This is a genomic window from Limosilactobacillus mucosae, assembly GCF_013423865.1.
GTDB lineage: Bacteria > Bacillota > Bacilli > Lactobacillales > Lactobacillaceae > Limosilactobacillus > Limosilactobacillus mucosae.
This window is the reverse complement of sequence record NZ_CP058954.1, coordinates 1,038,089-1,153,431: the sequence shown is the minus strand read 5'-3', so window position 1 is coordinate 1,153,431 and position 115,343 is coordinate 1,038,089. Positions and strand designations below refer to the sequence as shown.

Here is a 115,343-nt window from a genome sequence, read left to right as displayed (position 1 = left end):
TCACGGACAGCCGGTATTGGCACTGGACTCGCGCGCCCGCAGCGTTGCCAAGACCGTTACCAACGCGGCCAAGCAGGTCTTAGCCGAAAAACTGGCCAATGAGCAGGCTAAGGGGATGAAAAAACGGGCTATTCGCGCAATGTGTGTCGGCGTGCCTAACGTCGGCAAGTCAACGCTTTTGAATCACCTGGTCAAAAAGAACGTTGCGGCTACTGGTAATCGGCCGGGGGTAACGACCGGTCAGCAGTGGCTGCGTTCGTCGGCTGAATTGGAGTTGCTGGATACGCCAGGCGTTTTATGGCATAAGTTCGCGACCGAAAAAGAAGGCTTAATGCTGGCACTTTCTGGCGCGATCAAGGACAGTCTGTTTGCCAAGGATGACGTGGCCCTGTTTGCACTGCAGTATCTGCGCGCCAATCGGCTGACCGAATTGAAGCAGCGCTACCATCTGACTGACGCTGATGTTGACGAAAGCGTGACTGATCCGGATCTATTGTTGACGATTACCAAAAAGATGGGCTTTCGTGATGACTACGACCGCGGCAGTGAACGGCTGATCTTTGATTTACGCAAGGGCAAGCTGGGAACGATCTCATTGGAAAAACCGGCTGACATTAATGCCGAGGGTCTCAATGAATAAGCTAAGTATTAAAGAAATCAAGGACCGCTTAAAAGACGTGTCCACGCTTGATGATCCGTTTGTTCAATCACTACGACAAGACGAGCGCAAAGGCGTCCAAACCGCGCTGGCCCAGCTAAAACGTCGATTGGAACGGCAGGCAGCAAGCTACGCGGCCTTCAAAGAGCGTTTCAAATATGAAAATCAGCTCTGGCAAGATGGTCAGCAGTACATTGCCGGTATCGATGAGGTCGGGCGGGGGCCGCTGGCTGGTCCCGTAGTTACGTGTGCGGTAATTCTCAAGCCTGATTTTGATCTGGTGGGGGTTACGGACTCTAAGCAGCTGACCAGGCATGAGCGTGAGCAGCTGTATCTGCAGATCGTTAATGAAGCCCTGGAAGTCAGCATTGCCGTCAATCCATGCACGGTTATCGATCAGCTGAATATCTACGCGGCGACCCAGCAGGCAATGATTCGCAGTGTAAATTCATTGGCGCATCGGCCGTCCCACCTGATTGTCGATGCCGTACCCTTGGCAATTGATATTCCGCAGACAACCTTGATTAAAGGCGATCAAAAGAGTATCAGCGTCGCGGCTGCCAGTATCGTTGCCAAAGAATATCGTGACCATCTGATGCGTGATTACGATCGGCTTTATCCAGGCTATGGCTTTGCTGAAAATATGGGCTATGGTACCAAGCAGCATTTGCAGGGATTGGCAAAACTGGGGCCTTGCCCGATTCATCGGCACTCGTTTTCACCAGTCCAGCAATATCTGCATTAGCAAGTCAGCCACTATCGACTAAAGTTAAGGGATTTCTAGCTGGACATAATTGAATATTAGATAAAAAGAACAGCACTGTCTTGGTTTTGATGAAACTTGAGGCCGTGCTTTTTTAATTGGCTTGTAGGATCGTGTTGTTTCTAAAATTATTGAGACAGTCTATTTCGCAGAAAACAGCCAGTCAGGCAGCTCCTCTAAAATGTCTTGACTGCTTAGGATCGGTCGCGCTCCAGCAGCAATCAGTTCATTGGCTCCAAGCGACATGGGTGAATCGATTGGCCCAGGGACCGCACCGACATTTCGATTATCCTGCAGCGCCAGGTTGGCCGTAATCAGACTGCCGCTGCGCCGACTTCCTTCAACCACCAGACAGGCATGACATAAACCGGCAATGATCCGATTGCGTTCGGGAAAATTGCTCGGGTAGGGCGTAGTTGCCAGTGGATACTCCGTCAGCAAAAGACCGGACTGTGCGATTTGCCGCTGTAAAAATGCATTGCAGCGTGGATAGCTGCCATCTAGACCAGTTCCGATTACGGCAATTGCGGCCCCGCCATCCAGCAGCGTTATCTGGTGAGCCAAGCCGTCAACTCCTTTGGCCAGGCCACTGACGATCGCGACTTGGCTGCTGACGACTCCTGGCAGTAATTGATTGATCGCTTGTTCACCATATTTAGTGATGTTTCTTGATCCAACCACGGCTAGACAAGGGTACTGCAGCAGTTTTAGGTTGCCATGATAATACAAAACCAATGGCGGATCATAAATTTCTCGCAGGCGCTGCGGATAGATCGCGTCAAGCGGCGTTATGAACGGCATCGGTAGATTTTGCTCAGTCTGACGCCGCAGTTCCTGGCTGGACCATTCGTCAAACCACTGCATTCGTTTGTTAAAAGTAATGTTCAAGTGATCAGTCAATTTATCGAGATTAGTAATCTGTTTTTGCTGAATGGCAGCCATTAAAAGCCGATATTTCATACGCCGACTCAAACAGCTGCATAGACTCAGCCTTAAGATAAATTCACGCAGTAGCATCATTTTCCCTCCTTACCTTTGCTATATGCCAAAAATTCAGTTTGACACTAAAATTCCATTCGCTAATTTTTAAATTCGACTTTTTGGCTAAAATGATTTTATCGTTGCCTTGATTTTTTTAATAAACTCGATTATATTGATACGCTAGTTAGACCATTTTCTTTTTTGAATTAATCTAGGTCTATCTGATCGGTTCATTGCTGATTGAAATCAGCCAGACGGGTTTGACCGCACAAGAGACCATATAATAGTATAGAAGATAAAACCGATCAAATTCATCATGATAGGAGCCTTATGATGGCAACTAAAACTGTAAAATCAACTGCTAAAACAACTTCGGCCAAGACGAAAACTGCAAAACCGGCCGCTAAAACAACCAAAAAGACGACTGCCAAGCGCCCTAAGACCAAGAAAAAGCTGGTCATCGTCGAATCGCCTTCCAAAGCCAAGACGATTGGCAAGTATCTGGGACGAACCTATAAAGTCGTCGCTAGTCTGGGTCATGTCCGGGATCTGCCAAAGAGCCGGATGGGGGTTGATATTGAAAACGACTATCAGCCCGACTACATCTCCATTCGCGGTAAGGGTGACGTGATCAAAGAACTGCGCAAGGATGCCAAGCAGGCCAAAGCCGTCTATCTGGCATCTGACCCGGACCGGGAAGGGGAAGCAATTGCCTGGCACGTTGCCAACCTTTTAAAACTGGATACTAAAGACAAGAACCGGGTTACCTTCAATGAAATTACCAAAGACGCCGTTAAGGAAGCCTTTAAGGAGCCGCGTGAAATCAACATGGACCTGGTTGATGCACAGCAGGCACGGCGGGTTTTGGATCGGCTGGTTGGTTATTCCATCAGCCCAATTCTTTGGAAAAAGGTCAAAAAAGGACTGTCTGCCGGACGGGTGCAGTCAGTCGCGCTAAACCTGATCATTCAAAGAGAACAGGCGATTCGCGACTTTAAACCCGAAGAATACTGGACGATTGATGGTCAGTTCAAAAAGGGCAGTGACGAGTTTGCGGCATCTTTTTATGGCGAAAACGGCAAAAAAGCCGCGCTGCCTAATAACGAGGCCGTTCAAAAAGTACTGGCCAAGATTGATCGCAAGGCGCCATTTACGATTGATGACGTTACGCGTAAAGAACGCAAGCGGATGCCACAGCCACCATACACTACCTCAACGATGCAGCAGGATGCCAACCGTCGTTTGAACTTTAGAACGCGCAAGACCATGATGGCTGCTCAACAGCTTTATGAAGGGATCACGCTTGGGCACGGCAGCGCGGTCGGTCTGATCACCTACATGCGTACCGACTCAACGCGGATTGCCTCAATTGCCAAACAGGAAGCCTCTCAGTTTATTCATGAAAACTATGGGGAACAATATGCCGCAATCAAGCCGGTCAAGGGTAAGCTGCCGGAAGGGGCCCAAGACGCGCACGAAGCGATTCGGCCAACTTCGGTCAATCGTACGCCCGCGGAGATGAAACAGTATCTGACGGCTGATCAATACAAACTCTACAGCCTGATCTGGAGCCGATTCGTGGCTAGCCAGATGACGCCGCAGATTGTTGATACGATGGCCGTTTCATTGAGCCAAAACGGGGTCGACTTTCATGCCAACGGATCCAAGGTCAAATTTGACGGCTTTACCAAGGTTTACAAGCGTGGTCAGGAAAAAGACAATGTTTTACCAGACCTGAATCAAGGCGACCAGGTCCAAATGATCAGTGATGCCCCGGCCCAGCACTTCACGCAACCGCCTGCTCGTTATACGGAAGCTGCCTTGATCAAGACGCTGGAAGAAAACGGGGTCGGCCGGCCTTCCACCTACGCGCCAACGCTGGACACGATTCAGCGCCGCTACTATGTTCGTTTGGTATCGCGCCACTTTGAGCCAACCGAGCTGGGTGAGATCGTCAACCAGATCATCGTCAAGCAGTTTCCAGAAATCGTCAATGTCAAGTTTACGGCCGAAGTTGAAGACGACTTGGACCGGATCGAAGAAGGCAAGGAAAACTGGGTTAAGGTCGTTGACAAGTTCTACCAGCCATTTTCTAAAGAGGTCCAGGCTGCTGAGGAACAGGTTGCTAAAATCGAAATGCATGATGAACTGGCCGGCAGCAATTGTGAGATCTGTGGGGCACCAATGGTCGTTAAGATGGGCCGCTATGGCAAGTTCCATGCCTGCTCGCGCTTCCCGAACTGCCGCAATACCAAGGCAATCGTCAAAGATATCGGCGTAACCTGTCCTAAGTGTGGGCAAGGAAACGTAGTCGAGCGCAAGTCCAAGAAGAATCGCGTCTTTTATGGCTGCTCGCGCTACCCTGAATGTGATTTCGTTTCATGGGACAAGCCAATTGGTCGCAACTGTCCTAAAGATGGTCATTTCTTGATTGAAAAGAAGGTCAAGAAGGGTAAGCAGATCGTTTGTCCTAATGGCGACTACGAAGAACCAGTTCAAAATTAAAAGATAGACTTGCGAAAGCCCTCTCAATCTGTTATTGTGCAGATTAGAGGGCTTTTGGCATATACCATTGCCTATTGAGAGTTGAAAGGATGACGAGAGATGATTCAGATTGAAAATGAGCAGCTGACAGTACAGATTGATCCATTAGGCGCGCAGATGCACAGCATTAAGCGAAATGCAGCGGGATTGGAATATTTGTGGCAGGGTGATCCAAAGTCTTGGAAACGACAGGCACCGGTTCTGTTTCCGTTTGTCGGCCGGCTCAAAGATGATCAATACGAATATCAGGGTAAGGTCTATCATCAAACGCAGCATGGCTTTGCCCGCGATCGGGAGTTTCAGGTCGTGGAACAGAGCGGTGAGCGAGTAGTTTTTGAGCTGCGTGATGATGAAAAAACGCGGGCTGCCTTTCCGTTTGCTTTTGTATTGACGATTACCTACCAGTTGGATGAGGATCGTCTGCTGGTCAGCTATCGTGTTGAAAACCCAAGCAATGACCAGACACTGATCTATGCTTTGGGTGCGCACCCGGGTTTTAACGTACCGGTTGATGAACAGGGCAGTTTTGAAACGACTCAGTTCAGTGTTTCGCCGGCGATTGACTATCAACAGGTTAAATTGGTCGCACCTGGTCCATTTAATGATCTGGAACATCCAGCAGTTTTGCACATGCAGCAGCCCATTCAACTGGATCATGAGCTGTTTGATGAGGATGCCTTGATCTTTGCAACCAAGGGCATGCCATTTACGGCAACGCTGACGGAACCGCAGACCAATCATGGGGTCCACGTTCAGGTTAACGGTGCACCATTTGTCGGCGTCTGGTCGCCATACCCAGCCCAGGCCAACCTGGTATGCGTTGAGCCATGGTGGGGGATTGCCGACAGCATCCACAGTGATGGCAGACTCGAAGACAAGCAGGTGATGAGTCGACTGGCACCTGGCAAGCATGAGGACTATGCATTTGCTATTCAGCCTTTCTAACGACTTAAAAAGACGTGGTGAGCTTGATCACCACGTCTTTTTGATTATAGCTGAATTGGATCAGCGCAGCAGGTAGCCGCCATCAACTGACAGCATTACACCGGTCACGTAATCAGATGCTGGACTGGCTAAAAATACCATTGGTCCCATTAATTGCTCAGGACGGCCCCATTCACCAGAAGGAATATGTTCTTTGATCTCAGGCCCCCGCACTGGATCTTCGGCCAGCGTCTTAGTCATATCCGTTAAAATATAGCCTGGTGCCAGACCATTGACTTGAATGTTGTATTTGGAAAGGGCATCAGCGTAGGCTTTGGTCAGGCCCAGGATGCCATGTTTAGCTGCCGTGTAAGGGAAGATGAACTTGCCGGCACGATAGGACTGCATTGAGCCAATATTAATGATCTTGCCGTGCTTTTGCTTCGCCATATATTTGGCTGCGGCCTGCGACATGTGGTAGAGCGCGTTGAGATTCAAATTGATCACCTTGTCCCAGTCTTCATCCTTGAACGCCAAGACGTCATTGCGGATCTGAATACCGGCATTGTTGACCAAAATATCCAGACCACCCATTTCCTTAACACATTGCGCGATGATTTCGTCGGCACAGCCCGGTTCAGTGATGTCGTGCTGCAGAAAGCCGATCTTTTGTCCATTGCCTTCAACCGCTTGACGAGTTTCTTCCCAGCCGTGCTGTGAATTTGAAACGACAAAAATGTCCGCGCCGTAAAGTGACAGCGCCTTTGAATAGTTTTGGCCCAGCCCGCTGGCACCGCCAGTGATCAACGCAACCTTGCCATTAAGCTGAAAACTTTGTTGGTTAAATGAACTCATAAAAAGCACCTCGATGTTTAAAATCGATTTTAGGAAATCGTTACACCTAATTATAAGCGCTTTCAATACTTTTACAAGAGGCTTTAGGAAATCGGTTGCCTAATTTTATCAACAAAATAAAAATCGCATTCAGCTCGGTCTTTAATACCAAGTGATGCGATCATCAGCTTAATTATTTTTGATTGTGTTTTTGCTGTCGCCGATAGCCCAAGCCAAAATGAACCAGCGATTCGGTACCATTGAAGATGCGCTTGATGTTGGCACGGTGCAGCCAGATGATTACCACTGTCAAGAACCCGGCAATGGCTGCCAGGATCCAGTCGTGAATGCATAAGGCAATGATGAAAATTGCGGTAATGCCAACCATGCCAGCCGCGCTAGCCATGCTGGTCAACAATAATACCGTCAGATAGATGGCCCAGGCAACCAAAAAGAGCAGCGGGTTATATGCCAGCAGGATCCCGGCACTGGTTGCAACGGCCTTGCCGCCATGAAAGTGATCAAAAATCGAGCAGGTATGCCCCAAAACGGCAAACAGGCCAATTAAAAGCGGACTGACGGTCTGACTGCAGTGAAAGAAATATGGCTGACAGGCTGCCAGCGTCCCCTTGAACATATCAAGAAACAATACGGTTGCGCCTGCTTTAGGTCCCAAAACGCGCAGAGTGTTGGTCGTGCCGATATTACCGCTGCCTAACTTGCGAATATCCTTGTGGTAGAATACCTGGCCGATCCAAAGTCCCCAGGGAATCGAGCCTAAAAAGTAGGCAATGATCGCCATTAAACAGATTTTAAAAATCATAAATCACTCAAAACTCCTTCGATAATAATTGCATAATTGCTATAATAGCACATTGAGTAGCATCGGCAACTTTTGTTCGATGTGTTAAAATAATGGGGCACAAATGTTTGCAAAATTTCTTTGCTAAATTTTGTCAAATCAGTTATATTAAAAAACGTTACTAAAAAATTATGAGGAGGGCCTTTCGTTGGCAGAACAAGAATATCAATATGATGCATCCTCCATTAAAATCCTTAAAGGACTAGAGGCAGTGCGCAAACGGCCTGGGATGTATATCGGTTCAACGGATACCTATGGCCTGCACCATTTGGTATATGAAATCGTTGACAACGCGGTCGATGAGGCTTTGTCTGGTTTTGGCGATGAAATCAACGTGACGATCGAACCCGACAATTCAATCACGGTCCAGGATCATGGTCGTGGGATGCCGGTAGGAATGCATGCTTCTGGCAAACCAACGCCGGAAGTCATCATGACCGTGCTGCATGCCGGGGGAAAGTTTGGTCAAGACGATGGCTATAAGACTTCCGGTGGGCTGCATGGGGTTGGGGCCTCAGTTGTGAATGCTCTTTCAACCAAACTGACACTGACGATCGTGCGCGATCACGTTCGCTATCAAGAAAAATTCGTCAATGGCGGCAATCCGGTCGGGACGCTCAAAAAATTAGGCAATACGCGTGCGGGTTCCGGAACAACAGTTACCTTTAAGCCTGATCCAAAAATCTTTTCTACGACCGTCTACAACTACGATACTTTGGCAAGACGGCTGCGTGAATCGGCATTCCTGCTAAAGGGCCTGAAGATCACGCTGACTGACAAGCGCGCTGGTCAAGAAAAAGAAGAGGTATTCCAGTTTGAAAACGGCATCAAGGACTTTGTCGGCTACCTCAATGAAGACAAGGATACCCTGGGCCAGATCATGTACTTTGACGGCAAGCAGGATGGCGTTGAAGTTGAGGTTGCGGCTCAGTATAACGATGGCTATTCAGAAAACGTCTTAAGCTTTGTCAACAACGTGCGCACTCCAGATGGGGGAACGCATGAAGCCGGTTTTCGCAATGCCTGGACCAAAACGTTCAATGACTACGCCAGAAAAGTCGGTCTGCTCAAGGAACGCGACAAGAATCTGGAAGGGTCTGACGTTCGTGAAGGCTTGACGGCAGTCGTCTCAGTACGAATCCCAGAACGCATTCTGCAGTTTGAGGGCCAGACCAAAGACAAGCTGGGGACGCCAGAAGCCCGTAAGATCGTGGACTCAATCGTCAGCGACCAGCTAAGCTACATGCTGCTGGAAAATGGTGATGAAGCTCAGCAGCTGATCAGAAAAGCACTTAAGGCTCGCCAGGCAAGAGAAGCCGCGCGCAAGGCTCGTGACGAATCGCGCGGCTCTAAGCGCAAAGGCCGTAAAGAACGCAATTTGTCCGGTAAGCTGACGCCGGCCCAGTCAAAAGATGCCGCTAAAAATGAGCTTTTCTTAGTCGAAGGTGATTCAGCCGGTGGGAGTGCCAAGCAGGGGCGCGATCGAAAGTTTCAAGCGATCCTGCCATTGCGTGGTAAGGTTCTCAATACGGAAAAGGCCAAGCTGGATGACGTCTTGAAAAACGAAGAGCTTAATACGATCATCTATACGGTTGGCGCAGGGGTCGGCAGTGAGTTCAACGTCGCAGACTCCAATTACGACAAGATCATCATCATGACTGATGCCGATGACGATGGGGCCCACATCCAGATCCTGCTGCTGACGTTTTTCTACAAGTACATGCGGCCAATGATCGAAGCCGGTAAGGTCTATATTGCCTTGCCGCCACTGTATCGCATCCAGTCTGGCAAAGGAGCCAAAACCAAGATTCAGTATGCCTGGACCAACGATCAGCTGACACAAATGACCAAAAAGATTCGCGGCGCTCAGCTGCAGCGTTTCAAGGGGCTTGGTGAAATGAACGCTGATCAGCTTTGGGAAACCACGATGAATCCTGACACACGGACGCTGATTCGAGTGCGGATAGAAGATGCCGAGCTGGCTGAAAAGCGCGTCACTACCTTGATGGGCGATAAGGTTGCACCACGTCGGAAATGGATTGAAGAAAACGTGCAATTTACGCTGAGCGATGACGAAGAGTCTGATCAGCTGATGGAAAATCGCGGTCAAAAGGCTAAAACGCCAACGATCAATACCTGGAATCAAAAGTAAGAGGTGAAAGTCAATGAGTGAACCAAAAATCGAAAATATGACTTTGGAAGACTTGATGGGCGATCGCTTCGGCCGGTATTCCAAGTCCATCATTCAAGAACGGGCCCTGCCGGATATTCGCGATGGTCTCAAACCGGTTCAGCGTCGGATCCTGTTTGCCATGAACAAGGATGGCAATACCTATGATAAAGGCTTTCGCAAGTCAGCCAAGTCAGTCGGTAACGTAATGGGTAACTTCCACCCACACGGCGACAGTTCCATTTATGAAGCACTGGTACGGATGAGTCAGGATTGGAAGCTGCGTGACCCATTGATTGAAATGCACGGCAACAACGGGTCAATGGATGGTGATCCACCAGCTGCCATGCGTTATACCGAGGCTCGTTTAAGCAAAATTGCCGGTTTGATGCTCAAGGATATCGACAAAGATACGGTTGATATGACGCTGAACTTTGACGATACTGAAAAAGAGCCGACTGTCTTGCCAGCCCGCATTCCCAATCTTTTGGTTAACGGTGCGACCGGGATCTCGGCGGGGTATGCTACGGAAATTCCGACGCATAATCTGGGCGAGCTGATTGATGCACTGATCTACCTGCTTGGTCATCCCACGGCCAGTCTGGATAAGTTGATGGAATTCGTGTCTGGTCCTGATTTTCCAACTGGCGGGATCATTCAAGGCAAGGAAGGAATCAAAAAAGCCTATGAAACTGGTCGGGGACGCATCGTCGTACGGGCCAAGACCAGTATCGAGACGCTGCGTGGCGGTCGGCAGCAGATCAATATCACGGAGATTCCATATGAAGTCAATAAGGCCCAGCTGGTCAAGCGAATCAACGACCTGCGTCTGGCCAAAAAGGTTGAAGGAATCGCTGAAGCTCGCGATGAGACTGACCGCAGCGGCCTGCGCATCGCGATTGAGCTGAAGCGCGGCGCCAATGCCGAGGGGATCTTAAACTATCTGCTAAAAAACACCGACCTGCAGATCAACTATAACTTCAACATGGTGGCGATCGATAATCAGCGGCCAATGCGGGTAGGCTTGAAACATATTTTGACGTCTTATCTGAGCTTCCAAAAAGAGATCATTATGCGGCGGACGCGTTTTGATTTAAATAAGGCGCAAAAACGGCTCCACATCGTTGAAGGGCTGATTAAGGCGCTCAGTATGCTTGATCAGGTTATTCAAACGATTCGGGCTTCTAAAAACCGGGTTGATGCCAAGCAGAATCTGATTGAATCGCTGGGCTTTGATGATCCGCAAGCCGAAGCCATCGTTACCATGCAGCTGTATCGGCTAACCAATACTGACGTGACGGCGCTTGAAGATGAGCAAAAGCGGCTGAATGATCAGATTGCCGAATACCAGCTGATCTTAAGCGATGAAAATGAGCTGGCTAAAGTGCTGCGCCAAGAAATGCGGACGATTAAAAAAGAATTTGCGACACCGCGCCGGACTGAGATTCAAAGCAAGGTTCAAAAACTGGAAATCGACACTAAGGTTACGGTCGCCAAAGAAGACGTGGTCGTATTGGTTTCCAAAGCCGGCTATATCAAGCGCAGCAGTCTGCGGTCATTTAAGGCTTCCAATGTTGAAGAAGACGGTTTGCGAGAAGACGACTATCCGCTGTTGATTCAAGAAACCAGTACGCTGGCGCATCTGTTCATGTTCACCAATCTTGGCCATCTGATCTATCGGCCGGTGCATGAATTGACTGACGTGCGCTGGAAAGACGTGGGCGAGCATATTTCACAAACGATCGGCCTAGCCGCGGGTGAAGAGATTATCAAGGCACTGATTTTTGATCGGCTGGATATGCCAGGAACGCTGCTGATGGGAACCAGCGATGGTCAAGTCAAGCAGACTGAGTTCAAGGAATATCAGCCAGGATCCCGTTATAAGAGCACGGCGACGGTCTACATGAAGCTTAAGGGTGATGACGCTCAAGTCGTTAACGTAATGTATTATGAGCCAAAAGATACCGCGCAGTCGCTGCTGGCAATTAGTCATGAAGGCTATGCCGTTCGCTTTGACGTAGCTGAAGTACCGATTGCCGGGGTCAGAACGACGGGGGTACGGGCCATTAATCTGCATGACGATGACAGAATGGTTGACCTGCAGCTGGTTGACGAGGATCAGCATCTGGCCATGGTAACTCAGCGCGGGGCCTTTAAAGAAATGGCCGTAGCCGACATCAAGCTTGGCGCGCGGGCAAGACGCGGCGAACTGGTGCTGCACCGTTTGAAGAAGCTGCCGCACAAGTTGGTCGACTTTTTGCCGTATGATGCCGACTATCAGGGAGCCGTTGAGATCATAACCGATCGGCCGCTGTTCCAGGATGTTTTGATTACTGATCACCATCTGGGAACGGCCCATTCAAACGGTACTTTTGTAATTGATACTGAAAGTCAGGGCATTCCGGTTAAGCTGCGCATCAAGCCCCAGCTGACCGAAACATCGACAAGCGAGCAGCTCGATCTGACGGATTCAATTTCATAATCTGCATAAATATGCATCTGAAATGAAATTAGATTCCCATTTAAGAGCTGGTCGTGCTAAAATAAAAGGGTATAATTAATTTGCGAAAACGTTGCAGTTAACGTTTTACGTGATGATTGAATCAAAGGAGTTGTCTTTATGAGCAAGGAATTAGTTTTTGGTCATCAAAAGCCAGATACTGACGCCATTACGGCCGCAATGGCATTTTCATACTTTGAAAACGAACTGGGCTACGAAACGGAAGCCGTTGCCCTGGGCGAACCAAACGATGAAACGAAGTACGCTTTGAACTACTTCAACATGGAAGCACCACGGGTCGTTAAGACGGTTGCCAACGAAACTGACAAGGTAATGCTGGTTGACCACAACGAACCACAACAATCAGTTGCTGACATCGACCAAGTTACGGTTACGCACTTGGTTGATCACCACCGGATCGCCAACTTCAACACGGCACAGCCACTTTGGATCACGGCCCGCCCATACGGCTGTGTTTCCACGATCATCACGGAACTGTTCCAAGAAAAGCACATTGAGATTCCTGCCAACCTGGCTGGGATGATGATGTCTGCTATCATTTCCGACACGCTGCTGCTGAAGTCACCAACGACTACTGACCACGACGGCGAAGCTTTGAAGTACCTGGCAAAGGTTGCCGGTGTTGAAGACTACGAAGCTTACGGAATTGAGATGCTGAAGGCTGGTACCAACCTGGATGCCAAGTCTGACGCTGATATCGTTGATGGCGACGCCAAGACGTTCGAACTGGGCGACGCTAAGCTGCGGATCGGTCAAGTAAACACGGTTGACCTGGATGACGTCTTCTCTCGTCAAGCCGACCTGGAAAAGACGATGCAGCAACTGAACGATGAAAACGGCTATGACACGTTCATCTTGATTGCTACCAACATTTTGAACAGTGATTCTGATCTGCTGGTTGTTGGCGGCAACACGGAAAAGGTTGAACAGGCATTCGGCAAGAAGCTGGGTGACAACCACCGTATGAACCTGCCAGGCGTAGTTTCACGTAAGAAGCAAGTGGTACCTCCATTGACGGACGTCTTTGAAGGCTAATCAGCGCTTAATCAAAACAGCACTCCGCCATTGCTGCGGGGTGCTTTTATTTTGCATAATTAAGTTAATTGATGGTTTGACGGAGGAATTAAGATGAAAATCTGTCCAAACTGTGGTAGTGAAGTTTTAGAAAATGCCCAATACTGTACGCGTTGTGGCTGGCATTTTGAAGCGGTTGACGATCATAAAACGGCTGACCAAAAAAATCAGCCAGCTTCGATAACCAGCGAAAACAGTGAGCTACCGGCAACTGAATCAATCAGCGAGCCACGGACGATAGCGGCTGAACGGCCTCAAGCGGCAGCAGGACAGCATGAGCCGCAAACATCAACGGATCCTGTCCATTCACAAAAGACCGCTGAACCGCATCCAAGCGCGCTGGCACCAGGTCGTGACGAAGCTTCAGACATTCAAAAAGTCGCAGAACAGCGGCATCCTTTGGTCAACGATCCAAAAGCAGCAGTTAGCGCGGCTGGTGAAGCCAAAGGAAATCATGAGTCCGCGTCATTTAAGAGTCGTGCGGAAGCCAGAAAGCAATCAGAATCAAGTACGGCTGGAGACTCAGTTGAACTGACGCTGGATCTCGAGCATACCAAACAGGAATTTAAACGGGCCTGGGACTGGCTGATCGAATCATTGAGACATCCCGGAGCATATCAGCAGCCAAGCTGGCGTTGGACCGGTTTGACGATGCAGATTCTTGAGGCCTTGATTGCGGTTGTGACGATTGGCTGGATGGTTGACCATCTATCGGCTAAGCTTGCTCAGCTTGCGTCAGGCTCGGCAATCGTCTTTCACATCAAGGCCATGACGACGGGAAGCTTTTTATTGCTGTGGCTGCTGATCGTGGTTGCCATGCTGCTGATGAGTGCCGTGGCGTACGTCTTTAAACGCTATGTTAGTGGCATTGAAGGCGGCGATTACGTTGATATGATCAATCGTTTGACGTGGTCCAGCAACTTTAATGTTATTTTGCTGCTGGTCAGCTTGTTGCTGGCATCATTAACCAGTTCGCTTGGCATGATGACTCTGATTGGCGTGATTCTGCTGACTGCTTTGGGAATGTTTGCCCTGGCATTGGCTGATGTGATGCTTGAGGCTGACAGTCAGAAGCTTGATCGCATGTATGGCGCGCTGATCGTTTTGGTCATCAATGGTTTGATCGTTTTTGCCGCGATCTCATTAGGCGGTAAGCTGATTAAAGAAATGATCATGGCGCTGATGCTGCAGCTGTTTTAGCATAAATCCAGATAGAATTTAACCCCCAACCGATTCGCGGGTGCATTGCGAATCAATTGGGGGTTTATTACTTAGAAAAGTTTTGTTAACGTCTTGCAAATCGTGGTCGCGGTAATGTCGGGAAAAATCGACTGCATTCTAACGTTGTCGGGTTTAGCCATATATTCAGCCAATGAGTTCAGCTGCTCAGCCTGGGTAACGCCAAGGTCAGCTAATGACAGCGGCGGGCCAATGCGAGGATAGTAGGCGCGGATTTCTTTGATCAACGCGGCATCGTTTTCCAACGTTACTTGAAACAGATTACCTAAAGCAACGATCTCGCCATGCGTAAAGCGTTGCGGGCCAATGACCTTGACATAGGCGTTATAGAAGGTATGAGCCGCCACGCTGCGTCCATCCAGGTCAGCCAAGCCATCAACCAATGACACTGCTAAAAAGATGGTATCGATAAAGTTCTGCAGGTCAAGGCCGTTAAGTGTGCGTGAATCATTCACTTTTAGCATTTCTTCACGACACCGTTCGATCAGATCCTGCGCTAAGGACAGTGATAGCGAATGTATTTGATCGTCAGTCAGGCGCCGGCGAATCTCATAGTATTTGGCCAGCGTATCGCCGATGCCTGAACGCAGATATTCAAGCGGCGCGTTTTTTAACAGCTCAGGTTCCAGAATAACGGCATCAACGGGCTTTTTTCGCGCACGCTGGCAATCATTTCGTGAGTTGGCGAATAGACGATGCTTTTAGTGGTGAAGGCCGCACAATTGGAGGGGACGGTCTGGACGTTGATCAAGACATTGTTAAGACGATCGCTGACGACTTTTGTCGTATCCATCAGCTGACCGCCGCCAAAAGCGATGATCCCGTCGTAGGCTTTCAGCTGTTCGGTAAGGCGATCGATTTCGGCAAACTCGCAGCTGCTATTAAAGATTTCGACTGGATACCGAGTCAGAAAATCAGCCGGCAGATACTGGGGGATGACTTTTAACAAAAATAGATTATTTAGCGGATGCCGTTTCTTTAGGTGAGACAAAATCACGTTGAATCCAAAGCGAGATCAGCATGGCAATCACGTCAATCACAATAAAGGCCAACAAAGTAACGTAGTAGTTGTGCAGAACTTGGTGCGTAACCGAAAGCAGGACGGGACCGACCATACCGGCAACTGCCCAAGCCGTCAGCACGTAGCCATGGATTGCGCCCAGTTCCTTGGTGCCAAAAATATCGCCCAGGTAGGCTGGAATAACGGAGAAACCAGCACCATAGCAGGAAAGCAGCAGGCAAAGAGCAATGGCAAAGATTGCGGGTACCTGGCAGAAAATCAGAATAATCAGCATAATAATGTCGACGATAAAAATCAGGCTGTAGGTCAGTGGACGGCCAATCCAGTCAGAAAGCGTAGCCCAGATAAGGCGGCCGAAACCGTTGAACAGACCTAAGATACCAACCATTACGGCTGCCGTAGCCGCGCTCATTTTCGTCATTTCTTGGGCCATTGGCGAAGCAGCCGAGACCAGACCGATCCCCGTCGTAATGTTAATGAAGAACATCAGCCACAGGAAAGCAAAAGTTCGGGTTTTAACGGCTTCGTTGGCCGTCAGCTGTTGACCGTTCGTCAGGCTGACGCGGGATGCTTTTTGCGCGATAGCCGTTGGCAGTTCGTTTGGCCGTGGCTTCTTGATGAATTGAGCAGCAAGAAGCATTACAACCAGGTAGAAAGCACCTAAGACGTAGAAAGTAGCAGAAAGACCAACATTAGACATCAGCTGCTGAGCAATTGGACCCGTTAACAAGGCGGCAAAGCCAAAGCCCATGATCGCCAGCCCCGTTGCCAAACCACGTTTGTCAGGGAACCAGCGGATGATTGTGGAAACCGGCGTTACGTAGCCAGATCCCAGCCCCAGTCCGCCGATGATGCCGTATGCCAGATACAGCAGCCAAAGTTGGTGCGTGTGGATGGCCACCCCAGTCAGCATGATGCCAGAGCCGTAAAAGATTGCGGAGATGGTACCAGTAACGGTTGGGCCAAACTTTTCGACCAGCCGACCCATAAAGGCAGCTGACATTCCCAAACAAAAGATGGCCAGGCTAAACGCAAATGAGACTGAGGCTTCCCGCCAACCCGTCTGTTGCGCGATTGGCTTGGTAAAAACGCTCCAAGCATAAACGCCACCGATCATTAAGTGCAGGACGACACCAGCGAGGGCGACGCCGTAACGATTCCTTGTCTTAGTCATTGTTTCCTCTCTCCCTTATATCATTAAACGCGAACATTAATAAATTTAAACTTCTTAAAATTCGGTGTATTGCCACATTAACACGCTAAAGTTGAAAAAACAACGCTAAATCAGCACTTCTAACCGAACTTTAATTTGAAAACCTTTCCACCGGTTGATCAGGGACGGATTTGCTAAAAAAAGAAAGCTTTTCTATAATTTTGCAAAAACAATAATGAGGTGAGCAGCAATTGACTATTCGCTTTGAAAAGGCCAGGCATGAGGATCTGCGCCGGATTGTCGAAATCTATAATCAGATTATTCCTTCACGATTGGCTACGGCAGATTTAGAACCGTTGATGACTTCAGATCGCGAGGCGTGGTTTCACAGTTTTACGCCAACCCATCCGTTATGGGTTATCAGAAACGATGCCGATGAAATTTGGGGATGGGTAGGACTGGAGCCGTTTTATGGGCGGCCAGCCTATGAACACACGGCGGAGATCAGTATCTATATTGATCAGAATGCGCGGCACCAAGGCCTGGGTTCACAGGCCATCCAGTTTGTGATTGCTCAGCTGCCCAGTTTAAACGTAACCGCGTTGGCAGCTTATATTTTTGGGCATAATCAGCCAAGTCTGGGTCTGTTCAAAAAGTTCGGTTTTGAACAGTGGGGCTTTTTGCCGGCGATCGCGGAACTTGATGGAAAAAAACGCGATTTAGTGATTATGGGACAAAGATTTGACTAGCAAACAAGATTTTATAAAAAAGCCTGAGTCGCAGCAAAGAAACGGCTCAAGCTTTTAGTTATTGATCGAAAGCGTGCAATAATCAAGAAATTCTAAATTCGTAACATAAAAAAATCTATGACAATTTCAATTTTTTACATTTTTGTTTTTAACAATTTAAAGCGTTTGCATGTTGAGTAGCAACTGCTATTCGGCATGTTTTCGTTTTCAATGGAACAGATTAATTACTATATGCACAATCTGATGTTCATAACGAAATGCTTTTTTATAAATTTTAAATGCATATAGTTTAACTTTTTACTTGATTTGGAAATTTACGAAAAACAAAAAAGGCGAGACGAGGCAAGAATGTCCCGTTTCACCTGGGATTTCAAGGGAACCAAGTCTCGTCGCCGCGAACGAGTAAATGACAAAATTCAAACTTGGTAATTTATGTCGGGCAACGGCATCTTTGCTATGTCACCACAAAAATGGAGATTTAGCGGCTTAAACTGCGTTGATGCGTTGAGGTGGGTTGACTCATAACTTAGGAGTTATGAGTTATTAAAGAATGCAAAAAATTTTTTAAGGGATTGGCATATATGTTAAGGAAATCATTGACTTGTTGTTCAACAAACATTAAAGTTAAGGTATAAAAGCAGTATCGTACGTAGGTTTGAGATTTGTTGATATCGATTTGCCAAAGATTTCATTCAATTTCAGTCTTATGTGCATACGTGCCTAGAAAATGTGGTTCGTAACTCCTAAGTTTTGGCTCTTTTTAATTTTTTAATTTCTTAAATGGTGTAAGCGCTTAAAAACGCAGCCTAACTATTTAAGAAATTTTCATAAAAGAATTTAAAAAGACGATTTGAAAATGGCAAAGCCTTCAGGAAAGCAAGGGGGGAGTTGTGCAGGGAAAATTTGCCGTGGTTGGCTGGGAAACAATTGCAGCGGTGAATACCGATTTTTATACGACGAAATAATGTTGAAATTTTCCATAATGCAAAATTTAAGGGAGTGTTTTAGCAATATGGTTGGGAAAAACAATAATTACATTAGAGAAAGTAAGTCAAACGAACATTTTCAACGGTTCTCTTTGCGGAAACTGAGTGTTGGAGTTGTATCAGTTGCCGTTGCGGCCGGCTTTTATTTAGGCAGCGGCACAACGGCACAAGCTGCAACTACTGAACCGGATACATCAGCAAAGACTGAACAAGTTGTGCAACAGGACGCAACTTCAGCTGCCAGCGACTCAGCTTCAGCATCTAATAGCAGTGCAGCCGTGTCCACAAGCAGTGCTACGCCGGTAAGTGCCGAGTCCGCTTCGAGCGCGGCAGTTTCTGATTCGCCAGCGTCGGCCAGCGCAGCTTCAGACAACCAAGCTTCAGCTGTCAGTACCAGCGAAAACAGCAGTCAGCCGGCATCTAGCTCAGTTGCTAGCGATGCAGCATCTGCTGTAAGTGAAAAGTCGCAGGCAGCTAGTGAAGCCAACAGTCAAAGTGCTGCTGACAAGCAAACGGCACAGTTGTCAACGTCAGCCGCTAATGTCAATGAAAGCCAAGCCGCCAATATTATTTTGAGTGCTCTAGTCGTTCAACAAGCTGCCAATCAACAGGCCCCAGCCGGATTTACGGTTACTGATCCAACTTATCCAGCAGATATGTATAAGGACACAGTTGCTAGTCACTATACTTACTGGTGGGCACAAAGCTCGGATGGCGAGTATAACCTGGTTCTTTCAACTGATCGAAGTGGTGATGGCAAGGTTTATGTCTCCTTGCTAGACAACAATAATAATGTTTATAAGTACACGGTTGATAAAAATAACTCAGTTGATGTATTTGCCTATTATTATTACGTTGGCAAAGTTTACAATGATGGTCAGTCAGGTGTCTTCATTTCCGCTCATGGTACCTGGAAATCAAAGTTCAACGTTTTTGACCCTCAAGTAGGCAAGGATGATGGAAACTATGGCAGTATCAGTTTCATGATCCCGCAAGTAGAAACCCAGACGACGATTTATGTTAATGGCGAGGGGAACACGGTCAGCATTCCAATCACTCAAGAAGGGCTGGATGGTCAAATCTATACAACCCAGGGCGGTAAGGTACTCACTCACTATTTTGCCAAAGAGCCAAAAAATGCCGAAGGCTTCATGTCGCCATTTGGCAAGCAGGGTGCAACCTATGTAAAGGACATGCATAATGGGTATAAGGCCACATTTAAAGAAACTAATACCGCAACCGGTGAGATGTTGGTTACAGTCACTGATAAATATGGGGTTGTTGTTGACCGATTCAATCTAAAATCTGGGGATACTCATTACGTTGAGAAAGCTAATTGGAACATTCATAGCATCTACATTCCACAAACGATCAACATTGAGTATGTTTATGAAAAACTTGGCAATCTGATTATTGAATCTGATTCCGATGCCTTTCCACCCTTGCCACCTGAGTACCAGACGACCAGTCAGTATCCAAACGATAAAAACGACTCAACCAAGGCGGACAACGTTAAGATTCCAGAAGTGCCTGGCTTTACGCCAACGATCAATGGCATGATCAAGGGCAAGGTTAAGACATATACCCTTACAGATAAGGATTACAACCCTGCAGATAAGAGTTACACGTTTAACCCAGCAGATTACGTCAGCGACTTGAGTCAAGACATTACTGTTAAATACAAGGCTGACGACCAGAAGGCTACCGTCAAGTACATTGACGACGACAATGCGAACAAGGCTCTAAAGACCGAGTCGCTTAGCGGCAAGACGAATGCCAAGTCTGGCTACACTACCGCCCAGGACATTCAAGCCTACAAGGATCTTGGCTACGTACTGGTGAGCGATGACACCAACGGTGCCGAAATCACCTTTGACAATGACGACCATAAAGACCAGAACTTCGAGGTACACCTCAAGCACGGCACCATCACTGTTACTCCAGATAAGCCAGGCCAGCCAGGAACGCCGATCAACCCTGGGAAAGGCTCTGCCAGCTACCCAGACGGTACGGACAAGGCCGGGCTTACGGACACTGTAAATCGGAACATCACCTACAAGATGAGCGACGGATCGAAGGCGCCAGCTGCAGTAAACGACCAGCTGTCATACACCGCTACCAAGGTAATCGACAAGGTTACTGGTAAAGTCATTAAGACTGACTGGAGCCAGAACCAGGACTTCAAGGACATTCCAAGCCCTGAGCAGACGGGCTACACGCCTGACAAGACGGTCGTATCCAACAAGGACGTGGCACACGACGCTCAAGACATTAACGTTGTCGTTACCTACACGGCCGACAACCAGAAGGCTACCGTCAAGTACATTGACGACGACAATGCGAACAAGGCTCTAAAGACCGAGTCGCTTAGCGGCAAGACGAATGCCAAGTCTGGCTACACTACCGCCCAGGACATTCAAGCCTACAAGGATCTTGGCTACGTACTGGTGAGCGATGACACCAACGGTGTCGAAATCACCTTTGACAATGACGACCATAAAGACCAGAACTTCGAGGTACACCTCAAGCACGGCACCATCACTGTTACTCCAGATAAGCCAGGCCAGCCAGGAACGCCGATCAACCCTGGGAAAGGCTCTGCCAGCTACCCAGACGGTACGGACAAGGCCGGGCTTACGGATACTGTAAATCGGAACATCACCTACAAGATGAGCGACGGATCGAAGGCGCCAGCTGCAGTAAACGACCAGCTGTCATACACCGCTACCAAGGTAATCGACAAGGTTACTGGTAAAGTCATTAAGACTGACTGGAGCCAGAACCAGGACTTCAAGGACATTCCAAGCCCTGAGCAGACGGGCTACACGCCTGACAAGACGGTCGTATCCAACAAGGACGTGGCACACGACGCTCAAGACATTAACGTTGTCGTTACCTACACGGCCGACAACCAGAAGGCTACCGTCAAGTACATTGACGACGACAATGCGAACAAGGCTCTAAAGACCGAGTCGCTTAGCGGCAAGACGAATGCCAAGTCTGGCTACACTACCGCCCAGGACATTCAAGCCTACAAGGATCTTGGCTACGTACTGGTGAGCGATGACACCAACGGTGTCGAAATCACCTTTGACAATGACGACCATAAAGACCAGAACTTCGAGGTACACCTCAAGCACGGCACCATCACTGTTACTCCAGATAAGCCAGGCCAGCCAGGAACGCCGATCAACCCTGGGAAAGGCTCTGCCAGCTACCCAGACGGTACGGACAAGGCCGGGCTTACGGATACTGTAAATCGGAACATCACCTACAAGATGAGCGACGGATCGAAGGCGCCAGCTGCAGTAAACGACCAGCTGTCATACACCGCTACCAAGGTAATCGACAAGGTTACTGGTAAAGTCATTAAGACTGACTGGAGCCAGAACCAGGACTTCAAGGACATTCCAAGCCCTGAACAGACGGGCTACACGCCTGACAAGACGGTCGTATCCAACAAGGACGTGGCACACGACGCTCAAGACATTAACGTTGTCGTTACCTACACGGCCGACAACCAGAAGGCTACCGTCAAGTACATTGACGACGACAATGCGAACAAGGCTCTAAAGACCGAGTCGCTTAGCGGCAAGACGAATGCCAAGTCTGGCTACACTACCGCCCAGGACATTCAAGCCTACAAGGATCTTGGCTACGTACTGGTGAGCGATGACACCAACGGTGTCGAAATCACCTTTGACAATGACGACCATAAAGACCAGAACTTCGAGGTACACCTCAAGCACGGCACCATCACTGTTACTCCAGATAAGCCAGGCCAGCCAGGAACGCCGATCAACCCTGGGAAAGGCTCTGCCAGCTACCCAGACGGTACGGACAAGGCCGGGCTTACGGATACTGTAAATCGGAACATCACCTACAAGATGAGCGACGGATCGAAGGCGCCAGCTGCAGTAAACGACCAGCTGTCATACACCGCTACCAAGGTAATCGACAAGGTTACTGGTAAAGTCATTAAGACTGACTGGAGCCAGAACCAGGACTTCAAGGACATTCCAAGCCCTGAGCAGACGGGCTACACGCCTGACAAGACGGTCGTATCCAACAAGGACGTGGCACACGACGCTCAAGACATTAACGTTGTCGTTACCTACACGGCCGACAACCAGAAGGCTACCGTCAAGTACATTGACGACGACAATGCGAACAAGGCTCTAAAGACCGAGTCGCTTAGCGGCAAGACGAATGCCAAGTCTGGCTACACTACCGCCCAGGACATTCAAGCCTACAAGGATCTTGGCTACGTACTGGTGAGCGATGACACCAACGGTGCCGAAATCACCTTTGACAATGACGACCATAAAGACCAGAACTTCGAGGTACACCTCAAGCACGGCACCATCACTGTTACTCCAGATAAGCCAGGCCAGCCAGGAACGCCGATCAACCCTGGGAAAGGCTCTGCCAGCTACCCAGACGGTACGGACAAGGCCGGGCTTACGGATACTGTAAATCGTACGATCACCTACCGGATGAGCGACGGATCGAAGGCGCCAGCTGCAGTAAACGACCAGCTGTCATACACCGCTACCAAGGTAATCGACAAGGTTACTGGTAAAGTCATTAAGACTGACTGGAGCCAGAACCAGGACTTCAAGGACATTCCAAGCCCTGAGCAGACGGGCTACACGCCTGACAAGACGGTCGTATCCAACAAGGACGTGGCACACGACGCTCAAGACATTAACGTTGTCGTTACCTACACGGCCGACAACCAGAAGGCTACCGTCAAGTACATTGACGACGACAATGCGAACAAGGCTCTAAAGACCGAGTCGCTTAGCGGCAAGACGAATGCCAAGTCTGGCTACACTACCGCCCAGGACATTCAAGCCTACAAGGATCTTGGCTACGTACTGGTGAGCGATGACACCAACGGTGTCGAAATCACCTTTGACAATGACGACCATAAAGACCAGAACTTCGAGGTACACCTCAAGCACGGCACCATCACTGTTACTCCAGATAAGCCAGGCCAGCCAGGAACGCCGATCAACCCTGGGAAAGGCTCTGCCAGCTACCCAGACGGTACGGACAAGGCCGGGCTTACGGATACTGTAAATCGTACGATCACCTACCGGATGAGCGACGGATCGAAGGCGCCAGCTGCAGTAAACGACCAGCTGTCATACACCGCTACCAAGGTAATCGACAAGGTTACTGGTAAAGTCATTAAGACTGACTGGAGCCAGAACCAGGACTTCAAGGACATTCCAAGCCCTGAGCAGACGGGCTACACGCCTGACAAGACGGTCGTATCCAACAAGGACGTGGCACACGACGCTCAAGACATTAACGTTGTCGTTACCTACACGGCCGACAACCAGAAGGCTACCGTCAAGTACATTGACGACGACAATGCGAACAAGGCTCTAAAGACCGAGTCGCTTAGCGGCAAGACGAATGCCAAGTCTGGCTACACTACCGCCCAGGACATTCAAGCCTACAAGGATCTTGGCTACGTACTGGTGAGCGATGACACCAACGGTGCCGAAATCACCTTTGACAATGACGACCATAAAGACCAGAACTTCGAGGTTCACCTCAAGCACGGCACCATCACTGTTACGCCAGACAATCCAAAGACGCCGGCTGATGTATTGCCAGACAACCCTGGTAAGAATTACCCAAGCGGTGTTGCCAAGGATGATCTGAACAAGACCGTTACGCGGACGATCAACATTACGACGCCAGATGGCAAGACGCAGACGATCACGCAGAAGGCTGAATTTACGCGAAGTGCAACGGTTGATGAGGTTACCGGTGAAGTAACTTATGGACCATGGTCGAAGAATGTCGTTTTGGAAAGCGTTGACGTACCAAACATTCCTGGATACGTGCCATCCGCATCTGTTCCAGAAATTACGGTTACGCCAAATGACCAAGACATGACGATCAACATCACCTACAAGAAGCTTGATTCTGGCAAGGCAACTGACCAAGGCGGCAATGCTTCCAATGGTGGTCAAGCAACGAATGGCGGTTCAACGACTGGTCAATCCGCTCAAAACGGCCAGTCAGGTCAAACTCAAACCAATGCCGGTGCACAACAATTGCCACAGACTGGTAACGCCAACAACGAAAAGGGCGCCCTGGGCTTGGCAGGAGCACTGTTTGCAGCGGGACTTGGCCTGGGCTTTGGCTCTAAGAAGAAGCGTCACGAAAACTAGATGAAGAAATAGAACAGATTCATCAACGATAAAAAAAGACTCATCCTTTGATTTTTCAAAGGTTGGGCCTTTTTGTCTTTATGATTAAAAATATACTAATGATTTATAAATGTATCTATATAATGTAATATCGTTCTAAAATGATCATTCGTTAAAAATAATCGTTCATTTTATGGAAAAAATGTTTATAAAAAGAAATCACTTGCTACAATAGAACGGTTTTGTTGTAATCAAAAGTTTTGAAAAGGCAATGTACCAAAAAGGTAATAACTGATTAAAGAAAGGAGAGTCCACACACATGCTTTTGAAACTTAAATTGTCTTGGTGTGGTGTTTAGAACATGAAGTACGGATATGCGCGAGTAAGCACGGAAAGCCAAAGTTTATCGACACAGCTGCAACTGTTGAAACAGGTTGGGATTGACGAAATATTCCAGGAAAAATATACCAGAACGACTACCAAACGACCAGAATTTGCTCGCTTGTTGGCAATCGTTCAACCAAACGATGTGATTATCGTCACTAAGCTAGATCGATTTGCGCGTAATACAGGTGAAGATCTGCAAATGATTCAGCAATTGTTTGAAAATCAGGTGAAGATTAACATTTTGAATATGGGCACGATTGACGATACGCCGGTTGGTCGCTTGATTTTTACCGTGTTTTCTGCTTTTGCCCAGTTTGAACGGGATATGATCGTTACCAGGACTCAAGAAGGCAAGTCGTATTCTCGCCGTCATAATCCGAAATATCATGAAGGCCGACCAAAAGTTTATTCGGATGAAAAAATCTGGCAGGCCTATCAGCTTCATCAAAAAGGAATGACTTACCGCGAACTTTCACTGCGCACTGGAATCAGTATTTCGACTTTGCGACGACGCTTTACTCTGATAAAGTCGGTTGAGATAAGGGATCATGAAAAATAGCCGTTCTTAATGTAATTATTCGTGTTAAGCTTATCTAAAAGTTCAGATGTATTTGAAAAGAGGAAAATCATGAGTCTTATTTACGTTACTCGCGCCAAGGAGACCGATATTCCAGCAATCGGTAAAATTTTTGATCAAGCCAAGGCATTCCTAAAGGCTTCTGGCAGTCCGCAGTGGCAGGCGGGATATCCAAATACTGATACAGTTGCTCAAGACCTAGCCAATCAATCAGCTTGGGTGCTGAAAGTCGATGGCCAGGTTGCGGGTTATGTGGCGGCAATCATTGGTGATGATCCAAACTATCAGGAAATTGATGGTGCCTGGCAAAATAATACCGAGCCCTACGCTGCCATTCATCGTTTGGCATTAAGCCAGGATTATCGGGGGCGGCATTTAGCCAAGTATTTCATGAGCAGTTTGATTTCAATTTTAAATGAGCAGGGAATCCATAACTTCCGAGTTGATACGCATGATTTGAACCAGCCAATGCAGCATGTCGCGACTAGCAATGGTTTTATTAGACGCGGGCACATCAATATTTTAGATGATCCCAATGATCCACTGCGCTGGGCATTTGAATTGAATCTGTAAAGTGAAGTCTCACAGCCAAAGTGGTTGCGGGGCTTTTATTATTGCTGATCTGGCGGTATTGATAGTGGTTCAATGTGATGATCATGGCAGTAAAAGATCTTAGCCACCAGCAATGGTCAATGTGATTTTGAGAGATGAATGTGATGATGGCAACCGAGGAGAAATTTTCAGCCATCAGCAGCGATTATGCAAAAAATCCTGTATAAAGACATATGACAAAAACCTCATTACCTACTATTTGAAGAAAAGCAGCCCCGAGTAAGTAAAGTTAGACTGGCTGAACATACAACTACCTACTTGCGGGTGAAAATTAAGCAATAGTAGGTAAGTTCAAGCCCGATAGCCGATTAAAGCCAATTTTTCTTCACAAAGCACTGCAATCAGCAAAGCTAAATATATTTGAAATGGAAACCAGTACCGTCAACCACCATCGGCTAAAGTCGATGGCTTGTGGGCAAACACCCCAGTATTGAGTATCCGAACCACAATTTGCATAGATACGGACGATTTACTCAAACAGCCGCAGTTGCTTGAGCAGTGATCATCTAATTACCAATGCCTTTTACATTCCCAGGTTGCCATAGGAATGAGCCTAGCTTTTTGACTAGGCTTTTTGTTGTTTCTGGAGTCCTTTTTCTAAAATATTTAGTGCTGCATTGTAATCACGGATATGATGAACATGGCACTGTGGACATATCCATTCACGATCTGCCAGTGTCAGCTTTTCGGTCCCGTCACTCCCCATTACAAAGCCACAGTCATGACAGGTTTGGGTCGTGTTTTTAGGACTGACCGTGATAAATTGACGGTCATAGAGGTCGGCTTTGTATGACAACATACCCAAGAAAGACCGCCAGCCAACATCACTGATGCTCATTGCCAAGGCATGATTTTTTAACAGATTCTTACTCCTCAATTCTTCAGCTACAACGAGATCTTGGTTCTTGATCAGTGCTGTAGACGTGCGCTGGAGAAAATCATGGCGGCGGTCAAATACCCGTGCATGTATCTTAGCGACTAATAAACGCTGCTTCTGATAGTTTTTGCTTTCTCGCAAAGAACGCTGCTCTTTTTTAGCCCGGCGCTGGCGGCGTGAAAGAGTACGCTGTGCTTTAGCTAATTTTCCCTTGATTGTTCGATAGTAGCGTGGGTTAGCGATGGTTCGACCATCACTGGCGGTCAGAAAGTTTTCTGTGTTTAGGTCAATGCCAATTTGCCGATTAGTGCGGCTAAGCTTAGGAACAAACGGTGTATCTGAACCTAATTGCAGCGACAAAAAGAATCGATCGGCAGCATCTTTGGAAATGGTTACCGTACCAATGCGTGTTTCGCCTTGACGATCCAATAGTCGCTGCTGAGCGCCTTTGATCCGCAAACGTCCTAGTTTAGGCATCACAATATGTTTGCAATCTTCAAAGCAGACGGTACCGTTGTCTAGCCGAGCCGTCTTTTGCTTTGGATATTGACAGTTCGTCTGGTATCGCCAGGCATAGCTTTTACGATGAAATTTTGGCACACCGGCTTCATGAACCTTGCGAAAAGCGTTCCAAGCCTTGTGATAGTTTTGAATGGCATTAGCCTTAGCAAGGCTGTCAATACGCTTATCTTCTAAAAACTGGAAATGATTTGACATCTGCTTAGCGTTTTGACGAAGCTTTAGCTGTTGGATCCGATCCTGAACCGTATCAATCGACAGTTTTACTCGATTTAATTGCCAGAGTTCTTTACCGATCGCAACCATCTCATTATAGACGAAACGACTGGCATCACTGTTAACCTTGATTATTTGTTTCTGGTAATCATTCGGATAGATGCGAACCTTCAATCCATAATGATATTCTAACTGGGCCATTGACTTCATTTTTTCACCTCCTTTAATTGAATTATATCATCAGCTAATGACTATAACGATTGAGGCGTTCTTAATGACTAAAGAAAAAATTCAAGACGCAGTTTATACTCGCCGTTATATCTATAATTTCCATTACCATTTAATCTGGGTAACTAAGTATCGCCACCAGACTTTTTCAACTAAGGAACTGGTAGACGAAATGAAAGACATATTGCGAATGGTTGCAAAAGATAACGAAATTGTAATCGAAAAGATGGAAGTAATGCCAGATCATGTTCATGTACTGATCAGTTTTCCACCTAGCAAGGCGCCAACCAGCGCTATCAAAGCACTAAAGGGGCGTAGTGCATTCATCTTTCTCAAACGACATCCAGAAATTCGACAATCATAATATTGGGGTGGTCATTTATAGTCGCCAAGCTACTATATGAGTACGCTTGGCAATATGAGTAAAGATGTAGTGGAAAACTATATCAACAATCAAAAATACAATGCACTCCAACAGAAAAAGTGTCCAATGGACGTTGAGTGAGCCTATCCATCCCATGACTAAAGTCACGGGATTTTCGGCTAGGCATAATTAAAGTTCGAGTGGTCGAAATGATCTGACAAAGCGCCTTTTTTAATTTCATATGTCATTTTTAAAAGATACGAAATTATCAATGATCATATTTATAAAGCTTGAATTTTTTAATCGCATAGATCAGTTCATTGGCGTAATTAGGGTCTGTTGCATAGCCGTCCTTTTGCAGCGCCTGGGCAGCTTCTTGGTAGTTCTTGGCTTTTAGCACATCTTTAAATACGTTTGGCTTAGCTTCGGTACCATGGGCAAGCAGCTCGGCGTGGGCCTTTAGTGAAGCCTCCCAACCATCATATACGGCAAAATACTGTTTGATTTCGACTGTCTTACCGTTGATGTTTTCCTTGGTATACATGCGAACGCGATTCTTTTTAGAGGTTGCTTTGATGCCAAAAAGATTGTTGTATTTATAAGCCAGCTTGCTGCGACCCCAGTTTGATTCGGTACCAGCCTGAGCAATGATGATGCTGGCTGGAATGTGGTACTTTTTTTGTTCTTTTTGGGCAATTGGCGCAATCGTTTTGATGAATTGATTAACCGTGATTTTAGATGAATGAGTTTCGCGCTGTGGTTTGGTAGATTGACTGGTTGAGTGCAGGTAGATTCCCAGACCGATTGCCAATGCAAAACACAGTGCCGCGATGCCAATTGCAATCCCAGCCCATTTTTTTGATTTGATCTTCATAAAAAGCCCCTTCGTAAAATGAATATCCCTTTGAAAAGATTTATTGAAGTCTTAAATGTGATTATAAATATGTTTGTCGGCTAAGCATAGGAAAAAGCTAAAAATTCCCAAAATAAGCAAAAATCATTCATACTTCAATCATTATCGAAAAATTTAGATAAACGATTATCAATGCAATTTTCTTCATGTATTCAAGTGATAGATCATTAAATGGATTTTTTTGGTGATTATGCAAATGACACTCATGATTTTTGTAGAATCTGGTCGTGATCATTGCTGTCGTGCTGATGATTATAATGATGTTTTGGAAGTAGCTGCATGGCTGATCAGCTTGGCGATTTTAAGCAAAACCATTAAAAAATTAAAAAACTACTTGCAAAAAACTAAGAATGGATTAAAATAAAAAACAATCAAACAGTTTTGAAAAACCATGAGAAAGACGAGTAGCTGTTTTCATTCGTAAAGTGAGCCGAGGATAATGGGAACTTGGCCGACCCTGATACAGCGAAAAACACTTCCCCGCGTTGCTGACCCAAATGGATTCGTCCAAAGTAGGCTCAGACGTTTTCGACACGTTACAGTCGATGGAGCATGTTTGTGCTCTGATCAAAGCGGTCTGGATATCTCTGGACAACTTGGGTGGCACCGCGGAATAAAGCCTTTCGTCCCATGAAACTACGGGGACAAAAGGCTTTTTATTTTGCCCTCAAGTCTAAGTTTCAAGGAGATTTTTTATTATGAGTCTGATTATTCCAGAACACTACGATCCAAAGCTGTCAGTCCGCGAGACCGAAGCCGCTATTCGCTACATTCGTGAAACCTTCCAAGATGAGATTGGACGCGAATTGAACCTGCAGCGGATGAGTGCGCCAATGTTCGTCGAAAAGAAAACTGGTTTGAACGATAACCTGAACGGAGTAGAGCAGCCAGTTTCATTCACGATGAAAGAACTGCCGGGCGAAACGATTGAAGTCGTTCATTCACTGGCCAAGTGGAAACGCTATGCCTTAAAGAAATACGGCTTTGGGATGCATGAAGGCCTCTACACCAACATGAACGCCATCCGCAAAGACGAAGATCTGGACAACTTCCACTCCATTTACGTTGACCAATGGGACTGGGAAAAGGTGATCGCTAAAGAAGAACGAACCGAAGAAACCTTAAAGGCCACGGTTAAAAAAATCTTTAAGGTTATCAAGCACATGGAACATGAAGTCTGGTACAAGTTCCCGCAAGCCGTTCACCATCTGCCAGACGAGATCCACTTCGTTACGACGCAGGAATTGGAGGATCGCTGGCCAGATCTGACGCCAATGGAACGTGAAGATCGCATTGCCAAGGAACTCGGCTGTGTCTTTGTCATGAAGATCGGTGACAAGCTGCGTCGTTCCGGCAAGCCACATGATGGCCGCGCCCCTGACTATGATGACTGGTCTTTGAACGGCGACATTATCTTCTGGTATGAACCGCTTGACTGCAAGTTGGAAGTATCCAGCATGGGGATTCGGGTTGATGAAGATGCAATGCGCTACCAGCTTAAGGAAGCCGGCGAAGAAGCTCGTGCCGAACTGCCATTCCACAAGATGCTGTTGAACCATGAACTGCCATACACGATTGGTGGTGGGATTGGTCAGTCACGGCTGTGCATGCTGCTGTTAGGTAAGGCACACGTTGGCGAGGTTCAGGCAAGCATCTGGCCAGAAGACATGCGGGAAAAGTGCGAAAAAGCTGGCATTCAACTGCTGTAATCAAGCGGTGTCGTGCTGAATCTAGTTTTTCAACTGCTATCAATAAGCGGTTTGGCATTGTGGGCAGCAGATTGGTGATTGCGACATTTGCATTCTGATTGGATCAGTCTTATTTGCGGACGAACTTCCTAACCTCAGTATCACTTTCTCAGAGTCAGCAGAACAGGACTGAGCTAATTTGAAATGTAAAATGCCAATGATCAATGTGTGAAATGGCGAAATCGTAAAACCGAGATACAGAAGGGATGATCCTGACTGTATCTCGGTTTTTGTTTGGCGTTAGAATTATTTGATTGCTCAACTCATTTAGTATGTCTTAATTAAAAAAGTAAATTAATTTGTTGAGTAAATTTAAGTGAAATCAGCAGTGCAAGGTAACTATAGCTGATCTTTGTAATTAAATTAAATTATTTTAATTTTTTGTTGACACAAGTTCATTATTTTATTATCATTCTTTAAAAATAATTTAAACCGTTGAGGAAAGAGAGTAGCCTTTTAAAGGTGTTTCAGAGAGTCATTGTTGGGTGAGATAATGGCAGCACTAAAATTGGTGAATGGGTTTCCGAGGGCAACGTGAAAGTGATGACATCAGTAGCGGCGCCGGAGTAAAGACCTCTGTGATCAAAGTCTAGCGTATGTATGTATGCGATGAGTGGGCATTAAAAATGTCAACCCGGGGTGGTACCACAGGATGCATCTTGATCTTGTTCCGGCAGTCGTTTTGACTGTCGTTTTTTAATTTTAGGAGGTTTTTATGGATGATTCGTTTGAGCTTTATGATTTGAAGGTTACCGTAGTGGGTAATCCAACTGACTTTGTCTGTAGCCATCAATTAGGCGATTATTTTCTGGTGGAAGGTGAGAATCTGGTATTTCCTCAGACGCATTCATTCTCGATGTACTCACTAAGTGCACTGTTGCCATTGTTGCCAGCCAAGCAACGGGTTTTAAATGCCAATGACTGGATGTTGTCAGACACCTTGATCGCATGTCCAGATCCAAACTGCAAGGCACTTTTTGAAATCAAGCGGATTGGCAAGCGAAAACAGTATCATAACAAGACTACTGTAGTTCCACTGACCGAAACCAAAAGAAAGGAAGATTAATATGCAGCAAAAAATCAGATTGGCAAATGGCTACACGTTCAATCGAGTCATTAATGGCTGTTGGCAGCTGTCGGCCGAGCATAACCTGCAAGGAAAAACCGATGTTGATGATGCATTGCAAGGGTTTCACGAATTGGTTGAGCATGGCTTTACAACTTTCGACTGTGCTGATATCTATACAGGCGTTGAAGAAATTATTGGTCGTTTTGTAAATGAATTAAAAGCAACCGGTCATTATCAAGAAGAGGATATTCAAGTTCATACCAAGTTCGTACCGGATAAAAGCATGCTGAGCAAGGTTGATCGTAAATATGTTGAACGAATCATTGACCGATCATTGCAGAGAATGCATCGTGAGGCGATTGATCTGGTGCAGTTTCATTGGTGGGACTTTAACGTTGCCGGCATGATGGATACAGCGTTTGAATTGGCAAGACTGCAGAAAAAAGGAAAAATTCGCAATATTGGCATGTGCAACATGGATACGGAACGGCTGAAGCAGATGGTCGACGCCGGTATCAACGTTGTCTCAAATCAGGCCCAGTACTCGCTGTTTGACCGGCGTCCGGAAAGATCGCTGCTTAAGTATAGCGCTGCCCACAATATTTATACATTTGCCTATGGAACACTGGCTGGTGGTTTTTTATCCGAGAAATACCTAGGAAAAGAATACGATCGGCCAGAGACACGCTCTCAAGTCAAATATATGCAGATTATCGAGGATTCGCTAGGGTGGGATGGCTTGCAGAAACTATTGCCGCTGCTTAAAGAAATTGCGGCGACGCATCAGGTATCAATTGCTAATGTCGTGACCCAATATATTTTGAATCAGCCTGGGGTCGGCGCCGTCATGATTGGCACCCGCAGTTCAAGACATGTTGCTGACAATCTGCGGACTCTGGAATTTGAGTTGTCGGCTGATGAAATGCAGGCCATCCGAGAGTTTATTGCTCAATATCCGACGCCAGCTGGTGAGTGCTATGAACTTGAACGGACCTCGCCACGTTACCAAGGAATTATTCTGACCGATTTAGACCACTAAAAAGGAGGCAGTTAAATGAATCAAAAATCAACGCTGCAATTTCGTGGTGGTATGTTTATGTCATTAATCCCAGTAGCAATCTACGCGTTTAGCTGTATTTATCTGTTTGTAATCTGTCGGGCCTTTAATATGGAAGCATTGGCAGTCGGCGGTTTTTTAGCTTTATTGATTGGTGGCATCTTTTGTAAAAGCTATCAGCAGTTTTGGGAGGCGGCAATTGAAGGAATCAGCTCAATTACTTCCATCTCGGTTGTCGTTATTTTGCTGATGGTCGGGATGTTTAGTGCTTTGATCAAACTTTGCGGCTTGTCAAATGGATTTGTATGGCTGGCTAATGCAACTGGCATTCACGGCGCACTTTTTGTTGCCTTGGGCCTAGAATAAAAAGTGTACAAGTTAAATAGAGACTCTGATTTAGTATAATTAAGGAAGTAAATTGGAGGATCAAATAATGACGAAGCACAGTTATGACAAGGAATTTAAGGAACAGGCCGTTCAGTATTACTTAGATAACAAGGATCACATGACCATGAATGAAATAAGTAAGAATCTAGGTATTGGGGCTAGTACATTACATAAATGGATTAAGCTGTTTACTGAGACTGGGGAGTTTGGCCGTGGCTCTGGTAATTTTGCCAGCGATAAGGACAAGGAGATTGCACGACTAAAGCGTCAACTTCGTGACGCTGAAGGAGCGATCGAAGTATTAAAAAAATCAATCGGGATTCTGAGCAAGTAACTACCGAAAAGGTATACCAAGAAATGGACGTTCAGCACGCTTTGGAATCCCACCCTTCCATCAATGGTATGTGTGATTATGTTGGAATCTCAAGAAGTGGTTACTATCAACGAGAAAAGCGTCATAATCACCAATCACCGCGAAAGCTTCGGAAGAAGTTTATTCAAGGTGAAATTAAAGCAATTTGGCTCAAAAGCCTTTGTATTTACGGTGCCGGCAAAATCACCCAAGAACTTCGCTCAAAAGGATATAAGATCGCTGAACGAACTGTTGGTAAGTATATGCGTGAACTTGGCATTCACGCCGTTTACCTAACCCCTTGGACGACTACCACTCGCAATTCTAAGTTTGATAAACAGCTAATAAATATTTTAGACGAGCAGTTCAATCCATTGCGACCAAACGCCGTTTGGTGCATTGACACCACTTATATTCCAGTTCATGACGGATTCGTTTATTTAACCAGTATTATGGACTTGTACTCCCGACGGATCATTGGTTGGGACTTATCTGAAACCTTGGAGGTATCGAATGTCATCCCACTTATTGAAAAGACTAAGCACAGTCGCCATATTAGCAAGCCATTAATCATGCACAGTGATCGTGGTAGTCAGTTTACGTCTGAAGCTTACAATCAAGTTACAGCTAGCATGACATTAAGCTATTCAAAGAAAGCTTATCCTTGGGATAATGCCTGCATTGAGTCGTTTCACGCCTTGATTAAGCGTGAATGGATAAATCGGTTTAAAATCCATTCATACTCCGAAGCTAAACGACTAGTTTTTCAGTACATTGAAACGTTTTACAACACAGTTAGAATTCACAGTCACTGTGGATTCAAATCACCAAAGCAACTTGAAGATGAGTATCAAACTCAAATTCAAAATTTAGTCGTGGCATAGGACAAAAAAGTCTCTATTTAAATTGTCTATTTTATTGACAGGGGACCACCTTCACTTTTGTTGCAACCTGCATTGTATCAACGGCAACAGGTTCTTCAATTGGTACAATGTTTATTGCCTTTCCTATTTTTTACCCAGCTGGTGTTTTGCTAGGTGCAAATTCGATGATGATGGCAGGTAGCATTGTTTCGGGAGCTATTTTTGGTGATAATCTGGCGCCAATTTCAGATACTACGATTGCATCTTCTTCAACACAGCAGTTTAATGATGGGCGGCCAGCCGATATTGGAGGAGTCGTAAACAGCCGTTTGAAGTACTCACTGGTGGCCAGCAGTATTACACTGACAATCTATGCAATTATTGGCGGAATCGGCGGAACATACCAAGGCGGGAAGATATCAGCTGCCTCCTCACCAGCACCATTGATTATGCTAGTGCCGGTTGTAGTTATGCTGATCGTTTCGGTAAGGACTCGCAACATCTATGCGGGAATTTTGACCGGATTGACGCTGGGAACGATTACTGGATTGCTTTTTAAGCTGTTTAGATTTTCTGATGTATTTGCTAACCATCCTAGTAAAAATGAGGTAACTGGCTTTTTGGTAGACGGGATCAATAATATTCTGCCAACCGTTGCACTGGTAATCTCGGTGTTTGGCATTATGGGTGTACTGATGCGAGCTGGCATGCTTGACTACCTGGCTGATCGAATTCTTGCCAGTCGATATGGTAAGACAGCTCGTGGAACCGAATTAATTGCAATGCTCGGAATCTCGCTGATTACGATTATGTTTGGCGGCGTGACCAGTGCGTCAATCTTAACGGCAGGACCAATTGTCAATAAAATTGGCCATGCGCGTAACATTCATCCATATCGACGCGCAAACCTTTTAGATGGGACTGCCAATAGTTTACCAGCTATCATTCCGTTTATGAGTGTGTTTGTCTTTATCGGCTCAGCAATGACTAAGCTTTCACCGGTTATTGTTGCAGGCGGCACGATCTACGCCTTTTGTCTATTTTTGACATTCTTAGTTGCGGTTTTGACAGGTTGGGGTCGGCGTCAAGAAGTTCCAGAATCAGTTGACAAGTTGGATGAGACTGTTGAAATTTAAAGATACTTAATTGGCGGCTAAGCAACTTTAATCATAGGACGAAAAAGTAGCGGGTACTGGAAAACATCCATACCAGTGCAAAATCTGTACCTTTATTCAAAAAATATTTGCCACTAATGATTGCCATAATCAGAGACGGTGAAATTCAAAAACCTGCCTTCCAAATCGAGGGCAGGCTTTTTTGATCATAAAGATTGACTCACTGCAAGCTTAAAATCTCGTAATTAACGTCAAACGGCTCGCACCGGGAAAGAAATAGTGATCACCACGTATTATGCAAATAATTTTGCATAATACGTATGACAAAAATCTCATTACCTACTTTACGCGAAAAACCAAGGAATAGTAGGTAGTTTCCGGGCTGACAGCTTGTCAAACTTGAATTTCTTCACAAACTGACGGTCAGCTCATTCTTCCATGGGTATTTGGCTAATGCTCCCCGTGATGCACTATTAAATCAATGAATGGTTTGGCTTTTATTGATTTGAGTTATGTCATTTGACACACCCTGAATCCTCGGGTGGTTGATGTCATTATGAGATATTTCGAGAAACTTTTTTGGCTACGATCCGATTAATCATCTAATCATCGGACTGGATCGTCAGCTGGAAGATGCGGCTTAACTTTTATGACAGCAGTTGGTGGTTGAAATGATTTAACCGAAGTTGGTTTCATGCGGTGATAATAATCATTCCCGGTATCAAAAATGAATGATTCGCATTAAATTTAGTAGGCAGTCAACGGCTAATAATGGTGTCAATATCATTAAATGGATTGGGATTAATTTTGACCTTTACTGCTAATCATAATCTATGTGAATCAATGAACAAATGATCATTTAATTAAAAATAAAAATTAAAACTTATAAAACCCCTACATATCAACACTTTCGGACCAATCAGAGCTATGATGTCAAGACAAAATTTGATGAAATTATCGCTAATACGTGACATTTTTAATTTTCTGACTAAAATAGAGTCGTAAACGATTTCAAAGCCAGACGCATAATCGTTTATCAAGTTCAATGCTGCTAAAGAAAGGGGTATTTTCAATAATGGCTTATCAATCAATCTACCCATATACGGGCGAATTGAAAAAGACTTATGAAAATCAGAGTGATGAATACGTGGAAGACAAGCTGCAAAAAGCCGATGCTCTGTACCACGAATGGCGCAATCAACCACTCGACGGCCGGGCCGAGATCCTTCACGCAGTTGCGGACAATTTGATGAAGCATCAAGATGAACTGGCAAAAGCAATGGTTCAAGACATGGGAAAGCTTTTTGGCGAGGCGAAAGCTGAAGTTGCTCTGTCAGCGATGATTGCCAACTGGTATGCCGACAATGCCAAGGATCTGCTGCGGCCACAGCGCGTCTACACGATCATGGGTGACGCACATTACGAATACCATTCAACGGGGGTCATCATGGCGGTTGAGCCTTGGAACTTCCCATATTACCAAGTCATGCGTGTGTTTGCGCCTAACTTTATGCTGGGCAACCCAGTTATGTTCAAGCAGGCCAGTTCCGTTCCGACCACGGCTTCACTGCTGGAAAAGTACACCTTGGAAGCTGGCGCGCCGGAAGGATCTCTGGTTAACCTGTTCGTTACCTATGACCAGATTGAAAAAATCATTGCCGATCCACGAGTCAGCGGGGTTGCCTTGACTGGTTCTGAACGAGCGGGACAAAAGATTGCTGCTGAAGCCGGTAAGTATTTGAAGAAGAGCACGATGGAGCTGGGCGGCTCAGATCCGTTTATTGTTTTGGATGATGCTGACATGGATGACATCAAGAAGATCCTCTACATGGCACGGCTGTTCAATGCTGGCCAAGAATGTACCTCAGCTAAGCGGTTTATCGTTACGGAAAAGAATTACGACCGGTTTCTGGAAATGCTGAAAGAAGAATTCAGCAAGGCTAAGATGGGCGACCCGATGAACCCTAAGACGACCTTGGCACCGCTAAGTTCTAAGAGCGCGGCTGATGATCTGCACCAGCAGGTTAAAGACGCCATCGTACATGGGGCAACCCTGGCTTATGGTGATCTTGACGTGCCGACGCCAACGCCAAACGGTTTCTGGATGCCGGCTGTGATCTTGACCGACGTTACCCGTGACAATCCGGCCTACTATCAAGAATTCTTTGGTCCAGTCGGGGTTGTCTACAAGGTGGCGGATGAAGAGGAAGCCATCAAGCTGGCCAACGACTCTCATTATGGCTTGGGTGGACAAGTCTTTGCCGGCCATTCCAAGCATGCAGCCGAAGTAGCATCCAAGATTGAGACTGGTGCCGTTTACTGCAACAACTTCCGGGGCTCAATTCCTGAATTGCAGTTTGGCGGGGTCAAGAATTCCGGCTATGGTCGTGAACTAGGGCGGGCCGGTATTCTGGCATTTGCCAATGAACAGATGATTATGCGCAATCCATACGACAAGATCGATCTTAACCATACGATTGGCGGTTTTGTCTAGGATTTAATCGAGCTGGCCATTAAATCAAAAAATGGTAGATTGCAAAAATCCTCCAATATATATGTAGGCATCAAGTCATCTTGACCTGGTGCTCTCAATAAAAAACTGCCGAGCTGATTATCAACTCGGCAGTTTTCTTCATATTTATTATGCTTTTGATCCGTGACCAGGCTGCCATTTGAGACCGATACCTGAAAAACCGCTCAAGATTGAGAAGAGTGGCGATAACAGACTAAACAGGGTGAATGGCAGGAATTCCAATACCGGGACACCCAGGGCAGAGGCAACGAATGAACCGGCCACGCCCCAAGGAATCAGGTAGTTGATGACGCTGCCACCATCTTCCAGCGTCCGACTCAATGCCAACGGGGAAAGACCAATGCGCTTAAAGGCTGGCTTGAAGGCATTCCCAGGCAGGATGACGGAAAGGTACTGCTCGCCGACGAACAGGTTGACGCCGATTCCCGCAAAGATCGTTGCCGTAATCAGACGGCCTGGCTTGTTCAATTTAGCTACTAAAGGCTTCATGGCGCTTTCAATGATTCCCATATGCATCAAGATCCCACCAAGCGCCAGGGTCATGATGATCAAAGAAACGGTGCCCATCATACTGGAGATGCCGCCCCGGGTCAGCAACGCGTCGACGGCCTTGTTGCCAGTCTTGGAGACAAAGCCGCTTTCAATCAACGTGGCAAATTTAGCGACGCCCAGCTGTGGGTTGTTGATAAAGATCATCACGGTTGAAACGATAATATTTAAAAACAGGGTGGGGATGGCTGGCAGTTTTTTCCAGGCACAGACAAACATTAAAATAATTGGCAGTGCTGCCCACCAGGAAACGGCAAAATGCTTAGTCAGAGTCGAACTTACTGAAGCGATGCTGGCAAGTGACGTTCCCTTGTTGCTTTGACCCAAGAAGAAAAAGACGATCAGGGAAACCAAGAAAGCGGGGATGGTGGACCACATCATATTGTTAATGTGATCAAATAAGTCGTCTTCAGCAACAGCCGATGCCAGGTTGGTCGAATCCGAAAGCGGCGACATCTTATCACCAAAAACGGCACCGGAGATAATGGCCCCCGCCGTTAAAGCTGGGTTAACGCCTAAGGTTGATCCCATCCCAAACAGGGCGATTCCTACGGTTGAGATGGTGGTGAAGCCAGAGCCAATGGCCAGTCCGACCAGCGAGCAGACAATGAAGACCGATGGCACGAAGAAACGAGCACTGATTAAATGAAAGCCCAGGACCATCAGTGAAGGAATAATTCCGGCTTGAATCCAAACGGCAATCAAAGTCCCAATCAGAATAAAGATAAAGATGGGAATGATGGCAGTGGAGATTCCCTTGGTAATTCCTTTCATAATGTCATCCCAAGATACGTGGCGCAGGGCCAGCCAGAAGACCAGGAACGCGATCACGGTCAAAACCGGTACCTGTGGTGAAAGACCGAAGCCAATTACGCCACTGCCCAAGATGACCAACATAATCAACAGGATTGCAACAGATTCTTTAAATTCAATTTTCTTGGTCATATTATCGACACCTCATGTTTTAAGCTGATTTGTTTAACGGCATTTGGATTGTAGATAATGACGATAATATCGTTTCATAATTTTTCTCCCCCTCGAGCAAATAAAAAGGGCGCTCCGACTAGATTAAATCTAATCGGGACGCCTAAACGTGGTACCACCCAACTGAAAAGAGTCAATAACAGCTTTTCACTCTTGCCAGTTGCTAACGGTACCGGCCCAATCCGTACGGGCTTATTTTGTCGGGTATTTCGCAACAGACACCCTGTCCGGTTCGCATCGACCACCGGTTTTCTGAACGCTGAGGTGCAGCTCTACTTGACGACCACTCGTAAATTTCGTTGGCATTAATATATCACTTAAAAAAATGAATAGCAAGCAAAATTCTGATGATTTTTTAATTTTATTTTAATCAAAACGCTTTCACAATGAAGATTAAAAAGTCGCTGGATCCAATTATTGGCGCGCTTTATAATGAAACTAATCTATGCAAAAAGGAATCAGTAAACATGACCAAAAAAATATATGTTGTGGGAGCTGCCATTTTAAATGAGCAGCACCAGATTTTAGCAAGCAAACGCAGTGATGATCGTATTTTAGGCGCATTGTGGGAGTTTCCTGGGGGCAAGATTGAGCCGGGCGAGGATCCTCAAACAGCCTTAAAGCGTGAGTTAAGAGAAGAATTCAATGATCAGATTGAAGTTGGACGCCAAGCCGCGCCAACCGCCATCAAACAATATGATTTTGGCGAGATTCATTTGACGGTTTATTATGCCAAACTGGATACGCATCATTTTGATCTGATTGCTCATAGTCAAGTTAAATGGTGTGATCAAGCAGAGCTGATGCATCTGCACTGGGCCGACGCCGACTTGCCGATTGCCAAAGCCATTGCCCAGGCTGATCTGGGAAAGGCGGCGTTTTAACAATGGCTGGCGTTGACTACGGTAAGATTTTAAAACGCTTGCAGAAAGGCGATAATGATCAGCTGGTAGAAGAAATCCATGGCTCGCTTTTAAACGGCTATGTCGATCAAGATGAATTTGCCACGGTTGGCGATCTCGGCCCTAAGCTGCTGACCAATCAAGCAGGCAACCAGATCTGGAACCAGCTGCGTCATGAACTGCAGACCTGCCGCAGTTATATTTTCGCGGTGGCTTTTGTGACGGACGCAATGATTTCATGCTTAAAGCCGGTCTTCAAACAGCTGGCTGATCATGGCGTCCAGGGCCGTTTATTGACTTCTGACTATCTGTACTTCAATCAACCTAAGGCCTTTAATGAGCTGCTCAAGATTCCAGGCTTGACGGTTAAAATTGCCAAGGTGGATGGGTTTCATCAAAAAGGCTACATTTTTCAACATGACGGCTATCAGACGATCATCATCGGCAGCGCCAACCTGACTGAGAACGCCTTAATGCGCAACTATGAGTGGAGTCTGCAGGTCAACTCGCTGAACAATGGCGACATTACGCGGCAAGTCAGTGAAAACATCGAGAATGAATGGCGAAACGCGCAGCCATTGACCGACCAATGGATTGCGCAATATCAGCTGATCTATCAAAAGAATCATCAAGTGGGTCATGCGGTGGCCAAAGTGGTTAAGAACGGCCAACCGGTAATTGATGGTGAACTAATTGAGCCTAATCAGATGCAAAAAGATGCTCTGGCACAGATTGCTCAGCTGCGTGAAGCCGGCAAGGATCGGGGCTTGGTGATTTCAGCAACGGGAACGGGGAAAACCTACTTGGGCGCGTTCGATGTTCGCAATGCCAAGCCAAAGCGGATGCTGTTTTTAGCGCATCGAGAAGAAATTCTGCGCAAATCAGCCCGCAGCTTTCAAAAAGTCATTGGCGGTCCTAAGGAAAATTATGGCCTGTATACGGGAAACGTACATGAAAAAGATGCCAAGTATTTATTTGCTACAGTGCAGACCTTACAAGATGATGCGCATTTACAAGCATTTTCGCCAACTGAATTTGACTACATCCTGGTTGATGAGGTTCATCATGCTGGGGCCAGCTCATATCAAAAAATCATGCAGTATTTTAAGCCTAAATTTTATTTAGGGATGACGGCGACTCCAGAGCGGAATGACGATTTCAGCATTTTTGAGCTGTTCGACTATCATGTTGCCTACGAAATCAGACTGCAGCAGGCTCTTGAAGCTGATATGCTATGTCCGTTTCATTATGTGGGCATCAGCGATTATCAGTTTGCCGATGCCAAGGTCAATGAAACAATTGCCAGCTATCAAAATGCCGCCAGCCATCATAAAAAAGAAGTTCAAGCCATTGAGCATCTGACCAGTACGGAGCGCGTGCACTATATTCTGCAGCAGACGGAATACTATGGCTATTCTGGTCCCAAGCTGCATGGGCTGATCTTTTGTGCGACGGTGCAAGAAGCCAACCAGCTGGCAGCGGAACTAACCAGACAGCATCATCCAGCTAAGGCACTGGCCGGCGCGGATTCAATGAGCGTTCGGCAGCAGGTGGTCAAGGAACTGGAAGATGGTGTAATCGAATATATTGTGACAGTTGATCTGTTCAATGAAGGGATTGATATTCCATGCGTCAATCAAGTGGTTTTTCTGCGCAGCACCAATTCCAGCATCGTCTACGTTCAGCAGCTCGGTCGGGGTCTGCGCAAAGCCCAAAACAAAGACTATGTTGAGGTGTTGGATTTTATCGGCAACTACAAGAACAGCTACATGATCCCAATTGCCTTGACGGGAGATGCCTCGTATTCCAAAGACAGCGCGCGGGAAACCGTTGAGATTGAGCCAACGATTGGGCTGTCAACGATTGCGTTTGATGAGATTGCTAAGGAGCGGATCTATCAGTCGCTGCGCCAGGTTAAGCTGGATGACATGCGCAAGTTGCGGATGGTTTACCAAAATATGAAGCAGCGAGTAGGACGCGTGCCGCTGCTGGCTGACTTTATGGCTGCCGATTCAATTGATCCTGAGATTTTAGCCAATAAAAAGAAGAATTACGCGCAGTTTTTGATTGGCGAAAAAGAACCAGTTGAGATCAATGATTATGAAAATCGCCTATTGACTTTTTTGGACGCGGAACTGTTAAATGGCAAGCGGCGTCATGAACTGATCTTATTGGATGATCTGTTGAATCGGGCAACGGTTACGGAAAAAGAACTCAAGCAGCAGCTAAAAGCGGCCGGCTGTCTGGTTGATGGAGCAACGCTGGCTTCGATGCGGCGTGTTTTGGATCTGACCTTTTACAACAAGAATGCGGCGCCGTCTCGTGCTGATTATGGCGGTCGCCCAGTTGTGATTTTTGATCAGGCAGCGCGGGACTATCGGCTAAATGATGAGCTGCGCGATTCGCTAAAAAACGATGCGTGGTTCAGCCGCCTTTGGCAAGATGGCATCAAGACCGGGCTTTTGCGGGCCAAGCGCTACCAAGCGGATCAACGGTTTACGCTAGGTGAGAAGTATACGCGTAAAGACGTCATGCGCCTGGTCAACAATGTGGTCAATACGACCGCGCAAAATATCGGTGGCTACTTTTTTAATGAGCATGATGGCGTCATTTTTGTCACTTACCATAAAGCTAAAAACATCAGCCGTTCGATTCAGTATGAGGATCAATTTTTAAATGATCACGTTATGCACTACTTTTCCACGGGCAAGCGACGCCTGGACAGTCCTGATGTCAAGAAGTTTATGGATGGCAAGCGGCAGCTGACACTCTTTGTCAAAAAATCTGATGCTGATGACGACAAGACCTTTTATTATCTAGGCACGTGTCGCTACATGCCGGGATCGGCCCGACAAGAGCAGCATGACGGCAAGCCAATCGTTTCCATGAACTTAGAGCTTGATCAGCCAGTTTCTTACACACGCTATCATTCGTTGATTGACTAAAATAAATTAAAATCGCACTGCTCAATTAATGAAGCGGTGCGATTTTTGGGTGTAATTAGATAATAGAATCAGTCATTAGGCACAGCCAATTGGGCAAGCAAGTGATTAAGCTGCGATCATTCAGGCTGATGCGCGTCAAGGTAGGCATTGAGATCAGCATTCTTGATATCGGTAATAAACATGTGCCCTGGCGCGTGAGTGATTACCAAAGGCAGCTTGGCGTTTTCGATTGCTGCTTGTGGAGTTACGCCACATGGCCAAAAGACTGGCACTTCGCCTGGCTTGATCGTGTCAGCATCGCCATAATCGGGATGATCAAGGTCAGAGATGCCAATTGCAGCTGGATCGCCAATTTGGATCGGCGCCCCATGAACGTTAGGCATCTGGGCCGTAATCTGGCGGGCCAGCTGAGCTTTAGCCGGCGACATTGGCCGCATGGAAACCACCATTGGGCCTTTAAAGCGGCCAACTGGGCTGGTCATAATATTGGTTTTATACATGGGAACGTTGTGCTTTTCAGTCAGATGACGAATCTCAATGCCGGCTTTGAGCAGGGCTTCTTCAAACGAAAAAGAGCAGCCAATCAGAAAGCCAACCATATTCGCCTGCCAATACGGAGTGGCATCGGTAACCTCTTTAGTAAAATGGCCGTTTTCATAGAGACGGTAACGCGGAATATCCGTACAGATGTTGGCGTGCCACGCGATCGTCTTGGTCAAGGGTGTTTGTTTGACGGTTTCCAACAGTGGACAGGCTTGTGGATTTTGCCGAATCCATTCACGAAAGTCATGCGCATACATTTGCGGCAAGATTACCAGATTAGCCTGTGCATAGCCCGCTGCCATGCCGGCTGTAGGAAAATCAATGATGCCCGTGCGAATCCTTTGTCGAACCTGGGCGGGCGCTTGTTGGATATAGGGTTGAATATCAAAAGCAGGCATGCATTTCACCTCTTAGATTATATAATGATGTGAAGATTAGACTTACATTAAATAATAATTGCTAAATGGACGTTTGCAAACCCACCGGCTCGGTAAACTGGCTAAATTAAGCACTCAACACTTAAAACTTAATTCATATTGGTTTTTAACTATAAACATGATTAAGAATTAAAACGAGATTTGATAAATGTCGTTGGGTGGCATCGTTGCCGCGAATAGATTTACGATATCGAAAAAAGAGTCGATATTAAACACCGGCTCTTTTTGAATTTAAGGCTTTTTGATAGTCGAAGATACAATCTGCATGCTCTGTGGCCGCGCATAGTCGAAACGATGGTCAGTACGGTGGTCGTGCCATTTTACGATCCCGATCAGAATCAAGATAATGACGATCGTATATAGCAGGGCCGAACGACTGGAAGGATGATCGACCATGGCCGCGCTGCGATACCAACGAAACAGCCAGGCCAACATGCTATAGACCAGAATTCCGCAGACCACGGCAAAAATAATGGCCCACATAAACGTCGTGGCCATCGCCATTACGATTCCCGCGGCGATTAAAAATAAAACCATCAAAACGATGAACAGGCACATTTAAAAATCCCCCTTGTTGTTTAACCAGCCAGGCAGCGGTACGTCGATTACGCGTGGCGGCTGATTTAATTGACAGGCAACAGCTTGACCGATCCCCAGTCCGCTGACGGTGGCGACTAATTGTGTATCCAGATTGAGACTGCTGATTTCCTCGGGACTGGCCAGATGGTGAACCAGCAGATTAGGAAACTGGGAGCGCAGTTTGGCTGGCAGGTCCAATGGTGATTGCGTGGTTAGAATCATGTTTAGTCCAACCTTGCGACCTTCACGCAGAACTTGAAAAATTCCGTTTTCAGCCAGCTTGGTTTCATCAGCTGGGAGATAGCGGTGGGCCTCATCAATTATAATATTGACGGAAAAAGCCGCGTTATGCTGCAGACGGTGCTCCAGAATTCGTTTCATTAAAAGCGAGATGACGGCCCGTTGACCAATCGCGAGCGTCTTCAGCGCGGAAAGGTCGATTACCAGCGTTTTGTGGGCGCTGCGCTGATTTAAAAACATCTGCAGCACGAAATTGAGCTCGGTTTTAACCTGCTGAGGCTGATGAATCATACCGAACAATTTCCGCACTGCCAAGCTGGCCAGCAATTCTCTTAGCTGAATGATTTTGGGCCATGCTGCCGCGATCAGCTGCCGGTCATAGGTCTGACCAAGCAGCTGATAGTCGGCGCGCTGATCGTCATATGGGATCACCAATTCCTCAATTAACTGGTCGGGCAGCAGCTGAACGGCATATGATTTTGACCAGCGACCAAGTTTTTCCAGTTCCTGCTGGTGAGCAGCGATTGGTTGGCTGATGCGCTGATAGCAGCCGGACTGATTCCGCAGATTGTTTTGAATGCGCAGATCATTGACTGCTGAAGCGGCGGCTGTGCTGAGACGTTCGTCAAAATGCAGTCCCAGCGCCTCAATCAACTGAGCAGCCGAAAATTCACCAGGTTCCAGGTAGGCATTTTCTCCCAAGCGATAAACGATGGCATTTGGCAGCTGCGCGTATTCACCGGTAGGATCCAGAACAATGTTGGCTTGACCGCTGCTCTGCAATTGATCCAGCAACGTTAACGTCGAGGTTGTCTTACCGCTGCCGGTCTGTCCAATGATCAGCAGATGTCTGTTTGTCAGCTCGTTCAATGCATTCATCCCCTAGTTTCATCATTATAATATTTTTAATTATATATATAAGAACTTAAATTGTCATAAATGTTGTCATTAATTTTAAATGGCCGACCTTGACTTAATATTCTAAAACTATGCAAGCGGATCCATTTATGTAATATAATGTGATTATAGTGAAAAGTTAGTATTCTAAATAAACAATCAATATGTTAACGAAACCAATCTGCATGTTGTTTAGGCTGGTTAAAAATGGGGGAATTTCAATCATACGGGGAGGGCTTTCCCTTTTTCAATACCTCCTTTAAATTTACACAAACAATTTTATACTCCCGTAGCAAGACTAACTGAAGCATCATTTAGCCACGTTGACCGCGAAAACGATCAACCGAAGCATTATTGAGTCATGTCAGCTGTAGAAACTGCCAACCTAAGCATCATTGAGTCGCGACTGTTGCGGAATCAATCAAATCAGCGGAACATTTCTGAGTGCCAACAGTCTAAAAATTTCATCTGCAAGAAAAATCCCGGTCACCGTTTTTGATCGTGACCGGGATGATTTCGTATTTATGCCTTTTAATTAGCAGTTTCTTCGCTTAAACGCTTTTCCTGGTCTGCAATCAGCTGCTTGGTATGGGCCCAGACATTAGGGTGCTTGGTACCATTAACCCAATAGTCGACATCAGCAAATATTTCGGCTTGACTGGCTTGATCATAGTCATGGTGCAAAAAGTTGGCAGTGGTCTCGGCAGACTGTTTTTCCCACATGGCAGCCATGATGAATTGACTGCGAGTCCGCTGCAGCTTTTCTTCAGCCGGTCCAAGATCACGCGCTTCGACATTGCTGACCTTGGCCGTGGCAATTGGCGGCTGAACCGAGTTGCTTGGCAGATATGGTGCTACAGGGACGTTCATTAAGGCATTTTGCATTACCTCATTCCAACTGTCGCCATAAGTATCCAACCGGTGCTGCAGACCGGGTTCAACATCATTAGCAATTAGATAGTCGCGCTTTTCACCCCAGCTGAGCGTGACATGAGCAACAAAAACTTTTTCTGACATGATTTCACCTTCCAATTGTTTGGGTATTCACAATATTGATTATAGCGCGAATTTAGATTTAGAAAAGCGAAAAAAGTAACGGCTGATCATCAAAAATAAATAAAGCGTTAAACTTTAAAAAATTAATATAATAAAATAAAAAAATAAATTTTAAACGCTGATTTTCGCTATAAACAGCGGTTTTTTTAACCAATGACTTACTTAAATCAAGTGCGAGAGTTAATGATTTATGTTAGATTGAAAGCGCTTAGATTTAACTATTGGGGGAATTTAAGATATGCGAAAAAGAAACTACATTTATTTGTTTGGTTCGGCAATTTTAGGATTAACGATGTCGGCAATGCCGGTTAGTGCTGATGATGCAGCTGCGACAGCGCCTGTTAGTCAAGCCAGTTCCGTTCAGGTGGTTACCAATCCTGATACGGCCAGTCAGCCGGGACAGGCTACTGATTGGTCAGATCCTGCCAAATATCAAGGATACGTACCAGTTCAAATTTTGGGGATCAATGATTTTCATGGTGGGCTTTCCAATACCGGTACCGCTCAGATTGGCGATCAGACCTATCAAAATACGGGGACGGCAGAACGACTGGCTGGCTCTTTGAATCAAGCTGAGAGTGACTTTAAGGCGGCCAATCCAGCGGGGACAACGATTCGTGTTGAAGCTGGTGACATGGTCGGCGCCTCACCAGCCAACTCGGCACTTTTGCAGGATGAATCCACCATGCATGCACTCAAGGCAATGCACATTGAGTATGGCACGCTGGGGAATCATGAGTTTGACGAGGGACTGGGCGAATTTAACCGAATCGTAACCGGTGGCCAGCCAACCAAGCAGTATAACGATGCTGAAATGGCCTATCCGCATGAAGCCTCAGACATCAACATTATTACGGCAAACGTGATTCTCAAGGGCACCAAGACCGATGATAACTATGGCGAGATTCCATATGGTTTTCAGCCTTACATCATCAAGGAAATTCATACCAGTGATAACAAGGTTGTAAAAATCGGCTTTATCGGCATCGAGACGACCGATTTGCCGATTCTGACACTCTATGACAACTACAAGGATTATGAGATTCTTGATGAAGCCGAAACCATTGCTCATTATGAAAAGATTCTGCGCAATCAAGGCGTCAATGCGATCGTTGTCTTGGCACATACTGGGGTAGAGACCAAGAATGGTGAAACCAAGGGCACGGCGGTTGATATTATCCAAAAGCTCTACCAGATCGATCCTGAGAATTCTGTCGACATCTACCTGGCTGGGCACTCTCATCAGTATGCCAATGCCACGGTTGGTTCAGTCAAACTGGTGCAGGCCATCTACACTGGCAAGGCTTATGATGACATCATTGGTTATATCAATCCGGCGACTAACGACTTTGCGCCTGACAGCATCGTCTCACATGTCTTCCCGGTCCTTTCAGAAAAAGACAATCCGGCTGCCGTCAGCGACCCAACCGTTGTGGGAATTGTTGAAGATGCTACCAAGCGAGTGGCGCCAGTCATCAACCAAAAGATTGGGGAGGCAGCAACGCCAGAAACGATCACCGGCCGTTTGCATAATACGCCAACTCGGGAAAACCAGGCTGGTGAGCTGGTAGTTGATGGACAGTTGGCCGAAGCCAGAAAACTGGGCGTCAATGCTGACTTTGCAATGACCAATACTGGTGGGGTACGGGCGGATCTGGTAGTTGAACCGGATCGCACGATTACTTGGGGTGCTGCCCAGGCAGTTCAGCCATTTGGCAATATTTTACGGGTAGTCGAGATGACGGGGCAGCAGGTAATTGACGCCTTAAACCAGCAGTATGACGAAGATCAAAAGTATTATCTGCAGATTGCTGGTCTCAAGTACTACTACACTGACAGTGACGATCCTAACCAGCCATATCGCGTAGTGGCCGCTTATGATGAAAACGGGCAGCCGTTAGACATGAACAAGACTTATCGCGTGGTTATCAACGACTTTTTAGCTGGTGGTGGTGACGGCTTTACGGCCTTTAAGGGTACCAATCAGATTGCAGTGATTGGCGCGGATACGGAAGTCTTTATGAGCTACATTGCTGATCAAACCAATGCCGGCAATTTGATCAAGGCGCCAGTTACTGATCGCAAAAACTACCTGACGCCGGCAGAAGCTAAAGCCTTGCTGCATCCTGTTGTGCCGGATACGCCAGCGAACAGCGAAACTGGTCAGACTGATACCGAAAATAATGGTAATACTAATGGTTCAGCAGCTGATGCAAAGCAGAGCCAGGAAATTGCGGTCGACAATTCGGCAGCTCCGCAATTAAAAATTGTTAATGGTCAGGATCAGACAGCTCCAGTTGCGGTCGCGGTTAAGTCAACCGAACAAAAAGCCAGCCAGACCGCGCTGCCACAAACCGGCAATGACGAAAAATCGGCCTTGGCATTGCTTGGGACGGCGCTGATCGGGCTGTCAGGCATGTTTGTAATTCGTCGTCGGCCACGGCGGCAAAAATAGCCTGGTCAATCGGATATGAATTTAGGGTCGAATAGCGAAAAGATTCAAAGCGGTTCGTCAACCATCATCGACTAAGGTCACGAGATTTCCGGCTAGACATAATGATGATGTGAATGGCTTGATTAGTATGTCGGTCCTAGGTTTAGTGAACCGACTGCTTTTTAAACTAAAAAATATTAGATAGCGTTATACAGAGCTTTTAACGGTTTTGCATAACGCTATTTTTTTGAAATACTAGATTTTTTTAAAATATGCAAATTCTTAATTTTATTAACTTATTAGCTTGTTTTATTTATTTTATTAAGAAAAAATTAAATGAATGGCCACGGTTGAAAAAGCAAAATAAATTTGTTGATAAACTGTGAATATAAGGACGGTTGACAAGTCCAGTCAATTCCAATAGCATGAAAGTTACTCTAATCATTTTATAATGGTCAATTTAAAAATTTAAGTCACTGGCTAAAGGGGGGATGTTCAGTGACCAGTTATCAGATTATACCAGTTGGTGATCAGGCTTTAGCCATTGAGTTTGCCAATCGGATCGATCCAGTTGTCAATCGGCACTTGCAGCAGATTGGGCGTTATATCTTAAAGCAGCATTTATCGGCAGTCAAAACGATTATTCCAGCCTATCGGACGCTGACCGTAACCTTTGATGGTGGCCAGACCGGCTTTGAAGAACTAAAAGATCAGCTTGAGCCGTTAATTGAAAAATCGATGAACGCACCACTGCCGCCATCCAAGACCTGGCTGATCCCAGTCTGCTATGGCGGCAAGTATGGTCCTGATTTGGAGGATGTTGCGCGTTTTGCTGGGCTAAGCACGGCGGAGGTCATTAAAGAGCATACCGCCCAGTCTTATCTGATCTACTTTTTGGGCTTTTTACCCGGTTTTGCCTACATGGGCAGCGTCGACCAAAAGATTGCCATGCCCCGTCTAGAACAGCCACGCTTGGAGATTCCGGCGGGCAGCGTTGGGATTGCTGGTGAGCAGACCGGGTTTTATCCAGTCGCTTCACCAGGCGGCTGGCGCATTATTGGGCAGACGCCGCTTAAGCTTTATGACGAAAAAAATCCCGCTAGTTTTTATCATGCTGGTGACAGTGTTAAGTTCTTTGCCGTTGACGAAGAGAAGTTTCAAAAGATCCAGCTGGCTGATCGGCTTGGCAAGTATCAAGTAAAGGCGGTGACATCAGATGCCGATGATTAATGTAATTGAACCAGGACTGCAGACCACTGTACAGGATCTGGGACGGCCAATGCATCAGATTAATGGTTTTCCGGCTTCTGGGGCAATGGATCAGACCGCTTTGCAGGTTGCTAATTTGTTGGTAGGCAACTCGCCGTATGCCGCTGCTTTAGAGTTTTCACTGACTGGGCCGACATTGCGTTTTATGGCGACGACGTTCATTGCCTTAACCGGAGCTGAATTTAATGCTCAGCTTAATGGTCAGCCAGTCAAAGGATATCGCTGCCTGCAAGTGCATACTGGCGATATATTGAAAATCGGACCCGCAATCATAGGACGGATTGGCTATCTGGCAGTGGCGGGCGGTCTGCATTTGCCATTAGTACTTGACAGTCGTTCAACCACGCTGCGTTTAAAACTGGGTGGTATGGATGGACGAGCGTTAGTCAGTGGCGATCGCTTGCCAATCGAAGCTAAGCCTACTTTAGTCAGTTATTATCATCGACACGCACCAATGCCGGAATTGCCTGATTTGAAAACACCAGTTAAGATTCGCGTCTTAAAAGGACCACAGTGGGAAAAGTTTGATGAAAAAGATCATGAGCGATTTTTGTCTGGAACGTATACGGTGACGAATCAATCTGATCGAATGGGTTACCGGTTAAAAGGCGATGCCATGCAGACCAAACAGGAAAGCATGTTATCGGCAGCCACGGTAATGGGTGGTTTACAGGTGCCAGCCAATGGTGAACCAATTGTATTAATGGCTGATCGACAAACGACTGGCGGCTATCCACTATTGGCAGTCGTGGCGACAGCGGACTTGTCTAAACTGGTGCAGTGTCGTCCAAAACAGCAGATTAAATTCGAACTGATCGAGCTGAATGCAGCCCAGGAACTGTTAAAACAGCAGCAGCAAAATTTAAAAGAGCTGCGACATCGCATCAAAATGGCGCGCTACCAGATGCCATATGGAATTACGCGAGAGGCCAGCCAGCGCATTCAACGACTTTTTAAGGAGTGATAGATTTGGATACCAAAAATATTGAAGAATTGATCAATCTGCTCAAGGAAAACGATCTAACTGAACTGGAATATGAAAAAGATGACGAGCATATCCGCATTAAACGTGCCAATAGCGAATCGTATGCGCAGCCGGTCAGTGTCAGTCCACAGTATAGCAATCCCAGCCATCACATCATGGCCCCTAAAGAAGTCGTTACCAGCAGCAATACGATCAACGCGCCAACGATCGGTGTGTTTTATACGGCTAAATCACCACAGGATCCTCCATACGTCAAGCCAGGCGACCATATTAAGCAAGGCGATGTCGTTGGGGTGATTGAAGCCATGAAGGTCTTTACCAATGTGGTTGCTGATCGTGACGGCATCGTTGAAAAGGTTTTGGTAAACAATGAAGAGGGGGTTGAATATGACCAGCCGCTTATTCAAATTAAATAATTCCGTTAGTAAATGGCCCTTTCATAAGGTGCTGGTAGCCAATCGCGGTGAAATTGCGGTTCGGATCATTCGTACCTGCCGAGTATTGGGACTGGCGACGGTGGCCGTTTATTCCGAAACCGATGCCAAATCGCTGGCCGTTCAGCTTGCAGATCAGGCAGTCTGCATTGGTCCCGACAACGTTAATGCCAGTTACCTCAACATTGCAGCCATCATCTCAGCGGCCCAGCTGACTGGCGCTGATGCCATTCATCCTGGTTATGGCTTTTTGTCAGAAAGTCCTGAATTTGCAGATGCCTGTCTGGAAAACGGGATTAAATTGATTGGCCCAAGTGGTGATGTAATGCGACTGCTAGGCGATAAGGAACAGGCGCGTATGACGGTGGCTAAAGCTGGTCTGCCGGTCGTCAAAGGCAGCAGTACAACGATTGACAATTTGGCTGATGCTTTGGACCAGGCTCAAGAGATCGGTTACCCAATTATGGTTAAAGCTAGTGCAGGTGGCGGCGGAAAAGGCATGCGGATCGTCAATTCACCTAAAGAAATGGCGGCTAAGTTTACGGTCGCCCAAGATGAAGCCAAAGCCGCGTTTGGCAGCGGTCAGATGTATCTGGAACAGTATCTGGCCAATCCGCGGCATATTGAGGTGCAGATTGCTGCCGATCGTTACGGCAATGCAATTGCGCTGGGTGAACGGGACTGTACGATTCAAGCACGCCATCAAAAAGTTATGGAAGAAGCACCGGCTGTGGTAGTGCCCGCGCGAATTCGTGATGAGATGCTGCGGCGCTCAGCAGATGCGGTTACCCAATTGAATTACGAGGGCGTCGGGACGATCGAGTTTTTGTATAACCATGATGGCTCTTATTACTTCATGGAGATGAATACCCGGATCCAAGTCGAGCATCCGATTACCGAAATGATTACCAATGTGGATTTGGTTGAGCTGCAGCTGCGACTGGCGGCTGGTGCGGAATTAGAGCCGCAGTTGGTTGTCACGCACGGTTTTGCTTTAGAATGTCGCATCAATGCCATGACTCCTGGTAAGATTACTGGTCTGCATTTGCCAGGCGGCCAGGGCGTCCGTGTGGATACAGCGATCTATCAAGGCTATGTCGTACCCAACAGCTATGATGGAATGATCGCTAAAATTATTGTTTATGGTGATCGACGTCAGCGGGTTCTCCAACAAATGCAGGCCATCATTGATGAAACGGTGATTACTGGAATTCAGACCAATCTTGGATTATTGGCTCAGATTTTAAAAGAGCCATCATTCCAACGCTTAACAGCTACGGTCAACTGGTTGGATGACTTGCAGAAGCAGAAACATTAGCTAAGGTATTTAAGAAAGGGGCTGCAAAATGAAAGTTGATTTGAACAGTGATCTGGGTGAAAGCTTTGGTCATTATGTTTTGGGAAATGACGAACAGATTCTGCCGCTGATTACTGCGGCCAACGTTGCCTGTGGGTTTCATGCTGGTGATCCCAACGTTATGGCTCAAACGGTAGCAATTGCTGAAAAAAATGGCGTAGCTATCGGTGCCCATCCCAGTTATCCAGACCGGATTGGCTTTGGTCGTCGGCACATGGACATGCAGCTGGAAAACGTTGAAAATATGATTACCTACCAAGTGGCGGCACTGCAAGGCTTTGTCAAGGGACACCGTCTGCATCATGTGAAACCGCATGGCGCGCTTTACAATGCCGCGGCTAAGAGTCTGCCATTGGCACTGGCAATTTGTCGCGGGATTAAGCGCGTTGATCCTGAATTGCCAATTTATGGGCTGGCTGGCAGTCAATTGATTACGGCAGCTCGTGAAATTGGTTTGCCTTATGCCAGCGAGGTGTTTGCTGATCGGGCTTATCAGGCTGATGGGACGCTGGTGCCTCGGGTCAAGCCGCATGCAGTGCTGCATGATCCGCAAGAAGTTGCCAAACGTGCGGTCCATATGATTCAAGATCAGGCCGTTACTGCAATTACTGGTGAGCACGTTGAGCTGCAAGTCGATACGATTTGCGTGCATGGTGACAATGAAGAAGCGTTGGCAATCGTACGGGCGCTGCGCTCAGCACTTAAAGATGCAGCAATTGAAATCGCACCTTTTGATCCCCACCATGCTTGATTTTGTAACTAACGACAGATTACATAAGGGAGGAAGATGTCTATGCAAAAGCACAATAAGAATGGCGCCTCTGAGCTGCCGGCAACTCATGATAAGAAATTACGTTCGGCTGCGATTGGTGGCGCGTTCTTAATGGCCATGTCAGCAGTCGGTCCTGGCTTTTTGACCCAGACGGCTACCTTTACTGGACAATTAGGCGCTGATTTTGGTTTTGCCATTTTGATCTGTATTTTAGTCGATATTGTCGTGCAGCTGAACATCTGGCGCATTATCGTCGTTGCTGGCAAGCGCGCGCAAGTGGTTGCCAACGAGGTCTTCCCGGGCTTGGGCTATCTGCTGAGTGCGTTGGTGGCAATTGGCGGCTTGTTCTTCAATATTGGCAACGTCGGCGGGGCTGGCTTAGGGCTTAATGTTTTGTTTGGCATCTCGCCGCAAGCCGGGGCGGTGTTGATCGGCATTTTTTCAATTATTGTCTTGGTAATTAAAGATGCTCTTAAAGCCGTTGATCGGACGGTTCAGGTACTGGCGGCCATCATTGTTCTGGTTTTGATCTACATTCTGTGCGTTATGAAGGTGCCTTACCAAACCGCGGTCGTTCATACGTTTAAGCCAACCCATATTGACTTTTACTCGATTTTGACGATCGTTGGCGGAACCGTTGGGGGCTACATCTCGTTTGCCGGTGGTCATCGTCTGTTGGCGGGCGGTGCCAGTGGTCAAAAAGACATCAAGTACGTTAATGAAGGTGCCCTGACGGGGATCGGGCTGGCATCAGTCGTGCGGGTAATGCTCTTCTTAGCTGGTCTGGCAGTGGTTACAGCTGGCTACAAGCTCGATCCGGCCAACCCCGCGGCTTCGATTTTTAAATACGCGGCCGGTAATTTTGGCTACAAGTTCTTTGGCCTGGTCTTGATCGCGGCCGGACTGTCTTCTGTCCTAGGCTCAACGTTTACCTCGGTCTCATTTCTGGACTATGCCGTCAGCAAGAAGGGCAATGCCAAGTTTGATCAGTTCCGCAGCTGGATTACGATCGGATTTATCGTTTTTGCCACGGCAATCTTCTATTTCATCGGTCAGCCAGCCAAGGTCCTGGTTGTGGTTGGCGCGCTGAACGGCTTTATCCTGCCAATCGCCTTGGGTATTCTGCTGGTTGCCGCGCACAAGTCCAAGATCATGGGGAGCGATTATCATCATCCTGCTTGGCTGACTTGGACGGGCTGGATCGTGGTTGCCTTCATGGCCTACTCCAGCATTGCCGCGGTTATGAAACTGCTTTAAGATAATTTATGACTGATGTGCTTAACCGTGCATCAGTCTTTTTATGTCAAAAAAGTACAACGTTATACATCTTTTAAACACGGGCTTGGAAACGATTGCTAAAACGTTACGAAACATGTTATGATGGTATGGTAAGATATCAGATGGTTTATTTTCAAGGAGGGGATAACAATGAAGAAAACTCGCATGATGATGTTTAGTCTGGTACTGTTTGGTCTGCTGCTGGTGGCGGTACCCGCGAAGGCAGCCAGCATCGATGCTACGGAAAGCACTGCTTCAGCGTTATCCTCTTTAGCCAGTCTGCCAGTCGCAACGGCCTTAGATGATGGCTGGGCCGTTTTAGGAGCGTTGGTGGTTGCTTTGCCAGGTGCATTCTATTTTGGCAAGAAAACCGACGAGAAGAATCGTCAAAATGCCAAATCAGGCCAATCAAACCAGCTGCTGCTTAACTATCGCGGTCAACAAGGCACGGTTGAGCAAATGAGCGGCAAGCAGGGACTCTTTGGTCATATTGTTGGCGTTCGTCACCTGGTATTATATGAAGGTCGCGATTTTGAAGAGCTGGAAAATGATTTTCACGAAGCGGTCGATGAATACCTGGCTAAATATTAAAAAACCGAGCACGGTCGCAAAAAGCGGCGGTGCTCTTTTATTACGTTGATTATTAGAGTATAATGAGAAAATGTTATCAATTTATAGGGAGTGGCATTTTGGCAAAGCGAGAATCAATCTATACCAAAGACGTGATTTTAGTCATGATTGCGTCTTTTTGCTTTATGTTCAGCAACATGTACTGTAATCCGCTGATTAATGGCTATGCGCAAAAGCTGGGAGCCAGCAGCACGTTTGCCGGCGTGATCGCGGGGATGATGAGTCTGGTGGCAATGTTTCTCAGACCGATTGCTGGTAATCTGACGGATCGAATCTCAAAGCATCGGCTGGCTTCTTGGGGCGGCCTGCTGAGTTTTATTGGTGTGACTGGCTATATTTTTGTACCCAACAGTGGCCTGCTGATGTTGTTTCGCTTGATCAACGGGACGGGGTACGTTTTGTGTACCGTCTGCATGACGACTTGGCTGGCCAGCTTGGTCCCATTGTCGCATGTTGGGGAGGCGATGGGACTGTATGGAATCATGAATGCACTGGCAATGGCGTTTGCACCGGCAGTCTCCATTAATCTGTATCATGTAATCGGCTACCGGCCTGCCATTATCGTCTCGGCCGCGGCGGCGCTTTTGGTTGCGGTAATCGTTCAGTTTGTGAGTGATCGTTCCGTACCGGTAAAGAAATTACGCTCAAATGGGTCTGGCCGAATCAAGATCATTCAAAAAAGCGCGCTGCCAGTTGCGGCCATGACGGCTCTGTTTGCGATTCCTTACTTTGCCACGCAGGCTGATATCGTGACCTATGTTGAACAGCGTCACTTAACGGTTGCCGTGGGTGCGTACTTTATGATCTATGCGGCTGTTTTGCTGGTAATCCGGCTTTGTCTGCGCACTAAATTCGACACGGTTCGTTTCGGTAAATGGCTGATCGTCAGTTTGTTGGCCAATGTTTTTTATTTGATCATGCTGTCAATTATGAAAACCAATTGGGAAATGGCTTTGGCGGCCGCTGGCATGGCAATGGGATATGGCATCATCTACTCAGTCTGCCAATCAACGGCCTTGATGCTGGCGCCACAAGGAGAACAGGGACTGGCCAGTTCAACGTTTTTCCTGGGCGTTGACATTGGGATGACGCTGGGACCGGTTTTAGGGGGCTTGATTGACCAGTATCTGCCGCTTAAAGCTTTTTATCCGGTCATGCTGATCATCGTGCCAATCATTTTCTTGATCTATTTGGGAGATCGCAAAGAGTTGAACGGTGCGATCGCAAAACATTAAAAAAACGCTGGGTTGTCAGATGCAATCCAGCGTTTTACATATCTGTTGCTTAATTATCAGCCAGGTCAGCCCAGGTCTGGTGAGTATAAGCCATTTGCCAAAAGCCCAGCTCATAGCTGCTGCTGCGCAAAAAGGCCGTCATCATCTGTTGTTTGACGGTTTCATTGCTGTTGGCGGCCAGTTCATTTACCAAGCCGACCAGCTGTTGGGTACTGGTATCAAAGCCGACTGTCTGATAGCTGTCAAAAAATGCTTGGTAGACGGGAATGGGACTGGTCTGATCTTTCCAGTAGTCGGCAATCTCATCATAAAGCCAGTAGCAGGGTAAAAGAGCGGTCACGGCAGCAGCGGGATCAACGCTCAGCTGATGCTCCATATGGGTGATGTAAGCGTAGTTGTTAGGAGCGATGGGAGCTTGCTGAATCTCTGCTGGGCTGAGCTTGAGCTGTTGCAGCATAGGACTGCGCTGAACGTCTTCTCCGGAACCATTGGCCAGCTTTAAGAGCAGTGCGCCCTGTGATCGAGGAAGCAGGGCGGCGGTTCTTTCATGCAGCTTTTCAAACGCGGTTAGGTATTTGGTATCCTGCGTCAGATAATAGCGAAAGGTTGCCAATGGCAGTTTACCGCTGGCCAGTTCAGTGATAAATGGATGGTGAATGCTTTTTTGCCAGAGTGGTGCAGCTGCTTGATGCAGTTTTTCAGAAAATTTAGTGGTTTTTGAGTCGTTCATAAAAATTTCACCTGGTTGATTTAGTATAAAGAATTGATATGCTGAACGGTTTTTTGAATGTCAGCGCTTTGCAGAATCATTGAGATCATTGAAAGGCCAGCGACTCCGGCAGCAAGCGTCTGGGCCATGTTGGCTTCGGTAATGCCGCCAATGGCCACGATTGGATGGGTGCTTATCGTGACCAGCTCATGCAGTTTTTCAAGTCCCATCGCTGGATCAGCATCATTTTTGGAGCTGGTTGGAAAAATCGGTCCACTGCCGACATAGGCCACCGGCAATTGGTTGGCGTGCTCGATCTGTGCTGGCTGATTGCATGAATAGCCGACAAACATAGTGTTGCCAACCGCGGCTAAGACCTGTTCGACACGCTGATCCTTTTGACCAACGTGGATGCCGTCAGCGTTGATTACCTGGGCCAATTCAACGTCATCATCAACGATCAGCGGAATATGGTGCTGATCGGCCAGTCTGCGCAGTTTCAATCCCAGCTGTACGCGCTGTTTTTGGCTGAGTTGGCTGGTGCCTTTTTCGCGATACTGAAAGGCGGTAATGCCGCTGTCCATTGCGATTGATACGTCGTTTAGAAACCGTTTTGGATCATGATTGACGTCTTGGGTGCCGCCAACCAAATAGCAGTGAAGCATTTCTTCTCTAAATTGCATACTGCCCTCCTAGACGGCCCAGTGATTCAAAGGACCATGCCCGTGACCAACCTGGATGCCATCACGAATCGTGGCTTCCACGTAGGCCTTGCCAATGCGAATCGCGTTTTCCATTGATACGCCCTTAGCCAGCTCGGCGGTAATGCAGGCTGAGATCGTATCACCAGTCCCGTGCGTGCGTTTGGTGTCGATCCGAGGCGAGCTCATCCAAAAGCTGGATCCATCAGCCAGCAATACAAAATCACTGGCCTGTTTTTGATCGTTAAAATGACCGCCCTTAACCAAGACGTTCTTGGCGCCTAAAGCCTGCAGCCGCTGCCCAGCTTTTTTCATATCGGCGTTGTTCTCGATCGTCATTTCAGCCAGTGCCTCTGCTTCCGGCAGGTTGGGCGTTACTAGATCGGCGAGGGGAAGCAGCTTGGTCCTGACCGTGCTGATCGCCTCATCGGTCAACAGGTGCGCGCCGCCTTTGGCAATCATGACTGGATCAACTACCAGTGGTCCAAAATCGGATTGTCTAAGATTGGCGACGACGGTTTCAACGGTTTCAGTATCAGCCAGCATGCCGGTTTTGCAGGCGCGAATTTTTAAATCGGCTTTTAATGAAGCGAACTGTTCATCAATGATTTTTTTAGGCAGCGGCATGGCGTCTTGAACGCCTAGCGTGTTTTGTGCCGTAATGGCGACTAAAACAGTCGTGGCAAAAACATGCCGCATCTGCATGGTTTTTAGATCTGCCTGCATGCCTGCGCCGCCACCTGAATCAGAGCCAGCAATCGAAAGGGCTTGTGGAAATTCATTAATCATCTTTAGTCTTCTTTCTGTAATTCGGTTTGCCAGGCTGCAATCAATTGATCATCGGCTTGGTAAAGATTGTCCAAAAACATGTCATACCAGCGGCTTGGCAGCTGGGTCTTGTTAGCAGCGGCCTGGCCGGCTAAGGCAAAGACCTCGCAAGCCGTGGCGGCCGCTTCCAAAACACTGCCGCCCAGACCGATAAAGGCCGCGATAATACTGGAAAGCATGTCGCCAGTTCCCACATGAACGGCAAACAGCGGCGAGCCAAACGGAACCTTGATGACTTTTTGACCATCAGTAATGATATCTACGGCTCCAGTCATCGCAACGACGGTTTGATATTTTTGAGCACATTTCTGCGCAATGGCGGTCAGATCACCATCCCCAGATCCCGCGTCGATGCCGTGGCTTTGCCAGTCAATCCCAGCTAATGCAGCAATCTCGCCGGCATTTCCACGGATGCAGGCAAAGCGATACTTGCTCAAAAGCTCGTTGGCGACTTGAGTACGATAGGCGCTGCCGGCACAGGCAACCGGGTCAAAAACGGCTGGGACCTCTAAAAACTGCGCGGCATCCATAACCGCCAGCATCTCTTTTCTTTGTGCGGTTTCAACGGTTCCCAGATTAATCGTGACGGCCTGGGCAATCTTAACCATGTCTTCGGCTTCTTCGGGCGCCTTGGACATGATTGGCGAAGCGCCTAAAACGTTTAAGCCATTGGCAACGTCAGCGGGCGTAACCATATTGGCAACCGTTAAGACGACCGGATTTTGTTTGCGCAGCTGTGCAATCAGACTCATATGAATTCCTCCTTTGATTGGCTGAAATAAAAAATCCGCGAACTCGTTAAAACGCTCGCGGATCTGGTTGATTCCAATTCAAAAAAGAAGCACTTTCCTTCGCAAGCATCGACTTAACAGGTTCAAAGAGTTTACGCGTCACTGCGCGCGTCTCAGTCCAGAACATGGACTCCCCTAGTGCGGAAAAATATTCAACTTAGTTTTTAGTATAGCAGAAAATTCAAATTTAAAAAGACTTAATTCATTCAAGTAGGCTGGGATGCTCAATTTCAATCAATAAAGTCGTTTGCTATACAATTCTGTTTTTGAAAACTTATCAAGCAGTCAATTCAGTGATAGATTAATTATAATTATATTAAAAGGGGGGATGGACATGCCAAATCATCAAGCAGGTAAAATCAGCTTTGCCTCGGTGTTTTTGTTCGGGATCAACAGCATGGTCGGGTCCGGCATCTTTTTATTGCCTGGCGTGCTGTTTCAAGATGCCGGCAACTGGAGCCTGGCTTTGATTCTGCTGGCGGCATTGGCAGTCTTGGCAATGGCCTATTGTTATGCCGAGATGGCGCATCATTTTTCGGGGAATGGCGCGGGCTGGTATTATACCTACAAAGAGTTTGGCCGATTTTGGGGCTTTGAGATCGGGCTGTTTACCTGGCTGCAGGGCGCCGCGGCGATTGCTACCGAGATCGCGGCATTTTTACGCGGGCTGCGACCATGGCTGCCAAGATTAAGTGAGATTACGGTCTATCGCTGGGCCGGATTGGGAATGATTCTGATTTTACTGACGATCCGGCTGCTGGGCAAAAAGGCGTCAACCTGGGCCAATAACTTTTCAACGGTCTTGAAGCTGGCAGTTTTGGGATTGTTTATCGTGCTGGGGATTTTTTACGTCAAGCCGGGCAACTTTAATGCTTCGGTCCATAATTCGCTTAGTGACTTTGATCATGCATTTATGCTGATCTTCTTTATGTTTCCAGGATTTTCGTTTCTGCCGGTACAGGCATCGTCCATTCATAATTCCAAAAAGAACCTGCCAAAGCTTTTGATTGGCGTGGTCATTAGCGTTACGGTCATCTATGTGGTTACCATGAGCGTGGCGATCGGGATGCTTGGCAATCGAATCGACAATGTGGACGCACCGCTGGCTTGGGCGTTTGGTCAGCAGTTTGGCAAGCTGGGTGAGGCCGTGATTATGATCGGCATGTTGGGATCGATTGCCGGCGTGGCGATCTCAATGTTTTACAGTACGCCATACGTGGTCTCATCGCTGGCAAATGAAAAGGCGCTGCTGCCCAGGTTTATCGGCATCAAGTCACAAAATGGCGTTCCATACGTGGCTACGCTTTTAACGGCCGGCATCGTTTTGATTTTGGTAATGACAGGAGATTATCTGGCGCTGATTCCCTGCAGCATCATGATTGCCGTCGTTCAGTACGCATTCGTGGCGATGGCAACCATCAAGCTTGAATTCGCGGATTTAAAGCGGCGGCATGCACAAGGCAAGATTGACCATATTGATATTTATGAAATGGTGCTGGCTGTGATAGCGTTGCTTTGTTGTTTGTTTTTGGCCCGTTTTGTAACTCCCTTGGCAATCGAGATCACGGCTGGCATTGCGTTGATCGGAGTGGTCAGCTATCTGGGACAGCTGATTAAGCGGCCGCCAGCTGGAAATTAACCAAAGACAGCGCTTTCTATCCGCGTTATAATCGGATTAGATGATTTAGAAGCGGAGGGATTTTTAATGACGGAAATCAATTCATACGTGGATTTAAAGTGGCTGCCAGTCGTTGAAAAGTTTCGCCATGAAGCCAAAATAAATGACGACGCGCGTGATGCCGGGCTGAATCCGTACCCAGAAAACGTTGATCGCTTTGACAACATTCGCTATGGTGATCATGGTGATGACAACCTGCTCGATTTGTATCGGCCGCATCGCTATCAAGGAAAACTGCCGGTAATCGTGCACGTGCATGGCGGCGGTTATGTCTATGGTACCAAAGAAACCTATCAATTCTATGGACTGGCAATGGCGCGGATGGGTTTTGCCTTTATCAACTTTAACTATCGCAAGGCGCCAGAAGTTGAATACCCAAGCGAGCTGCGGGAAACCAACCAAGTCTTTCACTGGCTGGTGCAGCACGCCGACAAGTATGATCTGGATCTCAACAACGTCTTCATTGCTGGCGACAGTGCCGGTGCGCAGATGGCAGAACAATATCTGGTCATGTATACCAATCCAGAATACGCGCAGTTGCTGGAAATGCAGATGCCGGATTTAAAATTGAAAGCTGGTCTGCTCAACTGCGGCTGCTACTTTTTGGAACGGCAGCTGGCTCAGCCAAGCGTTCTGGATGCCTATTTTACAGGACATGCCCGTTCGCTGCATCCACATGATCTGAAAGTAGAAGACTATATTACCAAGGACTTTTTGCCGGTCTTTGTTATGACTGCCAACCAAGACTTTTTGCATGATACGGCCGTCCGCTTTGATCAGTATCTGCTTGATCGAAAAATTCCGCATGAGTTTAGAAGCTATGGCGATTCTCAACATCCCCGCGGTCATGTTTTCCATGTCAACCAAAAGGATCCCGAAATTGCGGCCCGCTGCAATGCTGATGAGATCGATTTTTTGCGACGTTTTATTGATTAGTGTCAAATGCTTGCTTAAAAACCGGTGAAGAAATGCCTAATGTTGAAATTAAATCTTCGGCTCAAAGTTTGGGTCGGAGATTTTTTGATGTTTGCTGCGGGTGGCTAATTAACCTATAATGAAAAATAGTCTATCAATGGGGGAATGAGAATGGATCATCAGCCAGACATGCGAGACTGGTCGTTTGCCAAGCGGGCGTTAGCTGAGATTCAGCAGGCCAAGCGCAAAAAGTGGTACAGCTTTTGGGTGCAAGTTGAGCTGCCAGACGGCAAAAAACACTGGTATCAATTGCCCAGAGACGTTCAGTATGCAATGCGGCAGCACGAAAAAAAGCATCGTCAAGACTGGTTTTTGATCATTAAAGGGGCTTTGATCAACGTACCGGTTTCATCATATGATGAACAGGGCGATGTTGAGCTAAAGACTGGCGTGATTCGTCGAGCCGAGCGTCGTCATCAGCATACGTCTGATCCAGCGCAGATCTCACGCAGTCAATTTGTCCAGCCGCGCTACAGCTGGTGGGGGATCAGCAATCAAAAAGAAATGATCGTCTATCTGCAGCATGACCATAATCAAGGTAATCGTGAACAAATCAAACGCGATGTCAAAATCATCAATCGAAACTGGCAAAGAGCACGCTGGCAGGAGCCTTGCCGCTTGATGCTCAAGTACAGTTTGGCGGTCAGCTGCCTGGTGATGCTGTGCAGCCGGTCGATCATGCGCGGGCTGCTTTTGGTTGGTGGACTGATTGGGCTGATCTTTTCGCTTTGGCTGAACTGGTATCTCAGGCCAATCGAGTAACCGATCGCCAAAAACAAGGCATGGCTTGGTACTGTGCGCATTCGAATCGTTTAGAATAGCAAATGACGCTGGATCGAGAATTGACCCAGCGTCATTTTTTAAGATTGAATCGTGATTTTGAGACTATTTATAGTTATTCAGCGCGTTTTGCAGCTCGGTTTTAATCTGGTCAACCAGAGCAGTCGGTTCCAGGATCTTGACTTGTGAGCCAGCACTGAGCAACCAGATCAAAGCACCCTGAATATTGGCCACGTGGGCTTCAATGACGACGTTTTCCTCATCGGCAGCCAGCTGATTAAAGTCGAATGATTCCTGTTTTCTGGCGTCATAGATCGGCGCAGTAAGGTCATTTTCGTGATAGACCTTGGCCGCATAGGGAAATTTGTCGAGTGATGGCTCGATGATGCGGCGCGCACAGCGGAACACGATTTTTTCAACCGTTCCGTTCATGCTGCCAAACATGTTGGCCAGACTGTTGATGTTGGCGCTACGGCTGGTTTCAATAGCATCGGGATCACAGTCGATCGGCAGGCTGGTTAAACTGGCCTGTTGAATGCGGTCGATCCGGTAGTTGCGAATATTGTTAGCTTTTTCCGGCACGTTGTATAAAATTGCGCGCAGATAAAAGTAATGATCGTTAAAGTCGATGCTTAATGGATCCAATTCGCGCTGAGCAATCTGACCATGCGCGTCTTGGTAGACGATTTTTAAGACGTGCTGATCCGACAAGGAATGACAGATCGTCTCAAAAATATTGACGTCAACCAGCGATTGAACGGGTTGGTACTCATCGCGGCTAGGTTTTAAAAGCACCTTGAAAAGCTCATCTTTATTGACGACCTTAAATGGGGCCATCAATCCCTTGATAACCGCGGAAAGGTCGGCTTTGCTGAAGGCCCGGCTGGCAATGATGATCTTGGCGATAATCAAGGTGCGGCGGAAATCGATCGTCTTAGGTGCCGTGTTTAACCGAAAAATCCGATCATGATCATTGAACGACTGGACGGTGATTTCCATTGGGGCCAGCCATTGCTTGATTTTATTGAAGTTCTTGTTGATGGCATCTGATTTGACATTGGCTACGGCTTCGATCTCGCTGCTGGTTACCATCCCTTCCGTCAGCAGTTTGATCAGCATAAAGCGTGCGGCTTTTCCTTTCGTATCAGCCATTGAAAACTCCCCCTTAATGTAAGCAAAAATATTATGGCAAATGAGGAGCTGCCGGGTTAATCACCTGATGACCAAACGAATTGATTGATGAGAGCTGAATTAATGGATTGCTAATACTTTTCAAAGATGCTATCTTGCCAGGCGATCATTATTTGGTGCAGGCTGTAGCTGCATTTCAAAATGCTGACTGTTGATCAGTTCCACACTCGTCAATAGTAATTATCCGCGTTTGACATTAACTTATTTTAATAAATTAAACTAATTAATCTTAATTTAAATTAAAAAATATATTGACATTCTAATTTAATTATCATAAACTAACACCATTAAATCTTGACCAGGCTTAAAACAGAAAGGAGCCGTTTAAAATGGAATTTCAATTAAAAGTTCAATTTAATCAACAAACGGCTCTCAAAAAACAAGCCCTGCTGATGCTGTCAATCAAGGACCCGATTATTATTCAGTGCTGACTGAAAATAATTTGGCCCTTCTTTAGCTTGGCTGGGGGCCTCAAATGAAGCTCTCATTCAAAGCGAATGGGAGCTTTTATTTTGCCGGTCATAGGTTTGCTAAACGATTCGACATAAGATACATGAAAGAGGGAATCTACCATGATGTTTTCACAATGTGGACCACAACGTTTTATTTCTACCAATGATGCCTATGATTACCTGCCAACCTATTTTGAGGAAGGCGGCATCAAGAAGGTGCTGTTCCTGCATGGTGAAAAGTCATGGGCCGCGGCTAAGCCTTACATGCCAGAGATGCCAGCCAGCGTATCAATCATTGACGTGCCCTTCAATGGCGAGTGCTCCTATGAAGAAATTGCGCGCGTCAAGGAGATCGCAACGGAAAACCAGGTTGATATGGTAATCGGTCTGGGCGGCGGCAAGTGTCTGGATACGGTCAAAAGTGTTACGCAGGGAACCAACTTTAAGCTGGGCCTGATTCCAACCTTGGCCAGCAACTGCGCGCCATGGTCGGCTTTAAGCGTCCACTACCAGGAAAACGGCGAGCATATCAATCACGAGATCTATCATGAAACGGCCGACATTATGCTGCTTAATCCTCAGGTGATCGTCAACTCGCCAATCAACTATTTTGTTGCGGGAATTGGCGATACGCTGGCCAAGTACTACGAATCCGAGATGATTTTTGAAAACATGCAGCCAGAACAGTTCAACACGCAGCTGACGATCTCGCGGGCAATGGCTCAGGCTTGCCGCGACGATCTGCTGGAAAACTCAGAACAGGCAATTGCTGACATGAAGAAGGGCGAGGTGACGCCGGTCTTTCGTAAGGTGGTTGAGACGGTGATCGTAACTTCCGGCCTGGTTGGCGGCTGGGGCGACTACTTTGCACGGGCAACCGGTGCTCATTCAGTTCATGATGCTTTGACCGTCTTTCCAGAAACCAGTGATTCGCTGCATGGCGAACGGGTTGCTTATGGGATTCTGGTACTTTTGGCTCTTGAAAAGCGTGAGGATGAAATGGCTGAGCTTTTGCCGCTTTACCGCAGCATGGGTCTGCCAGTATGCCTTGCAGATCTGAATCTTGATGGCTCAGACCAGGACGTGGTGGCGCAGATTGCTCACGACACTTCCGCAGACGGCACGCAGATTCATTTCCTGCCAATCGATACGGGCGAACAGGCTGTTGCACGGGCGATTACCCGCGTTGAAGAAATTACGGCTAGTGAAACGGTTGCTTAAAATAAAGGATCGGCTGGCGATATAATCGTGGCTGAAAAATAAATAAACGAAACGATGCGGCTTGATGGCGGATTTTCCGTAGTCAGGCCGTTTTTTTATCTGAATCTTGAAATTAGAAAAAGCCCATCGAATAACCAGCTGAATTTTTGGATTCGCCTGGATTTTCGGTGGGCATCTTGGCAATGAACCGATTATGGATTTTTAGAGCTTATTTAAGATAGTCGCGGGCAATCTGCTTGTAGATGTCAATCATGCTGAGATACTGATCCAAGTCGATATACTCGTCGATCTTATGGGCCGTGGCGTTGCCGGGACCAAATACCAAAACGTCCATGTCGCGGTTAGCTTTGGTCATTTCCGAGGCATCCGTGCCAAAAGCAATGCCGCGGACGTTAAAGCTGTGGCCCAAATGATCGGCGGCAGCCTTTTGCGCAATGGCGACGATTTCGGCATTACGCTCCGTCGTGACGGCGATCTTGCTGCCGAGAATCTCGATGGAAAGCTGCGCGTGATCCTGATCATTGAGATTGGCGATGATGCGGTTTAAATGAGCGATGATTTCGTCATTGTTCGTTTCGGGAATGGTTCTAAGCTTGACGAAAAGTTCCGCATGATCAGGCACGGCATTCAGCTGCTCACCGCCATCGATCTTAGTAACTACCGGCACGACACGTCCTAAGACGGGATTTTCGTATTTAGCGACCAGTTCGTCAAAATATCGTTCCTGTTCCTGATAAAAATGAATCAAGGGCGTAATGGCGTTAAAGCCCAGATCCGGCCGTGAGCTGTGCGCGGCTTTGCCAATCGAGTCGATGCGGTAGGTGATTGATCCTTTATGCGCGTAGGCAATGTCGGCATTAGTCGGTTCGGCAAAGATCGCGGCGGTCAGATCGTCAACATAGCCGTCTTTTGCAAACCGCTGCGCCCCTTGCATGTGATTGATCTTGGAGCTTTCTTCGGCTACGGTACCCAGCAGTTCCAGCTTACCGTTTAAACCCGCGCCTTCATCTTTTAATTCGGCCATTGCAATCGCCATCGCCGCCAGACCACCTTTCATATCAGCCGTCCCACGTCCATACATACGATTGTTTTCAATATGAGCACTGAATGGCGGAAACTGCCATTTGGCGGGATCCTCAGTCTTTACCACGTCTTGATGACCGCAGAACGCCAAGACCTTATCATTGTTTCCATCACCCAGCTCAGCATAGAAATTGCTGCGGCCTTTCATGACTGGCAATAGCCGGCAGTTGACGTCATGTTCCTGCATGAATGACTGCAGAACAACGGCTAAGCGATCCTCAAAACCGCCAGCCGTGTCGATTTCAATCAGCTGTTTTAAAAAGTCGATACGTGCCTGGTTATCCATGGAAAAGACTCCTTTAAATCATTTTTAAACACCATCATAGCGCGCTGATCACCAGCTGTCTAAAAAATTTTTTAAAAAAGCAAAAGGCAACAGCGCCAACGTGTTTCGGTTTATCGATTTCCTAAATTTAACTGGAAGCGTTGACAAAACATGAAAGCGCATTTATTATACTAGGTGTATCGATAACCTAAAGCGTTTTCAATATTATTGAAGATAAGGGAGAGTTGAAGATGAACTATCTAATTGGTGTGGACGTCGGCACGACCAGCACAAAAGCGGTCCTGTTCGATGAGAAAGCTCAGGTACTGGATTCTTATAAAGAACTGTATCAGCTTTATCGTGACGGCAATGGAATGGCGGAGCAGAATCCGGATGACCTGACTGCGGCCGTCGAAAAAGTGATTCATGATGCGGCTGATCGGGCCAAGTTATTAGGTGGGCAGGTATTGGCAGTCTCGTTTTCCAATGCCAACCAAAGCGTGATCTTGCTGGATAAGAATCATCAGCGGCTGACGCGGGCGATGACCTGGGCTGATACGCGGGCGCGCGAGGTTGCAGCTAAGCTGAAGGCCACCCCGGATGGAGCCGACATCTACGCGCAAACCGGGACGCCGATTCATCCAATGTCACCTTTGACCAAACTGATGTGGCTAAAGCAGACGCAGCCTGAAAAAATGGCAGCTGCGGCATATGTTGCTGACATTAAGTCGTATTTGTTCTGGAAACTGTTCGGCAAGTTTAGAGTCGACATCTCAACGGCCAGCTGCACTGGATTTTTCAATATGCATACGCAGGATTGGGATGATGAGATTCTGAAGCTGACTGGCATTACGCGCTCACAGCTGCCAGAGATCGTTGACGGGACGACCCAGGAAACTGGCTTGACGCCGGTAGCCAAGCAGGCAACGGGGCTTGATGATGAGACGCCGTTTGTCTATGGTGCGTTTGACGGCGCGCTTTCCAATCTTGGCGTCGGGGCCACGCGGCAGGACACGGTTGCCATTACGATTGGGACTTCAGCGGCGGTGCGCGTGGCTACTGATCATCCAGTGGTCGATCCCGAACAGCGCCTGTTCTGCTACTCAATTGATCGGCAGCGCTGGGTAGTCGGTGGTCCTTTGAACAATGGCGGTGATGTTTTTCAATGGGCGGCCAATCATTTGGTCGACAGTTCGGCTGCCAAGAGCGAGGACAAATCGGTTTATGACGTTGCCAATCAAGTAATCGCCAGCGTTCCGGCCGGTGCTCATGGCCTATTGTTCCATCCGTTTCTTGGTGGTGAGCGGGCGCCGCTTTGGGATGCCAACGCGCGCGGCAGCTTCTTTGGTCTGAATCCGCTGCATACCCGTGCTGACATGCTGAGGGCGGTAATGGAGGGCATCTGCATGAACATTGCCACGGTCTATGATGCGGTATGCGATCTGGTTGGTAAGCCTGCCAGCGTAACGGCAACGGGTGGCTTTGCCCGTTCTGAGGTCTGGAAGCAGATGCTGGCGGATGTCTTGGACGTCGCGGTCAACATTCCAGAGTCCTATGAATCGGGATGTCTTGGCGCGGTTACGATGGCGATGAAGAGTCTGGGAATGATTGATGATCTGGACGCGGTACAAGACTTGATCGGCAGCGTTGGTGCTTATCAGCCGGAGCAGGCCACGGTGCGGGTCTATCAAAAGTACCTGCCATTGTTCAAACAGGTTGAAGGATTGCTCAAGCCGGCCTATTCAACGATTGCTCGGCTCCAGCAGGAAAATTAAAATTGAGGGGGAAACATTATGCCACTGCTCATTGTTTTATTAGGGGTTTTGATTCTGATCTTCTTGATCGTTAAGTTGAAGCTCAACACATTCGTTTCACTGGTCGTTACTTCATTTATCATTGCGCTTTGTCTGCAGATTCCGGTTGCCAAGATACCAACCGCGATTGAAACTGGGATTGGCGGTCAGCTGGGCCACTTAGCAATTATTTTCGGATTTGGGTCCATGCTGGGTCAACTGGTTTCTGATGCTGGTGGTGGCTACCGGATTGCCACGACTTTGATCAATAAGTTTGGTCGGCGCTGGATTCAGGTTGCCGTAATTCTGGCATCGTTTATCATTGGTCTGGCACTGTTCTTTGAAGTTGGTCTGGTTGTCGTTTTGCCAATCATTTTCATCATTGCTCGAGAGCTGGACATGCCGCTGATGTACCTGGGGATACCGATGGCAGCTACTTTGAACGTCTGCCACGCCTTCTTGCCGCCACACCCGGCACCAACGGCTATTACCGACATTCTTGGTGCTACTTTGGGTCACGTGCTGCTTTTGGGGATCATCGTCGCGATTCCAACGATCATTATCTCCGGTCCGGTTTTCAACTATTTCCTGCACAAGGTTTATCCTTCCGTTTACCGCAAAGACGTTGATATCTCGGTCCTTGGCGAATACAAGGAATTCAAGCTGGAAGAAACGCCTGGCTTTGGCATCTCCGTTTTGACGGCCATGATGCCGGTTATCCTGATTGCCGTTGCTACGATCTGCTCATTTGTACTCTCTAAGACCAACCCAGTCAACCAGTTCATTCAATTCGTCGGTGCTCCGGATGCGGCCATGCTGCTGTCGCTGCTGTTTGCGATCTGGACGATGGGGCTGGCCCGCAGTGAAAAGATGAGCGAGATCTCCAAGTCAATGACGACTTCCGTTAAGCAGATTGCCATGATGCTGCTGATCATCGGTGGCGGTGGTGCCTTTAAGGAAGTTCTGGTAGAAGGCGGCATCTCCAAATACGTTTCCACGCTGTTCTCCGGTACCAGCATCTCACCAATCCTGGCTGCCTGGCTGATTACGGCATTGCTGCGGGTTTCGCTTGGCTCCTCGACTGTTTCTTCAATGACGGCAGCTGGTCTGATCGCACCAATGGCCGCCCACATGTCGCCAACGATGAGTGCTTTGATGGTGCTTTCAATTGGTGCCGGTTCGGTATTCTGCGATCACGTTAACGATGCTGGTTTCTGGATGATCAAGGAATACTTCGGCCTGTCACTTAAAGAAACCCTGCTTTCCTGGTCGACGCTGACTTCAGTATTGTCACTGGCTGGTCTGGCAAGCGTCTGGGTCCTGTCGTTGATCATTGCCTAACTGATTTTCTTAGCTAAAGATTCACTCTTAAAATACCTATAAAAGTGCGTGGATCCAGTTGTGGTTACGCACTTTTTTAATTAGTGCCGGGTTATGATAAAATAAATCTTACTAAGCAAACAGGCTAAAGGAAGAGGATTATGTCACAGCATGTAACAATCAGCGACGTTGCCAAAGCGGCGGGGGTTTCGGTAACGACCGTCTCGCGCTATCTCAACGGCCATTATCAAAAAATGAGCGCGCAGACCAAAGAGCGCATTGACGCCACGATCAATCAACTGCATTACGTGCCGGCTGCTTCGGCTAGACGACTGCGCCAGACGCAGAGCCATTTAGTGGGGGTATTGGTCGGGGATATTGCCAACCATTTCTCATCACTGCTCAGCAAGGGAATCTATGATATCTTGCAGCCAGCAGGTTATGATGTATTGTTGATGAACACCAACAACTCGCAAGAAATGGAGAAAAAGGCCTTAGATGATCTATATCAGCAGCGCGTTGACGGCATTATCGTGCAGCCAAACTCGCGCAGCTTTGAACAGTATCAATCAATTCTGCGCAATCAGACGCCGTTGGTTTTGGTTGACCGGGAAGTCGACGATCAGCCGCTGACGGTGGGCAAGGTAACCAGCGCCAACTTTGACGCCAGCTACCGGTTGGGACGGCAGTTGGGCAAAAAAGGTTATGCCAATGTAATTACGGTCAGCTCACGATTTGCCGAGGCTTCTGGGCAGCATCCCCGGATCAAGGGCTTTCAGCTGGCGGCCAGTGAGACGGGGCTGACCTATCATAATATTGAAATCAAAGGGCATGATGATGACTGGCTGGCAAGAGAATTGACACGTGTAATGGGGCAGCTTAATGGACGAACGGTCGTGATCTCATTGATGGGCCCGATCCTGTTTACGCTGCTTAAGATCTTTAAGCATGAAAAAGTAACGTTTCCTAAAGATCTGGGGCTGATCAGCTTTGATGACTGGAGCTGGTCGCAGTACGTTGGTGAAGACGGCATCTTTTTGCTGCGGCAGGACATGGAGCTGATGGGTAATCTGGCGGCGCAAAAGCTGCTGACTCAAATCAAAAACCACTCAACGATCAGTGATACGTCGATTCTGCCGGTTACTGTTGATATGCATTCCTCAATCTAGTCAGTAAAAACGGTTGATCCGCAAATTAGCGATCAACCGTTTTTTAATCGTTAATTTAAAAGAAAGCGATAACATTTAACTGTCAATCCATTAAAATAAAAAGAAAAGCCTTTTGATGGGGGATGACAGTATGGCACTGATTGAAGTTCATAATAATACCAAGATTTATCAAACAGGGTCAGAAAAGCTTTATGCCAACAAAGACATCAGCTTTTTAATTGAAAAAGGCGAGCTGGTAATCATTCTGGGCGCTTCTGGCGCGGGCAAGTCAACTTTGCTCAACATCTTAGGCGGGATGGATACGAACTCAAGCGGCGAGGTTATCGTTGCTGGCCACGACATTGCCAAATATGATCGTCGTGAGTTGACGACCTATCGCCGGCTGAGCGTGGGATTTGTCTTTCAGTTCTATAATCTGATTCCCAACCTGACTGCTAAAGAAAACGTTGAATTGGCTTCAGAAATCGTTCCCCAGGCGCTGGATGCCGTTGAAGCGCTAAAAGCCGTGGGGCTGGCCAATCGCATCAACAACTTTCCCGCTCAGCTTTCCGGTGGCGAGCAGCAGCGAGTGGCAATTGCGCGTGCCGTCGCTAAGAACCCACAGCTGCTTTTGTGTGATGAGCCGACTGGTGCGCTGGATTATGAAACAGGCAAGCAGGTGCTGCAGATTCTGCAGGATATGAGTCGCGAGCATGGTTCAACGGTCATTATCGTTACGCATAACGCGGCTTTGGCTCCGATTGGCGATCAGGTGCTGTATATTCACGACGGTCAGCTGGTCAAGCAGAAACGCAATCAGCATCCGGCTGACATTCAGTCAATTGAATGGTAGGTGAGAACTTTGAGCAAGCGAATTTTATGGAAAGATGCCTGGCAGGCTATTTCCCGCTCGCTGGGCCGGTTTATCGCGATCTTTCTCTTAATGGCCGTCAGCGTGTTTGCCTTGATTGGCTTAAAAATTACGGGACCGGATATGCGGCAGACGGCAACCAGCTTTTTTACCCAGCATCATCTGGCCGATACCACGATTACATCGAACTATGGTCTGGATAGCCGCGATCGTCAGCTCATTCGACAGCAAAAGAGCGTTAAGCAGGTTGATTTTGGCTATCTGCAGGACAGTACGATTAATCAGACGAAGCGGGCACTGCGGATTTTTTCACAAACCAATGGCGTCTCAAGCTGGCAGACGGTCAGTGGACATCTACCGCGGCATGATAATGAGATTGCCGTCAGCTACCTGCTAAAGGGCAAGTATCATATTGGCCAGTGGATCACACTCAAGCAAGCAGGTTCGTTGAAGCATCGTCAGTTTAAAATTGTCGGCTTCGTACGTTCCAGCGAGTATCTGGATCGCAGCGACATTGGTCAGACAACGGTAGGAACCGGCCAATTGAGCGGGGTGGCCGTCGTTAAAAAATCAGCCTTTGAGACCGGGACTGCCTATGCAATCGCACGGATCACGTATAACCAGACGGCGAAAATGAATCCTTATTCCACGCGCTATACCAATTATGTTGAAAAACAGCAGCAGCAATTGAAGAAGGCCTTGAATCGGCATGGAAAAACCAAGCAGCAAAACTTGAACGTCAGCTGAAGGCAGCTCAGCAGCAACTTGCCCGGGCAACGCAGCAGGCCGCTTTGCTTCAGCAGAAAAATACAGGGGCAGGCAATGCGGTTCTCATTCAGCAGGCTGCTGCGCTTAAAAAACAGCAGGCCAAGCTCAAGCAGATGGGTTCGCCAACCTATACGCTGAGTGATCGAACGGAAAATCCCGGCTATGCCATTTACCGTTCCAACGCTGAACGAGTCGATATCCTGGCAAACGTCTTTCCGGTGCTGTTGTTTGCAATCGCGGCCCTGGTCAGCCTGACGACGATGACGCGTTTTGTGGAAGAAGAACGGATCCAGATTGGTACGCTCAAGGCTTTAGGATATTCAAATGCCGATGTGGCCAAAAAGTTTGCGCTGTTTAGTCTGTTGGCCAGTTCAGCTGGGGTGGCGCTGGGAGCTTGGGGTGGTTTTATGGTACTGCCAAAGATCATTTTTAAGGCCTATGCTGCCAACTCCACGCTCAGCGGCTTTCAGATCCACTTCTCATGGGCGCTGCTTTTGACGACCTGGCTTATTGCCATTCTCTGTACGACGGGCGCCGCGCTGTGGGCATTGCATCGTGACTTGAAAGCCAAGCCGGCCGCATTGCTGCTGCCTAAGCCACCTAAGGGAGGATCACGCATCTTATTGGAGCGTTGGCATTGGCTGTGGAATCGGCTCAGCTTCAACTATAAGGTAACGATGCGCAATCTCTTTCGGTATAAGAGTCGGGCGTTGATGACGATCTTTGGCGTGGCGGGTTGTACGGGACTTTTGGTAATGGGCTTTGGCATTCGCGATTCGCTCAGCGGCATCAGCAACATTGAATACAGTCGGATCATCAAGTACGATCTGATCGCCGTCCAAAATTCGAACAGCTCTGCCAAACAGCAGCGGCAACTGAAAAACGAGCTGAACGGCAAATCAGTGAAGGGACATACCGGTATCTATTTTGAACAGCTGACCAAGAAAGCCGGTGATGATGATGCCACGCAGTCGATCTCTTTAATCGTTCCAAACAATGAAAAAAACTTTAAGCAGTATTTCGCGGTCAAGAACCGGCAGACTAAAAAAACGCTTAAGCTGCCGCAAGATGGCGTGATAATCTCAGAAAAGCTGGCACGATTGCTCAACGCCAAAAAGGGCAGCTCAATCAAGCTTAAGGACGCGAGTGGAAAATGGCGGACGATGAAGGTTGCTGGCATCATGGAGATGTATATCGGTCACTATGTACTGATGAGTCCCCAGGCATACCAAAAGATTTTCCATCAGTCATATCAGACCAATGCGCAATTGATTACGCTTAAAAAAGGCGCTCAGCTGCAGCAGGAGTCGCAACGTCTGATGGCAACCGGCGCCGTAAAGGGGATCAATCAAAACGTCAATAATCAGCGGACGATTGACAACATCATGGGCAGTTTAAACCGCGTCATGATTATCTTGATCGGTTTAGCAGCCTTATTGGCACTCGTGGTTATCTACAACCTGTCCAACATCAATATTGAGGAACGGATGCGCGAGTTGTCGACAATCAAGGTTTTAGGCTTTTACGATCAAGAAGTGACGCTCTACATCTATCGCGAAACGATCATTTTGTCCGTGATCGGCATCCTGCTGGGCTATCTGGTTGGGATTGGTCTGCATCGCTTTATCATCTTGAGCTTACCGCCTGCCAACGCAATGTTTGATCCAACGATGACGCTGATCAACTTTATCGTTTCGGCACTGATTCCGGCGGTCATTACGGCGGGAGTAGCAATGGCTATGCACCACAAGATCCGAAGCGTTGATATGCTTGATGCATTGAGTTCGGTTGACTAGATGTGATTGACGAAAACCGTCTCTTTATGGGCGGTTTTTTTATTGGAAAATATGAACAGCAGCAGGTTTGCGGCTGTCCGCAGAAAAAGTTGCCGGGCTTGGAATTGGTTTATTGGAAAGATCGTTTTTAAATTTGCAAATGCTTTTACAGATTAATTTACAGAAAGCAGCACGGTTTAAAAACATAAAAGTTAATGGTGTAGACCATTATTGATTAAGATATCAAGCAATTCTTAGAATATTATTAAAAATCGGCTGATCTTGCGTTATGATTATCAGCACCAACTAAAGCTGAGGGGGTTGATAATTCATGTTGAGTACTTTGATCTTTGCCTTGATTCCGATTTTCGTTACGATTAGTCTAGGCTATCTGGCAGCCAGGCGCGGCATTTTTAATGACCAGGACAGCAAAAGATTCGTTAAGCTGGTTTTGACCTTCATGCTTCCGCTGCACGTGTTTGGCGGTCTATGGAGCACCTCGCGCCGGATTTTGATTGCCAACGTGCCGCTGATGGGCTGGCTGATGCTTTCGATGACTGGCTGCTACTTGATGATGATCCTGATCTATCGGTTTGGTCTTCATAATTCAAGACAGCTGGCCACGCTTAGAGCTATGTCGATTGCCAATCCATCGGTACCGTTTATTGGCTCGGCCGTTTTGCCATTATTGTTCAGTACCAGCAACAGTGCGATTACGATCGGCATCTGTTCCTTGACGGTTAACATCATCATGCTGCCGATTGCCTTTGATGCTCTGAGCAGTGACCGCTCACCCTGGAAACGGCTGGCAGCCACGTTTAAAAAGCCATTGGTGCTTGCGGCTGTTTTAGGATTTTTATTAACGTTGTGCGGTACCCAAATGCCAACTCAGCTGACCAGTACGTTTGATCTATTGGGTAAAGGTGCCGGCGGGGTGGCGATTTTTGCAGCCGGCATCGTCTTAGGGACGCGGCACTTGTCGTTTAATAAGACCATTTTTGGTACCGTACTGTTAAAAAACATCGCCTTTCCGTTGGTCGTGCTGCTGATTATGTGGATCGCGGGAACACCGGCTGTTTTAAGGCGCCTGGTCGTGATTGCCTTAGCGATCCCAACGGCAACGATGCCATCAACTTTGGCCATCCGCTTTGGTGTCAATGAAAAGGAGCTGGCATCAACGCAATTCTGGAGTACGGCATTTTCTTTGGTTACGCTGTCGGCATTCGTGCTGGCGTTGGCCTAGCATGTGGTTGGACGCTTTAAAATCAGCGAATAGTCAAGTTAAGTATGATTAATTCAAAAATTTACAATAGAGAAACAGCGCTGCAATAAATTCTTTACAATGATTCGTTAGTCTTAACCATGGAAACAGAAAAACACCTCAGATTGATCCATTGCGTCAATTAAGATCCGTTTCGTGTGATTCCTCGCCTATTTTGAGTCGTTTTGAGGGGTCGGGGCGACTCTTTAACAACTGGATTACAATTGGCAGGGCACCAATTTGAAATCTGCTCGTTTTGCTGCTTCCGAGGCAAGTCAAGAAAGTTCCTAGAATTAGACAAAACGTACCATACTCTTAACCTTAAGCACGCATGTTTCTTAAAGAAGCGGCGTGCTTTTTTGCGTTAAGCTTGAATGGAAACTCAGTATATTTTAATTAAAATAATTAACGACCGGTTCAGATAAAATAGCTGATCAGCAAAAAGGAGTGATTTTTTTGAGTGCATTGATTGAAATGAAGAATAATCGTCTAATGGTTCCTGATAATCCGGAGATTCCTTATTTACAAGGGGATGGGATTGGGCCTGAAATCTGGCAGGCCGCACAGCCAGTGCTGGATGCCGCCGTCAAACGCGCCTATCAAGGACAGCGTGAGATTGACTGGCTGCCGCTTTTAGCTGGCGAACGAGCGCATGAGCTGGTAGACGAATGGCTGCCGCAGCAAACCATTATGGAATTAAAACGGCATCTGGTCGCAATCAAGGGTCCCATGACGACGCCGGTTGGTACTGGTCATCGCTCAATCAACGTTGCCCTGCGACAAACACTTGATCTGTATGCCTGTTGGCGGCCGATTCGCTATTTTACTGGGGTGCCGTCGCAAGTCAAGCATCCGGAGCGCGTTTGCATCGATCTGTTTAGAGAAAATACGGAAGACATCTACGCTGGAATTGAAGCACCAGCTGATTCAAATGCTGCTCAGTCTCTAAAAAAGTGGCTGCAAGAAACCAATCAGCTGCAGCGCGTACGTTTTCCCGACACGGCCGCGTTTGGTATCAAGCCGATCTCAAAAGAAGGCTCACAGCGGCTGATTCAAGCTGCAGTTGACTATGCGTTGAAAAATCACCGCCATTATCTAACCCTGGTGCATAAAGGCAATATTATGAAAGAAACTGAGGGCGGCTTTAAAAAATGGGGATATCAGCTGATTGAGCAAAAATATGCCAAACAGACATTGACGATGCCGCGACTTGAGAAAATAAAAAAAGAGCAGGGAGAAGCGGTGGCGCAACAGGTCCGCCAACAAGCCCAGGCACAAGGAATGCTGATCGTCAATGACATCATCTGCGACAACTTTTTCCAGCAGGCATTGTTATTTCCAGAGCACTTTGATGTTGTTGCCACGATGAACCTCAACGGCGACTATCTGTCTGATGCATTGGCGGCGCAAGTGGGCGGCTTGGGAATTGCACCGGGCAGCAACATTAATTTCCAGACTGGCTGCGCGATTTTTGAGGCTACACATGGTACGGCACCGCAGCTAGCCGGAAAAAACTGCGCTAATCCAACCTCGCTGATTTTATCAGGCGCAATGATGTTGGAATATCTGGGATGGGGGAAAGCAGCCGAAATGATCAGAAAAGCAGTCGCGCAGGCTATTGCCATGCAGAAAGCAACGCCGGATCTAGTGCCGGCAGCTGCAGCGCTTTCCACCAGTCAGTATGGTGAGCTGCTGGTTAAGCTCATCAATTCTTAATCAAAAGCCTAGTTGGCAAAAGTTGCTTTTGATGAAACGGACGGTCAGCAAGACGCCGATTAGTAATCTGAAAGCCGAACATTTCGGGCTGATTAAGGCTGATTATTCTTTATAAAATGAAATGTTTTTAAAAATTTAAAAAATAACGCAATAGTTTGACTGATTTTAAATTTTAAAATAAATTCGCAAATTTAAAAAATGAGGTTGACATTATCTTGAACAGGGATTATTATAATAATCGTAAATTAAAAGTTGATAAGAAACAAAGCATTCTTAACGGAAAAGATTCGCTTAGAACTGCAATCCTGTAAGCATTAAGAGTCCATCTTATCAGATTTTAATTCTTCATTAAAACTGCGCATAATCTTTAAGATCGCGTACGAAAAAACGCCAGTGGCTTACCAGTCACTGGCATTTTTGTTTTCATAATGAATTAAATCACGGTCTGGTTCTTACTCAGCTGTCTGACGATTTATGGTCAACTACAATAATAAAACGCTGCCTGCAGACGTTCTCTGACAAGCAGCGTTTTCAATTAACGACCATCTAGTAGCGAATCTCGTTGCGGGAGCGGCCGCCATTGGCAATTGTAATGGCATCATTGGAGGCAATCTGCACCATGTTGCGGGCCGCAGTTTGAGTAAAGAAAGCAACGTGAGGAGTAATGACCACGTTTGGCATGGCTGCCAGCTCTTTGTAGTCGGCAGGAACGTCTTTTTCGGCCACGTTGGTTTGACCAAAGAAAGTCGTTTCGTCAGCCAGCGTATCCAAACCGGCACCGGCAATCTCGCCATCTTTTAGGGCCTTGATCAAAGCAGATGTGTCAATTAAAGCACCTCGCGCCATGTTGATCAGGTAGGCAGTCTTTTTCATCTTCTTTAGTTCTTTTTCGCCAATCATACCCCGCGTGCTTGGCAATAGCGGTGTATGCAGGGAGATAATGTCGGCTTCCTTGAAGATGGTTTCCCGATCAACGTATTCGGCAAATGGTTCCAGGGCGGGGTCATAGGCGATGTCATTGACTAAAACGCGGGCTCCTAAGGCTTTGTAGATCTGTGCCGTAGCCGTACCGATGTGACCGGCACCAATCAAGCCAACCGTGCAGTTGTAGATTTCATTGCTGATGAGCGTTTCATTCCAGCTGAAATCGTGGTTTTGGTTCATGCGGGCATCAAAAATCCCAATGCGGCGCAGCAGGTACATTGCCTGGGCGACTCCCATCTCAGCAATTGCACGTGGCGAATAGCTGGCGACATTGGTAACGATCAAATGGTTGGCCTTGGCGGCATCCAGATCCACCATGTCGACGCCGACCATGCGGCAGCTGATCTGCTTGATGCCAAAGCTGGCGAGTTTTTCGTAAACCGCAGGACTGCCCATTGAAGCAGTCTGCAGAACCGTGATGGCATCGAAGCCTTTTGCCAGATCAACCGTTTCGTCATTGAGCGGCTCATCAACCATCTTGAGTTCGGTTTGCGTCTGTTGGGCCCATTTTTCAGCGTAGGGCTTTTCATATGGGTGCGTACCATACATTAGCACTTTCATTTTAACGATTCCCTCCTGAATTTATTTATAAAACGACTAATATTATCATATCACGAGTTGCATCGAATAAATAAAACGAATTGCCAAATGTGATGAAAACATTTACAGATGGGATTTTGCTTAATAATCTTTAATATTGAAACCGTATGTCGAATTGATAAACGATTTGCCAAAGAAAAAAACAAAGCAAATCAAGTCCAGTTCAGACGATCGGCCGAAAAATATTGCGGATCAACGGTCTGAAACGGTTAAAGCAGCTTGCTTAATTTTGTTAATCGTTGATCAAGGGCTGATGCGCAATAATTGATGTTTGTTTAATTTTACAAATATTAGTTTTAAATGATTGACATTTTAAGGCGACTAAATTAATATAATGGCAATTCAATTAGAAAAATATTAGAGGAATGGAGGCATTCATTATGGATTTAGTCGTTGTAAATTTCATGGAAGATAACCAAGCAGGTGTCAGCCGACTGATTAGCGAGTTTCTGCATCGTCCCGTTACGGATCTGAATCAGGAAATCGTCAATCTAAGTGGGCAGACGATGGACGAACTGACGATGAGCCGTGGTGAAGAAAACCTCCGTCAAATCGAGCATGACGTTTTCGGTGCCAAGCTGGCGGAACGAAATGTCGTTTTAACCGCACCTAGCCATGTTCTTACTCGCTACGAAAACCTGAAGATGCTGCAGGAAACAGGAGCATTCGTCGTCGTATTGAAAGATCAAAAAAACGCGGACAAAACGTTTGAGGCGATGCTGGAACAGAGCTTTGGACATGATCGCATGATTGACGCGGCTGAGCTTTCAACCAAAGAAGCCGCCCGACGCGTTGCTGCTTGTTGGAGTACTCAAAAGGCTGCCTAGCCAGATAATTCGATTTCAAAAAAGACTGATCAGCAAAATGCTGGTCAGTCTTTTTGGTTATTGTTGATCGTTATTGATTTTTAAAACTTCAGGAAAAAGTGAGAGCAGATACTCGCGCGGTCCAATTTGGTAGTCAAACGTTACGTGGATGGGGAAGATCTCTTCATGTTCTTTAAGCTGCAGATGCAAGTGATGCTGATCAAGCCGCACTTTGATGCCCAGCTCCACGGCTTGACGAATGAGCGACTGCAGACTGGCAGAGCACTTGCCTTTCAATGCCGCTAATGGTTCGGTATATTCCGCAATGCGCTTGCGATCTGCCAAAGCGGTTGTGAGACCGAATTCCAAAAGATCGCCTTGAGGACTGATGTGATCGAGCAATTGGCCACTCAGCGTCAGTGCAGGATTTTCCAAGCGCTGTTCAGCCAGATCCAGGCTCTTGGCATATTTATCCGGCAAGTTCAGCTGGTCAGCAGTAGCGCGCAGCTGTTTAATCAGTGGGGCAGCAAGCGGCTTGACCCAGGCAAAGACTTCGGCCGGATGCTGCAAGGCAATCTGCTCATTGCGTTGGGCAGCCAGTTTTAGCTGTTCCGCTAGTTTTTCAGGAAGGGGCTGCAGCAGAGCATTGATCAAGAATAATTCCAAGAAGTTTAATGCCGCTGGGCTGACCCGTGCCGGCGTAAACGGATCCAGGTCGAACGAACGAAATTCCAGCCGTTCGGTACCGTTATTCTGCAGGTCGGCCAGACTGTCGCCACGACCCTTTAAGCGAACGGGACCGTAAAATTCATGCATCGAGAAGAACTGATGCTGATCAATTCGTTGCTTGAGCTGAGCAAGCTGTTCTTCAAATGAGTCATAGGTAATCTCCTCGCCTTTTTGGTTGGCATAGCCATATGAGCTGCTGCGAAGACTGCGAACTGGAAAACGCAGATCACGCGGTAGATTGCTTGGCAGATTGCCGGCAATTGGACTGGCGCCAAAAAAGTAGGTAAACAGCCAGCGCCACAACACAAAACTCTGGGCTAGCTTGAAGTTTAAAGCATTCTTAAAGTCGGCCAGCGTGGCGAAGTCTTCATTAAAACCGTGGTCCCACAGTGATTGCACCAACGTTTGATTGATGCTGTAGTTGATATGGACGCCGGTAAAGATTTCTCGAGCCGTGCCGTATTTTTGCTGTAGATAGTCGTGATATTCAGCCATCCAAAAGCGAGTGTTGAATGAACCGGCAAAGTCTAAATCATCTTTTGAAAAAGCAGGAGCGATGCTTAGCGGCCAGATGATCTCATCAGCCTGCAGATGGTCGGTCACCAGCTGCTGGAGCATTTCAAGATTGGCCAGATTGGCATCGGTACCCAGCGTTGGCGTGCCGGAAATCTCCAACATGTTGTCGGCAAAATCGGTTTTTAGATACGGATTATGCCGGCGTGACAAAAATTCGGCTGGGTATGGGTAGCGGCTGATGCGACCGTCCTTTAGCAAACGGTGCTCCTCCAGCTCTAATCCCATGTAGTTTTTTGTCAGCAGGCTGTTTAGCTCATTTTCGGCGATGATTTGACTTAACTTGCTCATAATGGTCCCCCATATCGATAAATGGATGTTCGGAGATATTATAACGAAAAAACCAATTTTGTCTAATTATTTACTCATTTTATTTTAAAGAAGCTGGTCAGCTGCCGTTATGATCAAAAAAGCTAAGCCGTCTTGCCATTCCAGATGGTGACGGGCAGAACCACGGATTTAACGTTTTGGCCGTTGATGCGTGCCTGCAGCAGCTGTACTGCCAGATCAGCCATTTCATCAATGGGCTGCTGAATCGTGGTCAGTCCCGGCAAAAGCAGGCGGGTGACGTTGCTTCCGTCATAGCCGACAATCTTGAGGTCTTCCGGGATTCGCTTGCCATATTCGCTGGCCAGATTGATGATCGTGCTGGCATCGGTATCGTTGGCGGCAAAAATACCGTCGACTTCGGGGTGTTCTTCAAAGATGCGCCGGAAAACCCGCTCTTTATCAATGGTACTGATGTTGAAGTCCAGATGGTAGGTAATGGCCGGCAGATTGTTTTTGGTCATCAGATGCTCATAGGCCTCGCGCCGTTTTTGCGTTGGCGTGTCTAATCCAAGCGGGCCGTTGGTGTGGATGATGTGGCGACAACCGTCATCCAACAGGCGCTGGGTTGCCAGCAGACCACCCTGGTAGTTGTCTGAAGAAACCACCGGAATATTTTTACCGACAACCTGATCAATGGCCACGACTGGCAGATTGGCATGCTGATAGCCGATCAGACCACGATTTTGAGTTCCGACGATCAAACCATCGACTTGGTGCGTCAACAGCTGCTGGAGATAGTTTTCTTCTTTGGCAGGATCGTTTTGACTGTTGCCGATCAAAACCTTATAACCATTGCGATAAAGCTGACGTTCCATCTCGGCTTCCAGCTGACTGAAAAACGGATTGTCAACGGTAGGAAAGATCATGCCGACCAGATCCGTCCGCTGCTTATACAGCTGCCGAGCGATGATGTTGGGGCGATAATCAAGTTCCTGCATTGCTTTTTGAACCTTGGCAATGGTTTTTTCGCTTAGGTAGCCGCGATGGTTCAAGACACGCGAGACAGTGGTCTTGGAAACGCCGGCCGCGGCAGCTACGTCTTCTAATTTAGGCCGATGATTGGCTTCCATATTAGGCATTCCTCCATTATTCGTAAAATTGCTTAATCTTCATGTTACACGTTTTCGTGAATAAAAGCCATTCGGGAGCGAATATTTGCTGTCGACCGATGAAATAATTACTGACAACCGGTTGACACTCACGTTGGTAAGCGCTAACATTATAGCCGTAGAGAAGTGAAAGCGTTTTAAAACGACGCTCAAATAAGGATTCAGAGGTGACATTTATGTTGTTAGGAAGCATTGAGGCCGGTGGGACAAAGTTTGTATGTGCAGTGGGGAACGAAGACTATCGCATCATGGACAGTACCAAGTTTCCAACGACGACACCCGCAGAAACCTTGCAAAAATGCATTGACTACTTTAAGCAATTTAACGATCTGCAGGCGATTTCGATTGCTTCGTTTGGCCCAATCGAGATTCGGCGCAACTCACCAAAGTACGGCTACATTACCAACACGCCTAAACCAGGCTGGGCCGATACTGATTTTGTCGGGACGCTGAAAAAAGCCTTTAACGTACCGATTGCCTGGACGACTGACGTTAACGGGTCGGCATATGGCGAATACGTCTTGTCAACGCTGTTCAACCAGCGGCTGCGCTCTTTGGTCTACTTTACGATTGGAACCGGTGTTGGCGGCGGCGCGGTTGTGGATGGTCATTTTCTTGGCGATCTGGGACACCCGGAAATGGGACACATTCGCGTAAAGCGGCATCCAGATGATCTTGATTTTCCAGGCATCTGTCCTTTTCATGGCGACTGCCTGGAAGGGCTGGTCAGCGGGCCGACTTTTGAGGCACGGACGGGAAAGAAGGGTCAAGACGTGCCGCTTGATGATCATGTCTGGGATATTATGGCCTATTATGTTGCACAGGCTGCCCTCGACACGACCTTAATGATGCGGCCAGGGAAGATCATTTTTGGCGGCGGCGTAGTCAGTGAGCCGTTTTTGGCAAAAGTGCGGAATGAATTTGCCAAGCTGTTGGACAATTATGTTGAAGTCGGGGATCTAACGGACTACATCACGATGCCGCTGGCGAAGAACAATGGCTCAGCGACGATCGGCAACTTTGCGCTGGCCTTAAAGGCAATTCTTGAATAAATAAACAAAACGTTTCGTAAAGATACTCTAGCAAACTGAAATGCTGGAGTATTTTTGTTTTTTCGGTAATCCAATAATGATATTATTACTCTTTAGAAAGGTTGAAAAGGTTTAAAGGACGGAGGAAACGTTGAATGAAAAAGATAATTGTTCGTGCTGACGATCTGGGATACTCATGTGCCGTCAACTACGGAATCTATGAGGCAACGCATCGTGGCATCGTTAATAACGTCTCGCTGATGGTCAATCTGCCATTCAGCGAGCATGGCTGGGAGCTGTTAAAAAACGAACCAGACACTGATGTTGGGCTTCACGTCGTAATCTGTGCGGGGAAACCGTTGAGCGATCCAAAACTGGTATCGAGTCTGGTGCAGGAAGATGGGAGCTTTAAGCGTTCGCAGGTCTATCACGATGCTTTTGAACAGGGAAAAGACATTGTTGATTACGAAGACGCGGTCAGAGAAGTCGAGGCGCAATACGAATGTTTCGTGGAAATGACCAAGCGCGAGCCGGACTATCTGGCAGGTCACACGGTACTAAGCCTTAATTTTATTCGGGCGCTGCGTGACGTGGCCAGTGAGCATCAGATTCCATATTTAAGCTTTGACGTTGAGCATGAGGTTGAGTTTCAAGGCCAGAAACTGACGCCATTTATGGAAGATTTCAGTTTGGATTATGATCCAGTGGCAACGCTGGCGCACGTACTTTCTGCAGCTGACAAGCGTCCACATGTGATTCCTGAACTGATTTTGCACCCTGGTTTTTTGGATCAGTTTATCCTGCAGCATTCACATTTGGTTTACCCAAGAACGCTGGATGTTGAAATGGCAACCAGTGGCCAGGCAATTGAAATGATTGAGCGACACGATGTTCAACTGGTTCGGTATTCCGAGCTGGTCGACTCCGCCAAAGCATGACGTCTAGACTAGGGATAAGCGTTGGCAAAGCGAAAAGTGGTTGTGATAGGGATTGGGAGTTAAAATACGATTCAGCTGGAAATCGCTACTGAATCGGGCTTAAATGTTCAATCAAACAGCAATCATACCAGATCCATTTGACTGTATATTAGCTGAGCATATGATGAGTTGGGAGATTCATCGGCTGCTCAGTTTTTTTATGCTTAAATTTTGGTGACGCTGTATTTTAATATAGTAGTATGAATTTACCTTAACTAAAAACATTATCTAGATCGATCAGCAGTTGCTATTGATAGAATGCCAATTATTACCGAGCAAAACGACTTGATTTATCAACTGGGAGTTTTGCTGACAACTGCGATTAGTAATGCTGGTGATTGGCGTTAATGGCTTGATCTGTGACATTTAAAGCAGCTGTTTCAGCAAAATTGATAGTTTCGTCCTATCGCAGGCATGCGAGCGTGTCTTGCTACCAGACAATTACGCCTCCGTGGGTATGCGGGTGTGTCAATTGTGGAGCAAAGCGAGTCTTGGTCAGTTTGGAGGGCGGAAATTACCTACTCTAGACTGCTTTTGATCCGGAAGTAGGTAATGATGATTTTGTCATATGTTAATATGCAGGATTTTTTGTATAATAGCTGCAATTGTGAGATTAGTCATTGCCAGCGCGTTAAATCATCTGCTATCAATAACATGTCTTGAGCAGATAATGAGCTGTTTGGCAGATAAAAGTACTGCGGCAATATAAAATAGAGCACCTCGCCAAGCAGCGAGATGCCCTGTTTTTAAGCCTTAGTCTCAATAATATTTCTAATTTAGTATGACTTTTTGGGCTATTTTTGATTTTCCTTTGCCAAACGGTCAATCAATTGCAGATCGTCTGAGAAGAAGCGATGGTAGGCGATGTAGCATGAGCATACCGATCCCAAACTGGTAGCCGAAAGCAGCATGAAAACGACCATGATCTGATATTTGATCGCGTATACCGGATCCACGCCGGCAAAGATCAATCCTGACATCATCCCTGGCAGACTGACGATGCCATAGGTTTTGGCAGAGTCGATCGTTGGCTGCATGCCGGTTTTAATGCAGGCTCTCACAATGTCGCCGCAAGCTTGAAAGGCAGTCGCGCCAAGGGCAAGTCGTTCCTCAACCGCTTGATGCATGTCATGAAATTTAGTTTTCATCTGCCGGTAGCAAAGACCAATGGCAACCATTGAATTGGAGGCAATCATTCCGGCAATCGGCACGATCTGCGAAGGGATGAACTTGATGGCTCCAGACCAAACCAAACCACCCATCGTAATGCCGGTACTGATCAAGATTGCCAAAAAGGATGGCCAAAACAGCTTGGGAATGCCACTGCCACGGCCGGCCGCGTTATGAGCCGCGTTAAAGATGATGATGAGTACCATGGCCCCGGTAACCAGAACGTTATTGAGCGCGAAAATGTATTTGAGAAGATAGCCGACAATCGTTAGCTGAATGATTGCCCGGACGACGCTGATGATCATGTCGCGGTTCAGTCCCAGCTTTTGACGATATGAGATAAACAGAGCAATCAGTACCAGTCCGGCGGCATAGACCAGGCTGATGTTGTTGACGTGGACGCTATTCATTGATTTGGCCTCCCTTAACGGTAATGATCTTTTCTGCCTTGGCCAGTTCATCAGGATCATGGGTAATGGCCAAAATAGTGCCGGTTTGACGATAATTGGCAATCAGCTGATGGACGATCTGCTTGTTTTGCGCGTCCAGACCGGTCGTTACCTCATCCAGCAGCAGAATCGCTGGTTTAAACATCAGATTACGGATCAAAGCCACGCGCTGTTTTTCGCCGCCGGATAGACTGGCGATGCTTTTGGTCAGGTAGTCCTTAGGCAGATTGACCTGATCTAAAAGTTCCTGCTGTCGGTTTCGATCAGGGGCCTGATTGCGAATCTGAAATGGGAAATCAAGATTGTCGCTGACCGTTTCGCCAAACAAGACGGGCTGCTGAAAACAATAGGAGACGTGGCGGCGATATTCCTGGGGCGGCATCTGAAAGGCGTTTTGTCCTTGATATAAAAGCTCACCACTGCTGGGCGATAAAAGGCGCGCACAGATTTTTAGAATCGTGCTCTTGCCAGCTCCAGAAGGCCCGGCTAATGTGATATAGGCTCCTTTGGGTACGCTTAGATTAATGTTTTTTAAAAGCGTTTTTCCCTGCATGGTCAAGCTGATTTGACGCAGTGTTAGTATGTCAGCCATTTTTTTCACCTCATATGGATTATTTAAGCATATTTAGATTCTATCTTTTTCAGATGAGCAGCTCAACAAATTGAACCTGTAGGCGCTGTCAAAGAATTGCGATATAATATCTTTAATTATGCAGATAAAGTTTTGGGGGAAATCATGCGAAAAACTACTAATAAAAGTACAACCGAATTGCCAATCAATCTTAACCAAAAGCCGGCTGAACCACTGCAGAATCTGGATCAAAATCCCAGTGAGTATGATCATGTCTACGTACGGGCATTTTCGGGCGTTGAGTTTATTATTTTAATCAGCGTGATGATCTTATGCCTGTTCTATCGATTTGGGCTGGCACTGGCAGTGTTGCTGGGCGGTCTGCTGTTTTATCAAAAAGTCGGCATCCGTGATCCTAAAACCGGTCAGTCATGGGTCGTAGCGCGCAAAAAATGGCACCAATACTGTCGCTATAATAACATCGACTGGAAACGGTGGCGTGAGCAGAGCCGAGCAGAGGCGGTTGCGGTGCAGATCAAGAAACGGCAAGCCAAACAATAGTTGATAAGGAGTTTTTTTATGTTACAGTCAGTGAATTTAATGATCTATGTCGATGATGTTGAAAAGGTAGCCGCTTTTTTTGAGCAGGCAGCTGGGACGCCACGAATCAGTGAAGAAACGATGATCGACGGTTCAAAGACGATTACGGTCCCGGTTCTTCCTGAAGCCAGTCTCCAGTTTTTCAGTCGCGCCTTTATTCAGAAATACTCGCCGGAAGTTGCGCTGAACTCGCCTTCAATCATGTTTTATGTTGACGATCTGGCGTCGGCACATGCCAGACTGCTGCAGATGGGCGCGACCGTTAATGAAATTGTTTTGGTAGGCAGCCAGCAGACGTTTAATTTTGCCGATCCGGAGGGCAATTGGTACGCGGTTGCTGAAAAAGACGTTTAAGAGCTGGCTGCCTTTAACCTTGGCTGAATGCCGATCACGACGACGGTTGACAGACAAATAAAACGATATTTAGTATATTCATCCGTACAAATATCCGATCTTGAGCTATAATTAAAGTACAAATAAAGCTTAGGGGATGGATATCATGAATAAGAATAAGCTGCCGCTGCAAAGCGATGCTACGATGGAATACGATCGGCCGTTTGAGCGCTTGATTCCGGTTGGTCAGTTTCTCTTTTGGATGCTGGCCTTGGCGTTTGCGCTGTTCATGCAGTTCGCTCTGGCAGCTGTTTTATTGGTATTGGGCCTGGCTTGCGGAATTCGCGTCTCAATTCGTGATCCCAAAACGGGGCGGTCATGGAGCGTGCCACGGCAAAACTGGCGGCGCTACTGTGAATATAACCGAATCGATCGTCACAGCCTAAGACAGCAGATGAACGTGGCCGCCATTAACGAAGCAATTAAGCAGCGAAAAGCGCAAGCCGCTCGTTGAATGAAAGTCAAATAAAGAACCGCACCGACTCAACCAGTCAGTGCGGTTTTACTTAGTTCTGTTTTAGTTGGGAATGGCTTTGGGCTGGATGCTTTGCTGGCCGTTTTTTAGGCGGCAGCAGCCAGCAGATCAGGTTCATCAACGCAATGATTGCCAAGACGATCAGCAGTCCGATCCAAAAATCATGAGCCGGATGAAAAGCAGTTAATAAAGCCATCATGATGATCACCTTCCTTAAAGCAGCTCGCCATAGTGACGAATATAAGCTTTCTTGATGCTGGTGGCTAAAAGCATGTAGCAGATTACACAGGGGATCAAGTACCAGAAATAGCTGTCTGGCAAGGCGACAAAGCCGATTGCCCGGCCAACCGCAGTGAACGGAATCAAGGTTGCCAGGGCAATGCCAATCGTTGAGAGCAGAATCAGTTCAGCAGAGGCACGGCTTTGAATAAAGGGGATCTTAGGAGTTCTGATCATATGAATTACCATCGTCTGACTCCACATTGACTCGACAAACCAGCCTGCCTGAAACATGCCGACGTATTTAAGCTGTATGGCCGCCAATACGGCACCGGAGAAATGCGCCGGCAGATCAGTATAAAGAATGCCATGGGAAACGAATAATGGACAGAAGATAAAATACATAAACAGGTAGGTTGTCAAATCAAAGACGGAGCTGGTCGGTCCCATCCAGATCATAAAGCTGCCAATTGAAGAAGCATCCCATTCACGCGGAATTTTGAGATAGTCAGCATCGACGTTGTCCCAAGGAATGGCGGTACAGCAGCAGTCATAGATCAGATTGAGCAGCAGCAGATGAATACTCTTCATCGGTAAGAATGGCAGCAGCGCGGCAGCAATCAAAACAGAAAAAATGTTCCCAAAATTGGAAGAAGCCGTCATCTTGATGTACTTGATCATGTTGGCATACGTCTTCCGCCCTTCCACGATGCCACGCTCCAGAATCATCAGGTCTTTTTGCAGCAGGATAATGTCGGCCGATTCTTTAGCCACGTCAACGGCATTATCGACGGAGATGCCGATATCGGCTGCTTTCATGGCTTCCGCGTCATTAATGCCGTCACCCATGTAGGCAACGGTATGGCCTTTAGCGCGCAAGGCAGCGACGATACGGGCCTTCTGATCGGGAGTCAGTTTGGCAAAGACCTGCGTTTGTTCGACTTGCGCGGCTAGTTCTTGATCTGACATCTTGACTATCTCTTCACCCAAAAGCAGGTGGGCGACCGACATCCCAACTTCCTGACAGACGGTGGCCGTAACCTTGTCGTTGTCGCCAGTCAGAATCTTGGTGGTGACGCCATGCTCCAATAAGGCTTTTAGCGCGCGACCCGTTGATTCTTTTGGCGGATCCAAAAACGCCAGGTAGCCCATTAAAACCATGTCTTTTTCATCTTTGGCGCTTAAAACGTCAATTGGCGCCGGATCGGTTTTCTGTGCCAGAATCAGAACCCGAAAGCCTTTGCCGTTTAAACGATCAACCGTGGCCTTAACTTGTTTTTGCAGGGCGTCATTGAGCGGCTGGATACCGGTTTTGGTTTCGGCATAACTGCAGACGCTAAGCATTTCTTCAACCGCGCCCTTGGTTACCATCTGCCGCTTGCCGTTTGGATCCTTGACGACGATGCTGAGTCGCCGCCGCTTAAAGTCAAATGGAATTTCGTCGATCTTAACGTAGTCGTTTTCCAGATCCTGTAGTTCGGGATGCGACTCGGTGTCCTCGGCTTTGGCAATGATGGCCTTATCCATTACGTTTTTATAACCAGTTTGAAAATAGCTGTTTAAAAAGGCATGTCTTAAAACACGATCATCGGCTTGGCCATCAATATTCCAATAACAGTCCAAGACGATCTTGTCCTGAGTCAGCGTGCCGGTCTTATCAGTACAAAGAATATCAGCGGCCCCGAAGTCTTGAATCGAATTAAGATTTTTGACGATCGTTTTTTTGCGGCTCATCGCGATGGCACCCTTGGCCAGACAAGTGGTAACGATCATCGGTAGCATTTCTGGCGTCAGCCCAACCGCCGTTGAGATCCCAAACAAGAAAGCCTCGAGCCAGTCGTGCTTAGTCAGACCATTGATCAAGAATACCAATGGCACCATGACCATCATGAAGCGGATCAAAACCCAGCTGACGGAATTGACGCCCTTGGTAAAGTTGGTAGTGACCTTTTCTTTGGCGACGGCCCCTGCCATTGAGCCAAACATTGTGTCTGAGCCGACTTCAATGACCAGTCCCAGCCCGCTGCCTGAGATGACGTTGCTGCCCATCAGCGCGATGTTTTCGTAATCAGTAATCTGATCTTTGGGCGTCTCGTCAGCCGCGCTTTTTTCAACGGGACGGCTTTCCCCAGTCAGCTCGGAACGATTGACGAACAAGTCGGTGTTTTCCAGAATTCTCAGATCGGCGGGAATCATGTTGCCGGCTGAAAGATGAACGATGTCGCCGACCACGACGTCATTGAGATCAACGTCTTTTTCCTGACCATTGCGCGTGACGGTACAGGTTGTCTTGATCATTGCCAGCAGCTTGGCCGTTGCGTTGCCGCTGCGGTATTCCTGAACAAAGCGCAGCAAGCCGGAAAGCATGATCATCGTAACGATAATGACGACCGTGGCACAGGTGAAGTTTTCTGGCCGGCTGCCAAACAAGGAAAAGTAAGGAAAAATCATATCGGTAAACGTGGACACGATTGCCAAAATCAATAGAATTGCCGTGAATGGATTAACAAAAGCGCTGATCAGACGCTTGCCAATTGACGGCTGGTGCTGCTGCTGCACGTGGTTGGCTCCAAACTGCTTGCGGCTTTGCGCTACCTGCGAATCATTTAGGCCTTGTTGACTGGTGTTGAAATGTTTGAAAAGCTCGGCTGGCGAATGCGTTGCTGCATAATCAACGCGTTTTTGCCGAGCTTTTTGCGCCGCGACTTGATCGGAGGCGGCGTCAGCATGATTTTTTTGCCTGCTCATTATCAAAGCCTCCTTACTGATAAAGATCGCTTTCATCTGATTTTGCCTTTATTTTAGCGCGTTTTTTCGCAAGCGGTTTCAAAAAATCTGAATAAATAGACAGTTATAGGGAATTGTATCAAAATATTTATTCCTATCTGATGCTCGATAGTGGGGACAGTTGATGGCGGCTTTCATTTAGTAGGCTATTTTTAAAAGCGCGGATTTGGTAAAATTAAAGGAAATATTAAGAGATGGGGGGCAGGCAAATGAAAAAGCAGAATGCCTGGCTGCTAGGTCTTTTGACTTTGCTGCTGATCTTGCTGGCGCCAGTCGTGGGTCATGCGGATGGCGACTTTACCATTAAGCATTACCAAGTGAACGTCGACGTGTTAAAAAACGGCGACGCGGATCTGACGCAAAAGATTACCTATGATTTTGACGGTGATTTTCATGGCGTTTATTATAATCAAGACCTGCAAGGCATCGGCAAGGCTGATCAGATCTCGGCAGCCGTGGAGCAGAATGGTAAGCTGACTAACCTGGCGCTCAGCCAATCCGGTCAGAATAATACCGTTAAGGCCACGCAGAGCGCAGACTGGCTTAAGCTCAAGGTCTATCATCAAATCAGCGATGCAGAAGCAACCTTTATCTATCACTACCGGCTGCATGGCGTGATTACCAGTTACCAGGATACGGCAGAGCTGAATTGGAAGATCATTGGGACGGGCTGGGATGAAGCGCTGCATGACGTTTCAATTACCATTCAGCTGCCGGCTAAAAACGTTGGCTCGCTTAAAGCCTTTACGCACGGTCCGCTAAACGGCAAAACGTCAGTCAAGAAGCGGCAGGGTCAGGTTAAGATGACGGTCGACCGCGTGCCGGCCAATCAGTTTGTTGAAAGCCACCTGCTGTTTGCCAATGCCGTCGTACCGCAAAATGATAACCGAGTCGCCAAAAAGGTCCTGGCTGCTAAGCTAAAGCAGGAGCAGCAGCTGGCAAAAGCGGCTAATGCCAAGCGCGCCCAGGAAAAAAGACGGCGACAGCTTTTCAAAATCGGCTACAGTACAATATGCGGCATCAGTATCTTAGCTTATGGCTGGTGGTTGATTAAAAAACATCCCCAGCGATCCAAGCAGCCGCCACTGGTTCATTCTTTTGAGATTCCGCCATATCCAGTTGAACAGGCCTACGTGATCGATAAAAATCAACAGCCTGACGCGCGCGTACTCAGCGGCTATCTAATGCAGCTGGCAGGTGAATATAAGATTGCAATCAGCAAGACTGAAAACGACGACTATCGGTTTACCGTCAAAAAAACGGCCGTGATTGCCGAAAATCAGCTGCTTAAGATTATGTTTAGCGATTGCGGGGACGGCCAAAGCTTTACGATCCAGCAGCTGAAAAAATGGAGCAGGCAGCGCAAGCACGCTAAAAAGGTCGCGAAAGCCTTTGATCAATGGTCGCAAGCCAGTCTGGAAAGTGCCAGAAAAACCGGCTACTATGATGCCGACGCGGACCTGTTCAAGCAGATTGGCATCTTTTGGCTGATCGCCGAGCTTTTGCTGATTTTTGGGATGATTTTTATCGTCGCTGGCTGGATTTTCAAAATGATCGTGGGGCTGATATTTGCAGGCGGCTTTGGCTGGGGAATTATATATTACCGCCAGCTCCTGCCATATACGCCAAAGGGTCAAAAAATGAAATATGATTTAGACTGCTTTATTCTCATGCTCAAAGATATTGGCGACTTCAAGCTCAAAGAAGTTGGCGACATTGTTTTATGGGAACAGATTCTGCCATATGCGACGGCGTTTGGGCTGGCCAAAAAAGTTATTCGTGAATTAAAACTTTCATTTGATGAAGCAGAGCTCAATGATACGCTTTTAATTACGTACCCATGGATTTTTGCCAGTGATCCTTGGACAGGCGCATTTGAAAGCACTTTTGAAAAAGCCTTGGATACCGGCAACTCATCTTCAGCAACCGGCGGCTCGGGTGGCTTTTCAGCCGGCAGTTCCGGTGGCTTTGGCGGTGGCTCAGGCGGCGGGGCTTTTTAAGATAATTACCTTACTGATGGCAGTAATCTTGAATTTTAGATTCGTTGGTCAGTGCGTTTTAATATTGTTAGCAGCGAACCATGATTATCACGGCTGCAATTGTTTAGGCGACGTTAGACATTCTGAACAGGAGAGGATTGCTTTGAAAAAAATTGAAGGACACATTCATTTGATTCGAGCAATGGCCGGCTCTAAAGGACAAGGGCGCTTGAGTCCATTGGGCAATGGCTATGCGATCTGGGACGATGGTGAAATCATTCATCTGTTGCCTGAGGGATGGGGCGACGATGATTTTCGCGTGGAAAAATATCTCCCCATTATGGAAGCAGAAGATATCGAAAAGGCCGTTATACTGCAAGGGACACTGAACGGCTATCAAAACTATTACACTTATCAAGTCATCAAACGCTATCCGGATCGCTTTATCGGCGCGTTTGCCGTGGATCCATTCGCTGAGCGGGCGATGGCAATCGTTAAGCGGCACGTTGAAGAACTGGGCTTTCGGGCCATCAAGTTTGAGATCAGTCAAGGCGGCGGTTTGCATGGCTTTCACACGCCTTTCCGCTTAGATAGTGACGTCCGGGTTGGGCAGATTATGCATTATCTGGCTGACTATCCGGGTTTTGTTGTAACCGTTGATTATGGTGACGATACTCAGACCAGCTATCAGCCCGAAGCCATCGTTAATCTGGCCAAGCGCTACCCCAAAATGGATTTTGTCGTTTGTCATCTGTCATTTCCCAACGCTGATCATCTGGAACGCTTGGCAAACGTCTTGCAGCAGTTTGCGCCGCTGAAAAATATCTATTTGGACGTTTCAGCAATCCAAGATATCGATGGAGAAAAGCCGGCTGACTTTCCTTATCCGCGTTGTCAAAAAACGGTCGCACTGGCCAAGCAGATCGTTGGAGCACAGCGTTTGATCTGGGGGACTGACTCACCATGGTCGGCAACGTTTAATACCTATCATCAACTGGCTACTTGGCTGGAGAATACCGATCTGTTCACTGCTGACGAGTTGGCTGACGTTATGTACAATAATGCCAATCGGGTCTACTTTAAAGCCGCCAACGTTGCTGCTGCCCAAGCCGCTGAAGATCCAGTCGCTGCTCGGTTTAAAAAATCGCACTAAATAAAACGCGCTACCGGACTGTTGAGCCGATAGCGCGTTTCTTTTAGTTATGGATAATAAGCAGCTTGCTGATTTTTGACCGTCAATTATTTAGTCAATGCTCTGGCTGATTGACGCTCCATAGCGGTTTTTCGCCATTCAAAACGCGAACGACCTCACTGGCGGCATCAACGGCCATGCGATCCATACATTCCTTGGTGTTGCCGGCACAATGCGGCGTCAGCAAGACATTGGGCGTGCTGAACCAGGGATCGTCTTTGGGCAGCGGTTCTTGATCAAAGACGTCAACGGCAGCAGCGGCAATCGAACCGGTTTTAAGCGCTGTCTGCATTGCTGCTTGATCAACCAGAGCAGCCCGGCCAAAGTTAAGCAGGACGGCCGAATCTTTCATCATGTCGAACTCGCGCTGGCCGACGCTTCTGGTAGTTTCTGGCGTGACCCGCATGTTAAGCGAAATGATGTCAGCCTCCTTAAAGACCGTGTCGCGATCAACCATTTCGGCATTTCCGTCTGAACGATTGGATGGCGTGTAGGCAATAATCTTCATGTCAAAGGCACTGGCTTTTTTGGCAATCATGCGGCCGATGCGACCATAGCCGACAATTCCCAGCGTTTTACCGGCCAGATCAAACCCTTGATGAGCAAATGTCCATCCCCAGTCACCCTGGCGCAGGTGCTCAGTGGTGGGGACCAGATTTTTGGAGATTGCCATCATGGCTGCCAGAGTTGATTCCGCAACCGTTGAGGCATTGGCATTTTTAGCGATGGTTACCCAAACGCCTCGTTTAGCCCAGAACTCAGGATCAATATTGTCATAGCCAACGCCATGGCGAGCAATGACTTTTAATTTCGGCAGCTGATCGGCTAAGGTGTTGGGAAATGGTTCCGTCATCAGAATAATGCCATCTGCGTCCGTGGCTTCCTTAACCAGGGCAGCGGCGCTTTGACTTTTGGTCTCGATCAGTTCAAAACCGCGGCTGGTCAGATAATCCTTGCCAGCCTGCGACATAATGCTTGGTACGGCAACTTTCATTCTCTCTCTCACTCTTTTCTTGGTTAAGGTGGTTAGAATCAAATATCAGCGGCCAAGTACAGCCGTTGTTTGCGTAAATCTTAAAGAAGATCGCCTTAAAAGTCAATTTTTGATTTACGCTGTTAGTGCGGGGCTCAGCTGATAATGATCTGTCTAAAAGCAATTTAAAAGACTTTACAAAAACAATACTCAAAAACTGAATGAATCTTTACAAAGCCTAGTTAGACTGATTAATGTTGAGAAAGCTTTTAGCGGTCTCACAATCCATTCAGGTTCTCTCTAAACTGCAGGTCTCGCTGTCAATGGTGGGGCTTTTTATTTTTTCCAAACAAAAAACCGTCGCTGCTTTTGGGGAACAACGGCGATTAAGCTGATTGAGACATGAATTTAAAGTATCAGCGGCATGGCACTGTCTAAAGCCATCACCGCATCATAGATATTATCACGATCGGTTCTGGTATAGGCATGTTTTTTCAATTTCTCATCGACTAATTGACGAAAATTTTTAGCTTGCTCCAAAAATTTGACGTATTGTGCGGCATTTTCAACCTCACTGGTATGGTACATAAATTCATTCATTGTATTGACGTTGCGCTGAAAAGCATCCAGATGAGCCCAGAGCCGTTCCTTGACGCCGGTTGACTTCATGGCATCAACGAACAGCCGCTGCACGTTGACGGCTTCTTGATAGGCCAGGCGCATGTAGTCGCGAATATAGTTTTCCGTCATGATCTGCCTCCGTATAGATGATCTTATTTTCATGATAGCAGTTTTTGGCGAATAATGGTCTAAATCAGATGGAAAAACGATCAATTAAGTTTGAAACAGCTGTATTGAAAGGCAAGCTAGCGTTTGAACGTCAATTTGAATAGATTTTATCCAAGATATTTGTTGTCAGCTATGTTAAGCCTGGCTGAATTCAGTTAAAATTGGTATATGTATATTTATTTTTAGTAAAAGGTCGGATCGGTTTGAAGTATCAGAAAAGATTTGTAGATAAAGCAATCTTAATGGCACTGCAGGATCTGGGTGGTTCAGCCAGTCGCGAAATGATTCGTAAAACGATTGCTGAAAATCAGTATGACGGGCTGCGCTATGAGGATGTTTATGCAAGCAAGGATGAGAACCACCATACGCCATTTATGGAGGATTTTACCGCTGCGATTCAAGATCTGTATGAGTTTGGCTATATTGAGCAGCCCCGAGTCGGCGAGGATATCGTCACAACGGATCTGGGAAGACGGCAAAATCTGGCTGACTATGAAACTAAGCATGACTCAAAGCGGCATTCTCATCAGCAGCCTAAACAGACGACACTCACGCGAGCTTCTGAGGCACAGGATCTGCAAAACGCGGATTGGAAAGCGGATTTGCTTAAGTGTTTGATGCAGTTTAGTCCAGCCAAGTTTGAAAGTTTTTCGCGGCTGCTGATTTCCAAGATGGGCGTCCGATTGGATAAAGAGCGCGGCATTAAACTGACAGGCGATCATGGCATTGATGGGTTCGGTTATTTTATGGCGGATGATTTTCGCACCAGCCGGGTCGCCATTCAATGCAAACGCTATGGCAAGCAGCCGGTTTCGGAACCAGAAATTGACAAGTTTAAAGGCGTAATGGCAAGTTTTAACGCGGATTATGGCATCTTTATCACAACCAGTCATTTTACCGCTCAGGCCGAGTTCAAGGCTTATCAAGGCAGCAATACGGTTACTTTGATCGATGGTCAGCAGTTGGCAGAATTAGTTGAAAAATATCAGCTGCATATTAAGCCGGTTAAGATATATGTACTTGACGACTACTATTATCAATTCAAATAAAAAGGCATCTCATCGCTGAGACGCCTCGAAAAAATGATTCTTGCAGCAACTGGTTTAATCGTTGCCGTTGGAATCAGTCAACAAGAAAATTTAATAGTAAAGCTTGTTGACGCCTTGATTATAGCATTAATGGCAATTCGAAAACAGTTTGGCTAAATCAGTTACAATAAAAGAATTGGGGGAATGAATATGGGATTATTTTCTAGTCATAATCAACCAAAAATGAATCCTGATCAATGGTACTTCCCATATGGTCAAGATCTGCAGATGGCATCAGGATCCAACGCGTCCTTAGAAATGTTTCGCGACCAGCCATTGGATTCACTGGCTCGCGAGATATGTCAAAATTCGCTTGATGCAGCAGCCAGCCGAGAGCCAGTAAAAGTCGCATTTCAATATTTTGATCTGCCTACTGAACAGCTGCCAAACGTCAATCAATTGCGCGACGATATCCTGCCAGCAGCGCAAAAAGAATGGTCTCATGAGAAAAAGACGCAGCAGATGCTTAAACGGATGGCAGAAACGCTGAGCCAGCCAACGATTCCGGTATTAAAAATCAGTGACTATCAAACGACGGGGCTTCTGAGTAAAAACTGGCAGTCGCTGATTGAACAGGCGGGGTCGTCAATCAAAAAAGACGATTCTTCAGCCGGCTCATTTGGAATCGGCAAAGGAGCGCCGTTTGCCGTCAGTGATCTGCGAATGGTTGGCTATAACTCGCTGGCAGCTGACGGGCATCGTTCAATCTGCGTGATGAAATTCGTTTCCTATAAGCTACGAGAGGCCAAACAGAATATTACTCAAGGTACCGGTTATTTTGGTGCGTGTGGCAAACAGCCTTTTGATACCGATCTACCGTTTGATAAAAAACATCCTCGTCAAGAAACGGGTACAGATATTTATGTTCTGGGCTTTAACCATAGTCTGTTGAGTGATTGGCAGACGCAGATCAAGCATTCAATCGTTGACAACTTCCTATTCTCGCTTTATAAGAATCGACTGGTGGTTGAAGTAGATGGTGAAACGATTGATTATCCGGCTGCCAAGATGATTTTAGATGACCTGCAAAAAGATAAGCGGCTGGCTAAGAAGTATCGAGACGCCTTTTGTTATCTCAACGTTTTGGAAGATCCCGACCACTGTGAGTTTTCACTTCAAGGATTGACACACTATGGGGTACCGGATGGCGATGCAATACTGCTGACTTCGAACTGCTCACAGGCTAATAATCGCCGAGTACTGATGACACGTGAAGTCGGGATGAAAATCTACGAACAGAATCGAATCAGTTCCACGCTTCAATTTTCGGGTATTTTTTGGGCCAATGGTGAAAAAATCAATCAGCTGTTAAAGGAACTGGAAAATCCCAATCACGACAAATGGTCTGAAAAGCGAGCCGCTAATCCAAAGAAAATGGGTGAGTTTTTAAGAAGCATTCGTCGTTTTATCAGTACCACGATTAAAAACCAATACGAGCAAAAGATTGAAGAACAGGTTGATGCGTTTGGCGTGAGCAGCTTTTTACCGGATGATCTAAATGCTTTTAAAGGTGCCAAGGCTCAGCTGAAACAAAAGGGCAGCAATCGTCCTAAAGTTAAGCTAGAGGCTCAGCCACAGACCAGCGATCAAAGTCCAGTACGCGCTAGTGAGACTGAGTTTAGCGATGATCTGGATGAATTTGGCGCGACTGGCGTTCAGGATGGTGAAACCAGCAGATCGGGATATGATGATGGTGAAAGCGGCGGCATTGGTGGTTCAAACGATGCCTCGTTTGGTGATCAGCCCGGCAGTCATGCTCCCGATAAAGGCAGTGATCAGTACACTAAGATCAATGTAAAACGGCAGCTGATCGGTAATGTTACCTATCGTTGTATTGAAGCCGACTATCATCAAGGCCGCTATAATCTGCTGATCAATCCCGGCCAGCCGCTTGACCAGGTACGAATCGGAATCAATGTAGTGGGCGACTCAGGCAATAAAGACATTGTACATGTAAAAGCCGCTTCCTTGGATGGCACGCCACTGGGAACCAGCTTTAACAGTGTTTATCTTGACCAGCTGGCAAAAGGACAGTGGCATCGGATTGAAATGATTTTGAATCGGAACTCGCGCTTGAAACTGGAGGTGGAAGTCTATGCGCATTGTGAATAGCATCTATCCTTACCCAGTTCTGTCGATTAACGACCCAGATTACCAGGCAGATTCAAGCTTTGTTGTGCATTACCGCCTTGAGGATGCGACGCCATTTAAAAATGCGGTCTTGTATGCTGACTTTGAGCTGCATGATCAAGTGCTGAACGAACAGATTGAACTGGATAAGGCTGGTTTTTATCTGCATATTGAAAATTCACGGGCAGCTTTTCGACGGCTGATTCCTGTTGAACCAGGCAAAACAAAGATTTCATTCGAGATTGATCCGCGTTACTTGCGTCAAAAAGTAGAAATTACTGGTTTTTTATTAGCTAAAGATACGATCATCGGCTTACGCAATGCCACCGTAAATCCTGATCTGTACGGGCCGGGTTATGTCTTTCCTGATTTGGAGCCGGGTGACCCTCTGGCGGTATCATTTACGATCAACCTGGACGTATCAGATATTGACAGTTTTCAAAACATTTCTTCGATTATTAAGGTAACCTCGCATAAGGACAAAGAAATGAAAGTCAATAATGATGGGGATGTCGTTTATATCTATCTGCCAGAAAAAATCTATCAGCAATATGTTCGGGATCAAGACCTTCCCAATACTTCCTTAAGTATCGTGATCATGCCAGCCTTACTGCAGTTGCTGAATTTTATGGCCCAGCCGGGAGCTGAAGAATTGTCGGACAAACGTTGGTATCAGGTGATTGAAAAGAAGATGCAGGCTAATGATTTTGAAGTTGAGGATCTGTACAAAGATCCCAGCCTATCGCTGAAAGTAGCGCAGATTCTACTGGAAATGCCGTTGGATCGTGCGTTTGACGAAATAGAAAGGTTGACGACGGATGAAGACTAAGCTGCGGACGTGTACGAATGAATTTTTGGAAGTTTTTAAACGTGATTTTGATGAAAAATACCTGGATCTTTATCGCAATCTGGATCGAGCAGCCATCCAAAAACTTTTTGAAAATGATGAGATATACGAGATCAATCATGAGTTTGAATATCAGCTGCTGAAACCAGGCGACGAGGTCCATAACACGATTGCTGTCTACAGTGCGCTGAATTGGCTGACGCCGGTGCAGGCCACCCAGGAAGAAATGTGGTTTACAATGCTTAACACGGTATACCTTGATTATTTATTGGCCAGTCTCAAACAGGTAGCCAACCATCAAAATTTCGATCAGCATATCAAAAACTATCTTTTCTTTTATGGCAGCACCATTCGCGCTCAGTTAACGCAACGGCTGTCAAAGTACTGGTGGGTAGGTAAGCGCCTGTATGATGAGCAGAATGCGGATACGGATCCTTACTGGCTGATTCGTTTCTTTTGCGAGCTGGATCTGTCTGGTAAGGCAATTAGTTTCTTTGCTAGCAAGCTGACGAACAACCAAGATATCGCGCTGGGAATCGTGGAAGGCATCTACGCCCGACGCGACAGGGTAAAAAACGTCAAAGAAACCTATTCCTATATCAATAAGCACTTTAACATGATCGGTGGCGTTAAGGTATTGGACATTATGACGCGTGCCCAGGTTAAGCAGGAAACAATGGACTTTATCGATTACTTCACTGCCAACCCGCATACCTTGCCAGTCAAGAATCGTCAAATCATAATCTAAACTTTAACTTCGGTTTGACTGAACTTGAGCTACGCCAGAACGTCTAACCAGCGAATTGTTAATTAAGTGCAGCAAGACGTTCAGATTAAAAACAGACAAAAATCTCTGCCAAGTGATGGCAAAAACGACTTAGCTGATCTTAAAACAGCTGCCAGTCATATGAATATCAACAAATAAAACCCGTTGCCAAGCATTTTGCTTAGTAACGGGTTTTTGATCAGCGCGCCTTGGCCAGACTTTGGCAAACCGTGGTCGTTTCTTTTTCAACCAGCGGCAGAATGTCCATTGCCATGCAGTCGTCAATATGCAGCTTGATTTGGTAATCGCGGTCATTAGGGAAGAAAGCATGATCTTGAACGTAGACGATCGCGCTTTGTACGGAATCCAAATGCCGCCGCTCGATTACTTCCGACAGTTCAACTGCCAGAAGTTCGATCATTTTTTGATTGTGGTGATATTTGAAAAAGCTGCGCAAAGTCACGTTTCATGCCTCCTAAAATTTATTAAAGCGAAGATGCTTTTTTCGATTGCTCACGAGATAGTATTTTAGCTGAATAGATCTAAAAATCAAGCCTTTTACCACGAAAAAATTATTATATTTTGATGGGAATCTGAATTGCGAAAAATCATTGATAGATCAAGGTTTCTGCGCTTTTCAAAGCAAATTTTAAAAATTAAATTTGGGGATTTGAAGTCGCTAGGTAAAATGTTATACTAGTTTTACGAATGAAAACGCTTTATCGAATGGAAAGGCAGGAAAATTTATGACGAAAAAAATTATCCTCGATTGTGATCCTGGTCATGACGATGCTTTGGCAATGACGCTGGCGGTGGCCTCGCCTAAAATAGAGCTGCTGGCCGTTACGACTTCAGCTGGCAATCAAACGCCAGACAAGACACTCAACAACGCCATGCGGATGCTTAAGCTGTTGGGCAGAGAGGATATTCCAGTTGCTGGCGGGAACCGAACGCCTTTGGTCAAGCCATTAGAAACAGCCGGTGAAGTGCATGGTGAAAGCGGTCTGGACGGTTATCCACTACCGGAACCGGATTTTCAGCCGGTTGAGCTGACCGCGATCGAGCTGATTGCCAAAACGCTTAAAGAGAGCGCAACGCCGGTAACGCTGGTAGTCACTGGACCAATGACCAACGCGGCGCTGTTTTTGCGGGTCTACCCTGAACTGGCCAAGGCAAAAATTGATCAGATCGTCTACATGGGTGGTGCCATGGGACTTGGCAACTGGCAGCCCAGCGTGGAATTCAACATCTTCGTTGATCCCGAGGCGGCTAAGATCGTCATGAATTTCGGGATTCCATTGGTGATGGCACCATTAAACGTTACGCATCAGGCGCAGATTTTGAAACCAGAAATTGAGGCGCTGCGGCAGATTAAAAATCCAGTTGGCCAGGCATTTTATGGTCTGCTAAGCTTTTTTGAGCGTTATCATGAAAATCCAAAGTGGGGCTTTCAAGGAGCACCGCTGCACGATCCTTGCACGATTGCCTGGCTGATTGAACCAGAGATGTTCCAAACCGAAAAAATGAACGTCGATGTTGAAACGACCGGTGAGCTGACGCGTGGCGAAACGGTCTGCGACTACTATGAGCTGACCGGCAAGCCGCAGAACACCGAGGTCATGCTGGGAATCAATCGGCAGCGTTTTATTGAGCTGATTATGGAAGCACTGCATAGCTTTGATTAATTGTTAATGGAGCTGGGATTGGCTAAAGCCGGTCCCAGTTTTATTTTTTTGAAAAAATATAAGTCAGCGGTGCAGATTAATGAAGTATTCAATCAGTCGCGAAGATAAACGTTTATCAATAAATTAGTCTGGACGCAGCCATCTGACAACCGGTTGATATTAAGCTCAATGGTGTTAAGATGAGACCGTTAACAAGTTGTAAACGTTTACGATTGAGTTTGGAATTTTGCCAGATTTTGACTGATTTAAGCCAATATCAATCGGAAAGAAGGAACTTATTCATGACTAATCCACATTCACATTCAGCACATTCCATTACCAGCGAAAAATTCATCAGCTGGCTGGGGCGCTTTGCCAGCGTAATCGCAATTCTCATGTACATTTCCTACATTGCTCAGATCATTAATAATCTGCACGGCCAGTATGGCTCACCGGTACAGCCATTTGTCGCCGGTATCAACTGTACGCTGTGGAGTATTTATGCGTACTTTAAAGAAGATCGGGACTGGCCGGTTTTTGGGGCCAACTTCCCTGGGATCTTCTTCAGCTTTGCAACATGCCTGACTAGTTTTACCTGGTAATAAAACATTGATTCCTAAAGTTTTAGATGAGCTTTAGGAATTTTTTGTTGACAGCTTATTTTTTGTAAGTTATCATACAGTTACTAACTTTTTCAAAGGAGAAATCAGCAATGGCAAACTTCAATTCATTAACCAACCATTCATGTTGCAGCGGACCGCGCTTAGGCTGTCCGCTTATTGCCGTTGCTCAGCTGATTGGCTGAAAACGGCCGGATCAGCATCAAGCGCAGCCTGGTCAATCCCGACTGCGCCTTTTTTATTGCATTTGAAACATTTAACATAGGAGGGATATGATGTGGCATACGATTCAAAGCTCGCTGCCAGAACTGTTGGCGGCCGGCTTTAAATACACGATTCCGTTAGCCCTGGTATCTTTTTTCTGGGGACTGCTGATCGCGCTTTTCGTAGCATTGATTCGTTTATCCAGACAAAATGGCGCGTTTAAGATCTTAAAGGGAATCGCAGTCTTTTATGTCTGGCTGTTTCGTTCAACGCCATTATTGGTCCAGCTGTTCATTGTCTTTTTCGGTCTGCCGCATTTGGTTATACCAGGAGTCTTTCCTGACGGCGTGCAGCTCAAGCCGTTTACCGCTGGGGTGATTACGTTCTCACTTAATACTGGTGCCTACGCCTCAGAAACGATTCGGGCGGCGATTGCTTCCGTTCCCAAAGGCCAATGGGAGGCGGCCGAAGCAATTGGCATGACCAGACTGCAGGTGCTTTGGCGCATCATTTTGCCCCAGGCATTGCGAGTCGCGCTGCCGCCGCTGGCCAACTCATTTATCAGTCTGGTCAAGGATACCTCGCTGGCAGCTTCAATTACGATTGCCGAAATGTTTTCGGTGGCACAGCAGATCACGGCTGAAAACTACGAGCCGCTTTTGATGTACATTATCGTGGCTTTGATCTATGCCCTGTTTACGACCGTTTTATCGCGTCTGCAGGCCTGGATGGAAAAATCCCTGGCCAAGACCGCGCCTGTTCAATAGGAGGTTTTAATGAAACTCGCTAAGATTAACAAATGGTTTGGCGAAAAGCACGTTTTAAAAGATGTCAGCTTAGAGTTTCCAGCGGGGCAGACAACGGTTTTGGTCGGCCCTTCTGGATCGGGCAAGTCAACGATCCTGCGCTCGCTGAATCTGTTGGAGTAGCCTGATCGCGGCACCTATGATTTCGATGAGCTGCATTTGAACTTTACAAAGAGCGTCACCCGCAAGCAAAAACTGCTGCTGCGGCAGAAAACGGGCATGGTTTTTCAAGACTACAACCTGTTTCCGCATCTGACGGTTCTGCAAAACGTTACGGAAGGTCCCATCCGCGTGCTTAAGCAGTCTAAAGAAGCTGCCAATCAGGAAGCGCTGGAAATATTGAGCAAGGTCGGCCTGCGTGATTTTGCCGATGCCTATCCCGCGCAGCTTTCTGGTGGGCAGGCGCAGCGAGTGGCAATTGCCCGCGCATTGGCCATGAAGCCGGAATACGTTTTATTGGATGAGCCGACTTCAGCACTTGACCCGGAACTGGAATTAGAGGTTTTGCGCGTGCTGCTTAAGCTGGCTCAGGAAAATCAATCGTTGATCATCGTAACGCACAATATGGTCTTTGCCAGACGCGTTGCCGATAAGATCGTTTTTGTCGAGGATGGCACGATCAAATATGATGGCGATCCGGCAGCTTTTTTTGCGCCGGATAATCCTGATGAGCGGATTCGCCACTTTATTGCGGCCATGACAATGGAAGAACTGGAAATCTAAAAGAAAAGAATAAGGGGAAAACAACATGAAGATTTTTAAGAAGATTGCCTTAATGACTGCTGCACTGGCATTGGGAACCGTGATTGGCACGACGATCGGCCATGCTGACTCGGTCAAGTCCGAGCTGAAAACGCCTGATACGCTGACGATCGGTCTGGAAGGTACCTACGCGCCGTTTTCATATCGTAAGGACGGCAAGCTGCAGGGTTTTGAAGTTGAGCTGGGCAAGGCCGTTGCGAAAAAAATGGGCTTAAAGGCCAAGTTCGTGCCAACCAAGTGGGACTCTTTGATTGCCGGATTAGGCGCTAAGAAGTTTGACGTGGTCATGAACAACATTGCGCAAACGCCTGAACGCGAAAAGAAGTACCTTTTCTCTGATCCCTACATTTCATCGCACTTTGTCATGATCGTTAAAGAAAACAGCTCGCTTAAGACGCTTAAGTCCATCAAAGGCCACAAGTTTGCCGTGGGTGTGGGAACCAACAACGCTACGCTGGTTAAAAAATATGGCGGAATTACGGTTGACGACAGCGACTTTGCCAGCGGACTGGACATGATCAAGCAAGGCCGGGTTGAAGGGATGATCAATAGTCGCGAGGCTTGGTACGTTTATGCTAAAAAGCACAGCACCAAGGGACTCAAGATGATTGACGTTTCCAGCGAAGCCAAGCCGGTCAAGGTTGCGGCAATGTTTAACAAAAACTCATCGGCGCTGCAAAAGCAATACAATCAGGCACTGCATGAACTGCAAAAAGATGGAACGCTCCAAAAGCTTTCCCAAAAGTACTTTGGCGCTGACATCACCAAGTAGCCGCTAAAACATGATCTGGAGTTATCTGGATCATGTTTTTTTGATGTTATATTTTCAATGACTTTAAGACGGCTTAAAATCAAAATCTTGTTAAGCGTCTCACTAAATCAGCCAGAGATTGTGGTATATTAAGTTACTGGATGAGCAAGATTAAGGAGTGAACTTATGGGAGCACTGGCTTTTTTGATTGCAGAACGGGTGGGATTGATTATCCTGCTGGCCTTTATTCTGGTCAACATTCGGCCGTTTCGGCGGCTGCTTTTAGATGCCACGCCGGCCAATCTATTTAAATTGGCGCTGATTTTTTCAGCCTTTGCAATTATTTCTAATTTATTGGGGATTGAGATCGATCCTGACAATCATATTATGCGCGAAACTATTTTATGGCACGTCACTCCTGGCTATTCAGTGGCCAATGTCCGCATTCTGGCCGTAACGGTAGCCGGGATCGTTGGCGGACCGGGAGTTGGCGGACTGACGGGTCTGGTTGCCGGAACTCATCGGATGATGCAGGAAAGTTGGTCGGTTGATGCGTGGTTCTACATTGTCAGCTCGACTTTGATTGGGATTTTGTCTGGAATGCTGTATCGCAAAAATCGGCGTCGTTTTGTCGTGATGCCGCCATGGCAAGGCTTTTTGATCAGTCTGGTGATGGAGTCGATTCAGATGATCTTTGTCGGTTTGTTTAGTCCGACGCATCTGAAACTGGTGAACTTTATCGCACTGCCGATGATTGTTATCAGCTCAACGGGGACGGCTTTTTTCTTGATGATTCTATCTTTATATTTTCGTCAAGAAGTTGACACCCGTGCCGTTCAGACTCGTTCGGTAATGAAGCTGGCGGTCAAGACGCTGCCGGCATTTCGCCATGGCCTGCAGGCGGAATCGGCCAAGCAGGTGGCCAGTCTGATTTTGGAGTATACTGACTTTGACGCGGTCGGAATTGGCAATAATGAAAAAACACTGGCCTTTGTTGGAGCTGGCAGCGACCATCATTATCATGACATGCCAAAAGTCGATGTACCACGGTTTGCCAAGCAGGCGCTGCAGTATCGACAGACGCAGCTGGCCTATAATACTGCGCAGATTGGCTGTCGTGATGACCACTGTCCTTTACAGGCGGGGATGGCGATTCCCCTGACGTTGGGCAGCCGCGTGCTGGGCGTTTTGACGCTGTATTTTAAGGAAAACTGGCAGCTGACCCCCGTCGAGATTCAAACCGGTGAGGGACTGGGCGAGATTTTGGCCACGCAGATCGTATTAGGTGAAAAAGAACGCCAGACCGGACTGCTTAGGGATGCTGAGCTTAAATCGCTGCAGGCTCAGATCAGTCCCCACTTTTTCTTTAATTCGATCAATACGATTATTGCCATCTCGCGGTTTGACAGTGAAAAGGCACGGTTTCTGCTACGGGAGCTCAGTACGTTTTTCCGATCGAATCTGCTGGGCGCCAATCAATCCAAGATTCCGCTCAAACAAGAGGAAGCACATGTTAAGGCCTATCTGAACCTGGAACAGACGCGCTTTCCTGATAAGTATGACGTTGAATTCTACAGCAGCGTGGATGATCAGGTGCTGGTTCCGCCATTTGCCATTCAAGTCTTGGTAGAAAACGCGATTCATCACGCCTTTGGCAATCGCAAGACCGGCAATATCATCAACATTTGGATCACCAAATCAGGCAAGTATCTGGAAATACGGGTTGCTGATAACGGCGAGGGAATTGATCAGGCGGTCATCGGCAAACTGGGTAAGGAGAAAATCGCTTCCGAACAAGGGAGTGGTACGGCTATGCAAAATCTGAATGCGCGGTTGAAAGGTCTTTATGGCGACAGTGCTAAGATGCAGATCGTAACCGGCAAGACGGGGACTTCCATCTCGCTTTTAATACCTTATGCACAAACTAGACAGGATCTTAATACGGAAGGAGCATCCATATAATGAAAGTACTGATTGTCGATGATGAACCTCTGGCCAGAAATGAACTGCACTATCTATTAAATGAAAATGCGTTGGTCAATCAGATCGATGAAGCGGATGGGGTGATGACGGCTGATCAAAAAGTCAATGCCGAGCATCCCGATCTGGTCTTTTTGGACATCAAACTAGATGATGGCAACGGCATGGCACTGGCTAGACGCTGGAAAAAGCTGCCCCAGCCGCCAGCGATTGTTTTCGCGACCGCTTATGACAATTACGCGATCGATGCTTTTAATGAAGCGGCCGTTGACTATGTCTTAAAGCCATTTGACCCGGATCGAATCAACGAAGCCGTTGCCAGAGTCGCCAAGTTTTTGGGCAATAAGGAACAGTTAGAAGATGTTGCGGAACAGACTGCCTGGCAGAATCCGCGGCTGTCGATTACGATTGATGACAAGACGATGGTGATTCAAAAACGCGATGTGATGTATATTGAGACCCAAGGCGGATACACGCATCTGCATCTTAGAAACGATAAGCTCTTGATCGGTCGGCAGACGCTAACCAGTATTGCTCAACTTTTGGATCCGAAGCATTTTTTGCGGATTCATCGTGGTTTTATCGTTAATCTGGATGAAATTGACGAAATGCAGCCAAGTTTTAATCATACCTACGAGCTAACGTTAAAAGATGGCAGTAAAATCCCAGTCAGCAGGTCATATGTGGCTAAAACCAAGAAGGCAATCGGACTGCAGTAACTTGAATTGTCTAATATTTACACAAGCATTGAATGTCAAGATAATGCATTCAGTGCTTTTTATTTTGTCAAAAAAGAGCACTCAGGGCATCTCAGTGGCTGATAAAGGCATTTCATCGTCAAATTCGGTCAATCAATGTGAAAACCAACACAAAACCAATAAGATTAACTACAATGCATTGTGTAATCGATATCAAAGATGGCCATCTTAAATAAGATTAACTGCAATTATTTTATTGATATTTTCGGATTGATTTGAGGGAAGGAAAAACCATGGATAAGAAGGAAAAACAAGCGCCAGCTAAGGAAGAAAAAAAGGCAGCGCCAATTCTGGTACAAATGGGCATTTTTGCCGCTATTCTGTTTGTCTCACAGCTGATTTCAGATTTATTCCCAGCTAGTTTCGTAGTACCAACGCCACTGATTGGGATGGTATTGCTCTACATTCTGTTGGCAGCTCATATCGTTAAACTGGAGCAGGTTGAAAAGTTTGGCGACTTTATGATCAGTTTGATTGCCTTTCTGTTCGTTCCATCTGGCGTTCAGCTCTGTGGCAGTCTAGGACTGATGAAGCGTGAAGGTCTTCAGGATATCTGCGTCATCATCATCTCCACGATTATCCTGCTGGTCGTAATTGCTTACGTGGGCAACTTCTTTGTTAAGCTGCATGAACGCTTGGCACATAAGCAGTCAAACACAGCGTCAAGCTCAAATGAAAGTCACGCGGGCACGCAGCATATGGCTCACTAAGCCGTGTACGAGAAAAGGGAGGATTAAAAATGTTTAGTCAATCAATGGTATTGCCTTATACCGGTATCTTAATCTCACTGGCTGGTTATCTTTTAGGGATGTGGCTGTTTAAGATCAGTCATGGGTTCTTCTTGTTTACGCCGCTTTTGGTCGGGATGGTCTTTGGAATTGCAGTTTTGGCAATCTGGGCCAAGGGCATCGGATCTACGACGGCTGCCGTCTACACTAAGTACTACCTGCCAGGCGGAAACATCATCTTCTGGTTCTTAAACCCGGCTACGGTTGCGTTTGCTATTCCGCTGTATCGTCGAAATGATATTTTCAAGAAGTACTGGCTTGATATTGTTTTGACGCTGTTTGTCGGTGGCTTTATCTCCTTGTTTGGGATTCAACTGGTTTCCAAGCTGTTTGGTCTGTCGCGGGTTTCCACGGCTGCCATGCTGCCACAGGCTGCTACGACTGCTGTTGCCATGCCAATTGCCAAGGGGGTTGGCGGTGATCCTGCCGTTACGGCGATGGCCTGCATCTTAAACGCTGTTATCATCTACGCCCTGGCCAACTTCTTGATCAAGGTCTTCCGCTTGAAGAAGATTTCCAAGGTTGGTACTGGTCTGGGTCTGGGTTCTGCTGGTCACACGGTTGGTTCTGCCAAGGCCCTGCAATTAGGTTCGATTGAAGGGGCCATGGCTTCGGTTGCCGTGGTAATCGTTTCGTTGGCAATGGACATTCTGGTTCCAATCTACGTCAACCTGTTCATGAAATAATTAACAAAGGGGAATTACAATATGTCTTATCGACAACAAAAAGTCGTGCTGATCGGTGACGGCGCAGTTGGTTCTGCCTATGCATTTGCCATGGTTCAACAGGGATTGGCCGAAGAATTCGCGATTATCAACCACACCAAGAGCAAGGGCGAAGGCGACACGCTGGACTTGGAGGATGCCACGGTCTTTACCTCGCCTAAAAAAGTTGAGTCAGCTGACTACTCGGTCTGCCGCGATGCTGATCTGGTTGTAATCTGTGCTGGGGCTGCCCAAAAACCTGGCGAAACCCGGCTGCAATTGATCAACAAGAACCTTAAGATCATGGCCGATGTCACGCAAAACGTGGTTAAGTCTGGCTTTAACGGCATCTTTTTAGTGGCCGCCAACCCTGTCGACATTCTGACCTATGTTGTCCAAAAAATCTCTGGTTTCCCAACCAGTCGTGTAATCAGCTCCGGGACGCTGTTGGATACGGCTCGGCTGCGCGTGGCATTGGCAAAGGAATTCAATGTCAGCCCTGCTGATGTATCGGCTAACGTATTGGGCGAACATGGCGATTCTGAATTTGCGGCCTACTCATCAGCAGCAATTGGCGGTAAGAATCTGCTGCAGATTGCTAAAGAAGAGGGCGTTTCAGAAGAACGTCTCAAGCAGATTGAAGATGAAACTCGTCACAAAGCCTACGAAATTATCAACCGGAAAGGCGCGACCTACTATGGCGTTGCCACGGCTTTGATGCGGATTACCAAGGCTATTCTGCGCAACGAGAATGCCGTCTTGCCAATTGGTGCTTATGTTAACGGCGAGTACGGCGTTCACGACCTTTATCTGGGGACGCCGGCTGTCATCAACGCGCATGGGGTTGAACAGGTTATCGACGTTCAGCTTGATGAGCGCGAACAAAAGGCAATGGCTCATTCTGCGGCTGTTTTGCGTGAAGCAGTTGATCGCGGCATGCGTGAAACTGGTTTGAACAAGATGGTTGTCTCACTGGCTCATTAATGCGCAAAAAATCACAATCTAGACAGAGAAAACGTTTTCTTAAATCGAAAATGTTTTCTTTTTTTTTTCGAAAAAAGGCTTGATTTTTCAAAAAAATGTTATAAAACTATAAGTGTAAGCGTTTCATTATTGTTTATTAAAGGAGGTTGTTCTAGATGAAAAAGTTAGATTTTGAGGAGCTGAAACATAACCCCGAAATCAAGCCGCTTCAAGTTCTGGACGAAGATGGCAAAGTCGTCAACCCCGATTTGATGCCTGACCTGAGTGATGAAGAGTTGGTTGAACTGTTTAAGCAGATGGTTTGGTCGCGGGTATTGGGCGACCGTACTATGAAGCTTTGTCGGCAAGGTCGGTTGGGATTCTTTGCCCCAACTGCCGGTGAGGAAGCCAGTCAAATGGGTTCCAACTTCGCAATGAGCAAGGATGACTTTCTGCTCGGCGGCTATCGTGACGTGCCACAGTTGGTTAAGCACGGTCTGCCAATGTGGAAGGGATTCTTGTGGAGCAAGGGTCACGTTAACGGCAACAAGTACCCTGAAGAATTAAATGCCGTTCCGCCTCAGATCATCATCGGTGCCCAATATGCTCAGACGGCCGGTGTGGCACTTGGTCTGAAGAAGAAGGGTGCCAAGAACGTTGCCTACACCTACACTGGTGATGGTGGTACCTCACAGGGTGACTTTTATGAAGGGGTCAACTTTGCCAGTGCCTTTAAAGCACCAGCACTGTTCTTTGTACAAAACAACCTGTACGCAATCTCAGTTCCAAGAAAGGCTCAGACGGCAGCGCCAACCTTGGCTCAAAAGGCCGTTGCCAGCGGGATTCCTGGACTGCAGGTTGATGGGATGGATGCCTTGGCCGTCTACAGCGTTGCCAAGCAGGCTCGTGACTGGATCACGGCCGGCAATGGTCCCGTACTGATCGAAACGCTGTGCTACCGCTATGGACCACACACGACTGCTGGTGACGTGCCACGCCGCTACCGTTCCGAAGATGAAGAAGATATCTGGCTGAAGAAGGATCCACTGATTCGGATGCGCAAGTTCTTAGAGAGCAAGGGCCTTTGGGATGAAGACCAAGAAAAGGCCTGCGTTGAAGCAGCCAACAAGGAAGTCGATGACGCTATGCAGGAAGTTGAATCACAGCCAACGCAGACCGTTACCGAACTGATGCAAAACGAATATGTGGTTACGCCGCCAGCAATTCAAAAAGAGCTGGATGCTTACCAAGCAAAGGAGGCTAAGTAATCATGGCTAAGATGACAATGATCAAGGCAATCACGGCTGCTATGGATGAAGAGCTTGCTCATGATGACAAGGTAATGATCTTTGGTGAAGACGTTGGTAAAAACGGTGGTGTCTTCCGAGCAACTGATGGCCTGCAGGAAAAATATGGCAATGATCGCGTATTCGACACGCCGCTGGCTGAATCCGGCATTATCGGACTGGCTAACGGGATGGCGCTGGAAGGCTTCCGTCCCGTACCAGAATTGCAGTTTATGGGCTTTATCTACGAAGCCTTTGATGAACTGGCTGGTCAGATGGCGCGCTACCGCTTCCGGATGGGTGGCACGCGCAAGTTCCCAATCACGGTGCGGGCTCCATTTGGTGGTGGGGTGCACACGCCAGAACTGCACTCAGACAGTTTTGAAGGCCTGCTGACTCAGGTTCCTGGGCTGCGCGTGGTTGCGCCAAGTGGTCCTTATGACGCCAAGGGACTTCTGATCTCGGCAATCCGCTCTGATGATCCGGTCTTCTTCTGTGAACACATGAAGCTTTACCGTTCGATCAAAGAAGAAGTGCCTGACGAAGCCTACACCGTTCCATTGGACAAGGCAGCCGTCAAGCGCGAAGGTACTGACGTATCAATTATTACGTACGGCTACATGGTTCAAGAAAGTCTGGCAGCTGCCGATGAACTGGCAAAAGAAGGCATCAACGCTGAAGTTGTTGACCTGCGTACGCTGGCACCGCTTGATGAAGATACGATTCTGGAATCCGTTAAGAAGACGGGCCGCGTCGTATTGGTTCAAGAAGCTCAAAAGCAAGCCGGCGTTGGTGGTCAGGTAGCCTCGCTGATCGGCGAAAAAGGCATTTTGTACCTGGATGCACCAATTGCGCGGGTAGCTGCTCCAGACACGCCATATCCATTCAGTGATGCGGAAGAAGTATGGCTGCCTAACAAGCAAGATATCGTTGACAAGGTCAAGGAAACCGTCAACTTTTAATCGCGAGGTGGAAGATCAATGAGCAAATATGAATTCAAAATGCCAGAACTTGGTGAAGGGATGGCAGAAGGCACGATTGGCGAATGGCACGTTAAGGTTGGCGACACCATTCAAAAAGACGCCGATATGGTTGAAATCGAAAACGACAAGTCAACCTCTGAAATTCCATCACCAGTCGATGGCAAGGTAACCAAAATCAATTTTGAA

At 47.1% G+C, this 115,343-nt stretch carries 95 protein-coding genes, 4 pseudogenes, 1 riboswitch and 1 other annotated feature (2 of these 101 running past the window's edge); of the genes and pseudogenes, 70 read left to right on the top strand and 29 right to left on the bottom strand.

Translation table 11 applies throughout. From position 1 onward, the window contains the following. Both ylqF and H0G69_RS05470 read left to right on the top strand, forming a co-directional pair. Nucleotides 1–640, top strand: partial view of a ribosome biogenesis GTPase YlqF gene (gene ylqF, locus H0G69_RS05475; RefSeq protein WP_048344839.1) — the 3' portion only. The gene continues 233 nt to the left of window position 1, outside the view; 640 of the gene's 873 nt are visible here — the last part of the coding sequence; its start codon lies off the left edge, out of view; the stop codon is at nucleotides 638–640. After that, complete coding sequence (locus H0G69_RS05470) at nucleotides 633–1,403, top strand: ribonuclease HII (protein WP_180304347.1); 771 nt, start codon at nucleotides 633–635, stop codon at nucleotides 1,401–1,403. The genes ylqF and H0G69_RS05470 overlap by 8 nt, the downstream gene beginning before the upstream one ends. 159 nt (nucleotides 1,404–1,562) lie before the next feature. Here the strand turns inward: H0G69_RS05470 and dprA are convergent, their stop codons facing one another. Beyond that, on the bottom strand, nucleotides 1,563–2,438 hold the full coding sequence (gene dprA / locus H0G69_RS05465; protein WP_180304346.1) for a DNA-processing protein DprA: 876 nt from the start codon (nucleotides 2,436–2,438) through the stop codon (nucleotides 1,563–1,565). A 297-nt stretch (nucleotides 2,439–2,735) separates the two neighbouring features. On the opposite strand from dprA, the gene topA reads away from it, so the two are divergent. Continuing rightward, nucleotides 2,736–4,907, top strand: coding sequence for a type I DNA topoisomerase (gene topA, locus H0G69_RS05460; RefSeq protein WP_180304345.1), 2,172 nt, complete (start codon nucleotides 2,736–2,738; stop codon nucleotides 4,905–4,907). Nucleotides 4,908–5,006: 99 nt separating this feature from the next. Then, nucleotides 5,007–5,891, top strand: a complete 885-nt coding sequence (locus H0G69_RS05455; RefSeq protein ID WP_180304344.1) for an aldose 1-epimerase family protein — start codon at nucleotides 5,007–5,009, stop codon at nucleotides 5,889–5,891. Between the two features lie 60 nt (nucleotides 5,892–5,951). On the opposite strand, the gene H0G69_RS05450 is transcribed toward H0G69_RS05455, so the two are convergent. Both H0G69_RS05450 and plsY read right to left on the bottom strand, forming a co-directional pair. Then, entirely contained in the window at nucleotides 5,952–6,725 is a 774-nt protein-coding gene (locus tag H0G69_RS05450; RefSeq protein ID WP_180304343.1) for an SDR family NAD(P)-dependent oxidoreductase, read from the bottom strand. A 172-nt stretch (nucleotides 6,726–6,897) separates the two neighbouring features. Next, nucleotides 6,898–7,527, bottom strand: coding sequence for a glycerol-3-phosphate 1-O-acyltransferase PlsY (gene plsY / locus H0G69_RS05445; protein ID WP_180304342.1), 630 nt, complete (start codon nucleotides 7,525–7,527; stop codon nucleotides 6,898–6,900). A 187-nt stretch (nucleotides 7,528–7,714) separates the two neighbouring features. Between plsY and parE the strand changes: the two genes are divergently transcribed. The 4 genes from parE to H0G69_RS05425 all read left to right on the top strand — a co-directional run bounded on the left by parE (nucleotide 7,715) and on the right by H0G69_RS05425 (nucleotide 14,531). After that, nucleotides 7,715–9,718, top strand: a complete 2,004-nt coding sequence (gene parE / locus H0G69_RS05440; protein WP_056967834.1) for a DNA topoisomerase IV subunit B — start codon at nucleotides 7,715–7,717, stop codon at nucleotides 9,716–9,718. Nucleotides 9,719–9,731: 13 nt separating this feature from the next. After that, complete coding sequence (gene parC, locus H0G69_RS05435) at nucleotides 9,732–12,218, top strand: DNA topoisomerase IV subunit A (protein ID WP_180304341.1); 2,487 nt, start codon at nucleotides 9,732–9,734, stop codon at nucleotides 12,216–12,218. 138 nt (nucleotides 12,219–12,356) lie between these two features. Then, a complete protein-coding gene (locus H0G69_RS05430) occupies nucleotides 12,357–13,292 on the top strand; it encodes a manganese-dependent inorganic pyrophosphatase (protein WP_180304340.1) in 936 nt (311 codons plus the stop codon). Between the two features lie 93 nt (nucleotides 13,293–13,385). Further along, the gene (locus H0G69_RS05425) at nucleotides 13,386–14,531 is read left to right on the top strand and encodes a zinc ribbon domain-containing protein (protein ID WP_180304339.1); all 1,146 of its coding nucleotides are present in this window, start codon (nucleotides 13,386–13,388) and stop codon (nucleotides 14,529–14,531) included. 71 nt (nucleotides 14,532–14,602) lie between these two features. Here H0G69_RS05425 and H0G69_RS11075 read toward each other — a convergent pair whose 3' ends face one another. From H0G69_RS11075 to H0G69_RS05410, 3 genes are all read right to left on the bottom strand, one after another. Then, nucleotides 14,603–15,025 carry a dehydroquinate synthase/iron-containing alcohol dehydrogenase family protein gene (locus tag H0G69_RS11075; protein ID WP_180304267.1) on the bottom strand — a complete coding sequence of 141 codons (423 nt, stop codon included), beginning with the start codon at nucleotides 15,023–15,025 and terminating at the stop codon, nucleotides 14,603–14,605. Between the two features lie 155 nt (nucleotides 15,026–15,180). Then, entirely contained in the window at nucleotides 15,181–15,519 is a 339-nt protein-coding gene (locus H0G69_RS11070) for an iron-containing alcohol dehydrogenase (RefSeq protein WP_275264407.1), read from the bottom strand. Nucleotides 15,520–15,526: 7 nt separating this feature from the next. Then, nucleotides 15,527–16,765 carry an L-lactate MFS transporter gene (locus H0G69_RS05410; protein WP_180304338.1) on the bottom strand — a complete coding sequence of 413 codons (1,239 nt, stop codon included), beginning with the start codon at nucleotides 16,763–16,765 and terminating at the stop codon, nucleotides 15,527–15,529. A gap of 230 nt (nucleotides 16,766–16,995) precedes the next feature. Here H0G69_RS05410 and H0G69_RS05405 point away from each other — a divergent pair, with 230 nt between their 5' ends. The 4 genes from H0G69_RS05405 (at nucleotide 16,996) to H0G69_RS05385 (ending at nucleotide 26,189) form a co-directional block, all read left to right on the top strand. Continuing rightward, the gene (locus H0G69_RS05405) at nucleotides 16,996–17,493 is read left to right on the top strand and encodes a GNAT family N-acetyltransferase (RefSeq protein WP_180304337.1); all 498 of its coding nucleotides are present in this window, start codon (nucleotides 16,996–16,998) and stop codon (nucleotides 17,491–17,493) included. An 856-nt stretch (nucleotides 17,494–18,349) separates the two neighbouring features. Continuing rightward, complete coding sequence (locus H0G69_RS05395) at nucleotides 18,350–24,673, top strand: mucin-binding protein (RefSeq protein ID WP_338124758.1); 6,324 nt, start codon at nucleotides 18,350–18,352, stop codon at nucleotides 24,671–24,673. A 340-nt stretch (nucleotides 24,674–25,013) separates the two neighbouring features. Beyond that, nucleotides 25,014–25,598 (top strand): recombinase family protein, encoded by a 585-nt coding sequence (locus H0G69_RS05390; RefSeq protein ID WP_180304335.1) that lies wholly within the window; start codon nucleotides 25,014–25,016, stop codon nucleotides 25,596–25,598. A 69-nt stretch (nucleotides 25,599–25,667) separates the two neighbouring features. Beyond that, nucleotides 25,668–26,189, top strand: coding sequence for a GNAT family N-acetyltransferase (locus H0G69_RS05385; RefSeq protein WP_180304334.1), 522 nt, complete (start codon nucleotides 25,668–25,670; stop codon nucleotides 26,187–26,189). A 604-nt stretch (nucleotides 26,190–26,793) separates the two neighbouring features. On the opposite strand, the gene H0G69_RS05380 is transcribed toward H0G69_RS05385, so the two are convergent. Continuing rightward, entirely contained in the window at nucleotides 26,794–28,050 is a 1,257-nt protein-coding gene (locus H0G69_RS05380; protein WP_180304333.1) for an RNA-guided endonuclease InsQ/TnpB family protein, read from the bottom strand. A 64-nt stretch (nucleotides 28,051–28,114) separates the two neighbouring features. Between H0G69_RS05380 and tnpA the strand changes: the two are divergent. After that, nucleotides 28,115–28,573, top strand: a pseudogene (gene tnpA, locus H0G69_RS05375) (IS200/IS605 family transposase). A 127-nt stretch (nucleotides 28,574–28,700) separates the two neighbouring features. On the opposite strand, the gene H0G69_RS05370 reads toward tnpA, so the two are convergent. Next, entirely contained in the window at nucleotides 28,701–29,306 is a 606-nt protein-coding gene (locus H0G69_RS05370; RefSeq protein ID WP_180304332.1) for a glycoside hydrolase family 73 protein, read from the bottom strand. 235 nt (nucleotides 29,307–29,541) lie between these two features. On the opposite strand from H0G69_RS05370, the gene H0G69_RS05365 reads away from it, so the two are divergent. From H0G69_RS05365 to H0G69_RS05325, 10 genes and pseudogenes are all read left to right on the top strand, one after another. Next, nucleotides 29,542–29,709, top strand: coding sequence for a hypothetical protein (locus H0G69_RS05365; protein ID WP_180304331.1), 168 nt, complete (start codon nucleotides 29,542–29,544; stop codon nucleotides 29,707–29,709). A gap of 18 nt (nucleotides 29,710–29,727) precedes the next feature. Further along, nucleotides 29,728–29,979: a binding site (T-box leader), on the top strand. Between the two features lie 64 nt (nucleotides 29,980–30,043). Further along, nucleotides 30,044–31,054 (top strand): aspartate--ammonia ligase, encoded by a 1,011-nt coding sequence (gene asnA / locus H0G69_RS05360; RefSeq protein ID WP_006500929.1) that lies wholly within the window; start codon nucleotides 30,044–30,046, stop codon nucleotides 31,052–31,054. Between the two features lie 754 nt (nucleotides 31,055–31,808). Further along, a complete protein-coding gene (locus H0G69_RS05355) occupies nucleotides 31,809–32,159 on the top strand; it encodes a TIGR04076 family protein (protein WP_006500930.1) in 351 nt (116 codons plus the stop codon). Nucleotide 32,160: 1 nt separating this feature from the next. After that, nucleotides 32,161–33,201, top strand: coding sequence for an aldo/keto reductase (locus tag H0G69_RS05350; protein WP_006500931.1), 1,041 nt, complete (start codon nucleotides 32,161–32,163; stop codon nucleotides 33,199–33,201). A 15-nt stretch (nucleotides 33,202–33,216) separates the two neighbouring features. Next, complete coding sequence (locus tag H0G69_RS05345; protein WP_180304330.1) at nucleotides 33,217–33,585, top strand: Na+/H+ antiporter NhaC family protein; 369 nt, start codon at nucleotides 33,217–33,219, stop codon at nucleotides 33,583–33,585. A gap of 67 nt (nucleotides 33,586–33,652) precedes the next feature. Continuing rightward, the gene (locus H0G69_RS05340; protein WP_003688751.1) at nucleotides 33,653–33,940 is read left to right on the top strand and encodes a transposase; all 288 of its coding nucleotides are present in this window, start codon (nucleotides 33,653–33,655) and stop codon (nucleotides 33,938–33,940) included. 23 nt (nucleotides 33,941–33,963) lie between these two features. Continuing rightward, complete coding sequence (locus H0G69_RS05335; protein WP_180304329.1) at nucleotides 33,964–34,842, top strand: IS3 family transposase; 879 nt, start codon at nucleotides 33,964–33,966, stop codon at nucleotides 34,840–34,842. Nucleotides 34,843–34,901: 59 nt separating this feature from the next. Beyond that, nucleotides 34,902–35,090, top strand: a pseudogene (locus tag H0G69_RS11065) (Na+/H+ antiporter NhaC family protein); the annotation flags it as partial. Nucleotides 35,091–35,270: 180 nt separating this feature from the next. After that, the gene (locus H0G69_RS11130; protein WP_338124773.1) at nucleotides 35,271–35,957 is read left to right on the top strand and encodes a Na+/H+ antiporter NhaC family protein; all 687 of its coding nucleotides are present in this window, start codon (nucleotides 35,271–35,273) and stop codon (nucleotides 35,955–35,957) included. A 1,054-nt stretch (nucleotides 35,958–37,011) separates the two neighbouring features. Beyond that, nucleotides 37,012–38,430, top strand: a complete 1,419-nt coding sequence (locus tag H0G69_RS05325) for an NAD-dependent succinate-semialdehyde dehydrogenase (RefSeq protein ID WP_180304328.1) — start codon at nucleotides 37,012–37,014, stop codon at nucleotides 38,428–38,430. A gap of 147 nt (nucleotides 38,431–38,577) precedes the next feature. On the opposite strand, the gene nhaC is transcribed toward H0G69_RS05325, so the two are convergent. After that, nucleotides 38,578–39,963, bottom strand: coding sequence for a Na+/H+ antiporter NhaC (gene nhaC, locus H0G69_RS05320; protein ID WP_180304327.1), 1,386 nt, complete (start codon nucleotides 39,961–39,963; stop codon nucleotides 38,578–38,580). Between the two features lie 506 nt (nucleotides 39,964–40,469). On the opposite strand from nhaC, the gene H0G69_RS05315 reads away from it, so the two are divergent. Beyond that, complete coding sequence (locus tag H0G69_RS05315; protein WP_180305403.1) at nucleotides 40,470–40,886, top strand: (deoxy)nucleoside triphosphate pyrophosphohydrolase; 417 nt, start codon at nucleotides 40,470–40,472, stop codon at nucleotides 40,884–40,886. A 2-nt stretch (nucleotides 40,887–40,888) separates the two neighbouring features. Next, nucleotides 40,889–43,849: a DEAD/DEAH box helicase gene (locus H0G69_RS05310; RefSeq protein WP_180304326.1), complete on the top strand. Its 2,961-nt coding sequence runs from the start codon at nucleotides 40,889–40,891 to the stop codon at nucleotides 43,847–43,849. Nucleotides 43,850–43,965: 116 nt separating this feature from the next. Here the strand turns inward: H0G69_RS05310 and H0G69_RS05305 are convergent, their stop codons facing one another. The 4 genes from H0G69_RS05305 to H0G69_RS05290 all read right to left on the bottom strand — a co-directional run bounded on the left by H0G69_RS05305 (nucleotide 43,966) and on the right by H0G69_RS05290 (nucleotide 47,562). Further along, nucleotides 43,966–44,790, bottom strand: coding sequence for a putative hydro-lyase (locus H0G69_RS05305; RefSeq protein WP_180304325.1), 825 nt, complete (start codon nucleotides 44,788–44,790; stop codon nucleotides 43,966–43,968). A gap of 270 nt (nucleotides 44,791–45,060) precedes the next feature. After that, nucleotides 45,061–45,387, bottom strand: a complete 327-nt coding sequence (locus H0G69_RS05300) for a hypothetical protein (RefSeq protein ID WP_180304324.1) — start codon at nucleotides 45,385–45,387, stop codon at nucleotides 45,061–45,063. Beyond that, nucleotides 45,388–46,527, bottom strand: a complete 1,140-nt coding sequence (locus H0G69_RS05295; RefSeq protein ID WP_180304323.1) for an ATP-binding protein — start codon at nucleotides 46,525–46,527, stop codon at nucleotides 45,388–45,390. It abuts the gene before it with no gap. Between the two features lie 549 nt (nucleotides 46,528–47,076). Then, nucleotides 47,077–47,562: a DUF7679 family protein gene (locus H0G69_RS05290; protein WP_180304322.1), complete on the bottom strand. Its 486-nt coding sequence runs from the start codon at nucleotides 47,560–47,562 to the stop codon at nucleotides 47,077–47,079. A 331-nt stretch (nucleotides 47,563–47,893) separates the two neighbouring features. On the opposite strand from H0G69_RS05290, the gene H0G69_RS05285 reads away from it, so the two are divergent. From H0G69_RS05285 to H0G69_RS05245, 9 genes are all read left to right on the top strand, one after another. After that, the gene (locus H0G69_RS05285) at nucleotides 47,894–50,056 is read left to right on the top strand and encodes a bifunctional metallophosphatase/5'-nucleotidase (protein WP_180305402.1); all 2,163 of its coding nucleotides are present in this window, start codon (nucleotides 47,894–47,896) and stop codon (nucleotides 50,054–50,056) included. 477 nt (nucleotides 50,057–50,533) lie between these two features. Then, nucleotides 50,534–51,265 carry a 5-oxoprolinase subunit PxpB gene (gene pxpB, locus H0G69_RS05280; RefSeq protein WP_180304321.1) on the top strand — a complete coding sequence of 244 codons (732 nt, stop codon included), beginning with the start codon at nucleotides 50,534–50,536 and terminating at the stop codon, nucleotides 51,263–51,265. Next, nucleotides 51,252–52,268: a 5-oxoprolinase subunit C family protein gene (locus H0G69_RS05275; protein ID WP_338124757.1), complete on the top strand. Its 1,017-nt coding sequence runs from the start codon at nucleotides 51,252–51,254 to the stop codon at nucleotides 52,266–52,268. Before pxpB ends, H0G69_RS05275 begins: the two co-directional genes overlap by 14 nt. After that, the gene (locus H0G69_RS05270; RefSeq protein WP_240164311.1) at nucleotides 52,265–52,705 is read left to right on the top strand and encodes an acetyl-CoA carboxylase biotin carboxyl carrier protein; all 441 of its coding nucleotides are present in this window, start codon (nucleotides 52,265–52,267) and stop codon (nucleotides 52,703–52,705) included. The genes H0G69_RS05275 and H0G69_RS05270 overlap by 4 nt, the downstream gene beginning before the upstream one ends. Further along, a complete protein-coding gene (locus H0G69_RS05265; protein WP_180304320.1) occupies nucleotides 52,677–54,041 on the top strand; it encodes an acetyl-CoA carboxylase biotin carboxylase subunit in 1,365 nt (454 codons plus the stop codon). Before H0G69_RS05270 ends, H0G69_RS05265 begins: the two co-directional genes overlap by 29 nt. 28 nt (nucleotides 54,042–54,069) lie before the next feature. Next, the gene (locus H0G69_RS05260; RefSeq protein ID WP_180304319.1) at nucleotides 54,070–54,831 is read left to right on the top strand and encodes a LamB/YcsF family protein; all 762 of its coding nucleotides are present in this window, start codon (nucleotides 54,070–54,072) and stop codon (nucleotides 54,829–54,831) included. 42 nt (nucleotides 54,832–54,873) lie between these two features. Continuing rightward, on the top strand, nucleotides 54,874–56,109 hold the full coding sequence (locus H0G69_RS05255) for an NRAMP family divalent metal transporter (RefSeq protein WP_180304318.1): 1,236 nt from the start codon (nucleotides 54,874–54,876) through the stop codon (nucleotides 56,107–56,109). Nucleotides 56,110–56,280: 171 nt separating this feature from the next. Continuing rightward, the gene (locus H0G69_RS05250) at nucleotides 56,281–56,721 is read left to right on the top strand and encodes a hypothetical protein (RefSeq protein WP_033935082.1); all 441 of its coding nucleotides are present in this window, start codon (nucleotides 56,281–56,283) and stop codon (nucleotides 56,719–56,721) included. A gap of 98 nt (nucleotides 56,722–56,819) precedes the next feature. Further along, entirely contained in the window at nucleotides 56,820–57,995 is a 1,176-nt protein-coding gene (locus tag H0G69_RS05245; RefSeq protein ID WP_180304317.1) for an MFS transporter, read from the top strand. 49 nt (nucleotides 57,996–58,044) lie between these two features. Here H0G69_RS05245 and H0G69_RS05240 read toward each other — a convergent pair whose 3' ends face one another. From H0G69_RS05240 to thiM, 4 genes are read right to left on the bottom strand one after another with little or no spacing between them, the layout of a single operon-like run. Next, nucleotides 58,045–58,725: a TenA family protein gene (locus tag H0G69_RS05240; protein WP_180304316.1), complete on the bottom strand. Its 681-nt coding sequence runs from the start codon at nucleotides 58,723–58,725 to the stop codon at nucleotides 58,045–58,047. Between the two features lie 20 nt (nucleotides 58,726–58,745). Further along, nucleotides 58,746–59,387, bottom strand: a complete 642-nt coding sequence (thiE, locus tag H0G69_RS05235) for a thiamine phosphate synthase (RefSeq protein WP_180304315.1) — start codon at nucleotides 59,385–59,387, stop codon at nucleotides 58,746–58,748. 9 nt (nucleotides 59,388–59,396) lie between these two features. After that, nucleotides 59,397–60,194, bottom strand: a complete 798-nt coding sequence (gene thiD, locus H0G69_RS05230) for a bifunctional hydroxymethylpyrimidine kinase/phosphomethylpyrimidine kinase (RefSeq protein ID WP_180304314.1) — start codon at nucleotides 60,192–60,194, stop codon at nucleotides 59,397–59,399. Between the two features lie 2 nt (nucleotides 60,195–60,196). Then, the gene (thiM, locus tag H0G69_RS05225) at nucleotides 60,197–60,985 is read right to left on the bottom strand and encodes a hydroxyethylthiazole kinase (RefSeq protein ID WP_180304313.1); all 789 of its coding nucleotides are present in this window, start codon (nucleotides 60,983–60,985) and stop codon (nucleotides 60,197–60,199) included. Between the two features lie 77 nt (nucleotides 60,986–61,062). Continuing rightward, nucleotides 61,063–61,171: riboswitch (TPP riboswitch) on the bottom strand. A 187-nt stretch (nucleotides 61,172–61,358) separates the two neighbouring features. On the opposite strand from thiM, the gene H0G69_RS05220 reads away from it, so the two are divergent. The 3 genes from H0G69_RS05220 to H0G69_RS05210 all read left to right on the top strand — a co-directional run bounded on the left by H0G69_RS05220 (nucleotide 61,359) and on the right by H0G69_RS05210 (nucleotide 64,439). Further along, a complete protein-coding gene (locus tag H0G69_RS05220; protein WP_180304312.1) occupies nucleotides 61,359–62,663 on the top strand; it encodes an APC family permease in 1,305 nt (434 codons plus the stop codon). A gap of 66 nt (nucleotides 62,664–62,729) precedes the next feature. Continuing rightward, entirely contained in the window at nucleotides 62,730–63,638 is a 909-nt protein-coding gene (locus H0G69_RS05215; protein WP_180304311.1) for an alpha/beta hydrolase, read from the top strand. A 150-nt stretch (nucleotides 63,639–63,788) separates the two neighbouring features. Next, nucleotides 63,789–64,439: a DUF7679 family protein gene (locus tag H0G69_RS05210; protein ID WP_180304310.1), complete on the top strand. Its 651-nt coding sequence runs from the start codon at nucleotides 63,789–63,791 to the stop codon at nucleotides 64,437–64,439. Between the two features lie 123 nt (nucleotides 64,440–64,562). On the opposite strand, the gene H0G69_RS05205 is transcribed toward H0G69_RS05210, so the two are convergent. Next, nucleotides 64,563–65,609: a helix-turn-helix transcriptional regulator gene (locus H0G69_RS05205; protein WP_180304309.1), complete on the bottom strand. Its 1,047-nt coding sequence runs from the start codon at nucleotides 65,607–65,609 to the stop codon at nucleotides 64,563–64,565. A 611-nt stretch (nucleotides 65,610–66,220) separates the two neighbouring features. Here H0G69_RS05205 and H0G69_RS05200 point away from each other — a divergent pair. Then, nucleotides 66,221–67,321, top strand: a complete 1,101-nt coding sequence (locus H0G69_RS05200) for an iron-containing alcohol dehydrogenase family protein (RefSeq protein ID WP_180304308.1) — start codon at nucleotides 66,221–66,223, stop codon at nucleotides 67,319–67,321. Nucleotides 67,322–67,529: 208 nt separating this feature from the next. Here the strand turns inward: H0G69_RS05200 and H0G69_RS05195 are convergent, their stop codons facing one another. Further along, a complete protein-coding gene (locus H0G69_RS05195; RefSeq protein ID WP_180304307.1) occupies nucleotides 67,530–68,690 on the bottom strand; it encodes an ArgE/DapE family deacylase in 1,161 nt (386 codons plus the stop codon). Nucleotides 68,691–68,920: 230 nt separating this feature from the next. On the opposite strand from H0G69_RS05195, the gene H0G69_RS05190 reads away from it, so the two are divergent. From H0G69_RS05190 to icd, 7 genes and pseudogenes are all read left to right on the top strand, one after another. Beyond that, on the top strand, nucleotides 68,921–70,444 hold the full coding sequence (locus tag H0G69_RS05190; protein ID WP_180304306.1) for a gluconokinase: 1,524 nt from the start codon (nucleotides 68,921–68,923) through the stop codon (nucleotides 70,442–70,444). 18 nt (nucleotides 70,445–70,462) lie between these two features. After that, entirely contained in the window at nucleotides 70,463–71,803 is a 1,341-nt protein-coding gene (locus H0G69_RS05185; protein ID WP_180304305.1) for a gluconate:H+ symporter, read from the top strand. A gap of 140 nt (nucleotides 71,804–71,943) precedes the next feature. After that, nucleotides 71,944–72,951 carry a LacI family DNA-binding transcriptional regulator gene (locus H0G69_RS05180; RefSeq protein ID WP_180304304.1) on the top strand — a complete coding sequence of 336 codons (1,008 nt, stop codon included), beginning with the start codon at nucleotides 71,944–71,946 and terminating at the stop codon, nucleotides 72,949–72,951. A gap of 130 nt (nucleotides 72,952–73,081) precedes the next feature. After that, nucleotides 73,082–73,783 carry an ABC transporter ATP-binding protein gene (locus H0G69_RS05175; protein ID WP_180304303.1) on the top strand — a complete coding sequence of 234 codons (702 nt, stop codon included), beginning with the start codon at nucleotides 73,082–73,084 and terminating at the stop codon, nucleotides 73,781–73,783. Between the two features lie 9 nt (nucleotides 73,784–73,792). Further along, nucleotides 73,793–76,365, top strand: a pseudogene (locus H0G69_RS05170) (ABC transporter permease). A 310-nt stretch (nucleotides 76,366–76,675) separates the two neighbouring features. Continuing rightward, entirely contained in the window at nucleotides 76,676–77,587 is a 912-nt protein-coding gene (locus tag H0G69_RS05165; protein ID WP_180304302.1) for an AEC family transporter, read from the top strand. 474 nt (nucleotides 77,588–78,061) lie between these two features. Further along, entirely contained in the window at nucleotides 78,062–79,321 is a 1,260-nt protein-coding gene (icd, locus tag H0G69_RS05160) for an NADP-dependent isocitrate dehydrogenase (protein WP_240164310.1), read from the top strand. A gap of 546 nt (nucleotides 79,322–79,867) precedes the next feature. Here the strand turns inward: icd and H0G69_RS05155 are convergent. Beyond that, nucleotides 79,868–80,866: a D-2-hydroxyacid dehydrogenase gene (locus H0G69_RS05155; RefSeq protein WP_180304301.1), complete on the bottom strand. Its 999-nt coding sequence runs from the start codon at nucleotides 80,864–80,866 to the stop codon at nucleotides 79,868–79,870. Between the two features lie 419 nt (nucleotides 80,867–81,285). Between H0G69_RS05155 and H0G69_RS05150 the strand changes: the two genes are divergently transcribed. Beyond that, nucleotides 81,286–81,732, top strand: coding sequence for a shikimate kinase (locus H0G69_RS05150; protein ID WP_074504374.1), 447 nt, complete (start codon nucleotides 81,286–81,288; stop codon nucleotides 81,730–81,732). A gap of 57 nt (nucleotides 81,733–81,789) precedes the next feature. Here the strand turns inward: H0G69_RS05150 and H0G69_RS05145 are convergent, their stop codons facing one another. Further along, on the bottom strand, nucleotides 81,790–83,304 hold the full coding sequence (locus H0G69_RS05145) for a glutamate--cysteine ligase (RefSeq protein ID WP_180304300.1): 1,515 nt from the start codon (nucleotides 83,302–83,304) through the stop codon (nucleotides 81,790–81,792). 122 nt (nucleotides 83,305–83,426) lie between these two features. Continuing rightward, nucleotides 83,427–84,413 carry a LacI family DNA-binding transcriptional regulator gene (locus tag H0G69_RS05140; protein ID WP_033935429.1) on the bottom strand — a complete coding sequence of 329 codons (987 nt, stop codon included), beginning with the start codon at nucleotides 84,411–84,413 and terminating at the stop codon, nucleotides 83,427–83,429. Nucleotides 84,414–84,628: 215 nt separating this feature from the next. Between H0G69_RS05140 and scrK the strand changes: the two genes are divergently transcribed. Next, complete coding sequence (gene scrK / locus H0G69_RS05135; RefSeq protein ID WP_180304299.1) at nucleotides 84,629–85,504, top strand: fructokinase ScrK; 876 nt, start codon at nucleotides 84,629–84,631, stop codon at nucleotides 85,502–85,504. Nucleotides 85,505–85,638: 134 nt separating this feature from the next. Next, nucleotides 85,639–86,421, top strand: coding sequence for a ChbG/HpnK family deacetylase (locus H0G69_RS05130; RefSeq protein WP_006499846.1), 783 nt, complete (start codon nucleotides 85,639–85,641; stop codon nucleotides 86,419–86,421). Nucleotides 86,422–87,254: 833 nt separating this feature from the next. Here the strand turns inward: H0G69_RS05130 and H0G69_RS05125 are convergent. Then, a complete protein-coding gene (locus tag H0G69_RS05125; protein WP_034540360.1) occupies nucleotides 87,255–88,040 on the bottom strand; it encodes an ABC transporter permease in 786 nt (261 codons plus the stop codon). Continuing rightward, on the bottom strand, nucleotides 88,033–88,671 hold the full coding sequence (locus tag H0G69_RS05120; protein WP_180304298.1) for an ABC transporter ATP-binding protein: 639 nt from the start codon (nucleotides 88,669–88,671) through the stop codon (nucleotides 88,033–88,035). Before H0G69_RS05120 ends, H0G69_RS05125 begins: the two co-directional genes overlap by 8 nt. A 144-nt stretch (nucleotides 88,672–88,815) precedes the next feature. Here H0G69_RS05120 and H0G69_RS05115 point away from each other — a divergent pair, with 144 nt between their 5' ends. The 3 genes from H0G69_RS05115 (at nucleotide 88,816) to H0G69_RS05105 (ending at nucleotide 90,097) form a co-directional block, all read left to right on the top strand. Further along, nucleotides 88,816–89,211 (top strand): hypothetical protein, encoded by a 396-nt coding sequence (locus tag H0G69_RS05115; RefSeq protein WP_180304297.1) that lies wholly within the window; start codon nucleotides 88,816–88,818, stop codon nucleotides 89,209–89,211. An 18-nt stretch (nucleotides 89,212–89,229) separates the two neighbouring features. After that, complete coding sequence (locus H0G69_RS05110; protein ID WP_180304296.1) at nucleotides 89,230–89,604, top strand: VOC family protein; 375 nt, start codon at nucleotides 89,230–89,232, stop codon at nucleotides 89,602–89,604. 145 nt (nucleotides 89,605–89,749) lie between these two features. Next, nucleotides 89,750–90,097 (top strand): hypothetical protein, encoded by a 348-nt coding sequence (locus tag H0G69_RS05105; RefSeq protein WP_180304295.1) that lies wholly within the window; start codon nucleotides 89,750–89,752, stop codon nucleotides 90,095–90,097. A 52-nt stretch (nucleotides 90,098–90,149) separates the two neighbouring features. Here H0G69_RS05105 and H0G69_RS05100 read toward each other — a convergent pair whose 3' ends face one another. Beyond that, entirely contained in the window at nucleotides 90,150–90,317 is a 168-nt protein-coding gene (locus H0G69_RS05100; protein WP_180304294.1) for a hypothetical protein, read from the bottom strand. Between the two features lie 14 nt (nucleotides 90,318–90,331). Continuing rightward, nucleotides 90,332–93,085 (bottom strand): magnesium-translocating P-type ATPase, encoded by a 2,754-nt coding sequence (mgtA, locus tag H0G69_RS05095; protein ID WP_180304293.1) that lies wholly within the window; start codon nucleotides 93,083–93,085, stop codon nucleotides 90,332–90,334. Between the two features lie 248 nt (nucleotides 93,086–93,333). On the opposite strand from mgtA, the gene H0G69_RS05090 reads away from it, so the two are divergent. Continuing rightward, nucleotides 93,334–95,124 carry a DUF2207 domain-containing protein gene (locus H0G69_RS05090; RefSeq protein ID WP_180304292.1) on the top strand — a complete coding sequence of 597 codons (1,791 nt, stop codon included), beginning with the start codon at nucleotides 93,334–93,336 and terminating at the stop codon, nucleotides 95,122–95,124. A 142-nt stretch (nucleotides 95,125–95,266) separates the two neighbouring features. Then, on the top strand, nucleotides 95,267–96,256 hold the full coding sequence (locus tag H0G69_RS05085; RefSeq protein WP_180304291.1) for an amidohydrolase family protein: 990 nt from the start codon (nucleotides 95,267–95,269) through the stop codon (nucleotides 96,254–96,256). A 94-nt stretch (nucleotides 96,257–96,350) separates the two neighbouring features. Here the strand turns inward: H0G69_RS05085 and H0G69_RS05080 are convergent, their stop codons facing one another. Together H0G69_RS05080 and H0G69_RS05075 are read right to left on the bottom strand one after the other, a co-directional pair. Beyond that, entirely contained in the window at nucleotides 96,351–97,289 is a 939-nt protein-coding gene (locus H0G69_RS05080; RefSeq protein ID WP_180304290.1) for a phosphoglycerate dehydrogenase, read from the bottom strand. 387 nt (nucleotides 97,290–97,676) lie between these two features. Further along, complete coding sequence (locus tag H0G69_RS05075) at nucleotides 97,677–98,018, bottom strand: hypothetical protein (protein ID WP_180304289.1); 342 nt, start codon at nucleotides 98,016–98,018, stop codon at nucleotides 97,677–97,679. A 242-nt stretch (nucleotides 98,019–98,260) separates the two neighbouring features. Here H0G69_RS05075 and H0G69_RS05070 point away from each other — a divergent pair, with 242 nt between their 5' ends. From H0G69_RS05070 to H0G69_RS05055, 4 genes are all read left to right on the top strand, one after another. Further along, a complete protein-coding gene (locus H0G69_RS05070) occupies nucleotides 98,261–99,106 on the top strand; it encodes a restriction endonuclease (protein WP_240164309.1) in 846 nt (281 codons plus the stop codon). 189 nt (nucleotides 99,107–99,295) lie between these two features. Continuing rightward, nucleotides 99,296–101,257, top strand: coding sequence for a hypothetical protein (locus H0G69_RS05065; RefSeq protein ID WP_180304288.1), 1,962 nt, complete (start codon nucleotides 99,296–99,298; stop codon nucleotides 101,255–101,257). Then, on the top strand, nucleotides 101,241–102,104 hold the full coding sequence (locus H0G69_RS05060) for a hypothetical protein (protein WP_180304287.1): 864 nt from the start codon (nucleotides 101,241–101,243) through the stop codon (nucleotides 102,102–102,104). Before H0G69_RS05065 ends, H0G69_RS05060 begins: the two co-directional genes overlap by 17 nt. Beyond that, nucleotides 102,094–102,870 carry a DUF6339 family protein gene (locus H0G69_RS05055; RefSeq protein ID WP_240164308.1) on the top strand — a complete coding sequence of 259 codons (777 nt, stop codon included), beginning with the start codon at nucleotides 102,094–102,096 and terminating at the stop codon, nucleotides 102,868–102,870. Before H0G69_RS05060 ends, H0G69_RS05055 begins: the two co-directional genes overlap by 11 nt. 217 nt (nucleotides 102,871–103,087) lie before the next feature. Here the strand turns inward: H0G69_RS05055 and H0G69_RS05050 are convergent, their stop codons facing one another. Then, nucleotides 103,088–103,351: a hypothetical protein gene (locus H0G69_RS05050; RefSeq protein ID WP_006499829.1), complete on the bottom strand. Its 264-nt coding sequence runs from the start codon at nucleotides 103,349–103,351 to the stop codon at nucleotides 103,088–103,090. Between the two features lie 283 nt (nucleotides 103,352–103,634). On the opposite strand from H0G69_RS05050, the gene rihA reads away from it, so the two are divergent. The 13 genes and pseudogenes from rihA to H0G69_RS04985 all read left to right on the top strand — a co-directional run. Beyond that, nucleotides 103,635–104,573 carry a pyrimidine-specific ribonucleoside hydrolase RihA gene (rihA, locus tag H0G69_RS05045; protein WP_180304286.1) on the top strand — a complete coding sequence of 313 codons (939 nt, stop codon included), beginning with the start codon at nucleotides 103,635–103,637 and terminating at the stop codon, nucleotides 104,571–104,573. A 281-nt stretch (nucleotides 104,574–104,854) separates the two neighbouring features. After that, nucleotides 104,855–105,154, top strand: coding sequence for a hypothetical protein (locus H0G69_RS05040; protein WP_180304285.1), 300 nt, complete (start codon nucleotides 104,855–104,857; stop codon nucleotides 105,152–105,154). A gap of 293 nt (nucleotides 105,155–105,447) precedes the next feature. Continuing rightward, nucleotides 105,448–106,143: an amino acid ABC transporter permease gene (locus tag H0G69_RS05035; protein ID WP_180304284.1), complete on the top strand. Its 696-nt coding sequence runs from the start codon at nucleotides 105,448–105,450 to the stop codon at nucleotides 106,141–106,143. 9 nt (nucleotides 106,144–106,152) lie between these two features. Continuing rightward, a pseudogene (locus H0G69_RS05030) lies at nucleotides 106,153–106,905 on the top strand (amino acid ABC transporter ATP-binding protein). Between the two features lie 25 nt (nucleotides 106,906–106,930). Then, on the top strand, nucleotides 106,931–107,716 hold the full coding sequence (locus tag H0G69_RS05025) for a transporter substrate-binding domain-containing protein (RefSeq protein ID WP_180304283.1): 786 nt from the start codon (nucleotides 106,931–106,933) through the stop codon (nucleotides 107,714–107,716). Nucleotides 107,717–107,881: 165 nt separating this feature from the next. Then, nucleotides 107,882–109,657: a LytS/YhcK type 5TM receptor domain-containing protein gene (locus tag H0G69_RS05020; protein ID WP_180304282.1), complete on the top strand. Its 1,776-nt coding sequence runs from the start codon at nucleotides 107,882–107,884 to the stop codon at nucleotides 109,655–109,657. After that, a complete protein-coding gene (locus H0G69_RS05015) occupies nucleotides 109,657–110,394 on the top strand; it encodes a LytR/AlgR family response regulator transcription factor (protein WP_180304281.1) in 738 nt (245 codons plus the stop codon). The genes H0G69_RS05020 and H0G69_RS05015 overlap by 1 nt, the downstream gene beginning before the upstream one ends. A 272-nt stretch (nucleotides 110,395–110,666) precedes the next feature. Further along, on the top strand, nucleotides 110,667–111,143 hold the full coding sequence (locus tag H0G69_RS05010; RefSeq protein WP_180304280.1) for a CidA/LrgA family protein: 477 nt from the start codon (nucleotides 110,667–110,669) through the stop codon (nucleotides 111,141–111,143). A 29-nt stretch (nucleotides 111,144–111,172) separates the two neighbouring features. After that, nucleotides 111,173–111,907, top strand: a complete 735-nt coding sequence (locus H0G69_RS05005) for an LrgB family protein (protein ID WP_033935544.1) — start codon at nucleotides 111,173–111,175, stop codon at nucleotides 111,905–111,907. A gap of 21 nt (nucleotides 111,908–111,928) precedes the next feature. Continuing rightward, nucleotides 111,929–112,909 carry an L-lactate dehydrogenase gene (locus H0G69_RS05000; protein WP_180304279.1) on the top strand — a complete coding sequence of 327 codons (981 nt, stop codon included), beginning with the start codon at nucleotides 111,929–111,931 and terminating at the stop codon, nucleotides 112,907–112,909. Between the two features lie 155 nt (nucleotides 112,910–113,064). Beyond that, entirely contained in the window at nucleotides 113,065–114,156 is a 1,092-nt protein-coding gene (pdhA, locus tag H0G69_RS04995) for a pyruvate dehydrogenase (acetyl-transferring) E1 component subunit alpha (RefSeq protein WP_048344922.1), read from the top strand. Between the two features lie 2 nt (nucleotides 114,157–114,158). Beyond that, entirely contained in the window at nucleotides 114,159–115,136 is a 978-nt protein-coding gene (locus H0G69_RS04990; protein ID WP_006499818.1) for an alpha-ketoacid dehydrogenase subunit beta, read from the top strand. Nucleotides 115,137–115,154: 18 nt separating this feature from the next. Beyond that, nucleotides 115,155–115,343 carry the 5' portion of a dihydrolipoamide acetyltransferase family protein gene (locus H0G69_RS04985; protein WP_180304278.1) on the top strand. Its footprint extends 1,140 nt past the window's final position, so 189 of the gene's 1,329 nt are visible here — the first part of the coding sequence; its start codon is at nucleotides 115,155–115,157; its stop codon lies beyond the right edge, outside the window.

Coding starts and splice junctions, on each gene's coding strand:
- H0G69_RS05470 (WP_180304347.1), top strand. CDS start 633: ATGAATAAGCTAAGTATTAAAGAAATCAAGGACCGCTTAAAAGACGTG.
- dprA (WP_180304346.1), bottom strand. CDS start 2,438: ATGCTACTGCGTGAATTTATCTTAAGGCTGAGTCTATGCAGCTGTTTG.
- topA (WP_180304345.1), top strand. CDS start 2,736: ATGGCAACTAAAACTGTAAAATCAACTGCTAAAACAACTTCGGCCAAG.
- H0G69_RS05455 (WP_180304344.1), top strand. CDS start 5,007: ATGATTCAGATTGAAAATGAGCAGCTGACAGTACAGATTGATCCATTA.
- H0G69_RS05450 (WP_180304343.1), bottom strand. CDS start 6,725: ATGAGTTCATTTAACCAACAAAGTTTTCAGCTTAATGGCAAGGTTGCG.
- plsY (WP_180304342.1), bottom strand. CDS start 7,527: ATGATTTTTAAAATCTGTTTAATGGCGATCATTGCCTACTTTTTAGGC.
- parC (WP_180304341.1), top strand. CDS start 9,732: ATGAGTGAACCAAAAATCGAAAATATGACTTTGGAAGACTTGATGGGC.
- H0G69_RS05430 (WP_180304340.1), top strand. CDS start 12,357: ATGAGCAAGGAATTAGTTTTTGGTCATCAAAAGCCAGATACTGACGCC.
- H0G69_RS05425 (WP_180304339.1), top strand. CDS start 13,386: ATGAAAATCTGTCCAAACTGTGGTAGTGAAGTTTTAGAAAATGCCCAA.
- H0G69_RS05410 (WP_180304338.1), bottom strand. CDS start 16,765: ATGACTAAGACAAGGAATCGTTACGGCGTCGCCCTCGCTGGTGTCGTC.
- H0G69_RS05395 (WP_338124758.1), top strand. CDS start 18,350: ATGGCAAAGCCTTCAGGAAAGCAAGGGGGGAGTTGTGCAGGGAAAATT.
- H0G69_RS05390 (WP_180304335.1), top strand. CDS start 25,014: ATGAAGTACGGATATGCGCGAGTAAGCACGGAAAGCCAAAGTTTATCG.
- H0G69_RS05385 (WP_180304334.1), top strand. CDS start 25,668: ATGAGTCTTATTTACGTTACTCGCGCCAAGGAGACCGATATTCCAGCA.
- H0G69_RS05380 (WP_180304333.1), bottom strand. CDS start 28,050: ATGAAGTCAATGGCCCAGTTAGAATATCATTATGGATTGAAGGTTCGC.
- H0G69_RS05370 (WP_180304332.1), bottom strand. CDS start 29,306: ATGAAGATCAAATCAAAAAAATGGGCTGGGATTGCAATTGGCATCGCG.
- H0G69_RS05365 (WP_180304331.1), top strand. CDS start 29,542: ATGACACTCATGATTTTTGTAGAATCTGGTCGTGATCATTGCTGTCGT.
- asnA (WP_006500929.1), top strand. CDS start 30,044: ATGAGTCTGATTATTCCAGAACACTACGATCCAAAGCTGTCAGTCCGC.
- H0G69_RS05355 (WP_006500930.1), top strand. CDS start 31,809: ATGGATGATTCGTTTGAGCTTTATGATTTGAAGGTTACCGTAGTGGGT.
- H0G69_RS05350 (WP_006500931.1), top strand. CDS start 32,161: ATGCAGCAAAAAATCAGATTGGCAAATGGCTACACGTTCAATCGAGTC.
- H0G69_RS05345 (WP_180304330.1), top strand. CDS start 33,217: ATGAATCAAAAATCAACGCTGCAATTTCGTGGTGGTATGTTTATGTCA.
- H0G69_RS05340 (WP_003688751.1), top strand. CDS start 33,653: ATGACGAAGCACAGTTATGACAAGGAATTTAAGGAACAGGCCGTTCAG.
- H0G69_RS05335 (WP_180304329.1), top strand. CDS start 33,964: ATGGACGTTCAGCACGCTTTGGAATCCCACCCTTCCATCAATGGTATG.
- H0G69_RS11130 (WP_338124773.1), top strand. CDS start 35,271: ATGCTAGTGCCGGTTGTAGTTATGCTGATCGTTTCGGTAAGGACTCGC.
- H0G69_RS05325 (WP_180304328.1), top strand. CDS start 37,012: ATGGCTTATCAATCAATCTACCCATATACGGGCGAATTGAAAAAGACT.
- nhaC (WP_180304327.1), bottom strand. CDS start 39,963: ATGACCAAGAAAATTGAATTTAAAGAATCTGTTGCAATCCTGTTGATT.
- H0G69_RS05315 (WP_180305403.1), top strand. CDS start 40,470: ATGACCAAAAAAATATATGTTGTGGGAGCTGCCATTTTAAATGAGCAG.
- H0G69_RS05310 (WP_180304326.1), top strand. CDS start 40,889: ATGGCTGGCGTTGACTACGGTAAGATTTTAAAACGCTTGCAGAAAGGC.
- H0G69_RS05305 (WP_180304325.1), bottom strand. CDS start 44,790: ATGCCTGCTTTTGATATTCAACCCTATATCCAACAAGCGCCCGCCCAG.
- H0G69_RS05300 (WP_180304324.1), bottom strand. CDS start 45,387: ATGTGCCTGTTCATCGTTTTGATGGTTTTATTTTTAATCGCCGCGGGA.
- H0G69_RS05295 (WP_180304323.1), bottom strand. CDS start 46,527: ATGAATGCATTGAACGAGCTGACAAACAGACATCTGCTGATCATTGGA.
- H0G69_RS05290 (WP_180304322.1), bottom strand. CDS start 47,562: ATGTCAGAAAAAGTTTTTGTTGCTCATGTCACGCTCAGCTGGGGTGAA.
- H0G69_RS05285 (WP_180305402.1), top strand. CDS start 47,894: ATGTCGGCAATGCCGGTTAGTGCTGATGATGCAGCTGCGACAGCGCCT.
- H0G69_RS05275 (WP_338124757.1), top strand. CDS start 51,252: ATGCCGATGATTAATGTAATTGAACCAGGACTGCAGACCACTGTACAG.
- H0G69_RS05265 (WP_180304320.1), top strand. CDS start 52,677: ATGACCAGCCGCTTATTCAAATTAAATAATTCCGTTAGTAAATGGCCC.
- H0G69_RS05260 (WP_180304319.1), top strand. CDS start 54,070: ATGAAAGTTGATTTGAACAGTGATCTGGGTGAAAGCTTTGGTCATTAT.
- H0G69_RS05255 (WP_180304318.1), top strand. CDS start 54,874: ATGCAAAAGCACAATAAGAATGGCGCCTCTGAGCTGCCGGCAACTCAT.
- H0G69_RS05250 (WP_033935082.1), top strand. CDS start 56,281: ATGAAGAAAACTCGCATGATGATGTTTAGTCTGGTACTGTTTGGTCTG.
- H0G69_RS05240 (WP_180304316.1), bottom strand. CDS start 58,725: ATGAACGACTCAAAAACCACTAAATTTTCTGAAAAACTGCATCAAGCA.
- thiE (WP_180304315.1), bottom strand. CDS start 59,387: ATGCAATTTAGAGAAGAAATGCTTCACTGCTATTTGGTTGGCGGCACC.
- thiD (WP_180304314.1), bottom strand. CDS start 60,194: ATGATTAATGAATTTCCACAAGCCCTTTCGATTGCTGGCTCTGATTCA.
- thiM (WP_180304313.1), bottom strand. CDS start 60,985: ATGAGTCTGATTGCACAGCTGCGCAAACAAAATCCGGTCGTCTTAACG.
- H0G69_RS05220 (WP_180304312.1), top strand. CDS start 61,359: ATGCCAAATCATCAAGCAGGTAAAATCAGCTTTGCCTCGGTGTTTTTG.
- H0G69_RS05215 (WP_180304311.1), top strand. CDS start 62,730: ATGACGGAAATCAATTCATACGTGGATTTAAAGTGGCTGCCAGTCGTT.
- H0G69_RS05210 (WP_180304310.1), top strand. CDS start 63,789: ATGGATCATCAGCCAGACATGCGAGACTGGTCGTTTGCCAAGCGGGCG.
- H0G69_RS05205 (WP_180304309.1), bottom strand. CDS start 65,609: ATGGCTGATACGAAAGGAAAAGCCGCACGCTTTATGCTGATCAAACTG.
- H0G69_RS05200 (WP_180304308.1), top strand. CDS start 66,221: ATGATGTTTTCACAATGTGGACCACAACGTTTTATTTCTACCAATGAT.
- H0G69_RS05195 (WP_180304307.1), bottom strand. CDS start 68,690: ATGGATAACCAGGCACGTATCGACTTTTTAAAACAGCTGATTGAAATC.
- H0G69_RS05190 (WP_180304306.1), top strand. CDS start 68,921: ATGAACTATCTAATTGGTGTGGACGTCGGCACGACCAGCACAAAAGCG.
- H0G69_RS05185 (WP_180304305.1), top strand. CDS start 70,463: ATGCCACTGCTCATTGTTTTATTAGGGGTTTTGATTCTGATCTTCTTG.
- H0G69_RS05180 (WP_180304304.1), top strand. CDS start 71,944: ATGTCACAGCATGTAACAATCAGCGACGTTGCCAAAGCGGCGGGGGTT.
- H0G69_RS05175 (WP_180304303.1), top strand. CDS start 73,082: ATGGCACTGATTGAAGTTCATAATAATACCAAGATTTATCAAACAGGG.
- H0G69_RS05165 (WP_180304302.1), top strand. CDS start 76,676: ATGTTGAGTACTTTGATCTTTGCCTTGATTCCGATTTTCGTTACGATT.
- H0G69_RS05155 (WP_180304301.1), bottom strand. CDS start 80,866: ATGAAAGTGCTAATGTATGGTACGCACCCATATGAAAAGCCCTACGCT.
- H0G69_RS05150 (WP_074504374.1), top strand. CDS start 81,286: ATGGATTTAGTCGTTGTAAATTTCATGGAAGATAACCAAGCAGGTGTC.
- H0G69_RS05145 (WP_180304300.1), bottom strand. CDS start 83,304: ATGAGCAAGTTAAGTCAAATCATCGCCGAAAATGAGCTAAACAGCCTG.
- H0G69_RS05140 (WP_033935429.1), bottom strand. CDS start 84,413: ATGGAAGCCAATCATCGGCCTAAATTAGAAGACGTAGCTGCCGCGGCC.
- scrK (WP_180304299.1), top strand. CDS start 84,629: ATGTTGTTAGGAAGCATTGAGGCCGGTGGGACAAAGTTTGTATGTGCA.
- H0G69_RS05130 (WP_006499846.1), top strand. CDS start 85,639: ATGAAAAAGATAATTGTTCGTGCTGACGATCTGGGATACTCATGTGCC.
- H0G69_RS05125 (WP_034540360.1), bottom strand. CDS start 88,040: ATGAATAGCGTCCACGTCAACAACATCAGCCTGGTCTATGCCGCCGGA.
- H0G69_RS05120 (WP_180304298.1), bottom strand. CDS start 88,671: ATGGCTGACATACTAACACTGCGTCAAATCAGCTTGACCATGCAGGGA.
- H0G69_RS05115 (WP_180304297.1), top strand. CDS start 88,816: ATGCGAAAAACTACTAATAAAAGTACAACCGAATTGCCAATCAATCTT.
- H0G69_RS05110 (WP_180304296.1), top strand. CDS start 89,230: ATGTTACAGTCAGTGAATTTAATGATCTATGTCGATGATGTTGAAAAG.
- H0G69_RS05105 (WP_180304295.1), top strand. CDS start 89,750: ATGAATAAGAATAAGCTGCCGCTGCAAAGCGATGCTACGATGGAATAC.
- H0G69_RS05100 (WP_180304294.1), bottom strand. CDS start 90,317: ATGATGGCTTTATTAACTGCTTTTCATCCGGCTCATGATTTTTGGATC.
- mgtA (WP_180304293.1), bottom strand. CDS start 93,085: ATGAGCAGGCAAAAAAATCATGCTGACGCCGCCTCCGATCAAGTCGCG.
- H0G69_RS05090 (WP_180304292.1), top strand. CDS start 93,334: ATGAAAAAGCAGAATGCCTGGCTGCTAGGTCTTTTGACTTTGCTGCTG.
- H0G69_RS05080 (WP_180304290.1), bottom strand. CDS start 97,289: ATGAAAGTTGCCGTACCAAGCATTATGTCGCAGGCTGGCAAGGATTAT.
- H0G69_RS05075 (WP_180304289.1), bottom strand. CDS start 98,018: ATGACGGAAAACTATATTCGCGACTACATGCGCCTGGCCTATCAAGAA.
- H0G69_RS05065 (WP_180304288.1), top strand. CDS start 99,296: ATGGGATTATTTTCTAGTCATAATCAACCAAAAATGAATCCTGATCAA.
- H0G69_RS05060 (WP_180304287.1), top strand. CDS start 101,241: ATGCGCATTGTGAATAGCATCTATCCTTACCCAGTTCTGTCGATTAAC.
- H0G69_RS05055 (WP_240164308.1), top strand. CDS start 102,094: ATGAAGACTAAGCTGCGGACGTGTACGAATGAATTTTTGGAAGTTTTT.
- rihA (WP_180304286.1), top strand. CDS start 103,635: ATGACGAAAAAAATTATCCTCGATTGTGATCCTGGTCATGACGATGCT.
- H0G69_RS05040 (WP_180304285.1), top strand. CDS start 104,855: ATGACTAATCCACATTCACATTCAGCACATTCCATTACCAGCGAAAAA.
- H0G69_RS05035 (WP_180304284.1), top strand. CDS start 105,448: ATGTGGCATACGATTCAAAGCTCGCTGCCAGAACTGTTGGCGGCCGGC.
- H0G69_RS05025 (WP_180304283.1), top strand. CDS start 106,931: ATGAAGATTTTTAAGAAGATTGCCTTAATGACTGCTGCACTGGCATTG.
- H0G69_RS05020 (WP_180304282.1), top strand. CDS start 107,882: ATGGGAGCACTGGCTTTTTTGATTGCAGAACGGGTGGGATTGATTATC.
- H0G69_RS05015 (WP_180304281.1), top strand. CDS start 109,657: ATGAAAGTACTGATTGTCGATGATGAACCTCTGGCCAGAAATGAACTG.
- H0G69_RS05010 (WP_180304280.1), top strand. CDS start 110,667: ATGGATAAGAAGGAAAAACAAGCGCCAGCTAAGGAAGAAAAAAAGGCA.
- H0G69_RS05005 (WP_033935544.1), top strand. CDS start 111,173: ATGTTTAGTCAATCAATGGTATTGCCTTATACCGGTATCTTAATCTCA.
- H0G69_RS05000 (WP_180304279.1), top strand. CDS start 111,929: ATGTCTTATCGACAACAAAAAGTCGTGCTGATCGGTGACGGCGCAGTT.
- pdhA (WP_048344922.1), top strand. CDS start 113,065: ATGAAAAAGTTAGATTTTGAGGAGCTGAAACATAACCCCGAAATCAAG.
- H0G69_RS04990 (WP_006499818.1), top strand. CDS start 114,159: ATGGCTAAGATGACAATGATCAAGGCAATCACGGCTGCTATGGATGAA.